This is a genomic window from Pseudomonas kielensis, assembly GCF_014236655.1.
Taxonomy (GTDB): domain Bacteria; phylum Pseudomonadota; class Gammaproteobacteria; order Pseudomonadales; family Pseudomonadaceae; genus Aquipseudomonas; species Aquipseudomonas kielensis.
Map to the genome: position 1 here is coordinate 1 of NZ_JACMYG010000016.1, position 112,992 is coordinate 112,992.

97 protein-coding genes, 3 tRNA genes and 1 riboswitch are annotated in these 112,992 nt (G+C 63.0%); of the genes, 41 read left to right on the forward strand and 59 right to left on the reverse strand.

Features of this window, described 5'->3' with window-relative positions; all coding sequences use genetic code 11:
* Positions 1 to 136 precede the first annotated feature (136 nt).
* Positions 137 to 1,096: a helix-turn-helix transcriptional regulator gene (locus H7995_RS16050; RefSeq protein ID WP_166589166.1), complete on the reverse strand. Its 960-nt coding sequence runs from the start codon at positions 1,094 to 1,096 to the stop codon at positions 137 to 139.
* 242 nt (positions 1,097 to 1,338) lie between these two features.
* Between H7995_RS16050 and H7995_RS16055 the strand changes: the two genes are divergently transcribed.
* From H7995_RS16055 to H7995_RS16085, 7 genes are all read left to right on the forward strand, one after another.
* On the forward strand, positions 1,339 to 2,199 hold the full coding sequence (locus H7995_RS16055) for a MurR/RpiR family transcriptional regulator (protein ID WP_185818596.1): 861 nt from the start codon (positions 1,339 to 1,341) through the stop codon (positions 2,197 to 2,199).
* A 37-nt stretch (positions 2,200 to 2,236) separates the two neighbouring features.
* Complete coding sequence (gene ddpX, locus H7995_RS16060) at positions 2,237 to 2,773, forward strand: D-alanyl-D-alanine dipeptidase (protein ID WP_185818597.1); 537 nt, start codon at positions 2,237 to 2,239, stop codon at positions 2,771 to 2,773.
* 159 nt (positions 2,774 to 2,932) lie between these two features.
* The gene (locus H7995_RS16065; RefSeq protein ID WP_185818598.1) at positions 2,933 to 4,513 is read left to right on the forward strand and encodes an ABC transporter substrate-binding protein; all 1,581 of its coding nucleotides are present in this window, start codon (positions 2,933 to 2,935) and stop codon (positions 4,511 to 4,513) included.
* Positions 4,514 to 4,588: 75 nt separating this feature from the next.
* Entirely contained in the window at positions 4,589 to 5,605 is a 1,017-nt protein-coding gene (locus H7995_RS16070; RefSeq protein WP_095171400.1) for an ABC transporter permease, read from the forward strand.
* A gap of 1 nt (position 5,606) precedes the next feature.
* A complete protein-coding gene (gene ddpC, locus H7995_RS16075; protein WP_095171402.1) occupies positions 5,607 to 6,488 on the forward strand; it encodes a D,D-dipeptide ABC transporter permease in 882 nt (293 codons plus the stop codon).
* 2 nt (positions 6,489 to 6,490) lie between these two features.
* Positions 6,491 to 7,480 (forward strand): ABC transporter ATP-binding protein, encoded by a 990-nt coding sequence (locus H7995_RS16080; RefSeq protein WP_182340962.1) that lies wholly within the window; start codon positions 6,491 to 6,493, stop codon positions 7,478 to 7,480.
* The gene (locus tag H7995_RS16085; protein ID WP_185818599.1) at positions 7,480 to 8,451 is read left to right on the forward strand and encodes an oligopeptide/dipeptide ABC transporter ATP-binding protein; all 972 of its coding nucleotides are present in this window, start codon (positions 7,480 to 7,482) and stop codon (positions 8,449 to 8,451) included. The genes H7995_RS16080 and H7995_RS16085 overlap by 1 nt, the downstream gene beginning before the upstream one ends.
* A gap of 58 nt (positions 8,452 to 8,509) precedes the next feature.
* Here the strand turns inward: H7995_RS16085 and H7995_RS16090 are convergent, their stop codons facing one another.
* The 4 genes from H7995_RS16090 to H7995_RS16105 form a co-directional block, all read right to left on the reverse strand.
* Positions 8,510 to 8,863, reverse strand: a complete 354-nt coding sequence (locus H7995_RS16090; protein WP_166589011.1) for a BON domain-containing protein — start codon at positions 8,861 to 8,863, stop codon at positions 8,510 to 8,512.
* A 159-nt stretch (positions 8,864 to 9,022) separates the two neighbouring features.
* Entirely contained in the window at positions 9,023 to 9,334 is a 312-nt protein-coding gene (locus H7995_RS16095; RefSeq protein ID WP_185818600.1) for a pentapeptide MXKDX repeat protein, read from the reverse strand.
* Between the two features lie 73 nt (positions 9,335 to 9,407).
* The gene (locus H7995_RS16100; RefSeq protein ID WP_166589013.1) at positions 9,408 to 10,199 is read right to left on the reverse strand and encodes a molybdopterin-dependent oxidoreductase; all 792 of its coding nucleotides are present in this window, start codon (positions 10,197 to 10,199) and stop codon (positions 9,408 to 9,410) included.
* Positions 10,196 to 10,834: a cytochrome b/b6 domain-containing protein gene (locus H7995_RS16105; RefSeq protein ID WP_166589014.1), complete on the reverse strand. Its 639-nt coding sequence runs from the start codon at positions 10,832 to 10,834 to the stop codon at positions 10,196 to 10,198. Before H7995_RS16105 ends, H7995_RS16100 begins: the two co-directional genes overlap by 4 nt.
* A gap of 223 nt (positions 10,835 to 11,057) precedes the next feature.
* Between H7995_RS16105 and H7995_RS16110 the strand changes: the two genes are divergently transcribed.
* The gene (locus tag H7995_RS16110) at positions 11,058 to 11,462 is read left to right on the forward strand and encodes a PaaI family thioesterase (protein ID WP_182340968.1); all 405 of its coding nucleotides are present in this window, start codon (positions 11,058 to 11,060) and stop codon (positions 11,460 to 11,462) included.
* A gap of 111 nt (positions 11,463 to 11,573) precedes the next feature.
* Positions 11,574 to 12,374 (forward strand): MipA/OmpV family protein, encoded by an 801-nt coding sequence (locus tag H7995_RS16115; protein ID WP_185818601.1) that lies wholly within the window; start codon positions 11,574 to 11,576, stop codon positions 12,372 to 12,374.
* 183 nt (positions 12,375 to 12,557) lie between these two features.
* Here the strand turns inward: H7995_RS16115 and H7995_RS16120 are convergent, their stop codons facing one another.
* The 3 genes from H7995_RS16120 to H7995_RS16130 all read right to left on the reverse strand — a co-directional run bounded on the left by H7995_RS16120 (position 12,558) and on the right by H7995_RS16130 (position 15,336).
* Positions 12,558 to 13,844, reverse strand: coding sequence for an ATP-binding protein (locus H7995_RS16120; protein ID WP_166589017.1), 1,287 nt, complete (start codon positions 13,842 to 13,844; stop codon positions 12,558 to 12,560).
* A complete protein-coding gene (locus H7995_RS16125; protein ID WP_185818602.1) occupies positions 13,845 to 14,552 on the reverse strand; it encodes a winged helix-turn-helix domain-containing protein in 708 nt (235 codons plus the stop codon).
* Between the two features lie 175 nt (positions 14,553 to 14,727).
* Positions 14,728 to 15,336, reverse strand: a complete 609-nt coding sequence (locus H7995_RS16130; protein ID WP_166589019.1) for a MiaE family protein — start codon at positions 15,334 to 15,336, stop codon at positions 14,728 to 14,730.
* Between the two features lie 224 nt (positions 15,337 to 15,560).
* On the opposite strand from H7995_RS16130, the gene H7995_RS16135 reads away from it, so the two are divergent.
* Positions 15,561 to 16,427 carry a universal stress protein gene (locus tag H7995_RS16135; protein WP_166589020.1) on the forward strand — a complete coding sequence of 289 codons (867 nt, stop codon included), beginning with the start codon at positions 15,561 to 15,563 and terminating at the stop codon, positions 16,425 to 16,427.
* Positions 16,428 to 16,494: 67 nt separating this feature from the next.
* On the opposite strand, the gene H7995_RS16140 is transcribed toward H7995_RS16135, so the two are convergent.
* Entirely contained in the window at positions 16,495 to 16,965 is a 471-nt protein-coding gene (locus H7995_RS16140; RefSeq protein ID WP_166589021.1) for a DUF1289 domain-containing protein, read from the reverse strand.
* A gap of 406 nt (positions 16,966 to 17,371) precedes the next feature.
* Here H7995_RS16140 and acnB point away from each other — a divergent pair, with 406 nt between their 5' ends.
* Positions 17,372 to 19,972, forward strand: a complete 2,601-nt coding sequence (acnB, locus tag H7995_RS16145; protein ID WP_166589167.1) for a bifunctional aconitate hydratase 2/2-methylisocitrate dehydratase — start codon at positions 17,372 to 17,374, stop codon at positions 19,970 to 19,972.
* A 51-nt stretch (positions 19,973 to 20,023) separates the two neighbouring features.
* Here the strand turns inward: acnB and H7995_RS16150 are convergent, their stop codons facing one another.
* Both H7995_RS16150 and H7995_RS16155 read right to left on the reverse strand, forming a co-directional pair.
* Positions 20,024 to 21,670 carry a SulP family inorganic anion transporter gene (locus tag H7995_RS16150; RefSeq protein WP_185818603.1) on the reverse strand — a complete coding sequence of 549 codons (1,647 nt, stop codon included), beginning with the start codon at positions 21,668 to 21,670 and terminating at the stop codon, positions 20,024 to 20,026.
* Positions 21,671 to 21,786: 116 nt separating this feature from the next.
* On the reverse strand, positions 21,787 to 23,067 hold the full coding sequence (locus H7995_RS16155; protein WP_185818604.1) for an HAAAP family serine/threonine permease: 1,281 nt from the start codon (positions 23,065 to 23,067) through the stop codon (positions 21,787 to 21,789).
* Between the two features lie 315 nt (positions 23,068 to 23,382).
* Here H7995_RS16155 and H7995_RS16160 point away from each other — a divergent pair, with 315 nt between their 5' ends.
* The 3 genes from H7995_RS16160 (at position 23,383) to H7995_RS16170 (ending at position 26,367) form a co-directional block, all read left to right on the forward strand.
* The gene (locus H7995_RS16160) at positions 23,383 to 24,348 is read left to right on the forward strand and encodes a 2-hydroxyacid dehydrogenase (RefSeq protein WP_166589024.1); all 966 of its coding nucleotides are present in this window, start codon (positions 23,383 to 23,385) and stop codon (positions 24,346 to 24,348) included.
* 145 nt (positions 24,349 to 24,493) lie between these two features.
* Positions 24,494 to 25,561, forward strand: coding sequence for a phosphotransferase family protein (locus tag H7995_RS16165; RefSeq protein WP_159996783.1), 1,068 nt, complete (start codon positions 24,494 to 24,496; stop codon positions 25,559 to 25,561).
* Between the two features lie 38 nt (positions 25,562 to 25,599).
* On the forward strand, positions 25,600 to 26,367 hold the full coding sequence (locus H7995_RS16170; RefSeq protein ID WP_166589025.1) for an SDR family oxidoreductase: 768 nt from the start codon (positions 25,600 to 25,602) through the stop codon (positions 26,365 to 26,367).
* A 118-nt stretch (positions 26,368 to 26,485) separates the two neighbouring features.
* Here H7995_RS16170 and H7995_RS16175 read toward each other — a convergent pair whose 3' ends face one another.
* Positions 26,486 to 27,919: an FAD/NAD(P)-binding protein gene (locus H7995_RS16175; RefSeq protein WP_185818605.1), complete on the reverse strand. Its 1,434-nt coding sequence runs from the start codon at positions 27,917 to 27,919 to the stop codon at positions 26,486 to 26,488.
* A 63-nt stretch (positions 27,920 to 27,982) separates the two neighbouring features.
* Positions 27,983 to 28,546 carry a helix-turn-helix domain-containing protein gene (locus tag H7995_RS16180; protein ID WP_166589027.1) on the reverse strand — a complete coding sequence of 188 codons (564 nt, stop codon included), beginning with the start codon at positions 28,544 to 28,546 and terminating at the stop codon, positions 27,983 to 27,985.
* Positions 28,547 to 28,976: 430 nt separating this feature from the next.
* Here H7995_RS16180 and H7995_RS16185 point away from each other — a divergent pair, with 430 nt between their 5' ends.
* The 6 genes from H7995_RS16185 to H7995_RS16210 are packed head-to-tail and all read left to right on the forward strand — an operon-like array spanning position 28,977 to position 35,046.
* A complete protein-coding gene (locus tag H7995_RS16185) occupies positions 28,977 to 31,895 on the forward strand; it encodes a monovalent cation/H+ antiporter subunit A (protein ID WP_182340997.1) in 2,919 nt (972 codons plus the stop codon).
* Positions 31,895 to 32,239 (forward strand): Na+/H+ antiporter subunit C, encoded by a 345-nt coding sequence (locus H7995_RS16190; RefSeq protein ID WP_005789164.1) that lies wholly within the window; start codon positions 31,895 to 31,897, stop codon positions 32,237 to 32,239. The genes H7995_RS16185 and H7995_RS16190 overlap by 1 nt, the downstream gene beginning before the upstream one ends.
* Positions 32,236 to 33,921 carry a monovalent cation/H+ antiporter subunit D gene (locus H7995_RS16195; protein ID WP_166589029.1) on the forward strand — a complete coding sequence of 562 codons (1,686 nt, stop codon included), beginning with the start codon at positions 32,236 to 32,238 and terminating at the stop codon, positions 33,919 to 33,921. Before H7995_RS16190 ends, H7995_RS16195 begins: the two co-directional genes overlap by 4 nt.
* Positions 33,918 to 34,406 (forward strand): Na+/H+ antiporter subunit E, encoded by a 489-nt coding sequence (locus H7995_RS16200; RefSeq protein ID WP_166589030.1) that lies wholly within the window; start codon positions 33,918 to 33,920, stop codon positions 34,404 to 34,406. The genes H7995_RS16195 and H7995_RS16200 overlap by 4 nt, the downstream gene beginning before the upstream one ends.
* Positions 34,403 to 34,681, forward strand: coding sequence for a K+/H+ antiporter subunit F (locus H7995_RS16205; protein WP_166589031.1), 279 nt, complete (start codon positions 34,403 to 34,405; stop codon positions 34,679 to 34,681). The genes H7995_RS16200 and H7995_RS16205 overlap by 4 nt, the downstream gene beginning before the upstream one ends.
* Positions 34,678 to 35,046 (forward strand): Na+/H+ antiporter subunit G, encoded by a 369-nt coding sequence (locus H7995_RS16210; protein WP_166589032.1) that lies wholly within the window; start codon positions 34,678 to 34,680, stop codon positions 35,044 to 35,046. The genes H7995_RS16205 and H7995_RS16210 overlap by 4 nt, the downstream gene beginning before the upstream one ends.
* A gap of 9 nt (positions 35,047 to 35,055) precedes the next feature.
* Here H7995_RS16210 and H7995_RS16215 read toward each other — a convergent pair whose 3' ends face one another.
* The 5 genes from H7995_RS16215 to H7995_RS16235 all read right to left on the reverse strand — a co-directional run bounded on the left by H7995_RS16215 (position 35,056) and on the right by H7995_RS16235 (position 38,088).
* Entirely contained in the window at positions 35,056 to 35,493 is a 438-nt protein-coding gene (locus H7995_RS16215; RefSeq protein WP_166589033.1) for a DUF3995 domain-containing protein, read from the reverse strand.
* 132 nt (positions 35,494 to 35,625) lie between these two features.
* On the reverse strand, positions 35,626 to 36,639 hold the full coding sequence (locus H7995_RS16220; protein ID WP_182341004.1) for an ABC transporter substrate-binding protein: 1,014 nt from the start codon (positions 36,637 to 36,639) through the stop codon (positions 35,626 to 35,628).
* 119 nt (positions 36,640 to 36,758) lie between these two features.
* Positions 36,759 to 36,962, reverse strand: a complete 204-nt coding sequence (locus H7995_RS16225; RefSeq protein WP_182341007.1) for a hypothetical protein — start codon at positions 36,960 to 36,962, stop codon at positions 36,759 to 36,761.
* Positions 36,962 to 37,411: a hypothetical protein gene (locus tag H7995_RS16230; protein WP_166589036.1), complete on the reverse strand. Its 450-nt coding sequence runs from the start codon at positions 37,409 to 37,411 to the stop codon at positions 36,962 to 36,964. Before H7995_RS16230 ends, H7995_RS16225 begins: the two co-directional genes overlap by 1 nt.
* Positions 37,412 to 37,947: 536 nt before the next feature.
* Positions 37,948 to 38,088: a hypothetical protein gene (locus H7995_RS16235; RefSeq protein WP_185818606.1), complete on the reverse strand. Its 141-nt coding sequence runs from the start codon at positions 38,086 to 38,088 to the stop codon at positions 37,948 to 37,950.
* 158 nt (positions 38,089 to 38,246) lie between these two features.
* Between H7995_RS16235 and H7995_RS16240 the strand changes: the two genes are divergently transcribed.
* The gene (locus tag H7995_RS16240) at positions 38,247 to 38,477 is read left to right on the forward strand and encodes a hypothetical protein (RefSeq protein ID WP_166589037.1); all 231 of its coding nucleotides are present in this window, start codon (positions 38,247 to 38,249) and stop codon (positions 38,475 to 38,477) included.
* Here the strand turns inward: H7995_RS16240 and H7995_RS16245 are convergent, their stop codons facing one another.
* Positions 38,478 to 38,699, reverse strand: coding sequence for a hypothetical protein (locus H7995_RS16245; RefSeq protein WP_166589038.1), 222 nt, complete (start codon positions 38,697 to 38,699; stop codon positions 38,478 to 38,480).
* Positions 38,700 to 38,941: 242 nt separating this feature from the next.
* Positions 38,942 to 39,346, reverse strand: coding sequence for a TraR/DksA family transcriptional regulator (locus tag H7995_RS16250; protein ID WP_166589039.1), 405 nt, complete (start codon positions 39,344 to 39,346; stop codon positions 38,942 to 38,944).
* 363 nt (positions 39,347 to 39,709) lie between these two features.
* On the opposite strand from H7995_RS16250, the gene H7995_RS16255 reads away from it, so the two are divergent.
* The 4 genes from H7995_RS16255 (at position 39,710) to H7995_RS16270 (ending at position 44,100) form a co-directional block, all read left to right on the forward strand.
* Positions 39,710 to 40,321 (forward strand): glutathione S-transferase, encoded by a 612-nt coding sequence (locus tag H7995_RS16255; RefSeq protein ID WP_185818607.1) that lies wholly within the window; start codon positions 39,710 to 39,712, stop codon positions 40,319 to 40,321.
* 193 nt (positions 40,322 to 40,514) lie between these two features.
* A riboswitch (cobalamin riboswitch) is annotated at positions 40,515 to 40,719 on the forward strand.
* A gap of 205 nt (positions 40,720 to 40,924) precedes the next feature.
* The gene (locus tag H7995_RS16260; RefSeq protein WP_232534641.1) at positions 40,925 to 42,790 is read left to right on the forward strand and encodes a TonB-dependent receptor plug domain-containing protein; all 1,866 of its coding nucleotides are present in this window, start codon (positions 40,925 to 40,927) and stop codon (positions 42,788 to 42,790) included.
* Positions 42,791 to 42,803: 13 nt separating this feature from the next.
* The gene (locus H7995_RS16265) at positions 42,804 to 43,175 is read left to right on the forward strand and encodes a (2Fe-2S) ferredoxin domain-containing protein (protein ID WP_206684629.1); all 372 of its coding nucleotides are present in this window, start codon (positions 42,804 to 42,806) and stop codon (positions 43,173 to 43,175) included.
* Positions 43,168 to 44,100 carry an ABC transporter substrate-binding protein gene (locus H7995_RS16270; RefSeq protein WP_182341010.1) on the forward strand — a complete coding sequence of 311 codons (933 nt, stop codon included), beginning with the start codon at positions 43,168 to 43,170 and terminating at the stop codon, positions 44,098 to 44,100. Before H7995_RS16265 ends, H7995_RS16270 begins: the two co-directional genes overlap by 8 nt.
* A gap of 34 nt (positions 44,101 to 44,134) precedes the next feature.
* On the opposite strand, the gene H7995_RS16275 is transcribed toward H7995_RS16270, so the two are convergent.
* Positions 44,135 to 45,208: a diguanylate cyclase gene (locus tag H7995_RS16275; RefSeq protein ID WP_182341012.1), complete on the reverse strand. Its 1,074-nt coding sequence runs from the start codon at positions 45,206 to 45,208 to the stop codon at positions 44,135 to 44,137.
* A gap of 227 nt (positions 45,209 to 45,435) precedes the next feature.
* Between H7995_RS16275 and H7995_RS16280 the strand changes: the two genes are divergently transcribed.
* The 3 genes from H7995_RS16280 to hglS all read left to right on the forward strand — a co-directional run bounded on the left by H7995_RS16280 (position 45,436) and on the right by hglS (position 49,418).
* Positions 45,436 to 46,890 carry a flavin-containing monooxygenase gene (locus H7995_RS16280; protein ID WP_185818608.1) on the forward strand — a complete coding sequence of 485 codons (1,455 nt, stop codon included), beginning with the start codon at positions 45,436 to 45,438 and terminating at the stop codon, positions 46,888 to 46,890.
* A gap of 20 nt (positions 46,891 to 46,910) precedes the next feature.
* Positions 46,911 to 47,840, forward strand: coding sequence for an alpha/beta fold hydrolase (locus H7995_RS16285; protein WP_185818609.1), 930 nt, complete (start codon positions 46,911 to 46,913; stop codon positions 47,838 to 47,840).
* A gap of 180 nt (positions 47,841 to 48,020) precedes the next feature.
* Complete coding sequence (gene hglS / locus H7995_RS16290; protein ID WP_182341018.1) at positions 48,021 to 49,418, forward strand: 2-oxoadipate dioxygenase/decarboxylase HglS; 1,398 nt, start codon at positions 48,021 to 48,023, stop codon at positions 49,416 to 49,418.
* Positions 49,419 to 49,696: 278 nt separating this feature from the next.
* Here the strand turns inward: hglS and H7995_RS16295 are convergent, their stop codons facing one another.
* The 6 genes from H7995_RS16295 to H7995_RS16320 form a co-directional block, all read right to left on the reverse strand.
* Positions 49,697 to 50,275, reverse strand: coding sequence for a hypothetical protein (locus tag H7995_RS16295; protein WP_166589048.1), 579 nt, complete (start codon positions 50,273 to 50,275; stop codon positions 49,697 to 49,699).
* 141 nt (positions 50,276 to 50,416) lie between these two features.
* Complete coding sequence (locus tag H7995_RS16300) at positions 50,417 to 51,502, reverse strand: lipocalin-like domain-containing protein (protein WP_185818610.1); 1,086 nt, start codon at positions 51,500 to 51,502, stop codon at positions 50,417 to 50,419.
* Positions 51,492 to 53,969 carry an ABC transporter permease gene (locus H7995_RS16305; RefSeq protein WP_185818611.1) on the reverse strand — a complete coding sequence of 826 codons (2,478 nt, stop codon included), beginning with the start codon at positions 53,967 to 53,969 and terminating at the stop codon, positions 51,492 to 51,494. Before H7995_RS16305 ends, H7995_RS16300 begins: the two co-directional genes overlap by 11 nt.
* Positions 53,966 to 54,637, reverse strand: coding sequence for an ABC transporter ATP-binding protein (locus H7995_RS16310; protein WP_185818627.1), 672 nt, complete (start codon positions 54,635 to 54,637; stop codon positions 53,966 to 53,968). The genes H7995_RS16305 and H7995_RS16310 overlap by 4 nt, the downstream gene beginning before the upstream one ends.
* Before the next feature lie 452 nt (positions 54,638 to 55,089).
* On the reverse strand, positions 55,090 to 55,725 hold the full coding sequence (locus H7995_RS16315; RefSeq protein ID WP_166589051.1) for a response regulator transcription factor: 636 nt from the start codon (positions 55,723 to 55,725) through the stop codon (positions 55,090 to 55,092).
* Between the two features lie 4 nt (positions 55,726 to 55,729).
* Positions 55,730 to 58,006, reverse strand: coding sequence for a PAS domain-containing sensor histidine kinase (locus H7995_RS16320; RefSeq protein WP_185818612.1), 2,277 nt, complete (start codon positions 58,004 to 58,006; stop codon positions 55,730 to 55,732).
* Between the two features lie 207 nt (positions 58,007 to 58,213).
* Between H7995_RS16320 and H7995_RS16325 the strand changes: the two genes are divergently transcribed.
* From H7995_RS16325 to H7995_RS16335, 3 genes are all read left to right on the forward strand, one after another.
* Positions 58,214 to 59,836: an acyl-CoA synthetase gene (locus H7995_RS16325; RefSeq protein WP_166589053.1), complete on the forward strand. Its 1,623-nt coding sequence runs from the start codon at positions 58,214 to 58,216 to the stop codon at positions 59,834 to 59,836.
* Between the two features lie 76 nt (positions 59,837 to 59,912).
* Complete coding sequence (locus tag H7995_RS16330; RefSeq protein ID WP_166589054.1) at positions 59,913 to 61,685, forward strand: acyl-CoA dehydrogenase C-terminal domain-containing protein; 1,773 nt, start codon at positions 59,913 to 59,915, stop codon at positions 61,683 to 61,685.
* A gap of 263 nt (positions 61,686 to 61,948) precedes the next feature.
* On the forward strand, positions 61,949 to 62,167 hold the full coding sequence (locus tag H7995_RS16335) for a DUF2970 domain-containing protein (RefSeq protein ID WP_166589055.1): 219 nt from the start codon (positions 61,949 to 61,951) through the stop codon (positions 62,165 to 62,167).
* A gap of 8 nt (positions 62,168 to 62,175) precedes the next feature.
* Here H7995_RS16335 and H7995_RS16340 read toward each other — a convergent pair whose 3' ends face one another.
* A complete protein-coding gene (locus H7995_RS16340; protein ID WP_166589056.1) occupies positions 62,176 to 63,261 on the reverse strand; it encodes an ABC transporter substrate-binding protein in 1,086 nt (361 codons plus the stop codon).
* 521 nt (positions 63,262 to 63,782) lie between these two features.
* On the opposite strand from H7995_RS16340, the gene H7995_RS16345 reads away from it, so the two are divergent.
* Both H7995_RS16345 and H7995_RS16350 read left to right on the forward strand, forming a co-directional pair.
* Entirely contained in the window at positions 63,783 to 65,441 is a 1,659-nt protein-coding gene (locus H7995_RS16345; protein ID WP_166589057.1) for a nitrite/sulfite reductase, read from the forward strand.
* Positions 65,425 to 65,919, forward strand: coding sequence for a DUF934 domain-containing protein (locus H7995_RS16350; protein ID WP_095171782.1), 495 nt, complete (start codon positions 65,425 to 65,427; stop codon positions 65,917 to 65,919). The genes H7995_RS16345 and H7995_RS16350 overlap by 17 nt, the downstream gene beginning before the upstream one ends.
* Positions 65,920 to 65,947: 28 nt before the next feature.
* On the opposite strand, the gene H7995_RS16355 is transcribed toward H7995_RS16350, so the two are convergent.
* The 3 genes from H7995_RS16355 to sohB form a co-directional block, all read right to left on the reverse strand.
* Complete coding sequence (locus tag H7995_RS16355; RefSeq protein WP_185818613.1) at positions 65,948 to 69,862, reverse strand: dermonecrotic toxin domain-containing protein; 3,915 nt, start codon at positions 69,860 to 69,862, stop codon at positions 65,948 to 65,950.
* A gap of 205 nt (positions 69,863 to 70,067) precedes the next feature.
* Complete coding sequence (locus tag H7995_RS16360; protein WP_185818614.1) at positions 70,068 to 70,376, reverse strand: hypothetical protein; 309 nt, start codon at positions 70,374 to 70,376, stop codon at positions 70,068 to 70,070.
* A 144-nt stretch (positions 70,377 to 70,520) separates the two neighbouring features.
* Positions 70,521 to 71,543: a protease SohB gene (sohB, locus tag H7995_RS16365; RefSeq protein ID WP_185818615.1), complete on the reverse strand. Its 1,023-nt coding sequence runs from the start codon at positions 71,541 to 71,543 to the stop codon at positions 70,521 to 70,523.
* A gap of 205 nt (positions 71,544 to 71,748) precedes the next feature.
* On the opposite strand from sohB, the gene H7995_RS16370 reads away from it, so the two are divergent.
* The 5 genes from H7995_RS16370 to H7995_RS16390 all read left to right on the forward strand — a co-directional run bounded on the left by H7995_RS16370 (position 71,749) and on the right by H7995_RS16390 (position 76,196).
* On the forward strand, positions 71,749 to 72,459 hold the full coding sequence (locus tag H7995_RS16370) for a histidine phosphatase family protein (protein ID WP_166589061.1): 711 nt from the start codon (positions 71,749 to 71,751) through the stop codon (positions 72,457 to 72,459).
* A 51-nt stretch (positions 72,460 to 72,510) separates the two neighbouring features.
* Complete coding sequence (locus tag H7995_RS16375) at positions 72,511 to 72,825, forward strand: SCP2 sterol-binding domain-containing protein (protein WP_166589062.1); 315 nt, start codon at positions 72,511 to 72,513, stop codon at positions 72,823 to 72,825.
* 143 nt (positions 72,826 to 72,968) lie between these two features.
* Entirely contained in the window at positions 72,969 to 73,832 is an 864-nt protein-coding gene (locus H7995_RS16380) for a LysR family transcriptional regulator (protein WP_166589063.1), read from the forward strand.
* 103 nt (positions 73,833 to 73,935) lie between these two features.
* On the forward strand, positions 73,936 to 75,090 hold the full coding sequence (locus tag H7995_RS16385; protein WP_185818616.1) for an SRPBCC family protein: 1,155 nt from the start codon (positions 73,936 to 73,938) through the stop codon (positions 75,088 to 75,090).
* The gene (locus H7995_RS16390) at positions 75,090 to 76,196 is read left to right on the forward strand and encodes an SMP-30/gluconolactonase/LRE family protein (RefSeq protein ID WP_166589065.1); all 1,107 of its coding nucleotides are present in this window, start codon (positions 75,090 to 75,092) and stop codon (positions 76,194 to 76,196) included. The genes H7995_RS16385 and H7995_RS16390 overlap by 1 nt, the downstream gene beginning before the upstream one ends.
* Before the next feature lie 38 nt (positions 76,197 to 76,234).
* Here H7995_RS16390 and H7995_RS16395 read toward each other — a convergent pair whose 3' ends face one another.
* From H7995_RS16395 to H7995_RS16430, 8 genes are all read right to left on the reverse strand, one after another.
* Positions 76,235 to 76,474 (reverse strand): DUF465 domain-containing protein, encoded by a 240-nt coding sequence (locus tag H7995_RS16395; protein WP_182341038.1) that lies wholly within the window; start codon positions 76,472 to 76,474, stop codon positions 76,235 to 76,237.
* Between the two features lie 125 nt (positions 76,475 to 76,599).
* Positions 76,600 to 78,723 (reverse strand): hybrid sensor histidine kinase/response regulator, encoded by a 2,124-nt coding sequence (locus H7995_RS16400; protein ID WP_166589067.1) that lies wholly within the window; start codon positions 78,721 to 78,723, stop codon positions 76,600 to 76,602.
* Positions 78,724 to 78,922: 199 nt separating this feature from the next.
* Positions 78,923 to 82,027, reverse strand: a complete 3,105-nt coding sequence (locus tag H7995_RS16405; protein WP_302097811.1) for an error-prone DNA polymerase — start codon at positions 82,025 to 82,027, stop codon at positions 78,923 to 78,925.
* On the reverse strand, positions 82,003 to 83,418 hold the full coding sequence (locus H7995_RS16410) for a Y-family DNA polymerase (protein WP_166589071.1): 1,416 nt from the start codon (positions 83,416 to 83,418) through the stop codon (positions 82,003 to 82,005). The genes H7995_RS16405 and H7995_RS16410 overlap by 25 nt, the downstream gene beginning before the upstream one ends.
* Before the next feature lie 7 nt (positions 83,419 to 83,425).
* Positions 83,426 to 84,043, reverse strand: a complete 618-nt coding sequence (gene imuA, locus H7995_RS16415) for a translesion DNA synthesis-associated protein ImuA (protein WP_166589072.1) — start codon at positions 84,041 to 84,043, stop codon at positions 83,426 to 83,428.
* Complete coding sequence (lexA, locus tag H7995_RS16420; protein WP_166589073.1) at positions 84,043 to 84,660, reverse strand: transcriptional repressor LexA; 618 nt, start codon at positions 84,658 to 84,660, stop codon at positions 84,043 to 84,045. The genes imuA and lexA overlap by 1 nt, the downstream gene beginning before the upstream one ends.
* Before the next feature lie 167 nt (positions 84,661 to 84,827).
* Positions 84,828 to 85,715 (reverse strand): Dyp-type peroxidase, encoded by an 888-nt coding sequence (locus H7995_RS16425; protein ID WP_185818618.1) that lies wholly within the window; start codon positions 85,713 to 85,715, stop codon positions 84,828 to 84,830.
* 61 nt (positions 85,716 to 85,776) lie between these two features.
* Positions 85,777 to 86,814 (reverse strand): AraC family transcriptional regulator, encoded by a 1,038-nt coding sequence (locus tag H7995_RS16430; protein ID WP_166589075.1) that lies wholly within the window; start codon positions 86,812 to 86,814, stop codon positions 85,777 to 85,779.
* Positions 86,815 to 87,073: 259 nt separating this feature from the next.
* Between H7995_RS16430 and H7995_RS16435 the strand changes: the two genes are divergently transcribed.
* On the forward strand, positions 87,074 to 88,024 hold the full coding sequence (locus tag H7995_RS16435) for a SphA family protein (protein ID WP_185818619.1): 951 nt from the start codon (positions 87,074 to 87,076) through the stop codon (positions 88,022 to 88,024).
* A gap of 131 nt (positions 88,025 to 88,155) precedes the next feature.
* Here the strand turns inward: H7995_RS16435 and H7995_RS16440 are convergent, their stop codons facing one another.
* The 20 genes from H7995_RS16440 to leuC form a co-directional block, all read right to left on the reverse strand.
* Positions 88,156 to 88,314, reverse strand: coding sequence for a hypothetical protein (locus H7995_RS16440; protein WP_166589077.1), 159 nt, complete (start codon positions 88,312 to 88,314; stop codon positions 88,156 to 88,158).
* Positions 88,315 to 88,587: 273 nt separating this feature from the next.
* Positions 88,588 to 88,664: transfer RNA gene (locus H7995_RS16445), tRNA-Asp, on the reverse strand.
* A 93-nt stretch (positions 88,665 to 88,757) separates the two neighbouring features.
* A tRNA-Asp gene (locus H7995_RS16450) sits at positions 88,758 to 88,834 on the reverse strand.
* A 54-nt stretch (positions 88,835 to 88,888) separates the two neighbouring features.
* Positions 88,889 to 88,964, reverse strand: a tRNA-Val gene (locus H7995_RS16455).
* A gap of 214 nt (positions 88,965 to 89,178) precedes the next feature.
* The gene (locus H7995_RS16460) at positions 89,179 to 89,955 is read right to left on the reverse strand and encodes an SDR family oxidoreductase (protein ID WP_185818620.1); all 777 of its coding nucleotides are present in this window, start codon (positions 89,953 to 89,955) and stop codon (positions 89,179 to 89,181) included.
* Positions 89,952 to 91,163 (reverse strand): O-succinylhomoserine sulfhydrylase, encoded by a 1,212-nt coding sequence (locus H7995_RS16465; RefSeq protein WP_182341049.1) that lies wholly within the window; start codon positions 91,161 to 91,163, stop codon positions 89,952 to 89,954. Before H7995_RS16465 ends, H7995_RS16460 begins: the two co-directional genes overlap by 4 nt.
* A 78-nt stretch (positions 91,164 to 91,241) precedes the next feature.
* A complete protein-coding gene (gene purF, locus H7995_RS16470; RefSeq protein ID WP_166591465.1) occupies positions 91,242 to 92,747 on the reverse strand; it encodes an amidophosphoribosyltransferase in 1,506 nt (501 codons plus the stop codon).
* Positions 92,748 to 92,788: 41 nt separating this feature from the next.
* Positions 92,789 to 93,349: a CvpA family protein gene (locus H7995_RS16475; RefSeq protein ID WP_166591464.1), complete on the reverse strand. Its 561-nt coding sequence runs from the start codon at positions 93,347 to 93,349 to the stop codon at positions 92,789 to 92,791.
* 196 nt (positions 93,350 to 93,545) lie between these two features.
* Positions 93,546 to 94,199: an SPOR domain-containing protein gene (locus tag H7995_RS16480; protein WP_166591463.1), complete on the reverse strand. Its 654-nt coding sequence runs from the start codon at positions 94,197 to 94,199 to the stop codon at positions 93,546 to 93,548.
* Complete coding sequence (folC, locus tag H7995_RS16485; protein WP_166591462.1) at positions 94,183 to 95,490, reverse strand: bifunctional tetrahydrofolate synthase/dihydrofolate synthase; 1,308 nt, start codon at positions 95,488 to 95,490, stop codon at positions 94,183 to 94,185. The genes H7995_RS16480 and folC overlap by 17 nt, the downstream gene beginning before the upstream one ends.
* Entirely contained in the window at positions 95,487 to 96,407 is a 921-nt protein-coding gene (accD, locus tag H7995_RS16490) for an acetyl-CoA carboxylase, carboxyltransferase subunit beta (protein WP_166591461.1), read from the reverse strand. Before accD ends, folC begins: the two co-directional genes overlap by 4 nt.
* Positions 96,408 to 96,679: 272 nt before the next feature.
* Positions 96,680 to 97,312 (reverse strand): phosphoribosylanthranilate isomerase, encoded by a 633-nt coding sequence (locus H7995_RS16495; RefSeq protein WP_185818621.1) that lies wholly within the window; start codon positions 97,310 to 97,312, stop codon positions 96,680 to 96,682.
* Positions 97,313 to 97,375: 63 nt separating this feature from the next.
* Positions 97,376 to 98,200: a tRNA pseudouridine(38-40) synthase TruA gene (gene truA / locus H7995_RS16500; RefSeq protein WP_166591469.1), complete on the reverse strand. Its 825-nt coding sequence runs from the start codon at positions 98,198 to 98,200 to the stop codon at positions 97,376 to 97,378.
* Positions 98,201 to 98,616: 416 nt separating this feature from the next.
* Positions 98,617 to 101,496 carry a motility hub landmark protein FimV gene (locus H7995_RS16505; protein ID WP_185818622.1) on the reverse strand — a complete coding sequence of 960 codons (2,880 nt, stop codon included), beginning with the start codon at positions 101,494 to 101,496 and terminating at the stop codon, positions 98,617 to 98,619.
* A gap of 196 nt (positions 101,497 to 101,692) precedes the next feature.
* Positions 101,693 to 102,703 carry an aspartate-semialdehyde dehydrogenase gene (locus H7995_RS16510; RefSeq protein ID WP_166591458.1) on the reverse strand — a complete coding sequence of 337 codons (1,011 nt, stop codon included), beginning with the start codon at positions 102,701 to 102,703 and terminating at the stop codon, positions 101,693 to 101,695.
* Between the two features lie 222 nt (positions 102,704 to 102,925).
* Positions 102,926 to 104,038, reverse strand: a complete 1,113-nt coding sequence (gene asd, locus H7995_RS16515) for an aspartate-semialdehyde dehydrogenase (protein WP_166591457.1) — start codon at positions 104,036 to 104,038, stop codon at positions 102,926 to 102,928.
* A 67-nt stretch (positions 104,039 to 104,105) separates the two neighbouring features.
* Entirely contained in the window at positions 104,106 to 105,188 is a 1,083-nt protein-coding gene (gene leuB, locus H7995_RS16520; protein WP_185818623.1) for a 3-isopropylmalate dehydrogenase, read from the reverse strand.
* Between the two features lie 53 nt (positions 105,189 to 105,241).
* Positions 105,242 to 106,009, reverse strand: a complete 768-nt coding sequence (locus tag H7995_RS16525; RefSeq protein ID WP_166591455.1) for a class I SAM-dependent methyltransferase — start codon at positions 106,007 to 106,009, stop codon at positions 105,242 to 105,244.
* A gap of 154 nt (positions 106,010 to 106,163) precedes the next feature.
* Positions 106,164 to 106,808: a 3-isopropylmalate dehydratase small subunit gene (leuD, locus tag H7995_RS16530; RefSeq protein ID WP_185818624.1), complete on the reverse strand. Its 645-nt coding sequence runs from the start codon at positions 106,806 to 106,808 to the stop codon at positions 106,164 to 106,166.
* Positions 106,809 to 106,819: 11 nt separating this feature from the next.
* The gene (leuC, locus tag H7995_RS16535) at positions 106,820 to 108,238 is read right to left on the reverse strand and encodes a 3-isopropylmalate dehydratase large subunit (protein WP_185818625.1); all 1,419 of its coding nucleotides are present in this window, start codon (positions 108,236 to 108,238) and stop codon (positions 106,820 to 106,822) included.
* Positions 108,239 to 108,386: 148 nt separating this feature from the next.
* On the opposite strand from leuC, the gene H7995_RS16540 reads away from it, so the two are divergent.
* Positions 108,387 to 109,277 (forward strand): LysR family transcriptional regulator, encoded by an 891-nt coding sequence (locus tag H7995_RS16540; RefSeq protein WP_166591452.1) that lies wholly within the window; start codon positions 108,387 to 108,389, stop codon positions 109,275 to 109,277.
* A gap of 68 nt (positions 109,278 to 109,345) precedes the next feature.
* Positions 109,346 to 112,636: a PAS domain S-box protein gene (locus tag H7995_RS16545; RefSeq protein WP_166591451.1), complete on the forward strand. Its 3,291-nt coding sequence runs from the start codon at positions 109,346 to 109,348 to the stop codon at positions 112,634 to 112,636.
* Positions 112,637 to 112,992: the final 356 nt, after the last annotated feature.

Sequence of the window (112,992 nt, forward strand, 5' to 3'; positions counted from 1 at the left end):
ACTCCGAGTGGTGGGGCAAAAAGCGTTTTGCTTACTTTTGCCTGGGCCGGCATTCCGGCTGTTCAAAAGTGAGCCGCCGTCAGGCGGAACCATAGGAGGCCGTTACCGAAGAAATGGATATGTACTTTGCTGCGTGTCAGCTGTTGGAGCGCAACGCCGAGCCCAGTTCAACCTTGCTCTTGACCCCCAGCTGCACGTAGCAATTGCGCAGGTAGGTGCGAACGGTGGCCGGGCTCAAGGCCAGGATCCTGGCGATTTCCTTGTAGGAGTGGCCCGCGGCAAACAGCATGGCCGCCGTGCGTTCGCGGGGGGCCAGGACCACCCCGCGCGGTGGCGCTTCGAGGGACAGGATCACGTGCTCGGCATTCGGGCTCAGGGTCAGGGCGCAGCGGCCCAGGCGCATCACACAGGGGACTTTGGCCAGTTGGGCGATGACCTGGGCCGGCAGGTTCGAGCCGTTCCACCCCGGCACTTCGCGGCCAATCGCGGCGCACAACTGCGCGCCCACATACAGCAGGCTGCCGTCCATGCGCGCCACGCCAAAATCGCTGGCGCCATTGCCGGTGTCGAGGCGGATCATGTCCTGCACCTGGAATCGCCACAGCTGCAACAAGTGATCACAGAAGGCCTGGAACAACCCAGCCTCGCACTCATTGAAGGTCGCATCGCCGACGCCCCGGTACAGGCAGACAAAAAAGTACAGGCCGCTTTCGGGTAACTCGAAGGTGATGCTCATCAGGTGATAGAGATCATGCCGGCGGGCGAAGTCGTTCACTTGCTCGTTGGGGTCGGTGAACTCGCTGTCGCGCATCACCTGGCCCAATCGGGTGAAGGTGTCATTGGCGAAGCAATCCAGTTCCGCCACCTGGCTCCACTCCTCGACAAACGACTCCGGCAGGTCGATACGCCCGTGCATCCAGCTTTGCGGCGGCGCGCTGGCATGGGAGGCCGACATCTCGCCCCACCAACCCGAGGCAAAGGGCACCAATTGGCGAAAGGCTTGCAGGCCTTCGGCAATGAAGTGCGAACCGCCCCGCTCCCGCGCCACCCGGGACAGTTGGAGCAGGCAACGATTAAATGCCTCGAACGTGGCCATCGACATCTGTGCAGCGCACAACTCACCCGCAACCATCACGACAACCCCGACTACTGAACAAGCCTGACGTACCTGAGCGCTGGACCATGCCACAGGCGGCGCAACAGCGTCCAGCCAGCCAACCGGGTCATTGCGGACACGGCGCAAAAAGGCGTTGTGTTCCCTCGAGAACCGATGTTATGTTCATAACACGGTCATAATAAATGACACAAACATAACAATCCCGTACCTGGCGCGCCCCTATGTCCATGGAAAAGAACAGTTTTCTGCAGTTGCTGGAACAAAAGTTCTCCAGCCTGACCCCGACCGGCAAGCGCATCGCCAGTTACCTGCTCGGCAACCCGGAGCAATTGCCCTTCGAGTCGGCCGACAGCATCGCCCAGCAGACCTCCACCACCGGGATTTCCGTGGGGCGTTTCTTGCGTTCCCTGGGCTACCAGAATATCGATGAGGTCAAGCAGAGCCTGCGCGGCGAAGCACCGACTTCCTGGCTGATCACCGACCGGATTGCCGCCTTCCGTGCCGAAGCCAACGCCGACGACGCCCTGGAGCGTTCCCAGCATCGTGAGATCGAAGCGATCCAGATGGTCTACGCCCTGGCGCGCGGTGAAACCTTTGCCCAGATCGTGCAGCGCATCTACGAAGCCGATGCGGTGTTCATTCTCGGGATCCAGTCCACGCGCGGGATCCTCACGGCCTTCCACAGTCACCTGGAATACATTCGCCCCAAGGTCTACTACGTCGATGGCCTGTCGGGCATTTATGCCGAGACCCTGAACTCCGGCTTCGCCAACCCGTACGCCATCATTGCCGACTTTCGCGCGTACTCCAGCGTGACCCAGACCTTTTGCGACGCGGCGATCGACAACGACCTGCCCCTGGCGCTGATCACCGACCTGCAATGCCCCTGGGCCCGTGACTACCCCCTTGACCTGATGCAGTTGAAAACCGATGTCGGGCAGTTCTGGGACTCCCCGGCGCCCCTGGCGTGCCTGTTGAACCTGATGGTTTCGGCGGTCGCGGAAAAATACGGCGAGCGCCTCGACGAACGCCTGGCCAGGAACCGTCAACTGCAAAAAGCCTTCGGCCAGTTCGAAGGCTGATACCCCCGCCCCACTGAATCCCAACTGGAGTGTTTGCGTGAGCCACAGCCCCCTTGTAGAAATTGACGCCCAGCGTTATCAGGTGCAAATCGATCTGATCTACGCCAGTGCCGACAACCTGGCTGGAAAAGTGATCTACCCGACGGCGCGTTGCCTGTTGCACAGCACCGCCGCCGAGTGCCTGGACAAGGCCAGCCAACTGGCGCGCCTGGCCGGTTATACCCTGCGCATCTATGACGCCTACCGCCCGCCGTATGCCCAGTACCTGTTATGGGAAGCCCTGCCCAACAACGACTACGTGCGTGATCCCCACCTGGGCTCGCACCACAGCCGTGGCGTGGCCGTCGACCTGACGCTGGTGGACAGCGACGGCGCGCCGCTGGACATGGGCACGGCCTTCGACGCGATGGAAGAAAAGTCCCACCAGTTTTACCCCGACCTGCCAGCGAGCGTGCAGCGCAACCGCCTGCTACTGCTGGGAATCATGCTCGGCGCCGGCTTCCAGGCCATCGCCACCGAGTGGTGGCATTTCGAGTTGCCGAACGCCGACGACTACCCCCTGCTGGAGGCCTGACCCACCCCTGACCAACACGTAACGAAGAAACCGCAGAGTTTCGCCGCTGTATACAACAACAAGATGCTCCGCCCTGCTTCACCTGCTACTGCCCGGTTATAGATTTTATAAAAACAAACCTGACGTACTTCCATACATCGAATGATCAAGGAAACCGGCATGACCCCAATCACCACCGTGACCCGCAAACCTTTTCCCCGCGTCGGCAAACTGCTGCTGAGCGTCCTGTGCAGCGCCCTGAGCCTCGGCGCCTGGCAAGCCGCCACCGCGGCCGTCGCCCAGGACACTCTGGTCATCGGCAAACCCGCCGACCCGCAGACCCTCGACCCGGCCGTGACCTTCGACAACAACGACTGGACCATCACCTACCCGTCCTACCAACGCCTGGTGGGCTACAAGATCGAGGGTGACAAGAGCAGCACCGAAGTCCAGGGCGACCTGGCTGAAAGCTGGACCGTTTCCCCGGACAACCTGGTCTGGGAATTCAAGATCAAGCCCGGCAACAAGTTCGATGACGGCGCCCCTGTGGACGCCGCCGCCGTGAAGTTTTCCTTCGACCGCCTGATGACCCTCAAGCAGGGGCCGTCCGGTGCGTTCCCGGAAGACATGGTGGTCGCCGTGATCGATCCACAGACCATCCGCTTCACCCTCAAGACGCCGTTCGCCCCGTTCCTGTTCACCCTGGCCCACAACGGCGCTTCGATCGTCAACCCGGCCGTGGCCAGCAAGGGCGCCGACACCAACGCCTGGCTGTCCAGCCACACCGCAGGTTCCGGCCCTTACCGCCTGAGCAACTGGCAGAAAGGCCAGTCGCTGACCATGGAGCCCAACCCGCACTTCGCCGGGCCCAAGCCTGCGCTGAAAACCGTGGTGCTGAAGATCATCGCCGAACCGTCGGTGCGCCGCCTGCAACTGGAACGCGGTGACCTGGACATCATCGAAGACATGCCCGAAGACCAGTTGGGCGCACTCGCCAGCAAGCCGGGCGTGGTGGTCAAGGAGTACCCGTCGCTGCGGGTCACCTACCTGTACCTGAACAACAAGAAAGGCCCGCTGACCAGCGTCGACGCCCGCCGGGCGATTACCGAAGCGGTGGACTACAACGGCATCGTCAAGGGCATTCTCAAGGACAAGGCCAAGCTGCTGAACGGGCCGATCCCGGATGGCATGTGGGCCTACGACAGCTCCCTGCCCGAGATGAAGCAGGACATGGCAGCCGCCAAGGAGAGCCTGGCCAAGGCGCCGCAGAAGATCACCAACCTGAGCTACATGTACTCGGACAAGGACGCCAACTGGGAGCCGATCGGCCTGACCCTGCAAGCGGCCCTGGCGCCCCTGGGCATCAACCTCAAGCTGGAGAAAACCGCCAACGCCACCCTGCGTGAGCGTGTCGGCCAGGCCGACTACGACATCGCCGTGGGCACCTGGAGCCCGGACTTCGCCGACCCCTACATGTTCATGAACTTCTGGTTCGACTCCAAGATGCAGGGCCTGCAAGGCAACCGTTCGTTCTACAGCAACCCTCAGGTCGACAGCCTGATCCGCGAGGCCGCCACCACCAGCGACACGGCCAAGCGCGTCGAGCTGTACCAGAGTGCGCAAAAAATGGTGCTCAAGGACAGCGTCTACGCCTACCTCTATCAGAAGAGCTACACCCTGCCGATGCGTGATTCGGTCAAGGGCTACGTGTTCAACCCGATGCTGGAACAGGTGTTCAACCTCGCCGGCATGAGCAAGTAAATCCGCTCCCTCGCGCCAGTCAGCGATGGCTGGCGCGGCTGTTGAATTTTGTCGTTGCTGTGACTGAGGTGCCCAATGGCCTTCCTGACTCTGTTGCGCAAGCGCCTGTTCGGCCTGGTGTTGGTCGTGTTCGGCGTTTCGCTGATTACCTTTGCAATTTCCCACTTGATTCCCGGGGATCCGGCCCGGCTGATCGCTGGCGACCGGGCCAGCGATGCGCTGGTGGCGGGCATTCGTCACCAGTTGGGGCTGGACCTGCCGTTGTACCAACAATACGGCCGCTACCTGATGGACCTGTTGCACGGCGACCTCGGGACGTCGATCCGCACCAACCGTCCGGTGCTGGAAGACTTGCAGGCGTTCTTCCCCGCCACGCTGGAACTGGCCCTGGTGGCGCTGTTCCTGGCGATCCTGGTGGGCGTGCCCCTGGGCGTGCTGTCGGCGGTCTATCACAACCGGGCGATTGACCAGATCGCGCGGACCCTGGCGGTCACTGGCATTTCCACGCCGGCCTTCTGGCTGGGCCTGGGGGCCATTGTGCTGTTCTACGGGCACCTGGGCTGGCTGCCCGGCGGTGGTCGCTTGTCCGAAGGCGTGGCGCCGCCGCCGACCTTCACCGGCTTCTACCTGATCGACGCCCTGCTGGCCGGTGACGGCGGGCTGTTTCTCGACGCCCTGGAACACCTGATCCTGCCGGCCGCGACCCTCGGGTTCGTGACCCTGGGGGTGGTCGCTCGGCAGATCCGCTCGGCGATGCTCGACCAACTGGGCGAGGACTACATCCGCACAGCCCGCGCCTATGGCCTGTCACGCTGGACGGTGATCCTGCGCCATGCGCTACCCAATGCGCTGATCCCGTCGGTGACGGTGCTGGGGCTGACCCTGGGTGACTTGCTGTATGGCGCGGTGCTGACTGAAACCGTGTTCGCCTGGCCCGGCATGGGCGCCTACGTGGTCAAGTCGATCCAGTCCCTGGACTTCCCGGCGGTGATGGGCTTCGCGATCCTGGTGTCGTTTATCTATGTACTGCTGAACATGGCCATCGATCTTCTGTACCGCGTGATCGATCCACGCATTGGCGAGGTGAATTGAAATGTCCCTGACCCTGACAGCCGCGCGCGGTCCGCGCTGGCGCGAAAAACTCGCCTACCTGGCCTACCAGATCCGCCGCAGCCCGCTGACCATGGCCGGCCTGGCGATCACCTTGATTGTCCTGCTGTGCATGATCTTTGCGCCCTGGCTGGCCAGCCATGATCCCAATGCCCTGAACCTCGCCGAGCGTCTGGCACCGCCGTCGGCCGAGCACTGGTTCGGCACCGATGAAGTCGGCCGCGACCTGTTCAGCCGGGTCCTGTACGGCAGCCAGCAATCGGTGGGCGTCGGCCTGTTCGTGGCCTTTGCCTCGTGCTTGATTGGCGGCTTGCTGGGCTGTTTTTCCGGCGTGATCGGCGGGCGTTTCGATGCCCTGACCATGCGCCTGATGGACATCATGCTGTCGGTTCCGTCGCTGGTGCTGATCATGGCCCTGGCTGCCGCGCTGGGCGCCAGCCTGTTCAATGCCATGTTGGCGATTACCCTGGTTCGGATTCCGTCCTATGTGCGCCTGGCCCGCGGCCAGGCCCTGAGCATCCGCCAGATGGGCTACGTCAAGGCCGCCGAAACCTTCGGCGCCGGGCGCTGGCACATGGTCCACTGGCACGTCGCACGCAACGCCATGCCGCCCTTGCTGGTGCAGTTGAGTCTGGACATCGGCAGCGCCATCCTCATGGCGTCGGCCCTGGGCTTCATCGGCCTGGGCGCGCAGCAACCGACCGCCGAATGGGGCGCCATGGTCGCCACCGGGCGCAACTATATCCTCGACAACTGGTGGTACTCGACCTTCCCGGGGCTGGCGATCCTGATCACCGCCACCGGCTTCAACTTGCTGGGCGATGGCGTGCGCGATCTGCTCGACCCACGGCAACAGGGGAAATGACCATGCACACCGCTACGCCTGTATTGGCCATCGATAACCTGAGCCTGGAATTCCCGGCCTACAAGAACAACGTCAAGGCATTGAACGGCGTCTCGCTGCACGTCAATCCGGGGGAAATCGTCGGCGTGGTCGGCGAGTCCGGCTCGGGCAAGTCGGTCACCGCGATGCTCAGCATGCGCCTGCTGCCCGAACGCAGTTACCGGGTGACCGGTGGCAGCCTGCACATGCTCAACCGCGACATGCTCGCCGCCCCGGAAAAGGACTTGCTGCAGATTCGCGGTCGCGATGCGGCGATGATCTTCCAGGAGCCGATGACCGCGCTCAACCCGACCCGGCGCATTGGCCGGCAGATGCTCGACGTGATCATCCACCACCAGAAGATCAGTGCCGCCGAGGCCCGCACCAAGGCCATTGCGTTGCTGCGTGACATGCACATCGCCAGCCCTGAACAAGTGCTGGAAAGTTATCCCTTCGAGCTGTCCGGCGGCATGCGCCAACGGGTGATGATCGCCCTGGCGTTTTCCTGCGAACCGCAACTGCTGATCGCCGACGAACCGACCACCGCCCTCGACGTCACGGTGCAACGCCAGGTGCTGTTGCTGCTGCGGGAAAAGGCCCGGCAAAAAGGCACGGCGATCTTGCTGATCACCCACGACATGGCGCTGGTCTCGCAGTTCTGCGACCGGGTCTACGTGATGTACACCGGCGCCGTGGTCGAGCAAGGCAGCACGGCCCAGGTGATGGGCAATCCCCAACACCCGTACACCCAGGGACTGCTCAGCGGCCTGCCGGAAATGGTCGAGCCGGGGCAGCCGTTGATGACCATCCCCGGACAGGTGCCTAACCTGGCCTCCCTGCCCGTGGGCTGCACCTTCGAAGACCGCTGCCCCCACAGCATGCCGGTGTGTGGCAAGCGTCCGGTCCTGACCCCCATCCAGGGTGATGAGCAACGCCAAAGCGCGTGCTGGTTGCCGCTTAAGGAGTTTGCGTGATGAACAGTGCGCTGATTCACCCCGTTACCGAAACCGCAGCCGAGATCCTGCGGCTCACGGATGTGCGTGTGCGCTTCCCGGTGAGCAACGATTGGCTGGGGCGGCCACGGGGTTTCGCCCACGCCCTCAATGGCATCGACCTGCAAGTGCGGGCCGGCGAAACCCTGGGCATCGTCGGCGAATCCGGCTGTGGCAAAAGCACCCTGGCCCAGTTGTTGATGGGCCTGCTCGCGCCCAGCAGCGGTGAGCTGAACTGGGCTGCCGGCAGCAAGGGCCCGGGCAGCAGCAACGTGCAGATTGTGTTCCAGGATCCACAGTCGTCCCTCGATCCACGCCTGCCCATCTGGAGGATCATCACTGAACCGCTGTACGCCCGGGGCAACCGCAACCGCGACCAGATGCGCGAGATCGCGGCCACGGTTGCGGCGCAGGTGGGGATCCGCCCGGAGTATCTGGACCGGTTTGCCCACCAGTTTTCCGGTGGCCAACGGCAACGGATCGCCATTGCCAGGGCGCTGTCCTCGGACCCGGATATCATCGTCCTCGACGAGCCGACCTCGGCCCTGGATATCTCGGTGCAGGCGCAGATCCTCAACCTGCTGGCTGAACTGCAACGGGCTCGCAACCTGACGTACATCTTGATCTCGCACAACGTCTCGGTGGTGCGGCACATGGCCGACCGTGTGGCGGTGATGTACCTGGGGCAGATCGTCGAGCTGGGCAGCGCCGCCCAGGTCCTCGAAGAACCGCGCCATCCCTACACTCGCCTGCTGTTCGAAGCGGTGCCGCGCCTGGGGGTTGCCCTGCATGCCGAGCAGGTCGCCGCGCCGACCGAGTTGCCCGGTAACCGACGTCTGCCCGAAGGCTGTTTTTTCCGTGAGCGCTGCAGCTTCAGCACCCACGGCTGCGAACAGCCGCAGGTGATGCGCGGGGGTGAGCAGCAGCGCGTCAGGTGTCACGTCCAGCGGTGATCGAACCGGGCCAGCCGGGGAGCCACTCCCCGGCTGCTAGGGGTGAGATGCGGACCCGCTAAAGCTCATCGTCCTTTTTGCCCGACAACGGCGAGCGGTACTCGTGGCGCTCCTCGGCATCGGGTGCCTCTATGTTGCTGCCCGGCACGAACACGTTAGTCCGCAGTTCCCGGGCGTCGACCTCCATGACTCCCGGCACGCCGCGGGCCAGTTCAATGACCTGATCACATTGGCGATGGGTCAGCACCCTGCCGCTCAGGGCCACTGTGCCGGCGTGCGTCTTGACGTGGACATTCAGGCTCAACGCCTTGTCAAAGAAAGCCAGAGCGGATTTCACCCGGGTGGTGGTCCACGTGTCGTGAACGGCCATGCCCAGGTCGTGGGACAAATGCTGCAAGGAATGATTTTTCATGGCAGAACCCTCTGTTGTGAGTCGTCGCATGGCCGGCGGGTTCGCCGGGCAATACGCACCCCAACACAGGTTAATTATAGTGCGTCGCGCGGTGCCGATTGGCCACGCAAGAAGGCCGCCAGAAAGGCGGCCTAGGGGATCTTGCACACCCGAGGGGTGTTACTGCGCCATGGCGTCTTTTTTCATGGCGTCCTTGCTCATCGCATCTTTACCCATTGCATCCTTGCTCATTGCATCTTTGCCCATTGCGTCCTTGCTCATTGCATCTTTGCTCATTGCATCTTTGCTCATTGCATCTTTGCCCATTGCATCTTTGCTCATGGCGTCCTTGGACATCGCGTCCTTCTGCATGGCGCCCTTGCTCATGGCATCTTTGGACATGGTGTCCTTGCCCATGGTGTCAGCGGCATAAACGCTGGCGGCGCCCAGTGCCAGGCACATGGACAGGACGGCAGTGGTGATCTTATTCATGGTGTAACTCCTTGAAGCTCAGGTTGCGATTCGACGCAGCGGGCGCTGCGCCGTGAAAAAACGAAAGCGCCCTTCAGCTACCCCCGAACCAGTTGTAGCCCTGGTCTTCCCAGTAGCCACCGCTGTAGGTATTACTGACGAATATCGCCTGGATGTGTTTGGGGTTCTTGTAGCCCAGCTTGGTCGGCATGCGCAGCTTCATCGGAAAGCCATAGCGACGCGGCAGTACTTCGCCGTCATAGGTCAGGGCCAGCAAGGTCTGTGCATGCAGGGCGGTGGCCATGTCGATGCTGGTGTAGTAGTCGTCGGCGCATTTGAAACCGACATACTTGGCATTGGTGTCGGCACCGATGCGCCTGAGAAAATCGCTGAAGCGCACCCCGCCCCAGCGGCCAATTGCACTCCAGCCTTCCACGCAGATGTGCCGGGTGATCTGCTCGGTCTGCGCCATGGCACGCAATTCGTCGAGGCGCCAACTGCGCCGGTCCGCCACCAGGCCGGTGACCTCCAATCGATACTCGGCCTCCTCCACCACTGGTACCTGGTCAATGCCGTAGAAGGCATTGAAGGGGAACGGCCGGGTAATCATCGACTGCGGATACGTCGGCGCCAGTGCGTTGGGGTTGAACAGCCAGCCCTGCACCCGGTCGTTGAAGCGCGACATGGCCGACAGCGCGGTCTCGACACTGTCGTTGTCACTCAGGCTGCAGCCGGACAACATCGCCACCCCGCCCAGGGTCAGGCCCCTGAGCAGGAACGAGCGGCGCGAGCGGTCCTCGATCTGCAACTGTGGCGCGAGGATCTTCCTGGCATCGGTCAGGATGGAGGACTCATCCAGCTGTGGATCTTGCGTGTGCTTGTTCATGTGCGCTCCTTGCGGCCGACGATCATCGCCCAGAGTGTTTTAGGCACCACGGCGACCATCAGCAGATGGACCGCAACGAACCCCACCAACAGCGCCATCGCCACGAAATGCACATGCCGGGCGGCTTCGTAGCCCCCCAGGAGCTCGCGCAACGTGGCGAACTGCACCGACTTCCAGAGCACCAGGCCGGAGACCACAAGCACCGCGATGTCGAGTATCACGAACAGGTAGGCCAGCCGTTGCACCTGGTTGTAGCGGCTCAGGTCGGCATGCCCCAAGCGTCCCCTCAAGGCGGCCCACAGGTCCTGCGCCACCCCCTTGGCCGACAGTGGAAAAAACTGCCGCGACAGGCGGCCACTGGCGAGGTTGATCAGCAGGTAGGCAAGGCCGTTGCACAGCAGCAGCCACATCGCCGCAAAATGCCATTGCAAGGCGCCGCCCAACCAGCCACCGAGGGTGATCGACAGGGGAAAACTGAAGTCGTACAGAGGGGAGGCGTTATAGATGCGCCAGCCGCTGGTCACCATGATCAGCACGGCCAGGGCATTGAGCCAGTGGGTCAACCGCAGCCAGCGGGGGTGGCTGGCATGCCGGTGCTCGAGAGGCGCGCGGACGGGGGTGGGCAGCACTGACATGATCAGTTCCTGACGTTGGATTTGTCAGGGAGTATGCGAATCAATAGATCGCTAAATCCTCACGGAAAGTTCAATTAACTGTGATAACTACCAAGCGGCTTCCCGAGGTATCGCCCTCCGGCCCGCATTCACCGGCCTCCTGGGCCCCTATCACCCTGCTCTATCGTCGATGACTTTCGATTGGCCCTGGCGCAGGGTGATGTTTCAACCGGAGGGATTCGACATGCTCAACACACTCAAACAGATCAACCAGCGTTCAGCCTTCAACCGCTGGGCCGGCCTGCACGTGACCCGCGCCGACAGCGGCGAGGTGGAGCTGAGCATGGCCTTTCGCGAGGCCGACATGGCCCAATATGCCGGCTTCCTGCACGCGGGGATGATCGCCGCCCTGCTCGATACCGCCTGCGGTTTTGCCGCCGGGACAGTGGCCGGTAACGTGCTGGCCTCGCATTTCTCGGTGAACTGCTTGGCACCGGCGGTGGGTGAGGTGTTCATCGCCAGGGGCAAGGTGATCAAGGCCGGCAAGAAGCAGGTGTTCGCCCGCGCTGAACTGTTTGCCCAGAGCGGCGAGCAGTTGAAACTGGTGGCCACCGGGGATGCGATCCTGGTGCCGGTCGAGGCGGGCTGAGGACCGGCCGGGACGCTGCACAATCTTTGACAGTTTCCCGACAAAGCTGTCAAAGATTACCTGCGTTCGCGCCCCTAGCATGGCGGCATCCTCATTTCCCCTGGGTGCCCCATGTCGTCGCTGAGCAACTGCAAGTGTCTATGCCTCTCCCTCACCTCCTTCGGCCTGTTGATCGGGGCCGAGCCGCTGCCTGCCGACGATTGGCACGCCCGTGTGCAAGCCGGCATCGCCCACCTGCCCCGCTACAGCGGCAGCGACGAGCGGGTCAGTGCACCGCTGCTGGGTGTGCAGATCACCAGCCCTTATGGACTCTTCCTGGACAGCGACAAGGGCTTGGGCTGGGCCTTTGACGAGGACGACTTTGGCCTGAGCCTGTACGTCGGCGCCAGTGACGGGCGCAAGGATCGCAAATCGCAGTTCCACGGCAGCGACGCACTCAACGGCATGGGTTCGATCCAATCGCGCCCGGTATTCGGCCTTGAGGCCACCTACCCCCTGGGCGAAGCCATCCTTGGCGCGACTTTCGAGCACGCGCTGAAAAAGGACGACGATCCTGACACCGGCTCGGCCTACAACCACCTGAAACTGAGCATCAGCGCGCCGCTGTACAAGGGTGCCTACGGCGAATTGCTGGGCAGCCTCAACAGCCAGTTCGGTGACGGCAACTATGTGCGCACCTGGTATGGCGTCAGCGCCAAACAGGCTTCGCACAGCCAGTTCCGCGCCCACGACACCCACGCTGGGCTGGTCAGTCGCGGCGCGGACCTGAGCTGGTCCCTGCCGATCAATGAACAGTGGAGCGTGTCGACGGTGCTGGCGCTGCAGTACCTCAACGGCGATGCCGCCGACAGCCCACTGGTCGAACGACGGTGGCAGACGGCAGCAACTGGCCAGGTGGTGTACACCTTTTGAGGGTCACAGTCGTTGTGGCAACTGACTTGCCAGCGCCCCTCCCCTGTGGGACCGGGCTTGCCTGGAATGGCGGTGGGTCAGGTCTGTCAATGTCGGCCGTCCCACCCCCAACAACGGATCCACCCACAAACCCAGGATCACCATAAAAACCTTGAGCGATTTGGCGCGTAAGGGCTTCCCAGGTTAATCCAAGTGCGCCCAGGTCATGCGAAACGACGCCCCGCCCCACGGTGAGTCAGTCACCTGCACTTGCCCGCCATGGGATTGCGAAACCCGGCGTACCAACGCCAGGCCCAGGCCGAAGCCACCCGTGCGGCGGTCGCGGCTGGCGTCCAGGCGCGAGAACGGTTCGAAAATCTTTTCCCGCCCGTCCACCGGCACGCCAGGTCCATCGTCATTGACCCTCACTTCATAGTGATCGCCGTTACGCACCAGCGACACTTCCACCCGCCGCTCGGCATACCGAATGGCGTTGCGCAGCAGGTTGATCACCGCACGGGCCATGAAGCGCGGCTCCAGGCGCACCTGCGTCAGCTGGCACTCGACAATCAGCAACTGCACCCCGGCGGCCTCGGCCTCCAGCGCCACACTGCCGACCACGCTGTCGAGCCAGTTGTTGGCCTGGATGTTCTCCCGGCTGATGACCGTTGCGCCGCGTTCCAGGCTGGCGTAGGTCAGCAGCTCGGAGACCATCTCTTCCAGCTCGCCGAGGTCGGCATACATGTCCGCGATCAGGGCCTTGTTGGCACTCGGGTCCACCTGCTGCCGGAGCTGGTCCAGTTCGAACGACAATCGCGCAATCGGCGTGCGCAGTTCATGGGACACCGCGTTGGTCAGCTCGCGCTGGTTGGCGATCAGGCCTTCGATGCGCGCCGCCATCTGGTTGAAGTGCTCGGCCAGGTCACGAATGTTCGAGCGTTTGGACAACTGGATTCGCGCCGTCAGGTCATTGTCGCCAAAGCGTTCGGCGGCCAGGCGCAGTTTCTCAAGGTCCCGCCAGTGCGGGCGGACCCAGAAAAACAGCACGATGCCCAGCAACACCCCAAGCATGCTGTAGGCCAGAATCATATAGATGGTGGTGCGGCTGGGTTCCTCCGGCAACTGGATGCTCAGCAGTTGCTCGCCGTCGTCGATGCGCGAAATGAACTGGGTGTATTGGTCGCGGACCACCATCAGGTTATCCGCCAGTTCGGCCCGCTCGGTGTCGCTCAGTGCCAGCTCGGCCGGCTCGACCAACTGCAACCGCAGGCCGTAATGGGGCCGCAGTTTTTCCAGTTGCGCCTGCCGGCCCGGCCCGTCCAGCTCACGCAGTTGTTCCACCAGTGAATAGGCGGGCCCGCGCACGGCCTCACGGTTATAGGTTTTCAGGGTGTCGTCGAGAACGGCGGTAAAAGTCCGGTCCACCACCTCGAGGGCCGCCACCAGACCAATCGCCAGCACCAGGAACAGGCCAAAGAATAGACGCAGCATCTACAGCTCCCAGGCAAACGGATTGAACAGGTAGCCCTTGCCCCACACCGTCTTGATGCACACCGGCTCGCGCGGGTTGTCCTTGAGCTTGGCCCGCAGCTTGCTGATGTACACGTCGACGCTGCGGTTGAGGCCGTCGAAGGCGATGCCACGCATGCGGTTGAGGATATCGTCCCGGGACAGGGTCTTGCCGGCCGAGCTCGCCAGCAACCACAGCAACTCGAACTCCATGGTGGTCAGTTCGATCAGTTCGTCGGCCAGGCGCACTTCGCGGCAACTGCGGTCGATCAGCAGCCCGCCGAACTCCAGCGATCCGCGCACCGTGCTTTCCGGGACCTGGCGACGTTGCAGGGCACGCAGGCGCGCCAGCAGCACCGGCGGTTTGATCGGTTTGATCACATAGTCGTCGGCACCGGACTCCAGGCCGAGGATGTGGTCGAGGTCATCCTCCTTGGCAGTGAGGATGACGATGGGGGTGTCGGACAGGCTGCGGATCTCGCGACACAGGTGCAGCCCGCTCTGGCCCGGCAGCATCAGGTCGAGCACGACGATTTTCGGCTTGAACTCGATGAACGCGGCCAGGGCCAGGTCGCCGCGACACACCTGCCGCACTTCGAAGCCGTGCTGGGACAGGAAGTAGGCGATCAGTCCGGAGAGCTTTTCGTCGTCTTCCACCAGCAATACTTTGCCAAACCCCAGGTTATCCATAACGACCGTCGACCACGCCTTGAGTGAAGGGGTCGCATTATGGCGCCAATCGGCGGCGGGACGCAGACGACAGACGGCAAAAACCGCCCTTGGCGGACGGTTTTCAGTGATCTTTCATACTCTTAAGAGTTTTTAACAATTGCCCCGGATTCTTTGACAATGACCCGGCGGGTATTCAGGCGGCGGCCGGTACGCCGCTGTGGAAGCGGAATTCGACGTCCGGCGACTCGATCAGCTCCTGCTCGGCAGCACGGACCCGGTCGATCACCTGGGCGATGTCCTTGGCGTCGCCGTACTGGTAGGCCAGCTTCAGGTAGCCCTGGAAGTGCCGGGCTTCGCTTTTCAGCAGACCGAAGTAGAACGTGCCCAGTTCCTCGTCCAGGTGCGGCACCAGTGCTTCGAATCGCTCGCAGCTGCGGGCTTCGATAAAGGCCCCGACCACCAGGGTGTCCACCAGCTTGACCGGCTCATGGCTGCGCACCACTTTGCGCAGGCCCGAGGCGTAGCGCCCGGCGGACAGCTGGCGCAGTTCGATCTTGCGCTTCTTCATCAGGCGCATGACCTGCTCGTGGTGCACCAGTTCTTCACGGGCCAGGCGCGACATCAGGTTGATCAGGTCGACATGGGAGTGGTACTTGGCAATCAGGCTCAACGCCGTGCTGGCGGCCTTGAACTCGCAGTTCTTGTGGTCGATCAGCAGGGTTTCCTGATCCGCCAGCGCCGCTTGAACCCAGCCATCCGGCGTCCGGCAACCGAGGAACTCATGAATCTCGGGAAGGATCATTGGCTCACTTCCGACAGTTCAACAGGACCAGAGGGCAGGACGGCGAGGATTTCAGGGATCGATGACATGGGGCTCACGGGCAATGGGTTCAAAGCGAGGCGCGATTATACCGGGCTGCCGGCAGACCACCAGTCGCTGCACTTGATATGCATCAAGGCCCTGGATCACCACCAGCATCTATAGTTGTGCAACAAGGTTATTTTCTGTCATCGGAGATCCCGACCATGCAAGACATCCGCAGCATTCTGGTGGTGATTGAGCCCTCTCCCGACGAAAGCCTGGCGCTCAAGCGCGCCAAGCTGATCGCCGGGGTCACCCAGGCACACCTGCATTTGCTGATTTGCGATAAAAAGCATGATCACTCGGCGCTGTTGAGCGTGCTCAAGGCCAGCCTGCAGGGCGAAGGCCACAGCGTGACCACCGAGCAGGCCTGGAACGAAACCGTGCACGACACCATTGTCGATGTGCAGCAGGCCGAAGGCTGTGGCCTGGTGATCAAGCAGCACTTTGCCGACAATCCGCTGAAAAAGTTCCTCCTGACCCCGGACGACTGGAAGCTGCTGCGCCAGTGCCCGAGCCCGGTGCTGCTGGTGAAAACCGCCAAGCCCTGGACCGGCGGGACCATCCTGGCGGCCATCGATGTGGGGAACAACGACCCTGAACACCGGGTATTGCACGCCACTATCGTCGATCATGGGTTCGACATCGCCCACCTGGCCAAGGCCCAACTGCATGTGATTACCGCGCATCCGTCGCCGATGCTGTCAGCCGCCGACCCGGTGTTCCAGCTCAAGGAAACCATCGAGGCGCGCTACCGCGAAGACTGCAAGGCGTTCCAGGCCGAGTTCGACATCGATGACGAGCACCTGCATGTCGAGGAAGGCCCGGCGGATGTCTTGATTCCGCACATGGCCCACAAGCTGCAGGCGGCGGTGACCGTGATTGGCAGCGTGGCGCGGACCGGATTCTCGGGGGCGTTGATCGGCAATACCGCCGAAGTGGTGCTCGACTCCCTGGAAAGCGACGTGCTGGTGCTCAAGCCGCAGGAGATCATGGATCACCTGGAGGAGTTGGTGTCTAGCGAGACCTGATGGGGCGCTTTCGCTGGAGAGCCCGCCCCCACCGGGGAGCCGGCTCTCCAGCGAGGTTCTTTCTAACCTAGCCGCCTAATACATCCTTGAGAAAACCCGGGGCGATGTACCGCTGGTAATGCGCCTCGGATAAAAGGAAAAATTCCCGATCAATGGCATCCCGCAGCTCCGGCAGGTTCCACGCGCGAAACTCCGGCAGCAGCACCATCCCATAGGCCTCCAGGTTGTTGATCACCCGCGCCCCACGGGCAATCAACTGGTAGGCCCAGCAATATTCCGACTGATGGGGCACAAAGCGGATTTTTCGTGATTCCAGCTGCTCGCGCAGGCGCTTGGCATCGAAAATTTCCAGCTTGCCGGCCATCACCTGCACCAATAACTGCTCAAGACGCAGCCACACGGCGCGTTTTTCTTCCTCGTTGTAACCGTTCCAGTGAATCACTTCATGGTGGAAACGCTTGCAACCACGGCACACCAGATCCCCGTAAACAGTGGAGCAGAGGCCGATGCAAGGGGTCTTGATAGTCTGATTGGGCATAGGTAGGCAGGACGCGAGAAAGCAGGACAGGCCGGCATGTTAGCCCTTTGTCTAACATTGATCACCCCTCAAAGTTCAGGGGCGAACTTACCTTTAATTTTTTTTTGCCGTAGAATCAGCCAGCCTTTTTAGGCGCCAATGTCCGTTAGAAGCTGTTTTCAAAGCGTCACGAGCACAGTCGTTCCTTCAGAGCGGTGTTGGCGACAGGTTTTTCAGCGGTGAACAACCTGTCGCCAACCCTCATCAGCTCCCGTTCTGCAGGCGTAAAACTTTGAAAGCAGCTTCTGTAAGGAATTGTCGGTAATTCTGGCTAAGCGGCCCACAACGCCACGCAGCGCATGAGTACGGCAATTTCGGGATGAGCGTCCCGGACACCCATTTGGGACCACTGATGAGGGTAATAACTGTGCTTGAAGCCTACCGCAAACATATCGAAGAGCGCGCAGCACTGGGTATCGTTCCCCAGCCGCTAAACGCCGAACAAACTGCAGGCCTGGTCGAGCTGCTGAAGAACCCCCCGGCTGGCGAAGAAGCCGTTCTGCTGGACCTGATCACCAATCGCGTTCCACCTGGCGTGGACGAAGCAGCCTATGTCAAGGCCGGTTTTCTGTCCGCCCTGGCCAAGGGCGAAGCCACTTCCCCTCTGATCGACAAAAAGCGCGCTGTAGAACTGCTCGGCACCATGCAGGGCGGCTACAACATCGTGACCCTGGTTGACCTGCTCGACGACGCCGAACTGGCCCCGGTCGCTGCTGCCCAACTCAAGCACACCCTGCTGATGTTCGATGCGTTCCACGACGTCGCGGAAAAAGCCAAGAACGGCAACGTGCACGCCCAAGGCGTCCTGCAATCCTGGGCTGACGGCGAGTGGTTCAAGAACCGCCCAACCCTGGCCGACAAGATCAGCCTGCGCGTGTTCAAGGTCACCGGCGAAACCAACACCGACGACCTGTCCCCTGCTCCTGATGCCTGGTCCCGCCCGGACATCCCGCTGCACGCCCTGGCCATGTTGAAAATGGCCCGTGAAGGCATCGTGCCTGACCAGCAAGGCGTCACCGGTCCGATGAAGCAGATCGAAGAAATGCGCGGCCAAGGCTTCCCGATCGCCTACGTCGGTGACGTGGTCGGTACGGGTTCTTCGCGTAAATCGGCAACCAACTCGGTACTGTGGTTCTTCGGCGACGACGTACCTTACGTGCCGAACAAGCGCGCTGGCGGCTTCTGCTTCGGCAGCAAGATCGCTCCAATCTTCTACAACACCATGGAAGATGCCGGCGCACTGCCAATCGAATTCGACGTGACCAACATGCACATGGGCGACGTGATCGACCTGTACCCGCATGCTGGCAAAGTCTGCAAGCACGGCACCGACGAAGTCCTGACCACCTTCGAAATGAAGACGCCGGTACTGTTGGACGAAGTTCGCGCTGGCGGCCGTATTCCGCTGATCATCGGCCGTGGCCTGACCGAAAAAGCACGCGCCGAACTGGGCCTGCCACCTTCGGACCTGTTCAAGAAGCCTGAAGCACCTGCCGAAAGCACCAAGGGTTTCACCCTGGCGCAGAAGATGGTCGGCAAGGCATGCGGCGTAGCAGGTGTTCGTCCTGGTACCTACTGCGAGCCGAAGATGACCACCGTCGGCTCCCAGGACACCACCGGTCCAATGACCCGTGACGAACTGAAAGACCTGGCGTGCCTGGGCTTCTCGACCGATCTGGTCATGCAGTCCTTCTGCCACACCGCGGCCTATCCAAAGCCGATCGACGTGACCACCCACCACACCCTGCCTGACTTCATCATGACCCGTGGCGGCGTGTCCCTGCGTCCGGGCGACGGCATCATCCACTCGTGGCTCAACCGCATGCTGCTGCCGGACACCGTCGGCACCGGTGGTGACTCCCACACCCGTTTCCCGATGGGCATTTCGTTCCCGGCCGGTTCCGGCCTGGTAGCCTTCGCCGCAGCCACTGGCGTAATGCCACTGGACATGCCGGAATCGATCCTGGTGCGTTTCAAAGGCCAGATGCAACCGGGCGTCACCCTGCGTGACCTGGTTCACGCCATTCCTTACTACGCGATCCAGGCTGGCCTGCTGACCGTAGAGAAGAAAGGCAAGAAGAACGCCTTCTCCGGCCGCATCCTGGAAATCGAAGGCCTGGACAACCTGAGCATCGAACAGGCTTTCGAGCTGTCCGACGCCTCGGCCGAACGTTCGGCTGCCGGTTGCACCATCAAGCTGTCGAAAGAGTCGATCACCGAGTACCTGAGCTCCAACGTCACCCTGCTGCGCTGGATGATCGGCGAAGGCTACGGCGACGCACGCACCCTGGAACGTCGCGCCCAAGCGATGGAAGCCTGGATTGCCAACCCTGAGCTGATGGTTGCCGATGCTGACGCCGAATACGCGGAAATCATCGAAATCGACCTGAACGAGATCAAGGAGCCAGTTCTCTGCGCGCCGAACGATCCGGACGACGCCCGTCTGCTGTCCAGCGTTGCTGGCGAGAAGATCGACGAAGTGTTCATCGGTTCGTGCATGACCAACATCGGTCACTTCCGCGCTGCCGGTAAGCTGCTGGATCAGGTCAAGGGTCAGCTGCCAACCCGTCTGTGGCTGTCGCCGCCGACCAAGATGGACGCTCACCAACTGACCGAAGAAGGCTACTACGGCATCTACGGCAAGGCTGGCGCGCGCATGGAAATGCCGGGCTGCTCGCTGTGCATGGGTAACCAGGCACGTGTAGAACCGAACTCGACCGTGGTGTCGACGTCGACCCGTAACTTCCCGAACCGTCTGGGCGACGGTGCGAACGTCTACCTGGCTTCGGCCGAGCTGGCGTCCGTGGCATCGATCCTGGGTCGCCTGCCGACCGTCGAGGAGTACATGGAATACGCGGGCAAGATCGACAGCATGGCGGCCGATGTCTACCGCTACCTGTCCTTCGACCAGATCGCCGAGTTCCGTGAAGCCGCTGCGAACGCCAAGATCCCGGTTGTTCAAGCCTAAGGCTTAACTGTTGTAGAAGACGCCGCCCATCGTGAGATGAGCGGCGTTTTTTTATGCCTGCCGTTCCAGCGCACGCTGCACCGCGCCATCCACACTCAACCCACTCAAAATCACCCCGCAGGCCGCCACCTCAGGCAACGCCGACACTGCGTTCAACGCTTCGTGCTTGAGCCGCGCAAGGATCAACTCCTGGCCTTCCTGATGCACCCGCAGGAAAAACTCCTGCATGGCCTCGATGCTGGTGCCGTCCAGGTTCGGTGATTCCTCCAGGCTGAGGATCACGGTGTGTACCGGCACCGGTGAGTGACGGAGCAGGTGCAGAGCGGTGCCGAGGATGCGCTCGACGTTGGCGAAGAACAGCGCTTCGCTGGGGCGCACGATGAGAATGCCCGACTCGGCCCTGGCGGTGGGATGGTGCTGCAAGTCGACGAAGTCGTGGCCGCCATCGATTCGTCCGAGTATCTGGATATCCGTCGCCGACAGCTGCTTGAGCATCAACAACACGCTGATCGCCACCGACACCAATAAGCCGTCCAGCACCCCCAGGGTCAACACCGCCGCCACTGCGCACATCACCAGCAGCCGATCGCGGCGCCAGACAAAGTAGCGACCCAAGGGCTGCAGGCTCAAACCGCGTCCCAGGGCGTGCATGACAATCGCCGCCAACACCGGCTCCGGCGTCAGGGCGATCCACGGCAATACCGTCAGTACGATGATCAGCACCACCAACGCCGCCACCGCGCCGGCCCAGCGTGACGTGGCGCCCGCCGCTTCGTTGGCCGAGGTTGCCGAATACCCGGCCCCGGTCGGCATGCCATGAAACAGGCCGGACAGCAGGTTGCTCGCGCCAAGCGCCAACAGGTCGCGATTGGAGGTGACGCGATCGCCGTGTTTAAGCGCATAAGCGCTGATCGAGCCATAGGACTCCGCGTACAGAATCATCACCAGTGCCAGCCCCACCTCCCCCAGCCGCAGCCAATCGGCAAACACCAGCACCGGCAGGTTCGGCACCTCAAGACTGAGGTCGATCACCCCGATCATGTTCACGCCGTAGGCCGGCAGGTCCAGCCATTGTCCGGCAGCAATGCCGATGACCACCACTAACAGGCCACTGGGCAACCGCGGCAGGCGCGAAAACAGGCCCAGCAACAGCAGGGCCACGCCGGCCACCGCGGCAGCCGACCAGTTCCATTGCGGCAGCTGTTCGAGCAGTTGCGGAGCGAAGCGCACCAGATTGGTGTCGGTCAGATGCACGCCGACCACACTCGCCACTTGCTTGAGAATGATGGTCAGCGCCAGACCGAAGGCGAACCCACGCAGCACCGGCTTGGCAATGAACGATGTGACGCTGCCGAAACGAAAGACCCCAGCGAGGACAAACAGCGCGCCCGTCACCAGCACCAGGCCGGCCGCCAGGGTCGAGCGCAATTGAGGATCACCCTGGGCCAGCGTCGCGGTAGCCGCCGCCAGTACCGCTGCCGAGGACGAGGTGGCCGAGACAATCGCAAAGCGACTGGTGCCGAGCAGTCCATAACACAGCAGCCCGGCAAACAACGCGATCACCCCCGCCTGGGGCGCCAGCGCAGCAATGGTCGAGTACGCTACCGCTTCGGGCAATAGCAGGCCGGCAATCGAAATACCGGCGAGTACATCCCGCCAACGATTGGTGGGCTCAACAGCTTGGGAGGGGTTCGACAATCCACTGTCTCCAGACCAAAAAAAACCGCTGCGCGAGTTACGCGCAGCGGCCACTGTAGCTCAAAGCGAAGGATCGCCAGCGGCAAATCCTGCTCAATAATCGGTAGTTGTCCCCATCACGCCGTCAGCGAATAGATCAATGCAGTAATGGCTACCAGGCCGACGGCCGTAACAAACACGTTGGACGCCTGGCCACGGTACTTGGCCATCGCTGGCACCTTGCGGATCGCGTACATCGGCATCAGGAACAGAATCGCCGCGATAATCGGGCCACCGAGGGTTTCGATCATGCCCAGGATGCTCGGGTTCAGCGTGGCAACGATCCAGCAGACCACCAGCATGAACGCCGCCGTCATGCGATCCAGGGCCTTGGCGCCCGGGCGCTTGCCGCTTTTCACGATCAACCCCTTGAGGCCTTCACTGGCACCGATGTAGTGCCCCAGGAACGACTTGGAGATCGCCACGAACGCAATCAACGGTGCCACAAAGGCGATGGTCGGGTTGCTGAAGTGGTTGGCCAGGTACGACAGGATCGACAGGTTCTGCGCCTTGGCTTCAGCCAGTTGCGCTGGCGACAGGGTCAGTACGCAACTGAAGACGAAGAACAGCACCATGGCCACCATCAACAGGTGAGCCCGGGACAGGATCTGCGAGCTGCGCTCTTCGGCGTGAACACCGTAACGACGCTTCTGGTCCACCGCGAAGGCCGAGATGATCGGCGAGTGGTTGAACGAGAAGACCATCACCGGAATCGCCAGCCACAGCGTATGCAGCAACGCCGAGGGCTCTGGCACGGTGCTCGCGGTGGCGAGGATGCCGCCATTCCAGTGCGGAATCAGGAACACCGCCAGGAACAGCAGCGCGACGATGAACGGATAGACCATCAGGCTCATCGCCTTGACGATCACCTGCTCGCCGCAACGCACCACGGCCAGCAGGCCGAGAATCAGCACGAACGAGAGGATGGCCCGTGGCGGCGGCATGATGTGCAACTGGTGCTCAAGGAAGCTGCCCACGGTGTTGGTCAAGGCGACGCTGTAGATCAGCAGGATCGGAAAGATCGCGAAGAAGTACAGCAAGGTGATCAGTGCGCCGGCCTTGATCCCGAAATGCTCCTCGACCACCTCGGTGATGTCGGCGCCCTCGCGACCGGACAACACGAAGCGGGTCAGGCCACGGTGTGCGTAGAAGGTCATGGGGAATGCCAGCAGCGCCAGGATCAACAGCGGCCAGAAACCGCCAACACCTGCGTTGATCGGCAAAAATAAGGTGCCCGCACCAATCGCCGTGCCAAACAGGCCCAGCATCCAGGTGGTGTCATGACGATTCCAGCTAGTGAGGCTTGCTGGTGCCGCCGCTTCATAACGTTCATCAACGCTATTGGCCTGATCATTCATCCGGTCGGATCTCCGCATTCCGGTCACTTGCCACTCGGTCAGGGCGAGTCAGAAATAGCTGACAGGCAGCGCCCTGGCCGAAACAGGGGCGCGATTGTCCGGGATTAATGAACAGAAGCAAAGACTTAGCTGAGGAGCGGTTATGCAGATCAGATGATCAGACGGCTTTTTTCCAGTCACCCTGCCAAAAACCGTGATCGACGCCGCATGGGCACCCCTCAACCCACCCGGCCGAGCCCATTGCCAAACGCTGCGCCAGCCAGCAATCTTCAGCAGTGTGATGTGATCGTCATTCAATGCCTATAGGAGCCGAGCATGCCCGCAACTGTCCTGGTACTGGTTGAAACCATCAATGACTACCTGCCGATTCTCGAACACCAAGGCTTTCACCTGATCCTCGCCCCCACCCCCACCGAACGCTCCCAGGCCATCAGCACCTACGGCGGGAAAATCGAGGCCGTGCTGACTCGCGGACCACTGGGTCTGCATGCCGAAGAAATCGCCGCCCTGCCCAACCTGAAGATCATCTGCGTGATCGGCGCCGGCTATGAGCAGGTCGATTTGCAGGCCGCCAGCGACCGTGGCATTCGCGTGACCAATGGTGCGGGGGTCAACGCCTCTTCGGTGGCCGACCATGCCATGGCCCTGCTGCTGGCACTGGTGCGTGACATTCCCCGGGCCGATTCGGCAGTACGCCGTGGCGAATGGCCGAAAATCATGCGCCCATCCCTGGCCGGCAAGCGCCTGGGCATTCTCGGATTGGGCGCGGTGGGCATGGCCATCGCCAAGCGCGCGGCCAACGGTTTTGACATGAGCGTCAGCTACCACAACCGCCAGGTGCGCAACGACGTGTCCTATGACTTCTGCCCCACCCCCACCGAACTGGCGCGGGCGTCGGACTTTCTGATGATCTGCACTCCGGGCGGCCTGGGCACCCAGCACCTGATCAACAAGCAGGCGCTGGACGCCCTCGGCCCCCACGGCTTTATCGTCAACATCGCCCGCGCCAGCGTAATCGTTACCGCCGACTTGATCAGCGCCCTGGAACACCGCCGGATCGCCGGCGCCGCCCTGGATGTGTTCGATGCCGAACCCCAGGTGCCGGATGCGCTCAAGGCCCTGAACAATGTGATCCTCACGCCCCACGTCGCCGGCCTGACGCCCGAAGCGACCCAGGGCACCGTGGAGCTGGTGGGGCAGAACCTGCTGGCGTTCTTCTCCAATCGCCCGCTGTTGACCCCTGTAGAACTGCCGCCGGCGATTCGGCGCGCGATGCGCTGAAGCAGTTTTCAAACGCCTGTATCAAAAACAATGATTAACCGGCAACACGCTCACCTATAAAGGGACGCCATGGTTGTGGGTGCCGGGTGCGCGCATTAGATTAGCCAATAATTCCTGCCATCCAGAATAAGCAGAAGGGATAAGCATGGCGCTCAACGACCAGTCCACCCGTATTCGCGCAGGCGAAGAACTCGATGCCAGCTTGATCGACCCGTACCTCAAGGCCCACATTCCGGGCTTGAGCGGGTTGCCGCAGATCAGCCAGTTCCCCGGCGGCGCGTCGAACCTGACGTACCTGCTGGAATACCCTGAGCAGGAGTTTGTCCTGCGTCGCCCACCCTTCGGCCACAAGGCCAAATCCGCCCACGACATGGGTCGCGAGTTCCGCATCCTCAATCAGCTCAAGGACGGCTTCCCGTACTGCCCCAAAGCCTATGTGCACTGCACCGACGAAGCGGTGATCGGCGCCGAGTTCTATGTGATGGAACGGGTCAAGGGCATCATCCTGCGCTCCGAACTGCCACCGGAGCTGGGCCTGGATGCGACAAAGACCCAGGCCCTGTGCAAGAGCTTTATCGACAAGCTCGTGGAGTTGCATGGCGTCGACTACCAGGCCTGTGGCCTGGCCGACCTGGGCAAGCCCGAAGGTTATGTGGCGCGACAGATTCGGGGCTGGAGCGAGCGCTACGACAAGGCCCTGACCCCGGATGCGCCGAGCTGGGAAGCGGTCAAGGCCTGGCTCAACGACAAGATGCCGGCCGACCACCCGACCTCGAGCATCGTGCACAACGACTATCGCTTCGACAACGTGATCCTCGACCCCCACAACCCGATGCAGATCATTGGTGTGCTGGACTGGGAGCTGACCACCCTGGGTGATCCGCTGATGGACCTGGGCAACTCCCTCGCCTACTGGATCGAGGCCGCCGACCCGGCGCCCGTGCAACTGATGCGCCGCCAACCCAGCCATGCCCCTGGCATGCTGACCCGGCGTGAATTCGTCGACTACTACGCCGAACGCTCGGGCATCCAGATCGACAATTTCGACTTCTACTACACCTACGGGCTGTTCCGCCTGGCCGGTATCGTGCAGCAGATCTACTACCGCTTCTTCCATGGACAGACCCAGGACAAACGCTTCGCGCAGTTCATCTCGATGAACAAACTGCTGGAGCAGATGAGCCTGCAAGTGATCCACAAGTCCAGCCTCTGACTGCCCTCCCGGCGCCACGCCCCTCACAAGGAAACACCATGTCCAAGACTCAGTTGTTCGACCTCGACGGCAAGATCGCGTTTGTCTCCGGTGCCAGCCGCGGTATCGGTGAAGCCATTGCCCGACTGCTGGCCCAGCAAGGTGCCCACGTGATCGTGTCGAGCCGCAAGCTCGAGGGGTGCCAGCACGTGGCTGACGCCATCATCGCCGACGGCGGCAAGGCCACTGCAATTGCTTGCCACATCGGGGAAATGGAGCAGATCAGCCAGGTCTTTGCCGGAATCCGCGAGCAGTTCGGGCGCCTGGACATCCTGGTCAACAACGCCGCCACCAACCCGCAGTTCTGCAACGTGCTGGACACGGACCTGGGCGCGTTCCAGAAAACCGTCGATGTGAATATCCGGGGTTATTTCTTCATGTCGGTGGAAGCCGGCAAGCTGATGCGCGAGAACGGGGGCGGCAGCATCATCAACGTGGCGTCGATCAACGGCGTCTCGCCAGGCATCTTCCAGGGCATCTACTCGGTGACCAAGGCCGCGGTGATCAACATGACCAAGGTTTTTGCCAAGGAATGCGCGCAGTTCGGCATTCGCTGCAACGCCCTGCTGCCGGGCCTGACCGACACCAAGTTCGCCTCGGCGCTGGTCAAGAACGACGCGATCCTCAACACCGCGCTGCAACAGATTCCGCTCAAGCGCGTGGCTGCGCCGAGTGAAATGGCGGGCGCGGTGCTGTACCTAGCGAGCGATGCGTCCAGCTACACCACCGGGGTTTCGCTGAATGTGGATGGGGGGTTTCTGTCTTGATTTGATCTTTTGATCTTGGGTTTTTGGGCATATCCGTTGGTGGGGTCAGGCCGGGCGAGGCGGCCTACTCGTCAAACGTGCGCAGGACTGTTTGCTTGAGCTCCAACGGGGGGGCGTATCAGCCCCCCTGCACCAACCGCCGCGCCAGCGCCTTGGCCTGGCTGGCCACATCTGTCACTGCGGTACTTTCCCACCACATGCCCCGCAAGGGTGGCCCCATGGCGAACAGCCGTCGGGCGACCCGGCCCTGGGCGTCGATCACAGCCCCATCGGCTCGCGCGGCAATTCCCAGCGCCAGCGGCCCCGGCTGGATCAAGCCACGGGCCAGCAACTGCTGGGGCAGTGGCCGGGCAACCCGGCGCCAGTCGTATTCGATGCCACTGGAGTTGATCAAGGCATCACCGCTGACCACCGTCACCTCAGACTCGCCGCGCCGCCGAAGCGCCAGGCAGAGCCGACCCTCGTGTGCCGGCAGCAGGCCCTTGAAGGACGCCGCGTGAATCCGCAGCCGTCCCTCTTCATGCAGGCGGGCCACCAACTGGGCGCTCAGCGGTGGCGAACGATGGTGATGGCTTTCCCACCAGGGCCGCACATGGCGTACGAACTGTCGACGCTGCAGGTCCGTGGCCTGGCTCCACAAGCGCGCGATATGGGCGCGCACGGTGTCCAGCGGGGCTTGCCAGTCGATACCCTGGGCCTGCGCCGCCCGGCATTGGCGGCGCAGCTCACGAAGCAGCTGTCGGGGGCTGCGGATCTCCGGATCCAGGGCCAGGAAATCCACCCATTCCGGCGGTTGCCGGCGCACATGGGGTAACAGGCCGTGACGGGAGAACACTTCGATTGGACCGCGGTGGCCAGCCTGCTCCAACGAGACCACGGCATCGACCATGGTCAGGCCGGAGCCGATGATCATCACCGTCGCTTGCGGATCGAGTCGCGCCATGGTCGCCACGTCCCAAGGATCGAGGGCCGCGGCGTTGACCCCGCTGGAGTGGGTTTGCCGCGTTCTCGCCGCCGGGAACATGCCGGTGGCCAGCACCGCAAACTCCCCCCGTAGCCGACTGCCGTCGCTCAAGGTCAACCAGGCGGCCTGGGCATCGACCTGCAGATCCACCACTTCGCCGCGTACGTGCTCGACGCTCGAGCCCTGCCGGGCACCCTGCTCCTGGGCTTGCGCCAGACGTTGTTGCACATAGACCCCGAACAACCCCCGAGGCGGGAACAACTCGGCGACCGGCACCGCTTGCTCTGCCGATTCCGGCCAGCCACCGGCGGCGATGAAGGCGCTCAGCCATTGGCTCAGGTCATCGGCATTGTCCGGATCAACGCTCATCCGCGCCGCGTTGCCATTGAGGGTATGGCCCAGTTCGACGGCGCTGTAGGCCTCGCCACGGCCCAGTTCGGCGCGCGGTTCGATCACCAGCACCCGGCGCTGGCCCGGCAGGCGCAGCAACTGCGCGGCCAGCAGTGCACCACTCAAGCCACCACCGACGATCAGGATATCGGCGCTACGGACATCCGAGGGTGTTTGCTCGCAGGGAATCTCGCTCATGAATTTCTCATAATTATTTTTAATTCAATGATTTAGATGTCTTTTAGAGAATCTTAATGAGGTTCAGATCACCACATTACGGACAAACCTGACAGCCACAGCGCCATCGTTGCGATAGGCGTGAGTGCAGTTGCTGGCAAAACTGATGAACTCACCGCTCGACAATACCCGCTCTTCATCGCCGAGCACTACCGTCAGGCAACCCTCGAAGACATACACCTGTTCACTCCAGCCGTCGGCATCGGCTTCCGACAGATAGTTCTCGCCGGGCTCAAGCCGCCATTGCCAAAGCTCCACCTCACGGCTGGCGCTGGCCTTGGCCAGCAACACCGCTTGGCTGCCGGGGATTGCACCGGCCCAGGCCAGCTCGTTGATGCGACTGGGGTCACGGGCGTCGGGGGCCTGGATCAAGTCGCTGAAGGCCACGTCCAGCGCTTCGGCGACCCGGTCGAGCGTGGTCAGGCTGACGTTCTTCTCGCCAGCCTCGATAGCCACCAACATCCGTCGACTGACCCCGGACTTTTCTGCCAGCGCACTCTGGCTGAGTTCGGCGGCATGGCGCAGGCGGCGGACGTTTTGACTGACGTGTTGCAGGACGGAGGCGCGTTGGCCGTTGTCTTTGTGCACTATATTGCTCACTTGTATGGATTGCGCAGTATACTGCCCAACTGCCGACGCATTGTGCGTCCCACCCAGGTAGTGCGCAAGACCATCACGTCGGCCCCCCCTTGCAAACCCTCATCCCTGCGCCTGCGTTCAAGCAAGGCCGGTACCCCGAGCCTAAGCGAGGGGCCGAACGCTTGGGGCAAGCGTTTTTTTGGTTGCTTTTTTGCTGGGCCGGCACTCCGGCGTTTGTAAAAAAGTGACCCGCCGTCAGGGCGCAACCCTAAGTAGCCGTTACCGCAGCAACGGATATGTACACATACCCACCCACCACCGAAACAATGATAAACAGGCAAATTCAGTCTAACTTGTAGGATCCTGCCACAGCTTGGCAGTTGGTGATCCGGGCCTCGGCAAGTATGATCCTTCACAAACTTGCGCAGAATAGAAGCCTATGTCCCTGATAGTTCTACTGCTTCTGCCATTTATTGGCAGCTGTCTGGCGGCTTTGCTGCCCCACAACGCACGTAATGCTGAATCGATTCTCGCTGGACTGGTCGCCCTCGTCGGCACCATCCAGGTAGCCTTGCTGTACCCGCAAATCGCCGACGGCGGCGTGATTCGCGAAGAATTTTCCTGGCTGCCCAGCCTCGGCTTGAACTTCGTCCTGCGCATGGACGGGTTCGCCTGGCTGTTCTCCATGCTGGTGCTGGGCATCGGCACGCTGGTGTCGCTGTACGCCCGTTACTACATGTCGCCCGAAGACCCGGTGCCGCGCTTCTTCGCGTTTTTCCTGGCGTTCATGGGGGCCATGCTCGGGTTGGTGATCTCCGGCAACCTGATTCAAATGGTGTTCTTCTGGGAACTGACCAGCCTCTTCTCATTCCTGTTGATCGGCTATTGGCACCATCGCGCCGACGCCCGCCGAGGCGCCTACATGGCGTTGATGGTGACCGGTGCCGGTGGATTGTGCCTGCTGGCGGGGGTCATGCTGCTTGGCCATGTCGTCGGCAGCTACGACCTTGACCAGGTCCTGGCCGCCGGCGATCTGATTCGTGCCCACGCGCTCTACCCCATCCTGTTACCCCTGATCCTGATCGGCGCCTTGAGCAAAAGCGCGCAGTTCCCGTTCCACTTCTGGCTTCCCCACGCCATGGCCGCACCGACACCGGTCTCGGCCTACCTGCACTCGGCAACCATGGTCAAGGCCGGCGTCTTCCTGCTGGCGCGCTTGTGGCCGTCGCTGTCGGGCAGTGAAGAATGGTTCTACATCGTCAGCGGCGCCGGGGCCTGCACCCTGCTGCTCGGCGCCTACTGCGCCATGTTCCAGAACGACCTCAAGGGCCTGCTGGCCTACTCGACCATCAGCCACCTGGGCCTGATCACCCTGCTGCTCGGCCTGAACAGTCCGCTGGCGGCAGTGGCGGCGGTGTTCCACATTCTCAACCACGCCACCTTCAAGGCCTCGCTGTTCATGGCCGCGGGGATCATCGACCACGAAAGTGGCACCCGTGACATCCGCAAGCTCAGCGGCCTGATCCGCCTGATCCCGTTCACCGCCACCCTGGCCATGGTCGCCAGCGCCTCGATGGCCGGCGTGCCGTTGCTCAACGGGTTTCTCTCCAAAGAGATGTTCTTCGCCGAAACGGTGTTCATCAATGCCACCGCCTGGGTCGAGACCAGCCTGCCGATCATCGCGACCATCGCCGGCACCTTCAGTGTTGCCTACTCCCTGCGCTTCACCGTCGACGTGTTCTTCGGCCCGACCGCCACCGACCTGCCCCATACCCCCCACGAGCCTCCGCGCTGGATGCGGGCGCCGGTCGAGTTGCTGGTGTTCACCTGCCTGGTGGTGGGGATTTTCCCGGCCCAGGTGGTCGGCCCGCTACTGTCCGCTGCCGCCTTGCCGGTCGTCGGCGGCACCTTGCCCGAGTACAGCCTGGCGATCTGGCACGGCCTCAACGCGCCGATGATCATGAGCCTGATCGCCATGTCCTGCGGCATCGTTCTCTATCTGCTGCTGCGCAACCAGTTCAAGCACGGGCGCTTCAAGTACCCGCCGCTGATAGGCCGGTTCAACGGCAAGCGCCTGTTCGAACGCAGCCTGGTGGTGATGATGCGCCTGGCCCGCCGCCTGGAGCGACGGATCAGCACCAAGCGTCTGCAGGCACAACTGTTCCTGCTGGTGCTGGCGGCAGTGCTGGCCGGACTGATCCCGATGCTGGGCAGCGGTATCAGTTGGGGCGACCGGCCGAAGATCCCGGGGTCGATTGTCTTCGTCACCCTGTGGCTGCTGGCGATTGTCTGCGCCCTCGGCGCCGCCTGGCAGGCCAAGTACCACCGTCTTGCCGCCCTGACCATGGTCAGTGTCTGCGGCCTGATGACCTGCATCACCTTCGTCTGGTTCTCGGCCCCGGACCTGGCCCTGACCCAACTGGTGGTCGAGGTGGTGACCACGGTACTGATCCTGCTGGGCCTGCGCTGGTTGCCACGGCGGATCGAGGACGTCTCGCCACTGCCGGGCAGCGAAGCCCGGGCCAAGGTCCGCCGCCTGCGCGACTTGCTGCTGTCGATCGCGGTCGGTGTCGGCATGGCGCTGCTGTCCTATGCCATGCTGACCCGCCAGACACCCAACGACATTTCCTCGTTCTACCTAAGCCGCGCCTTGCCCGAAGGCGGCGGCAGCAATGTGGTGAACGTGATGCTGGTGGACTTCCGCGGTTTCGACACCCTGGGTGAAATCACCGTGCTGGCGGCCGTGGCGCTGACCGTGTTCGCCTTGCTGCGACGCTTCCGCCCTCCCAAGGAAAGCATGCAACTGCCGGCGCAACAGCGCCTGCTGGCACCCGATGTGGTCACCGACCTGGTCAACCCGCGCCATGCCAGCGACACCGCCCTGGGCTTCATGATGGTCCCGGCCGTGCTGGTGCGCCTGTTGCTGCCGATTGCCCTGGTAGTCTCGTTCTACCTGTTCATGCGCGGGCACAACCAGCCTGGCGGCGGCTTTGTCGCCGGCCTGGTGATGTCGGTGGCGTTCATCCTGCAGTACATGGTGGCCGGCACCCAATGGGTGGAGGCACAGATGAGCCTGCGTCCCTTGCGCTGGATGGGCACCGGGCTGTTGTTCGCCAGCGTCACCGGCCTCGGTGCCATGGTGGTCGGCTATCCGTTCCTGACCACCCATACCTGGCACTTCAGCTTGCCACTGCTGGGTGACATCCATATCGCCAGCGCGCTGTTCTTCGACGTCGGCGTGTATGCCGTGGTGGTCGGTTCGACCCTGTTGATCCTGACGGCCCTGGCGCACCAATCGGTGCGTGGCCACAAGCCGAGCAGCCAGCCCAAACCCATTGCCAAGCCAGGAGCTGCCTGATGGAAGAAGTCATCGCAATTGCCATCGGCGTACTGGCGGCCTCCGGGGTCTGGCTGGTACTGCGTCCGCGGACCTTCCAGGTGGTGATGGGCCTGTGCCTGCTGTCCTACGGGGTCAACCTGTTCATCTTCAGCATGGGCAGCCTGTTTATCGGCAAGGAGCCGATCATCAAGGACGGCGTGCCCCAGGACCTGCTGAACTACACCGATCCCCTGCCCCAGGCACTGGTGCTGACCGCCATTGTCATCAGTTTTGCCATGACCGCGCTGTTCCTGGTGGTGCTGCTGGCATCCCGGGGCCTGACCGGCACCGACCATGTCGATGGCCGGGAGCCTAAAGAATGAACTGGATGCAACATCTGATCGCCGCCCCCATTCTCCTGCCGCTGCTGACGGCGGCCTTGATGCTGCTTCTGGGCGAAAAGCACCGTCCGCTCAAGGCCCGGCTGAACCTGTTCTCGAGTCTGATCGGTCTGGGGATCTCGGTGATGCTGCTGTACTGGACCCAGCAACAGGGCGTGCCCAACTCCATCGGCGTGTACCTGCCCGGCAACTGGCCAGTGCCGTTCGGCATCGTGCTGGTGGTCGATCGCCTGTCGGCCTTGATGCTGGTCCTGACCGGGATCATCGGCGTCAGCGCCCTGCTGTTCGCCATGGCGCGCTGGGACGGGGCCGGGGCCAGTTTCCATGCGCTGTTCCAGATTCAACTGATGGGCCTGTACGGCGCCTTCCTGACGGCCGACCTATTCAACCTGTTCGTGTTCTTCGAAGTGCTGCTGGCGGCCTCCTATGGCCTGATGCTGCACGGCTCGGGCCGCACCCGGGTGTCCGCGGGCCTGCACTACATCTCGATCAACCTGCTGGCGTCCTCGTTGTTCCTGATTGGCGCGGCGCTGATCTACGGCGTCACCGGCACCCTGAACATGGCCGACCTGGCACTGAAGATTCCCCTGGTGCCCGAAGCCGATCGCGGCCTGCTGCATGCCGGCGCGGCGATCCTCGCGGTGGCGTTCCTGGCCAAGGCCGGGATGTGGCCACTGAACTTCTGGCTGGTGCCGGCCTACTCCTCGGCCAGCGCGCCGGTGGCGGCAATGTTCGCGATCATGACCAAGGTCGGCGTCTACACCCTGCTGCGCCTGTGGACCCTGCTGTTTTCCGGGCAGGCCGGCGCCTCGGCGTATTTCGGCGGTGACTGGCTGATCTACGGCGGCATGGCGACCATTGTCTGCGCGGCGCTGGCGATCCTCTCCGCGCGCCGCCTGGAACGCATGGCCAGCCTGAGCATCCTGGTCTCGGCCGGCATCCTGCTGTCGGCCATCGGCTTTGCCCAGCCGAACCTGGTGGCCGCGGCGCTGTTCTATCTGGTCAGCTCGACCCTGGCCCTCAGTGCGCTGTTTCTCCTGGCAGAGCTGATCGAGCGCTCGCGCACGGCGGTGGAAATCCCCCTGGACGATGAAGCCGAAGCCCTGCCGCGTCCACTGGGCGCGAGCCCGCCGACCAAGGGCATCAACCTCGACGACGAACAGCAAGCCGTGGTCGGCCAGGTGATTCCCTGGACCATGGCCTTTCTCGGCCTCAGCTTCATTGCATGTGCCCTGCTGATCATCGGCATGCCGCCGCTCTCGGGCTTTATCGGCAAGCTCAGCCTGCTCAGCGCCCTGCTCAACCCGCTGGGGCTCGGCGCGTCCTCGGGGCAGCCGGTGTCGACCGCGGCCTGGTACCTGCTGGCGCTGCTGATCCTCTCCGGACTGGCCTCGCTGATCGCGTTCTCGCGCCTGGGCATCCAGCGCTTCTGGACCCCGGAAGAGCGCCAGCCACCGGTTCTGCGGCGCCTGGAATGCGTGCCGATCATCGCCTTGCTGGGCCTGAGCATCTTGCTGACCTTCAAGGCCGAACCGTTGATGCGTTTCACCCAGGCTGCCGCCAACACCCTGAACAATCCCGAGCAATACGTCATGGCCGTGCTCGGCACCCGCGCCGTGCCCAGCCCTGAAGCCCAGGCCGCCGCGCAGGAGGTGCAGCCATGAGGCGTCTGTTTCCGGCTCCCTGGTTATCCCTGGCGTTGTGGGTGCTGTGGCTGGTGCTGAACCTGTCGGTCAGCCCGGGCAACCTGCTGCTCGGCGCGCTGCTGGGCTTCTGTGCCCCACTGATGATGCGCAAGCTGCGCCCGCTACCGATCCGCATCCGCCGCCCGGGGGTGGTCCTGCGCCTGTTCCTGCTGGTGGGGCGTGACGTGCTGGGGTCGAACCTGGCTGTGGCCTGGAGCGTGCTGAACGCCAAGCGACGCCCGCCGCGCTCACGGTTCGTCAAGGTGCCGCTGGACCTGCGCGACGCCAACGGGCTGGCGGCGCTGTCGATGATCACCACGGTGGTTCCCGGCACGGTCTGGTCGGAACTGGCACTGGATCGCAGCATCCTGCTGCTGCATGTGTTCGACCTGGATGACGAGGCGCAATTCATCGAGCACTTCAAGGCGACCTACGAGCGCCCCCTGATGGAGATCTTCGAATGAGTGCCCTGCTCTCGAATGCGATTGTGTTCAGCCTGTTCGTGTTTTCCCTGGCCATGGTGCTGACCCTGATCCGTCTGTTCAAAGGCCCCTCGGCCCAGGACCGGGTCCTGGCGCTGGACTACCTGTACGTCATCGCCATGCTGATGATGATGGTGCTGGGCATCCGCTATGCCAGTGACACCTACTTTGAAGCGGCGCTGCTGATTGCGCTGTTCGGTTTCGTCGGCTCGTTTGCCCTGGCGAAATTCCTCCTGCGCGGCGAGGTGATCGAATGAACCAGGCTTCTCAATTACCCCTGTGGGTCGAGATTACCGTGGCCATTTTGCTGGTGATCAGCAGCCTGAGTGCCCTGATCGGCGCCATCGGCATGGTGCGCCTGAAGGATTACTTCCAGCGCATGCACCCGCCCGCGCTGGCCTCGACCCTGGGTGCCTGGTGCGTGGCGCTGGCCTCGATCCTCTATTTCTCGACGCTCAAATCCAGCCTGGTGCTCCATGCGTGGCTGATCCCGATACTGCTGTCGATCACCATGCCGGTGACCACCCTGCTGCTGGCGCGCGCGGCGTTGTTCCGCAAGCGCATGGCGGGTCATGACGTGCCGGCCGAGGTCAGCAGCCGGCACAACGAGAGCGGTAGTTGAGGGGCTGATTCAGACCCAGGCGACGGTCAGCAGCCCCGCCCCCAGGACGACGCACAGGGGCGAAAAGGCCCAGGTGTCGAGGCGCGCGAACTTCGACCCGACCTGTTCCTTGAAGAACCCCACCAGGTCCGAATCACCAATGGCCCGGGCAAACATCAGCAGGGCAATCGCGCTGATCAGCCATTGCAGCGACCAATGCTGAATCTGTGGCACCAGCAGCCCCACTCGCAAGCTCACCATCAGGGCAATCAGCAGCAGCCCGACGGCTACCGCCAGGGTCCCCAGCGACGACGGTTTGAAGGCCGGGCGCAAGCCCTTGCCCTCGGGTGTCGGGACGTAGGGCACTACCGCATCGTTAGCCCATTGACCACCCAGCGCCCAGTACACATGGATCAGGCTGATCACCACAAATACTCCTGCGAGCCACTGAGCAAGCACGAAGGTCATGATCGAATTTCCTTGAATCGTTGGCAGAAAAAACAGCCTAGTCCAGACGAATCCTCAATGCGTTGCCATTTATCAATGAAACGCCGATCGGTAAGCGCAATGTTCCCAGTGCCCCTCAAGGAGATTCCCAGGCTACAGCGACGCCGCCACTTTGTCGGCGATCTCCTTGGGCAACCAGGCTCTCCAGACGTCCGGATGAGCGGTCATGAAGGCCTTGGCCGCCTGGCGCGGGGTGCTGTGTTTCTCGCTCATCTCGGCCAGTGCCTTGTTCAACGGATCGATGGGCAGATCGACCTTGCTGAAGAACTCTGCAATCTGCGGGTACTGCTTTTGAAAGGGCGTGGACACGCCAATCGACAGCTTGGAGGGCAACGAACGAGTGGGTCGTGGGTTGGGATTATCGGCATCGGTCAGGGTTTTCCAGGCCTCGGCGTCAAACGCCGGTTCCTCCAGCTGGACCAGCTTGAAACGCCCCAGCAGTGGGGTCGGTGACCAGTAGTAGAAGAGCACCGGCTTGCCCCGGCGAATCGAAGAAGTGATTTCCGCATCCAGTGCCGCGCCCGAACCACTGCGAAAATTCACGTAGCTGTCGCTCAGGCCATAGGCCTTGAGCTTTTGCTGGTTGACCACTTCCGAGGTCCAGCCAATCGGACTGTTGAGGAAGCGTCCTTTGCCGGGGGTTTCCGGATCGCTGAAGACATCCTTGTAGCGCGGCAGGTCGCTGACGCTGCGCAGGTCCGGCGCCAGTGGCTTGAGGCCCTTGGCCGGGTCGCCCTTGATGACGTACTCGGGCACCCACCAGCCTTCGGTGGCTCCCTTGACTATATCCCCCAGGCTCACCACCTTGCCTTGCGCTTGCGCCTTGATCCAGACCGGACTGCGACCGGCCCACTCTTCGCCGATGACCTGGATATCATTGTTGGCCAGGGCGGTTTCCAGGGTGATGGTGGTGCCCGGCAAGGTGTCAGTGGGCAGGCCGTAACCCTCTTCGACAATGATCCGCAAGATGTCGGTGATCAGACTGCCGCTTTCCCAGTTCAGGTCGGCAAAGTGGATCGGCGCCTGGGCGGCCGTGGCGGCGGTGGGCGACGTCAGCAGGCCAATAGCGGTCAACGTGCTGACCAACAGCAGTCGAAATCCTTTCATGCCTCGCACCTCGTTCTGTTCACAGCGATGACCGGACGGCCCGGCGCAGAAAAAACGCCAGCCTCTGCTTACTCAGTCAACTGACTGTAGTAGAGGTTCCAGTGATCGCGGGACGGGGCTTATCGGGCAGGCGGTTCCTGCAACTGCTGCAACTCTCGGCGCACCATGCTGGCGTACTCCGCCGGGCGCAACAGGTAAAGCTGTGACGCCACCCAGTTCAGCCAGGCGCCTTGCATGACCGCCTTCTCGGCGAACAACTGCAGTGCGTGATCACGGGCGCGGGCCTGGTGCTGCTGATGGAAATCAGCCCGGGACAGGCTCATTACTCACTGGCCTTGAACGACACCAGCTCACCCTTGCGAAACTTCGCCGCCTTGGCGGTAACGGCCTTCAGGGTCTTGGTCAGGCCTTCCTGCAGTTGCTGGTGCGCGGCAAACACGGTGACCACGCTGCTGCCTTCCTTGAACACGACAGCATGGCCGTCGGCCGTAGTGACGAATGCGTAATCGCCCAGGCCATAGACCGTCAGTTTGATTTCACGAAACTTGATTTCCAACTTGCCGCCTTCACGGCTGGGCAATACCGCGGCGCGAAAATGATCGCCGACCTTGAGTTCAAGGCGTTGCTTGTCATCCACCACCAGGGCCGATTCGGTATCGATCTCGGCGACGTAGATGCCTTCCGGGTTTTGCTCGGTGATGTAGACAAAACGGGACTGAAACTGTTTAACCAGCTTTGCGCGCAGATCGCCCAGCACAAACAAAGCGTGCATATCGAGATTACTTACTGCCAACGAAATATCCCCACATCAGAAATGACACTGCCGGCAGAAAAACAGGCAGCAAAAAAAACGGCCGTACCGAAGATGTCGCACTAATGGCCCAGGCTGTCATCGAGAAGCCGGTAGAACACCGCTTCATCGCAAGGTACGAGCAGGCTACTGGATAAGCACTCGCACCGTCGTCTCTGGCAGTCGTCGGATGTTGAAGGAAAGGTTCCCTCTAACGATCAGAGATTACTGGACTATCAACATTAGGGAAAAAACTCTTAAAAAAAACCAATTTTCTGACATATACCTTGAAGAAAATTGCTTTAGATGAGCACCTACCTCCCGTCAGTGGGGAGGATTCTAGAGCAGCCAAGCGCTTCTAGACTACTGAAAGTGACGTGCGACCGTCGGTAAACCATAGAAAAGGAATTCCTATGTACTCACAACACCTTCCCGGCCCAACCACCAGCAACCGCCACTATTCGCCACAGACCGCCCACGGCGGGACTTGCAGGGCAATGGATGGTCTTCTTCCCGCATCACCCCAACTGCGTTATCAAGTAATACTCGCTGGGAATGGCTTCTTTCATATCAAAGAAACCGCCACAGGTCGTGTAAGAGGTTTCCGTATGAACCACAATGAAGCCTGTGCCCTCGCCCGAACCTTTGAAGTCAGCCACTAAGTAACCTCTCCGTAAACCGGCGCAGGCGTTTCGTCACACCCATGACATAACTGCGCCGCCTCCCTGCAACAACTGCCATACTGCCCGACCATTGAACCCAGCCTCCTCGCGGACTGCGTTGCAATCAATAGAATAATTTCCAAGGGAAGGCGCACGTGACCGAATTTGATATCGGCGAGTTTTTCATCCGGGGCGAAGCCAGAGAAATCGACGGCGAATTCCAGGCAGTGATTGTCATGCGTGCCAAACCACCGCTGACCACCATCACCTATCACCAGGTCGAGAAAGATCGCTGGTTCAAGACCGGCGAAGTAGCGGCTGTCGCGGCCAAGGAGTCGGCCAAGGCCCTCAAGCTCGCCGTCGATCAAGGCGCCCTGAAGAGCTGATCAGGCTTTCACCCCTGCGGCCCGCGGCCTCTCGGGCTGCCGGGCACTCAGCTGCGCCAACCAGGCATCCTTGCAGGCTTGCGCCTCAGCGCGACTGCCAAAGGCCGTTCCGTACTGCTCGCCATTGAGCAGGACCACCCAGCACACCGCTTGTCCCAGGGCCCTCAGGCCGGCCGGCACACCACTGCCGATCATCACGGCGACATCGACTTTACACTGCATGAACCCACCTCGGGATATTCATTAGCTTCCTAACAATAGGCCTATGGTAATGAATAGCCGGAAGCGGAAATAGCGATACGCCTGCACTATTTAGTTACACAACCGGTAACAATCCCGACCGTGGTCAAGGCTTTTTGCCGGCCGCACAACGCAAAAATCGCAACCTGCAGCAACGTCCGTCGCGGACGCTGTGGCAAGTTGCGATTTGTCTGCGGCAACCCTCTAAGGGTAACCCGCGCGAATCAGGCTTGACGCTGGTGCTTGTCGATCTGCTCGTGACGCTCTTGAGCTTCGATGCAGTACTTGGTGGTCGGGCTGATCAGCAGGCGCTTGAGGCCAATAGGCTCGCCGCTGTCGTCGCACCAGCCAAAAGTATCGTCACCAATGCGCTCCAGGGCACGTTCCAGCTGGGGCAGCATGCGCTGGTCACGGTCAATGGCGTTCACCAGCCAGGTGCGTTCTTCTTCGACCGAAGCCGCGTCAGCCGGATCTGCCGGGGTGTCCAGGCTTTCAATGGCGATGCGGTTCTGCTCGATACGCTCGTGGGTTTCCACCTTCATGTTTTGCAGCAGCTCAGTGAAATAAGCCTGTTGCTCGGCATTCATGTAGTCATCCGCCGGCATGGCCAGCAACTTATCCTTTGTCATTGATTTCTCTATAAAAAATACGTGCATTAAGGCGAATCAGGATGCGTTCCGGTCAACCTGCCAGGTTTCGCAAAGGCGCCATACATTCCAAGCGCCACCCAGCAGTCAATTTACGAGGGGGCGGCAGTCTAAGGCCGAGGGGCGGCCTCAGCAACTGAAAAGACAGGGAATTTGTCTGACAAAGCCCTTAAATTGCTCTGCGGCAAGCTTTGGGCGTTTATCGGAGTGCGTTTATAGCAAGAAATTCAATCCAGCGGCTGTATATAGAAGACAAACGGCGACACAGACCGCCAGAAGTATTCAAGACCCGCTGTTTAGCGCTAGATTCAGGCCCTTGCCCCGCCTCTCTCCAAGGAGCTGTACATGAAGCTGATCGGAATGCTCGATTCTCCTTATGTAAGACGTGTCGCCATCAGCCTCAAGACCCTGGACATCCCGTTCGAGCACGCCTCGATTTCGGTGTTCCGCGGTTTCGAGGCGTTCCAGGCGATCAACCCGGTGGTCAAGGCACCCACGCTGGTGCTGGACGACGGCGAAGTGCTGATGGATTCGACCCTGATCATCGACTACCTGCAAGCCCTGAGCAGCCCGGGCAAAAGCCTGATGCCGGCCTCCCTGGACCAGCGCCTGCGCGCCCTGCGGCTGATCGGCCTGGCATTGGCCGCGTGCGAGAAGTCGGTGCAGATCTACTATGAACGCAACCTGCGCCCCAGCGAGAAGCAACATGCGCCCTGGCTGGATCGGGTCAGCGGGCAGTTGCACGCGGCGTACTTGGCACTGGAACAGGAGCTGGCCAGGCAACCGCTGCCCATGGATGGCACCTTGCAACAGGACGGCATCACCCTCGCCGTGGCCTGGAGCTTCACCTTGCTGGTCGTGCCCGACCAGGTCGATGTCGCGCAGTTTCCACTGATCAGCGCATTTACCGCGTATGCCGAACAGCAGCCGGCGTTTGTCGAGACGCCGATGAGCTGAGGCCCCGCCTGATGCTTGCCGCTCCAGGCCTGCCCGCGATGGCCTTCCAGATATCGCCATCGCGGCCTAGGTATCTACACAACTGTGGTGCGACGTTGCTTCGGTGGGCCGACCAGGGTTTTAGAGGCCATCACGGGCAAGCCTTGTACCTAAAGCCCACCTGATTATTTGACGAACGGTCATCCGAGTGTTCAGATACCGCCCAGTTTCAGGTGCCTCATGCCGCCGTGCATGAGGTGAAACGGGAAACCGGTGCGCCCTTTTCAGGGTTAGTCCGGTGCTGCCCCCGCAACGGTAAGCGAGTGAAGCGTTCGACAGACCACTGGGCCCACGGGCCTGGGAAGGTGAACGCTTCGAGCCTCGCAAGCCCGGAGACCGGCCTGGAATTTCTGTTTGGCAAACCTGCGGTGGGCGGGCATGGGCCGGTATTGGCGCGTGTCCGATACTTTCTCCTGCGTGCTTCTGCGAAGATTTTTTTCGAGAAGACCAAAAATGACTCAGATTCCAACTCCTTCCAGCCAGGACCCGCGTCCTGCGCGACTGTATGCCTGTGGCGCCCTGCTCTGCCTGATCAGCCCCCCCGCACTGGCCGATACCCCGGCCATGACCCTCGACCAGCAACTCGTCAGCGCACCGTCGGTGGAATCCACCACCGTGGCCGAAATGGCGCGTTTTGGCAGCAAGGTCGAGATCATCGACCGCGCCCAGATCGAGCGCGCCGGCCCCGATGCCGACATCACCCGCGTGCTGCAGATGTCGGTACCCGGCCTCTACGTCGCGCCGAAAAACGGCCCCTTCGACTACGCCAACTATTCGCTGCTGGGTGGGCGCAACGACGACACCCTGATCCTGCTCGATGGCGTGCGCCTGAACAATCGCCTGTACGGTGGGCTCTACCTCGACACCCTGCCGGCCAATGCCATTGAACGCATCGAAGTGCTCAAGGGCGGGCAAAGTCTGCTGTTCGGCACCCAGGCCGTGGCCGGGGTGATCAACATCGTGACCCGCAGCGCCCAGACCCGCGAGACCTCCGGTGAAGTCAACATGGGGCTGGACAGCTTCATGGGCCGCAGCGGCGACGCGCGCGCCGAGCAGATTGTCAGCAACGGCTTTGGCGACCTGGGCTTGCTGGCGTACGTCAGCCACAACGTCTCCGACGGCTACCAGCCATTTCGCAGCAGTGACATGCGCAGCACCGCCACCGACCGCAAGCGCGGCTACGAAGTCAGCACCTTCGGCGCCAAGGCCACCCAGGCCTTCGGCGACGATTCGCGCCTGGAACTGTTCTACCAGTACAGCGACGCCAATCTGGACTTCGCCCGCCCCACGGACAACCGCAACACCCGCAACGACCGGGTGCAACAGATCGCCACGGCCACCTTCGAACAGCAGGTCAATCAAGACCTGAGCTACTTCCTCAAAGGCCACGTCAACGACTGGGACACCCGCTACACCCGGGTCTATAACCTGGAAGGTGGCGGCACCCGGGTACTCAACCACAACGACTACTGGGGTTTCACCGACTGGGGCCTGCAGGCCGAGGGCAAGGCCGAATTGCCCGGTGGCCACGTGCTGGTGTTCGGCAGCGACAACCAGTGGTTCAAGGGCCAGGACGATGTCATGGTCATCGACAACCAGCAGGCCGAAGCCCACGCTCTCTATACCCAACTGCGCCCGGTGATCGCCGCGCTGCCGGACTGGCACCCGAGCATCGGCGTACGCCAGGAGCACCTGAGCGGCGGCGAAAACGCCACGGTCGGCATGCTGACCTCGCTCTACGACCTGACGGAGCACTGGGCGTTGCGAGGCCAGTTCGGCAGCGCCTACAAACTGCCCAACGCCGAGCAGTTGTACGTCAACGAACCTGGCGAGGAGATGGGCAACCCCAACCTCAAGGCCGAGAAAAGCCGCAATGCCGAACTGGGCCTGGATTATCGAGGCACCCTGCTGGATCGCGAATTCAGCGCCAGCATCACCGGCTTTCGCCGGGAAATCGACGACCTGATCACCCTCGACGGCGACCAGTGGGTCAACGGTGATGGTGAGATCCTGGTGCGCGGTATCGAAGTCGACGGCCAGTGGCAACTCAATGAGCGCTGGAGCCTGCAAGGCGACATGACCCGCAACCTGGTGGAAGGCCGCAACGGCGTGACCATCAGCAACATCCCGAGCTTCTTCGCCCGCTCGCGCCTGGGCTACGAGTCAGAGAACCGCCGGTGGGGCGCCGGTGGGGCGCTGCGCTACATCCGCTCGGTGGTCAGCGCCAAGGACGTGGACTACGGCCACTACTCGGTGGTCGATGCCGACGCCTATCGCTACCTGGACAACGCCCGTCGCCACCGCCTGAGCCTGCTGGTGGAAAACCTGTTCGACCGTGACTACGCCACCAGCATGACCACCGGCAGCCCGTCCGTGGAGAACCTCGGCCGGCCGTTCACCACAGAGGTGCGTTACACCTACCGTTTCTGAGGGAGTGTCTGCCATGGAATATGACATCAACGGCGTGCCGAGCGACCCGGCCTGGTCGAGCATCCCGCCGCATGCCCGCCAGGTGTTCCTGTGTACCGGTCCGCGCTGTGTGGCTAGGGGGTCCCTGGCGTTGTGGAAAACCCTGCGCCGGGAATTGCTCAAGCACGACCGGATCGAAACGCCCGAAGGCGTCCTGCTGACCCGCACCGGCTGCCAGTTCCCCTGCAACCTGGGGCCAGTGCTGACCGTTTACCCGGATGCTTGCTGGTACCGGGTGCGCGATGACCAGGAGGTCAAGCAACTGGTGGACGGGCATCTGGTAGCGGGTGCGGTGGTCGCGCACTTGCTGATCGGCGCGCGTGCGGGAGGTTCGCCCGATGCTTAGGCGACTGCTGCTCAGTGCGTCGCTCTGTGCCCCGCTACCCGCATGGGCGCAGACCTACGACAACTGCGGAACAACCCAGGTGATCGAGCAGGCGCCGCAACGCATCATCGCGCTCAACCAGCACAGCGCCGACACCTTGCTGGCCCTGGGCGCCGGTCCGACGCTGATTGGCGTGGCCTATATCGACGATGACAAGGAAGCGATCGAACACGGCGCCTACCGCGGCATCCCGCTCATCTCCAAACGTTATCCATCGGCCGAGGTGCTGTACACCCAGCACGCCGACCTGGTGGTGGGCGGGTTTGCCTCGGCCTTTGCGCAACACCTGAGCTCACGGCCGATGCTGGCCCGCCAGGGCATTGCCAGTTACCTGCTGGAGTCCGCCTGCGACCAGCGCTCCCTGGATTTTTTCGCGCACATCCGCGCCGACCTGCAAACCCTCGGCGCCCTGCTGCAACGCCCCGGGCAGGCGCAGCAGTTGAGCGCCGCCCTGGACGCCGACCTGGCCCGGGCCGCGGCCCTGCACAGCGGTACCAAACCGTTGTCGGTGTTCTACCTGGACAGCGAAGCGGACGGCCTGGACAGCGTCGGCAAACACGCCTTCGTCACGGCCCTGCTCAGCGCCGCCGGGGCGCGCAATGCCTTCGCCGAGGTCGACCAGGGCCACCTGAGCGTGAGCCGCGAGACCCTGCTCGCCAGTGACCCCGACGTGCTGTTGCTGGCCGACGCCGTCTGGTCTCCGGCCAGCCGCAAACGGTATCTGCTGCGCCACGACCCGGTGCTCTCGCAACTGCGGGCCGTGAAGCAAAACCGCATGCTCGACGTGCCCTTCGCCCATCTGCTGCCAACGTTCGCCAGTGGGCGCGTGGCGCTGGAGTTGGCGCAGCGTTTAAAGGAAATGGGAGTCGAGGGCCGTCGCCCGTAGCCGCTGTCGAGCCTGCGAGGCTGCGTTCGGGCTGCTACGGGACCCCTACGGCCACGCGCTGGACCAGTCCGTCGGCGTGGCAGATGACGCGATTGCGGCCGGTGGTCTTGGCGGCGTACAGCGCCAGGTCGGCGTCGCTGAGCCATTGCGTGGCGTCGCTGTGCATCGGGTTGAACGCCGCCAGGCCGATACTCAAGCTGACTTGCAGGGCCGGGCTCTGTTCGTAGCCCAGGCCCGAAAAACGGTCGCGCAGGGCGTCCATCGCCTGGACCGCATGGGCCAGCGGCACGTCGGGGAGAATGACGCAGAACTCGTCGCCGCCGTAACGCCCCGCGACATCCGTGGCGCGCAGGTTCTGCTTGAGGATCTTGCTCAACTGGCGCAGCACAATGTCCCCGGCGACATGCCCGTAGGTGTCGTTGATCGACTTGAAATGGTCGATGTCGATCAAGGCAATCGCCCCGCCGGCCTGCTGACGCTGGCAGCGCTGGAACTCGATTTCCAGGGCGTCTTTCCACGCCCCGTGATTCAGCAGCCCGGTCAGGCTGTCGGTACGACTCAGGGCCAACAGTTCGCGTTTGCTTTTACCCAGGGCATGGGTCTGGCGAAAGCAGATCCAGCCCAGTGCCAGCGGGTAGAAGGTCAGCAACGGCAGGCAGGCATACAACTGCAAGGGACTGGTCGGCGGAATAAAGGCCGGAAAAAACAACAACAGTCCCAATCCCAGCCCCAGCGACTGGGCCATGAGGCCGGCGAGCAGGAAGCGCACGCCGCCGATGGCCACGTTGTTCATGGCCATCATCGACAGCGTGGCGACGCTGGGCAGCGGGTTGAACTGCATGGCCGCCACCCAGAAGCCGCCCATGAACGAGTCGATCAACAGGTTGCGGTATTCCGCGCGATAGGGCTGTGCCGAGCGGCGCGTCCACTGGTACGCCAGGTGCGGCCATACCAGGCCGTTGAACAGCATCAGTGCCACCAGCCACACCGGCGGCTTGAGCGGCAGCAGCGCCGCGCCCACGCACAACAGGCCCAGCACCAAGCCGAGGGAGCGCGAGGTGTACAACCTCCTGGCCATTGAAAGACCCTTTCCTGCAACAGGCTGCATAGGGGGTCAACGCTCCTCTTGGTGCGGCAGATGGGAACCCTGCGACGGCAAGTTCCGTAGACGGCAATACTTCGGAGTCTATCAGGGCAACGTCAAATAGCCATCACCGTCCAGCAGCCAGAAAAAGGTGACTCGGCCTACCCGGCGACGAAAGATTGACTATAAATGAGAGGGACTTATCGCACCGCCGAGACTCGCGTGCGGCGCAACGCTAAACGAGGAGGATCATGCACACCTATCAGGTATTGATCATCGGCAGCGGTTTTGGCGGCCAGTGTGCGGCGGTCAACCTGCAGAAGGCCGGTATCGACGATTTCCGCCTGTTGGAACGGCGTGATTTTTTTGGCGGCACCTGGTGTCAGAATACCTACCCCGGCGCCGCCGTCGATGTGCCCTCCCCGCTCTATTCCCTGTCGTTCGCCTCCTGGCCCTGGACGCAGATGTTCGCCGAACAGGCCGAGCTGCACCGCTACACCCAGCATGTGGTCGATCGCTACCAACTGCGCGACAAGGTCGAGCTGCAGGCCGATGTCGAGCGGGTCGAATGGGACGACAGCGCCCGGCAATGGCAGGTCTTCACCCGTGGCAAAGGCACCTTCCGGGCGCAGTTCCTGATCAACGCCTCCGGGCCACTGAGCCAACCGGTGATCCCGGCGTTCGAAGGCCAGCAGCGTTTTGCCGGCACCACCTTCCACAGCAATGCCTGGGATCACCGCTACGACTACCGCAACAAGCGGGTCGCCATCGTCGGTAGCGGGGCCAGTGCCGCGCAGATCATTCCCAGCATTGCGCCGCAGGTGGCCCACTTGCATGTGTTCCAGCGCACCCCACACTGGGTCCTGCCCCGCGCCGACCGCCATTTCGGCCGTTTCCAGCGCTGGCTGCTGGGCCTCAAGCCGGCCTACAAACTGCTGCGCTGGCTGATCTATTGGCAGTTCGAAACCCGGGTGATCGCCTTCAAATACTCCAAGACCGCCCTCAAGCTGGTGCAGCACCAGGCGCTCAATCATCTCAAGCGCCAGGTGCCGGACCCGGTACTGCGGCAAAAACTCACCCCGGACTACACCATCGGCTGCAAGCGGGTGATTCTGTCCAGCACCCTGTACCCGGCGCTGACCCGCGCCAACGTCACCTTGCATGGTCGAGACCAGGGCATTGCCGCGCTGGACGAACGCGGTATCCGCACCGTCGACGGCCAGCACATCGACCTCGACCTGATCGTCTGGGCCACCGGCTACGACGCCACCGACGGAGTCATCAACTATCCGGTGCTGGGCAAACACGGCACTCGCCTCAGCGACGTCTGGGCGCTCTACCCGCGCGCCTACCTGGGCACCAGCCTGCCGGACTTTCCCAACCTGTTTATCGTCACCGGCCCCAACACCGGCATCGGCCACACCTCGGCCCTGTTCATCATCGAATCGCAGATGAACTACATCCTCGACTGCATTCGCACCCTCAAGACACAGGGTCTGCGCAGCATTGAGGTACGCAAGGAAGCCGAAAGCGCCTATACCGAAATGATCCACCAGCAAATGCAGCGCACCGTGTGGAAATCCGGTGGCTGCCACAGCTGGTATCAAAGCAAGAGCGGTCACGTGATCGCCATGTTTCCGGGATTCAGTTTCAGCTACCACCAACTGACGCGCCGGTTGAAACCGGGCGACCACATCCTGTCCTGACATGTACTGGGGAGAACGCGATGGTGATTGTGCTGATCCTTGCCGTGCTGCTGGCCTACTGGACCTGGCGAACCTGGCCGCGCATCGGCCACCTGTTGTACGACGCCAGCACCGCGTTGGAGGCGCGCCTGTACCGCCTGGAAAAAGTCACCATGCCGATAGCGGAAATGGGCATGGTCACCTACCAGGGCGGGCCGGACACACCGGACAGGACCCTGCTGATGCTCCACGGCTACAGCGCCGACAAGGCCATCTGGTTGCGCTTCGCCCGGCATTTTGTCGACGACTGCCGGGTGATCATTCCCGACCAGGCCGGCCACGGTGAAACCGGGTTCAAGGCCGGAGGCGGCTACGACATCCCGACCCAGGCCGAACGAATGATCCAGTTGCTGGACGCCTGTGGCATCGGCAAGGTCCACGTGATCGGCAACTCCATGGGCGGCTACATCGCCGCTTGGCTGGCGGCCGCCCACCCGGGTCGAATCGCCTCACTGACCCTGATTGACCCTGCGGGCCTGAGTTCACCCGAGCCCAGCGACATGGAGCGGCTGCTGGCCGCCGGCACCAATCCGTTCCTGATCCACTCGCAAGACGACTTCAAGCGGCTCTATCGGATGACCATGGCTTCCCCGCCCTGGGTTCCGGGCGTGGTGCTGGCGGCGATTGCCGAACATTACGAGGACCGGCGCGACGAGCTGGCGGAGATCTTCGAGGACTTTCACGCCAGCCAGCCGATCGGCTCCCGGCTGGCGCAGATCCACGCCCCGACGCTGTTGCTGTGGGGGCGCGAAGACCGCTTGCTGCATGTCAGCAGCGCCCAAGTCTGGGCCAAGGGCATCGCCGGTGCCCGCCTGGAAATCTGGGACGGTATCGGCCATATGCCGATGGTCGAGCGCCCCGCGCAGACGGCAGCCTTGTATCGGCAGTTTCTTGAGCGCCCGCGGCGTTAGCCCGACGCCTGGCGACAGTCGAAAAACTACTGATCCGCAAAGGCAACAGCCAGAGAAGCCATAACGACCTGTGCAGCAGTCGTTTGCAGAATGAAGTTCGGAAGAAACTTCGTTTGCAAGCCCCGCCAGCGCCGAACAGAATCGGCCTACTTCACTGTCACTGCGCCGGGATTCCTATTCATGAGCAACCAGAACGTCGTCAGCCCTGACCTGATCCGCCAACGCTTCTCACGGGCGATGTCGGACATGTACCGCGAAGAAGTGCCGTTGTACGGCGCCTTGATGGCGCTGGTAGCCCAGACCAACGCCCAGGTACTGGAGCAGGATCCGGCCATCGCCCGGCAACTGAGTGCCACGGGCGAAATCGACCGCCTGGACCTGGAACGCCACGGCGCAATCCGCGTGGGCAGCGCCAGCGAACTGGCCACCCTGTGCCGGCTGTTTGCGGTGATGGGCATGGAGCCGGTGGGTTACTACGACCTCACCCCGGCCGGGGTGCCGGTGCATTCCACGGCGTTTCGCGCCGTGCATGAAAGCGCACTGCAGATCAGCCCGTTTCGTGTATTCACCTCGCTGCTGCGCCTGGAACTGATCGCCGACCCCGAGCTGCGCGCCTTTGCCGAATCGGTGCTGGCCCGGCGCTCGATCTTCACCGCCCAGGCCCTGCAACTGATCGACCTGGCCGAACAGCAAGGCGGTCTCGACGAAGCCCAGGCCCAGGCGTTTGTCGAACAGGCACTGGAGACCTTCCGCTGGCACCACCACGCCACGGTCACCGCCGCGCAGTACCAGCAACTGAGCGCCCAGCACCGGCTGGTCGCCGACGTGGTGGCGTTCAAGGGCCCGCACATCAACCACCTGACACCGCGCACCCTGGACATCGACATCGTGCAGGCGCAGATGCCTGCGCATGGCATCACCCCCAAGGCCGTCATCGAGGGGCCGCCCCGTCGCCAGTGCCCGATCCTGCTGCGCCAGACCAGCTTCAAAGCGCTGGATGAAGCCATCGCCTTCACCGACCAGCAGCAGGCCAGCGGCAGTCACAGCGCGCGCTTCGGCGAAATCGAGCAGCGCGGCGCGGCCCTGACGCCCCAAGGCCGGGCGCTTTACGACCGGCTGCTGAATGCCGCCCGCGACGAGCTTCAGGACTTCCCCAACGAGGCCAACGCCGAACGCTACAACCGCCTGATGCACCAGCACTTCGAAGCGTTCCCGGACAGCTACGCCGCCCTGCGTGAGCAAGACCTGGCCTACTTCCGGTATTTCGTCACTGAACAAGGCCGCACCGCCCCTGCCCAAGCGCTCAAGGGCCTGAGCCTGGACGCTTTGCTGCAGGCGGGTTTCCTGCGGTTCGAGCCGCTGGTGTACGAGGACTTCCTGCCGGTCAGCGCCGCCGGGATCTTCCAGTCGAACCTGGGCGATGCCGCACAGACCCACTATGCACAGCACTCCAACCAAGCCGCGTTCGAGCAGGCGTTGGGGCGTTCGACCATCGATGAACTGGGGTTGTATGCACAAACGCAGCAGCGTTCGCTTGAAGAGTGTTACGCGGCGTTAAATCTGCCAGCGCGCAACTAAGGCACGAACATTCATAAATGTTGTACATCTGAATGTTGTTTGTCGAACTGTGTAGAAAGGAGTTCGCCCAGTGTAATGGCCTGGCAATCCTTGCACTGGTAAAGAGCCATGGCACTGGGCGAACGTGGGGAATTTTAATGCAAGTTGGCAGATATGTCCGGTGACAAATTCTGAATAAATGTGCAGTCATATTTCAACGGAATTCATAAGCGAAAAAAAACGAAACCCGGTGGGGGATCATCCTCACCGGGTTTCGTTTGATTCTGCGACAAGAAATCTTAGTGCGCCGTGGTGACCTTCAGCACGTCGGTGTAGACCACCACCACGCTCTGGTCGACCTTGAGGTCCTTGAGCTTGGCCTGCAGCTCAGGTTTTTCCACGGTCACCGTCTTTTTCACGCCCGCCGGGTTCTGCAGCGTTACCTGGTTTTTCGCCAGGTCAATGGCGGTGATTTTCAGCTGCACCTTGACCTGACGGTAGGCAGTGCCGCCCGGGTTCGGATTGTTCTCGGTGGCGCGCATTTCCCCGACCCGCTCAACCGAGCCCGGCAGGCTCTTGTCGATATCGGTGTCGAGGAACGTGCCGACCGAACGGATCACGTCCAGTTGCACCTTGTCGCCGGCCTTGAGGTTGCCCAGATCCTTGGCTTTTTCGCTCAACTGGATGTGCACCGGCTTGCCTTCGGCGCCTTCGAGTACCACCTCGCGATTGGCCGCATCGACGGAGATCACCTTGGTGATCACCTGATTGGCCTCGACCACTTCCGTCAGGGGAATATCCGCAGCGTAGGCACTGAGACTACCGGTAGAAAGCAGGGTGGCAAGTGTGATGGCTTTGGTCAGCGTATGAAGCTTCATGGCGATACATTCCCTGTGCAATAAATATGGGCAGTGACTTACTACGCAAGCCTAAAGTCTTGTGTGTCGAGTGAGCATAGACATAGATCAGCACTTTTCCTAAAAACTTCCCGCACAGCACCGCGGACTGCAAATCAGCCCTCAATAACCGGTCATTTCCAGGTAGCCGGTGCCCAAGTGAGTGCCACTCAATTGCACCGGACCTTCCCAATAAGGAATGCGCAAGGCCATCCAGGCCCTGGGGTTCAGCGCCGCGACCCGAATGTCCAACCCCTCGCCCGCCACCTTGAGCGACCATTGGGTCGGCAACTGGCGCCCCGCCACTTCGCTACGGGCCAAGGGCGTCAGGCTGATGTCCTGGCGCGACAAGCTTCGGCTGCTGCCGTCCGGGTTGATCCAGGTGCCACTGAGGTAGCCTTGCCCGTCCTTCTCCCGGACCCGGAACAGCATCAGGTGCGCGCCACTGTCCAGGTGCAGGGAAAACCAGTCCCAACCGCTCTGCCCGGCCAGCAACGGCTGGCTGCTCCACTCCCGGTCAAGCCAGGCCGGGCCACTGACCTGGTAATGCACGCCATCGATCTCCAGGGTGCCGCGCGCCTGGAAAAACGGTTGGCTGTAGTAGTACGAGGCCTGGCCCTGCTCGGACTTGCGACTAAAACCCTGCTCGCCCTGCAGCACCAAGGGCCGGCGGGTCGTCAGTTGCAGTTGATAGGCAAAGCCCGCGCCACTGGCCTGCACCTGCATCTCGGCCAACGGCTCCTGGGCCTCAGCCCGGCTGCTCAGGCGCCAGTCATCGATCCACGCCGCAAAGGGCACGCCCTGGACCCCGGCCTGACCCACTCCGCCGCGAGCGTAGCGTTCGCCAGCATGATGCGCAGTGGCCGAGGTTACGGCGGCGTGGCCCAGCCAGATCACCTGACTGGCCCAGCCCGGCTGCTCGGGGCCGGGCTTGAGGGCGTTGCGAAACAGCGTCCACTGCACCCCGAACTCACGCCCCTGGGCGTCCTTGAGATTGGCCGTGAGGTACCACCATTCAATGCGATAGCCTTCATGGGCGGCGTGATCGGCGGGGAAGCTGAACGTGCGCCCGGGGGTCACCTGACTGAAGGCCGCCGCATCGCTGCCCAGGCCGGCGAACCCCTGGTCGTCAGGCGGTGGCTTATCGCACCCGGCCAATGCCAGCGCCAGCACCAGCACCAGCAACGCAGACAGCCGGTTAATCGTCATGGGCAAACCGCCTGAGCAAGTCCGCAGGCTGGCTGCGGTACAGCTTGAACAAGGGCCAGGCCGAGGCCAGCAACGTGGCCACCAGCGCCAGCCCCATCAGTTGTGCCAACTGCAGGGGAAACACCCGCAACGGCAGGCGCCAGCCGAATGCCTGGACATTGATCACCGTGTCCAGGCACCAGGCCAGCGCGATGCCCAGGGGCAACGCCAGCACCAGGGTCAACAGCGCCAGCAACCAGGTCTGCCCGAGGTTGAGCAGCATCAACTGGCGGCGGGTCACCCCCAGCGCCCACAGCGGTGCCAGTTGCCCGAGACGACTGTCGCTTTGGGTCAGCAGGCTGATGAACAAGGCCACGCCGGCCACCCCCAGCGTTAGGCTGTTGAGCGCCGCCGTGGCGGCAAAGGTGCGCTCGAAGACCTCGCTCGACCAGCCCTTGAGCCGGGCCTGATCGACAATGCGGCTGTCATCCAGGGCAAAGTCCCTGTGCAAGGCGCTGAGCAGTGCAGGAATCCGTGCCGGCTGCAGCCGCAGGTTGAAACGATTGGGGGCCAGCCCTGGCCAATGTCGCAGCAACTGCTCGGAATTCACTAACAGGTGCCCCTTGGGGTTGCCGTAGTCAGCGTAGATCCCGATCAATTGCACCGACCACGGCCCCTGGGGCGTGGCAATGCTCAGGTGATCGCCCAGGCGCACCTTGAGCCGGCGTGCCAGTTGCTCGCTGAGCATCAGCCTGTCCCCCGTCGCCAACTGGTCCCAGGGTTGGTCCCCCAGGGCTTCGAGCAAGGGCCAGTGCGTACGGTAGCTAGGGTCGTCGATCACCCCGTACAGGTCCGCCGGCCAGCCTTGCAACGACAGTGCGACCTGCCAACTGGGCAACACCGCGTCGAGGTTTTGCCGGGCCAGCCAGTGCTGCAAAGCCGTGGCCTGCGCCGGGTTCTGCGGATTGACGTAGAGCTCGGCGCTGAGGCGTTGCTCCAGCCAGTCATTGAAGGTCAGGCGAAAGCCGGCGGTCATGCTACCCGCCCCGATGTTGGCGGCCAGCGCCAGCAGCAGCGCCATCAGGGCCAGGCTCAGGGCCGGCAATTGCTGGCGGCAATCGGCGAGAAACCACTGCCCGAGTACCGAGCTACGGCGCCGCGCCAACAGATTCAGGAGGCCATCGAGCAGCACCGGCAAACCCAGGGCGGCCGCCAGCAGCAGCGCCGCCATCAACACAAAACCACTGGCCAGGCTGTCGCCCCAGGCCCATGCCAGCAGCCCCATCGCCGCGGCACCCAGGACGACCCAGGCCTGGCGTCGCAACCAGCGGGCGTGGGCCTGGTGCCAGGCCTGCGGATTGGCCACCGCCAGCAGCGGCATGCGCGCCGCACGCAGCAGGCTATTGCCCCCCGCCAGCAAGGCACCCAGCAGGCTCAAGCCCAGGCCACTGAACCACCACCAGGGGCTGAGGCTCAACTGCCCCGCCACCTCGGCGCCATACAACCCGCGCAGGCTGGCGGCGACGTCGGGCAGCAAGGCACTGGCCAGCAAGTAACCGCTGGCCACCCCCAACAGACCACCGAGCAAGGCCAGGCCCGCCAGTTCCAGGCACAGGCAGCCGATCAGCGACCGCGCACTCACGCCACAGGCGCGCAAGGTCCGGAACAGGCCTCGGCGCTGCTCCAGAGCCAGGCCGATGGCGGCGTGGACGATAAACAGGCCGACGACAAACGACAGCACGCCCAAGGCATCCAGGTTCAGGTGAAAGCTCTCGGTGAGCCGCGCCAGATTGTTTTCCTCGTCACTGCGCTTGAGCTGCAAACGCGCGCTCACGGCCTCCGGCAACGGCGGCACGCTGGCGGCAAAGTCCTTGGGCAACAGCAGGCGCGAAAGCTGCTCGGGCAATTGCAGCACCTGCTGCGCCATGCCGATGTCCACCAACAGCACGCCGGGCGCCATGTCGGCTTGCCCGTGCAGCGCGGGCAAGGTGCGGCCGGTGGTGGTCAACGGTCGGTCGCCTTCGTGCAGTCCCAGGGTTTGCATCGTTGTCGGGGCAATCCAGGTCCGTCCCGGCGGGCTGACAAAATCGACCCTTTGCTCCAGCGTCAGGGCTTGCCCGGCCAGCGCCGAGCCCATGGGCAACGACAGGGGCTCGATGCCCAGCAGTAACAAACGTTGGTCGGGCTGGTCCTTGAGTTGCACCCGGGCCTGCAACACCGGCGACACCGGCCAGCCCGCCTGGCGCAACTCGACGAACAGTTGTTGCCCGAAGGTTGCGCCATCGACAGCCACGAGGCTGGCCTGGGGTTCGCCACCGATCAACTGACTGGCCCGGGCGTAGCTGTCGCGCGCCTGGCTGTTCAGCGCCTGGACCCCGGTCAGCAGGCCGCTGGCCAGCCACAAGCCGATAAGCACGCTGAACAACTGCACCGGATGCCGGCGCCAGTGGCTGAGCAGCGCCCGCAGGGTTTGCCACCAGACGTTCATGACCGCGGGCCAGAGTCGACCAGGCGTCCGCCGTGCAACACCACCCGCTGCGCCAACCGCGCCGCGATCCGCGGACTGTGGGTGACCATCAGCAAACTGCTGGGGCTGTCGGCGAGCAGTTCGAGCATCAAGTCGAGCACCTCGTCGCTGCTGCTTTCATCGAGGCTGCCGGTGGGCTCATCCGCCAGTAACAAGGGCGGTCGCGAGGCCAGCGCCCGCCCCAGCGCCACACGCTGCTGCTGGCCACCGGACAGTTGCTCCGGGTAGCGCCTGAGCAGATCCCCCAGGCCCAGGCGCTCCACCAGCTGCGCCTGCCAGGCCGGATCCAGGCGCCCGGCCAGACGCGCCTGGAAGGCCAGGTTGTCTTCCACGCGCAAGCTGCCGATCAGGTTGAACTGCTGGAACACCAGGCCGATTTCAGTGCGCCGCCAATGAGCGCGCTGGCGTTCATTCATCCCCTCCAATGGCTGCTGGTTGATCCGGATGTGGCCGCGATCGACCTGATCCAGCCCGGCCACCAGGTGCAGCAGCGTGCTTTTGCCACTGCCCGACTCGCCCATCAGCGCCAGGCTGCTGCCCTGCTCCAGGCGCAGGTCGACCCCCAACAACACCGGCAAGGGCCCTTGGGCGGTGGCGTAGTTCTTGAACACCCCTTGAACCTCCAGCATGGGCAACGCTCGCTCGGTGACGGAGAGCTCAAGGATAGCGGACGGGGTCATCGGCCCTGCATGGATTTTGTCGTTTGACGATTGTCGGGGGAGACGGCGATCCAGACAGGCCTGGTCAAGGTTCAGGAGTGAAGGGCGGCGAGGACTGCGTCCTCGAACGCAGGCTCGGCAGCTGTTACGGGGAATTGGGGGGCATGTCGAAATCTACGGTGTGGCGCAGATCGCCATCGCGGGCAAGCCCGCTCCCACAGGGGGAGATTGGTACACCAGGAAAAGCAGGCCGGAGGCGATGCCCCCCGAATGGATACCGTAGCGAGGGGCCGTACGTCAGAGGTAAGAGCCCTTGGTTACTTGGGGTCGGACGGCGTTCCGTTTTTCCAAGTGACCCGCCGTAAGGGCGGAGCCATCAGCCGCCGTTACCGCAGCAGTGGCTATGTACACAAACCCCAAAATCACCGCAGTTGCAGCGGATCCACCAACCCCGCCGCAATAGCCATCCCCACCAGATCCGGCAACGTCTGAGCCAGCATCCGCTTCATCACCCGCGAACGATACAGGTCGACCGTCTTGGCACTGACACCCAGTTGCTCAGCGATTTCCCGAGTGGTGTAACCCTGTACCAGCGGCAGCAACACATCGCGCTCTCGTGGCGTCAACGTCTGCAGGCGCGCCTGCAAGGCCTGGTGCCCCTGATTGCCGGAGCGCCCGGCGGCGCCATTGCTCAGCGCCTGTTGCACACTGTCCAGCAGCAACTGCTCGTTGTAGGGTTTCTCGATGAAGTCATGGGCACCGGCCTTGAAGGCGCGCACCACAATCGGCACATCGGCGTGACCGCTGACAAAAATAATCGGCAGGTTCAGTTCGCGCTGGCGCATTTCCTCCTGCACGTTCAAGCCGCCCATGCCGGGCATGCGCACGTCGAGCAAGACGCAGGCGTCGAGGCTGGCATCGCAGGCATTGAGAAACTCGACGCCACTGGTAAACGGCAAGGCCTTGAGCCCCACCGACTCCAGCAGCCAGACCGTTGAGTCGAGCATGCCCTGATCATCGTCGACCACATACACCACGTGTTCTGTCGCACCCGCCATTACATTATTCCTGAGGTTGTCTGGTTGGGCCGGCCAGCGGCAGGCGGCAGCTCATCAGCAAGCCGACGGCCTGGCGCCGGGCCTCAAGCTCGCCACCAAAACCTTCGATGATGCTGCGGCTCATGGACAGGCCGAGGCCCAGCCCGTCGGGCTTGCTGGTGTAGAACGGGGTGAACAGCTGCGCCAGTTGCGACTCGCTGACACCCGGCCCCTGGTCATGCACCGTGATCTCGACGTTACCCGCGCTGCCTTGCTGCGCCGCCATCAGGATCAGCGAAGGCTGGCCGGGATGGCGCTCGCGGTTGGCATCGATGGCATTGCGCAACAGATTGAGCAACACCTGTTCCAGCAACACCCGGTCGGCATACACGGGCGGCAGATTATCCGGCAGGCGATCCTCGATTGTCACTTGCCAATTGCTCGCCTCCCAGGCGCACAAACGTACGGCACCGCGCGCCACCTCGGCAAAGTCCAGGGCCTGCATGCGCCGTTGACCCTTGCGCAGAAACGCCCGTAGCCGACTGATCACTTGCGAGGCGTGGGTGGCGTGATGGGTGATGCGTTGCAGGCCTTGGGCAACTTTTTCCGCGGCCTGCGGATTGCTCTCCAGGCTTTGCAAATAACGCTGGCTGGCATTGGCATAGTTGACCACGGCCGCCAGCGGTTGATTGATTTCGTGGGCAATGCCCGAGGCCAGTTCGCCCAGGGTCACCACTCGCGCGGTGTGGGCTAGTTCGTCCTGATGCCGGCGCTGCTGGGCTTCGCGCAATTCCCGTTCGGTCATGTCCCGCGCCACCAGCGAGTAGTAGCGCTCGCCACCGGCGGAACGGTGGGCCAGCAACACCAGCGAGACCGGCACCGAGCTGGCGCCTGCCAAGGGTTGCAGGCGTGCGTCGCCGCTCCACACGCCATCGCGCTCGGCACTGCTCCAGCCGTCACGCTGCAGCCGCGCCAGGTCGTCACCGGCAAACAACGCGGCCAGCTCCGGCAGCGGTTGTGCGTCGGCGATCCCGAGCAGGCGGCGGGCCGCCGGATTGAGGTAAGTCACCTGCCCCTGCGGGTCGATGAACAGCACCGGATCGGTATTGACCTCGACCACCTCGGCCAGGCGCCGCTTGTTCTCCTCGGCCTGCACCCGGGCGGTGATGTCCCGCGACACGCTGACCACTTCGACCACCGCCCCGGTGTAGGTTTCGCGGATCGCCCGGCTCGCGGTTTCGAACCACAGGTAATGGCCGTCACAGTGGCGGATGCGGTAAGTCATGGTGTGATAACCGTCCTGCTCCAGCGCATCCCGCGCCCGCTGCACCAGGCTGTGCAGGTCATGCTCATGGAACAGGCTGCGGGCCAGGCGCCCGCGCAATTGCTCCGGCCAGTAGCCCAGCAGGGTCCAGGACGCCGGCGAGGCGTCGAGAAAGCGCCCGTCGGGGGTGTGCCGGGAAATCAGGTCGGTGGTGTTCTCGATGATCAAGCGATACAGCCGACGGGCCGTGGCCGCTTCGCGCGCGGCCAGCACCTGGGTGGTCGCGTCGCGGCAGCGGGCGAGCACACGCTGGTCCTGTGGGTCGGGGATAAAGGTCCAGATCAGGATCTGTGCCTGGCACTGGGCCTCGACCCCGTCGATGGCGCGCTGCTGTTCCAGGCAGGCGCGCACCAGCTCCCGGTGGTTGACCGGCAACAAACCCGGCACCTCGGCCAACGACTTATCGCCGAGCAAGGCCAACAGTGCGGCGTTGCATTCCAGCGTCCGGCCCTGGGCATCGAGCAGCAGGCTCGGCTGCGGATCGTGGCCCAACAGCGGTGACGCGCGCAGCGTGCCATTGGCGCTGTGCAGCAAGGTCGTCAACAGGTCATGGACCCAGCCCAGCCAGTCGAGGCTGACGCCCTCGCACACTTCAATCAGCAACAGCCCCGGCTGCCCCGCGTGCAACGCCAGCTCGAATACCTGGCCATGGCGAATGGCGGCCCGGCGCAGGCGCCCGGCCAGCCAGCAATCGAGGTGCCGCACCTGGGCCAGGTCCAGGCGCCCCACTTGCTGCAGGTGTTCGAACAAGCGCTGATCGCTGGCCAACGCCGGATCGCCCTGGCCCGGCGGAAAATGCCGGGCAGCGCCGGCGTGGCTGTAGAGCCGTGCCTCGGGTTGCCAGCTCAGGTAGAACGCCCGGCGCACTTCGGGGCAATCCTGCAACGCACGGCACAAGGCATCGGCCCGCGCCGCCAGGGGCACACCCTCGCGCTGCAGGCGCAACCAACTGTGCAATCGAACGGGAACGTGGGTCATTGCAGGTCTACTTCATTCGGGGCGGCCAGCATATACCGGTCATGGCTTTGGAAGAAGCCAATATAGTACATATACTATAGTGCTTAGGTTTAACTTCCATATACATCGGCGAATGTTATATAAAGTCTACCGGACCCAAGAGATGACCCAGGCCGCCGCGCCCCAGGGACATCCGTAGAGCTAACAATCAGCCATCGAGAATCCGTCATGTCGATTTATGAACAAGGGCTCAGCCCTGCCCCGGTCAATCACATCGCCTTGTCGCCCCTGAGCTTCATCGAGCGTACTGCCAGCATCTACCCCCACTACCCCGCCGTGATCCACGGCTCGATCCGCCGTACCTGGGCGCAGACTTACGACCGTTGCCGCCGCCTGGCTTCGGCCCTGGCCGGACGCGGGATCGGCCAGGGCGATACCGTGGCGGTGATGCTGCCGAACATTCCCGAGATGCTCGAAGTGCATTTCGGCATACCGATGATCGGCGCCGTACTCAACCCACTCAACGTGCGCCTGGATGCCGAAGCCATCGCCTTCATGCTCCAGCATGGCGAAGCCCGTGTACTGATCACCGACCGTGAATTCCACGGGGTGATCCACGCGGCACTGGGCATGCTCGATCACCCGCCACTGGTGATCGATGTCAACGATCCGGAGTACGGCGAAGGCGAGGCAGTCAGCGAGCTGGACTATGAAGCGCTGCTGGCCGAAGGCGACCCTGACTTTGCCTGGCAGTGGCCGGCGGACGAGTGGCAGGCCATTTCGCTGAACTACACCTCCGGCACCACGGGCAATCCCAAGGGCGTGGTGTACCACCATCGCGGGGCCTACCTGAACTCCCTGGGCAACCAGATGACCTGGTCCATCGGCAACCACCCGGTGTACCTCTGGACCCTGCCGATGTTCCATTGCAACGGTTGGTGCTACCCCTGGACCATCACCGCGCTGGCCGGCGTGCACGTATTCCTGCGCCGGGTCGATCCGCAGCGCATCCTCAACCTGATCCGCGAGCACCAGGTCACGCACCTGTGCGGCGCGCCCATCGTGCTCAATGCGCTGGTCAACATGCCCGAGTCGGCGAAGGCGGCCATCGATCACCCGGTCAACGCCATGGTCGCCGGTGCCGCACCGCCGGCCAAGGTGATTGGCGCTGTGGAGGAAATGGGCATCAAGGTCACTCACGTCTATGGCCTGACCGAAACCTATGGCCCGGTGACGCTGTGTGCCTGGCACGCCGAGTGGGACGAACTGCCCCTGGATGAACGGGCGCAGATCAAATCCCGCCAGGGGGTGCGTTACCCGACGCTGGAAGGGGTGATGGTCGGCGACTCGCGCACCCTGGCGCCCACCCCGCGCGACGGCCAGACCATCGGTGAGGTCTTCATGCGTGGCAACACCGTGATGAAGGGCTACCTGAAAAACCCAACCGCCACCGCCGAGGCGTTTGCCGGCGGCTGGTTCCACACCGGCGACCTGGCGGTGTGTCATGCCGACGGCTACATCGAGATCAAGGACCGGCTCAAGGACATCATCATTTCCGGCGGCGAGAACATTTCCACCATCGAACTGGAAGGCGTGCTGTATCGCCACCCCGGTGTGCTGGAAGCGGCCGTGGTGGCCCGCCCCGATGAGAAGTGGGGAGAAACCCCCTGTGCCTTCATCACCCTGAAGGCCGATCACCAGGACGTCAGCGAGGCCGACATCATTGGCTTCTGCCGCGACCATCTGGCCGGTTTCAAGGTGCCGCGTACCGTGGTCTTCACCCTGCTGCCGAAGACCTCCACCGGCAAGATCCAGAAGTACCTCCTGCGCGAGCGGGCCCAGGCCCTGTAAACCAGGCGTTTGGTCCAGCCGTCCGGCGGCGGGGTGTAGACCCCGCCGTGTCCACAGTCCCATTGAGGTTCACGAAATGCCCGAATTCAACGCCCCGTTGCGCGACATGCGCTTTGTCCTGCATGAAGTGTTCGACGCCCAGGCCTTGTGGGCGCGCCTGCCGGCTTTGGCCGAGACGGTCGACGCCGCCACCGCCGATGCCATTCTCGAGGAGGCGGCCAAAGTCACCGGCCAACTGATCGCCCCGCTGAATCGCAGTGGCGACGAACAAGGTGCCCAGTGGCACGACGGCCAGGTCAGCACCCCCGAAGGGTTCCAGCAGGCCTACGCCACCTACATCGAAGGCGGCTGGGTCGGCCTGTCCGGCAACCCCGAGTTCGGCGGCATGGGCATGCCCAAGATGCTCGCCGTGCAGTTCGAGGAAATGCTCTACGCCGCCAACTCCAGCTTCGCCCTGTATTCCGCCCTGAGCTCCGGGGCCTGCCTGGCCCTGGATGCCCACGCCAGCGACACCCTCAAACGCCTCTATCTGCCGCCCATGTATGAAGGCCGCTGGGCCGGCTCCATGTGCCTGACCGAAGCCCATGCCGGCACCGACCTGGGGATTGTCCGCAGCCGTGCCGAACCCCAGGCCGATGGCAGCTACCGGATCAGCGGCAGCAAGATCTTCATCACCGGGGGCGACCAGGACCTGACCGAAAACATCATCCACCTGGTCCTGGCCAAGCTGCCGGATGCACCACCCGGTCCCAAGGGGCTCTCGCTGTTTGTGGTGCCCAAGGTGCTGGTCAACCCGGACGGCTCCCTCGGCGCGGCCAACGCGGTGAGCTGTGGTTCGATCGAACACAAGATGGGCATCAAGGCCTCGGCCACCTGCGTGATCAACTTCGACGGCGCCAGCGCCTGGCTGGTAGGCGAAGCCAACAAGGGCCTCGCGGCGATGTTCACCATGATGAACTACGAGCGTCTGTCCGTCGGTATCCAGGGCATCGGCTGCGCCGCAGCCTCGTACCAGAACGCCGTGGCCTACGCCCGTGACCGCCTGCAGGGTCGGGCAGCCAACGGTGCCAGCGCCCCAGACAAGGTTGCCGACCCGATCATCGTCCACCCCGATGTGCGGCGCATGCTGCTGAGCATCAAGGCCATGACCGAAGGCGGCCGGGCATTCGCCAGTTATGTCGGGCAACAGCTGGACCTGGCGAAGTTCTCCCCCGACGCAGCCGAACAGGATCGCGCCCAGGCCCTGGTGGCCCTGCTGACACCCGTGGCCAAGGCGTTCTTCACCGACACCGGCCTGGAAAGCTGTATCCACGGCCAGCAAGTGTTTGGCGGCCATGGCTACATCCGGGAATGGGGCCAGGAGCAACTGGTGCGAGACGTGCGCATCGCGCAGATCTACGAAGGCACCAATGGCATCCAGGCCCTGGACCTGCTCGGGCGCAAGGTGCTGGCCGATGGCGGCGTGACGTTGCGCCTGTTTACCGGCGAAATCCACCAGTTCGCCCAACAGCCCGATGCGCCCTACCGCGCGCAATTGATTGAGGCGGCGCACCGTCTGGAGGACCTCAGCGACTGGCTGGAAGACCAGGCCGCGAACGATCGCAACGAAATCGGCGCAGCCTCGGTGGAGTACCTGCACCTGTTCGGTTATGTCGCCTACGCCTGGCTCTGGGCACGCATGGCCCAGGTGGCCAAACACAAGCTGCAGGACGATCCCGAGTTCTACGGCGCGAAACTGGCCACCGCCAAGTTCTACATGCAGCGCCTGTTGCCCAGGGTGCTGGGCCTGGAGCAAGCGATTCGCGCCGGCAGCCAGCCGCTGTTCGAGCTCAGCGCCGAACAGTTCTGAGGCCCTGCCCTCGCCTTGAGCCGGGCCCGGTCGCGGGGGACAGCTGAGGTGCGGATGCTTTGCTGAAGCGGGTGGCGGTGAACTGGCCGTTGCTCGCTCGCAGGACATGGCCGCTGTCCTGGTACTGCGCCGAAACCAGGTAGTTCACCCCGCCCTCACCATGGGGGCTTGAGTTCCTCAGGCGTGTCGGTGAAGCCCTGAGCCCCTGCGTTGCCGGGAAGTTTGGCTATGCTTGGCTGACACTCACCGGTGACGAGGGATGTATGGACGATCCAGTCGACAACAAGCCCCCCAGCTTCTGGCAGATGCTGCACAGCGTGATGGCGGCGGCCTTTGGCGTACAAAGCGGGAAGAACCGCGCCCGCGACTTTACCCACGGCAAGCCGAGTCATTTTGTGCTGTTGGGGATTGTGTTCACGGCGGTGTTTGCCCTGACGCTGTTTGCCATCGTCAAGCTGGTGGTGTATCTGGCCGGGGTCTAGCAGGCGGTTCAGCGCATCAGGATCTGCAGGCTGAACGGATAGCGGTAGCTGGTTGGACGGCCCTTGGCCGACAGACTGCGGAAATTCACCCCGTAACCCTGGCTGTCGCGCAGCGCCAGCAGGCGCCGGGCCTGATCACGGTTGATCAACTGCAACAGCGGCACTTGCCGGTCGCGCCCGCCGTACTGTTCGACGGCCACGCCCTGGTCATAGTCATGCAACTGCACCAGGGCCCAGCCGCCGAGGCTGAAATGGCCGCCCACCAACACGCTCAAGCGCCCGTCCACCAACGCCTGCAACACCGCCGGCGAGGTATTGACCGCGCTGAACAAGGCGCCCTTGCCCGGTTGTCCACCCAGCTCCTCGTAGGCCTGCATGGCGCCGAAGGCCATTTCGTCATTGGCGGACCAGATCAGCGACACCCTGGGGTAACGCTTGAACAACTGGGTGGCCTGCTCATGGGCGCGCTCGCGGTTCCAGGCGCCATAGACCATCTGTCGCAATTGCACCTCGGGGTGCTCACGCAGCGCACGTTGCATGCCTTTTTCCCGCAACTGCGCGGCCGGGGTGATCTTCAACCCGGAAAACGCCAGCAACTCCAGCTTCTGGCCGGGGGCGACGGGCGGATGTTGGCGGATCAGCTCCTTGAGCATCAGGTAGCCGCCCTCCTCGTCGTTGGGCACCAGGCTGCCGAGCCAGTCAGGGTATTTTTCCCGCGCATCGCCCAGTAACGCCAGTTGGTCGGCGGTCAGGGCATTGTTGACCATGAACAGCTTGACCCCGCTGCCTTGGGACAGACGCAGGATTTGCGGGGCGACATACTGCTCGTTGACGAACACCAGGTAATCCGGGCGGTTGGGCCCCAGCAGCACTTCGCGTGCCTGCTCGATGGTGGTTTGCGCCACGCGCTGGGAATAACGGACCTGCAGGTCCATGCCCAGATCGCGAGCAGCGGCCTGCATGAATTGGGTGTAGCTGACCCAGAACACTTCCGTGGTGGTTCCCGGATTGAGGAATACCACCGACGCCGCTTGCGCACCCGGTCCGAAGACCGCGCAAAGCGTCAGCAAAATCCCCCACACGAACCTGAACATTAAACAACCGAGCCCCGAAAATTAGCCGCGCATTATAGCCGGCCACTGGCTGGTACATCGCGGTTAATTAACGTTTCGTCCGACAATCAGCGAATCAGGGCCCGGTCACGGGGTTTACTGATGGCTGACCCAGTACACGGCAGTAGCCACTACCAGGATGATCAGGAACAGAATCGCCCACGCATCGACGCTGCTATCGCTTTTGCCTGCTTTGGTCGGATTGCTCATTGCATCGCCTCTTGTCGGTTTTATCGGTGATTGCATGAAGTCTCGATCACAGTTAAGTCGAGGATTGCCCATACGACAAATAAGGGTAAGGCAATAATCAGTCTCATTAGTCGATTTGGTTCTTTACATATACTCAAACATCACTTTTGCGCATAAACGCAAACTGGTATCTTGCCCCGGCTCCGTGGGGAGTGCGCGGCCGTGCGCGCAGAATTGCCAAGGCATTTTCGGAACTCAGCGAGCGAGAAACGCCGCGATTTTCCGAGGGGCCCAAGCCTGAGAACAGGACTTATATGTACGTATACGACGAGTACGATCAGCGGATCATCGAGGACCGCGTCAAGCAGTTCCGTGATCAGACCCGACGCTATCTGGCAGGCGAGCTGAGCGAAGAAGAATTCCGCCCCCTGCGCCTGCAAAATGGCCTTTATATCCAGCGCTTCGCCCCGATGCTGCGGGTTGCCGTGCCTTATGGCCAACTGACTTCGCGGCAGACGCGAATGATGGCCAAGATCGCTCGCGACTACGACAAGGGTTATGCCCACATCAGTACCCGGCAGAACGTGCAGTTCAACTGGCCGGCGCTGGAAGACATTCCGGACATCCTGGCTGAGCTGGCCACCGTGCAGATGCACGCGATCCAGACCAGCGGCAACTGCCTGCGCAACGTCACCACCGACCAGTTTGCCGGTGTGGCGTCCGACGAGTTGATCGATCCGCGCCCATGGTGCGAGATCGTGCGCCAGTGGACCACCTTCCACCCGGAATTCGCCTACCTGCCGCGCAAGTTCAAGATTGCGATCAACGGTTCGACTTCCGACCGCGCCGCCATCGAAGTCCATGACATTGGCCTGGAGCCGGTGCACAACGCCGCAGGCGAACTGGGTTTCCGCGTGCTGGTGGGCGGCGGCCTCGGGCGTACGCCGGTGGTGGGGGCGTTCATCAATGAATTCCTGCCCTGGCAAGACCTGTTGAGCTACCTCGACGCCATCCTGCGTGTGTACAACCGCTATGGCCGTCGCGACAACAAGTACAAGGCGCGGATCAAGATCCTGGTCAAGGCCCTGACGCCGGAAGTGTTCGCTCAGAAAGTCGACGCGGAAATGGAGCACCTGCGCGGTGGCCAGACCACCCTGACCGAAGCAGAAGTGCACCGTGTCGCCAAGCATTTCGTCGATCCGGACTACAAGGCCCTGGACAACCAGAACGCCGAACTGGCCGAACTCGACCAGCAACACCCAGGCTTCGCCCGCTGGCGCACCCGCAACACCCTGGCCCACAAGAAGCCGGGTTATGTTGCCGTGACCCTGTCGCTCAAGCCCACCGGCGTCGCCCCGGGCGACCTGACCGACAAACAGCTGGACGCCGTGGCCGACCTGGCCGATCGCTTCAGCTTTGGTCAACTGCGCACCTCCCACGAGCAGAACATCATTCTCGCCGACGTCGAGCAGAGCCAGTTGTTTACCCTGTGGGGCGAGCTGCGCGAGCAAGGTTTTGCGACGCCGAACATCGGCCTGCTGACCGACATCATCTGCTGCCCGGGCGGTGACTTCTGCTCCCTGGCCAACGCCAAGTCGATCCCGATTGCCGAATCGATCCAGCGTCGCTTCGACGACCTGGACTACCTGTTCGACATCGGTGAACTGGACCTGAACATCTCCGGTTGCATGAACGCCTGCGGTCACCACCACGTCGGCCACATCGGCATCCTCGGGGTGGACAAGAAAGGTGAAGAGTTCTACCAGGTGTCCCTGGGTGGCAGCGCCAGCCGCGACGCCAGCCTGGGCAAGATCCTCGGCCCGTCCTTCGCCCAGGACGCCATGCCGGACGTGATCTCGAAGCTGATCGACGTGTACGTGGAACAACGTACCGAAGACGAGCGCTTCATCGACACCTATCAACGTATCGGCATCGACCTCTTCAAGGAACGCGTCTATGCAGCGAATCATTAAGAACAACGAAGTCATCGACGAAACCTGGCACTTGCTGCCCAAGGATTTCAACATCGATGAAATCAGCAACTGCGACGACTACATCGTGCCGTTGCAACTGTGGCGCGAACACGGGCGCATGCTCCTGGCCCGCGATGGCGGCCTGGGCGTGTGGCTGGACGCCGATGAAGAAGCCGAGGAAATCGGTGACGACGTGGATAAATTCCAGGTCATCGCCCTCAATTTCCCGGCGTTCACCGACGGCCGCAACTACTCCAACGCCCGTCTGCTGCGCGACCGCTACGGCTTCAAAGGTGAGCTGCGGGCGATTGGCGACATCCTGCGCGATCAGTTGTTCTACCTGCGTCGCTGCGGGTTTGACGCCTACGCCTTGCGTGCCGACAAAGACCCGTACGAAGCGCTGGAAAGCCTCAAGGACTTCTCGGTGACCTACCAGGCCGCCACTGACGAACCGCTGCCGCTGTTCCGTCGCCGCTGATCGTCGCGCCTTGGACCCGACCCCGGGTTCAAGGCGCTTCCCCCGCTCGAGGCAGGCCCTGCCCCGCCATCGATATAGGCCGCCCCAACGCCACCCAATCACGGTATAGCCGGGCGCGGTTTTCCAGCACTGCGAACAACCTGAATGGGTTGTGCGCATCGCCCGGCCCCGATTCGAGACGCTGGCACAACCAGCCCCACAACTCTTCACTGGCATCGGCCTCGACCAACAGTTGCCAGACACGCGCCTGTAACGCCAGATAGTCGACCTGGAAGTCCGCGCTCAGGCTCAGCCCATCGATGACCCGTAGCAACGCCGTGCCCGAGGGCCGGGAGGACAGGCGCTGCCAGACCGCCTGACGAGCCTGCTGTAACACCGGGTCACCTTCCGCCAGCCAAGGCTGGGCGCTGCCATACCCCTCGCCCGGCTCGCTCAGCCAGAGATTGATGCCGGTACGTTCGCGGTGCTCGACCAGACGCAGCAGGGTGTCCTCATCCGTCAGCGGGTTGCCCCACAACCCCAGCCGATCACGGGACACCGCCTGGTTGAGGATGGCCTGGGGAACGCGGCTGATCTGGTTGTCCCGCAGGTCCAGTGAAGTCAGGTAGGGTTGCTCGGCGACACCGACCGGGCAACGGCTGATGCCCGTGCCCTGCAGGTTCAGCACCTGCAGTTCGTTCAGCCCCATGACCAGCGGTGGAACGCCCAGGGGGTTGTCACTCAGGTCCAGCTTCTGCAGGTGCTTCAAGCCACCCAACTGGCCGGCGCTGCGCTCATCCAACACCAGGAAGGTGGACCGCAGGTTGAGGCTCTGCAAGCCCTTCATGTCGACGATTGCGCCAGGCAATCGGCCTTGCAGGTCATCCTCGCTGGCCAGCAGGCGCAGGTCCAATCGCTCCAGATTCAGGCTGCGCAAATTCGGCATGCTCTGCAAAAAGACATTCAGACTCTCACGCTCCACCAAGTGCAGATCGCGCATCGACAGTTCGCGCACCCCACTGAACCGTACATCGAGATTCGGCAGGCTGTGGAACTCCTCGAAATCCATGTTGATCGAGAAACCCTGGGTAGCATTGCCGCTGTACAGGTTTCCGGCGACCGGCGCGCGCTGCTGCCAGATCGCAAGCAGGTCTTGGGCCAGCTCCTTGCGCGCTTCACGCTCATGGCCAATGTCGGCGTGCAGCATTTCGAGGTTGCGCGCCTGCACCTGAGCCTCGTTCATCCCGGCCGCCTCGGCATCGCCGACCGCGAGAAAGTCATGCTGTATGTCGCCGATGTCCTGCGCAGTCTGGTCGAGCCAGAGGTTGAGTTGCGCCAACAGTTGATTGAGCTGATTGTGCAGCCTGTCGAGACAGGCCGCGGCTCCCGTGCCTTCGCGTTGCAGCAGCTCATCAGCCTGGGCATCGGTGAAGTCGGGATACAGCTCGCGCACCTGCAGGCGCATGGTTTCATGGGTCAGCGCACTGCCCTGCAGGGTCGAGGGAAAACCGCCGCCTGCCAGCCCTTGCGTGTCGAACGGCAGGCCGAAATCCATCCGGCCCAGGCCGTGCATGAGTTCGGAGCGCGACAACGCCTGGTCCGCAAGGCACCGGCGCAACTGCGCGGCCTGATCCGCCCCGTGCAACCCCAGGGCGGCACGCTGCTCTTCAGAGAGCTGTGCCAGCAATCCGGTATAGAGGTCCATCGCGGCCTCGGCGTTGGGGGCCACGCCGGACGGCAGATACCGGGCGCCGACCCGGATCAAGCGCCGACAATCGGCGCCCTGGGTTGGACCGACTTGATCCAGCACAGGCCCACTGATCGAGCCGTCCAGCACCTCGATCCGCATGCCCTTCGGCCAGCCAGGCAGGCGCCCGAGGGTATGCAGGGCCAGGGTGTCCGACTCCGGGTTGCTCATCGCGCGCAGGTACAGCCCTTCATACGCCCGATTCAGGCGCACGTGCTGCTGATACTGGCGAGCCTTGGCGTCGAGCCGCTTGAGCACTTGGCGGCTGGCGACGGGATCGAGGCCCTGGGCAAGGTCAACCCCGGAGCGGTCTAGCATCTGCTCCACGACGGTTTTCGGCAGGCCGGGGTACTGGCATTGAAACAGGCGCACCCACTCATTCTCCGAATCCTGGAGTGCCCGATAACGGCGGTTGAACAACTCGGCACGGGTGGCCGGATCGGCGACGCTGGCCAGTTCCTGGTCGAGCTGGAAACGGCTGAGGGTATCGGCCAGCAACGGCGTCGGTGGCCGCCCCCCGGCCTGCATCAGGCGCAGCATATCGTCATCGACCGTGCTGACCTTGGCGATCTGTTGCAACGCCTCATCACTCAACGACACGACAGGGGCCCCGAGCCCACGCAGCAAGGTCAGGCGCGTGGCCGCAGCGGGTGACGGGGCCGATGTAGAGCGTTCAGCGGGGGCGAGACTGACGCCTGGGTCCTTTGGGGCCTCGGCAGCGGGTTCTGGGTGTATCGACGGCTCCAACGCGCCACCCTCGCCCCGCAACACCGCTCCGGCCCGCAACAATGGCAGGGCATTGAGCAAGCCAAACACCAGCCGTGTCGCACCGTCCGCCTGCGTCTGCGGATCACGGCCATTGACGGCCTGGTCCAGGCCATACCCGGCATCGATGATCCCGGCCAGCGCCAGCAGACCTTCGCCGCCGGGGACAAACAGGGCCAAGGGGGCATAGCGGTTGATCCACTGCACCATGGGTTCGACCACCGCACTGAGGTTATCGCGATTGACCTGTGCGTCATCGCGGATGCTTTCAACGCTGGCACGGGCCGCCTGTTTCATACTCAGGACCCATTGTGCGAACGGGTCAGTCGCCCGAGGGGCTATGTCCAAATGGATGTACTCGGCGGGGTCCCAATAGCCGTCATCATTGAAAAAACCGTGACCCGGCTGCAGATGGTGTTGCCGGGGATAGATCGTCATGCCCTCCAGGGCCGTCAGGACCCCGGCGTGAAAGGTCCCATCGACACGATCATCTTCGGCAAAGTGGGCAGCCAGGGCCGCTTTTTTACCGGCATCCCTGGCCTGTTCCACGATCCAGGCACGGAGCGCATGAGTATCGGCAAACTCATGCAGCGGTGAGGAATTGCCGGGGATGCACAGCACGATCCGGGGGTCGCCGGGATGACCAAAACTCCAGATATCGGTGGCGCTGTAGCGATAGATCACCAGGCGCGCGACTTCGATCTGCCGCGTGCTGCGACTCGGCGCCTGCAACTGCTCGAGCGTCACCTGTGCCCATGGCTGTTGCGGTGCCAGGCCAGCCGCTTGCAGGACGATGGCCAGCCCCTGTTCGCTCAGGCTGCGCTCCTGGCGCTGCAAGTACGCCGCCATGACCAGAGCCGTCTTGACCGAGGTGCGCAGCGGGTAGGCTGGCGCGGCACTGATGACCTCATCGGTGGGCCAGGCCTGGTCCAGATAGTCACGGTAGCGGTCCTTCAGCTCCAGCTCCCAGACCCAGCGCTTGAAGTCCGCAGGGCGGATTTTCAGCTGGGTGGAGGGGCCGTAGGTTGGCGGGTCGACCTGGCGGTAGATCCCTTCATAGGTGTCATGGTTGCCATTGCCGACGTAGGCAAACTCATCGACCTTGGCGACGATTCGCACAGCCGGGCCGATATCGGGTGGCGTATACAAACCGAACGCTGTCTCGCCAAAACGCCCGTCACCGACGGTTTGATAGTTGCCCAGCACTACCTGGCTCAGACTCTGGGTATGCGCCACCCGCCCCTGCTCGACACCCTCCAGCGCAGGGTGACCGTGATAGGCGTAGTTGAGCGTGACCAGTTGCGCGGTCGCCGGATCGATGTCGCGACCCCACCTGGCCTGAATCAGTTGGTTGGCGAACTGCGCGGGCGATAGCGGCAGGGCTGTGTCTACGGTGACCTTGAGGTCTTGGCGCGAAAGCGTCGCGGGCAGAGGGTGTTCAGACTTAATCATCAGGCAGTTCCATTGCACTGGGGTGGGAAACCCCCAGCCTAAGCGATCGAACCGCTGGTACCGTGCCGGAAAAGTCGCCAATGGGCGGTAAAATCCCGACACATAAAGTCAGATATCCGCATGACGAAAAAGCCCCGAACCGAGGATCACTCCTTGTGTTCAGGGCTTGGGAAAAAGCCTGTCGTCATGTTTAGCCGCAGGGGGCTCATAACTGGACGTGCTGCAAGCCTCTACTACGCAGGGCAGCGGCCAGGCCCGATATGTCATCAAACAAGCGGCCATTCAAATCCCCCCAGCGCGAACCTTCAATGAACACCTTGAAGTCCACCTGTCCCGGGTTCTTTCCATAGGACTTGATAAAGCTGTATTCGATTTGATCATCTCGCGAGCGCGAGACCACTTTCAGGTCCCTGGTCAGGACATCATCAATGAGAAACATCCCTTGCTTGGGCAAGGCTTTTTCAAAGAGGGCAAACACATCAGGATCGGTATTGTATGGGTTGCTTTTAGTCATGGCGCAACATCCTTGCTGCTGATTAATGAACATCCAGCATAACTAAATGTTAAACCCAGCCTATCCCGTCACGGCGACAGAACATGTAGGAGTGGCCCCCTACATGACGACAGAGATAGAACCTCGGATTGAGCGCCTTGTCAGTTACCAGAACCGCTGTTGGGTCAAGCGGCTCCACCACGTCAGCAACAGGCGATCCACCGATCCGCTGGCAGCCAGCCCGACCCGCTCCTGCAAACTCTTGCGCTCGGCATAGTGCAGGTGGAACAACTCGGCGCCCTTGGCGCGTTCGGCCAGGTATTCGTCGCTGGTCTTGAGTTCATCCACCAGCTGTTTGTCCAGCGCGGCGATACCCAGCCAGACTTCCCCGGTGGCCACTTCATCGATGGCCAGTTGCGGGCGATAACGGGCGACAAAGTTCTTGAACAGTTCATGGGTCACATCCAGGTCCTCCTGGAACTTTTCCCGGCCCTTCTCGGTGTTTTCGCCGAACACGGTCAGGGTGCGCTTGTATTCGCCTGCGGTGAGGACTTCAAAGTCGATGTCGTGCTTTTTCAGCAACCGGTTGACGTTGGGCAACTGCGCCACCACACCGATCGAGCCGAGGATGGCAAAGGGGGCGCTGATGATCTTCTCGCCGATGCACGCCATCATGTAGCCACCGCTGGCGGCGACCTTGTCGATGCACACGGTCAGCGGCACGCCGGCCTGGCGAATACGCGCCAGTTGCGAGGACGCCAGCCCGTAGCTGTGCACCATGCCACCGCCGCTCTCCAGGCGCAGGACCACTTCGTCCTTGGGCGTGGCCAGGGACAGCAGCGCGGTGATTTCGTGGCGCAGGCTCTCCGTGGCAGAGGCCTTGATGTCGCCGTCGAAATCGAGGACGAACACCCGCGGCTTGGCCTCAGGCTTTTTCTTCTGTTTTTTCTCGGACTTGACTTCGGATTTGCGCAGGGCCTTGAGCTGGTCCTTGTCGAGCAAGGTCTGCTCCAGGCGCTCACGCAGCCCCTTGTAGAAATCATTGAGTTTGCTGACCTGCAACTGGCCCGCTGATTTACGCCGGCCCTTGCTGCGCAGTGCGGCAAAGCTGGCCAGGACCACCAGGATGGCGATCACCAGGGTAACGGTTTTAGCCAGAAAACTTGCGTACTCGGCAAAAAACTCCACATGGACTCCTTAACGACGGTGCGCCGCTCGACTCGCGGGCGCGGATAGCTCCAGCATACCCATGCGGCCGCGTCGCGGCCAGCCGTGAAACCTGATGGGAAGGGCCTCCAACGAGCATTTCAAACAAGCGTATGTTTTTTCATTGACAGCTCACCGGCATCCTCATAACCTCGCAAAACCTTCAACGTACCGGGATGACGCGGACGTGGGCAGCATCTACTTGATTCGACATGGCCAGGCCTCCTTCGGTGCAGACGACTACGACGTGTTGTCGCCGACGGGTGTGCGCCAGGCAGAAATCCTCGGCAGCCACCTGGCTGAGCTGGGGCTGAGCTTCGATCGCTGCCTGGCCGGCGACCTGCGCCGCCAGCAACACACCGCCACCAGCGCCCTGGCGCAATTCGCCGCCGTTGGCCTGCCGGTGCCGACCCTGGAGACCGACTCGGCCTTCAATGAATTCGACGCCGACGCCGTAATCCGTGCGCTGCTCCCGGACCTGCTGCCCGAAGAACCCGAGGCCCTGCACATCCTGCGTAACGCGGCGCACAACCGCGGCGAGTTCCAGCGCATCTTCGCCCTGATCATCGAGCGCTGGCTGACCGGCACCTACGACACACCCGGCCTGGAAAGCTGGCTCGGTTTTGTCGAACGGGTGCAGGCCGGCCTGCAGCGCATACTGGAACAGGCGGACAACACCCAGAAGATCGCCGTGTTCACCTCCGGCGGAACCATTACCGCCCTGCTCCACCTGATTACGCTGATGCCAGCCAAACAGGCTTTCGAACTGAACTGGCAAATCGTCAACACCTCGCTCAACCACTTGAAGTTCCGTGGTCGCGAGGTGGCGCTGGCTTCCTTCAACAGCCATGCCCACTTGCAACTGTTGAAGGCCCCGGAACTCATCACTTTGCGATGAACCCCGGATTACTGTGACCCTTGCTGTAACACCCCATAAAAGGATCGAACCATGACCTCCGTAGCTGACGCCGTACAAGCAATGCAAGCCAAGTTCAACCCAGCCGCCGCTGCCGGCCTGGACCTGGTGTTCGGTTTCCGTATCGACGAAGACAAGAACTTCTCGCTGGTTGTCAAAGACAGCACCTGCGAACTGAAAGAAGGCGAGAACCCGGACGCCCAAGTGACCCTGGTCATGGACGGCGAAACCCTGCAAGGCATCGTCAGCGGCGAAACCGATGGCATGCAGGCTTTCATGGGCGGCAAACTGCGCGCTGAAGGCGACATGATGCTGGCGATGAAACTGTCCGAGCTGTTCCCGGCCTAAGCCTGCGGCCTTCCCGGTGGAGGCCTGGCCAGGCAACACACGAATCCCGCCGTCATGGCGGGATTCGTCGTTTCAGGTCCCCGGTGGGTCTTCAACGCCCGCTTGCTCTACACTGCTGGACCCTTTAGCTCAGCGGCCGACCCATGGACATCGATCTCGCCCGTACCTTCCTGGAAATCGTTCGTTGCGGCAGCCTGGCCGCGGCCGCGGAAAAACTCCACGTCACCCAGACCGCGATCACCGCACGGGTGCAAAAACTCGAGAGCCAACTGGCCTGCACCCTGTTCGTGCGCAACCGTGCCGGCGCCCGCCTGACGGCCGACGGCGAAGCCTTTGTGGTGTATGCCAATCAACTGGTGCAGACCTGGGAAGCGGCCCGCCGCGACCTGCCCCTGCCGGACGGCTATCGCAATGTGCTGCACATCGGCGGCGAGATCAGCCTGTGCAATCCGTTGATGCTCAGTTGGGCCCGCGACATTCGCGCCAACATTCCGGCCTACGCCCTGCGCACGGAAATCAGCAACGGCGAAACCCTGCTGCGCCAGCTCGAAATGGGCGTACTGGACGCCGCCCTGGTGTTCCAGCCCGAATACTGGCCGCGGTTGCAGGTCGAGCAACTGCTCGAGGAAAAGCTGATCCAGGTGCGACTGCCCGCGCTCCCCGAACCCTATGTGTACATCGACTGGGGCAGCGACTTTCGCCGCCAGCACGACTCCGCGTTGCCGGACAAGGCCAAGGCCGTGCTGAGCTTCAACCTCGGGCCGCTGGCGTTGCAGTACATTCTGCAGAACGGGGGCGCCGGTTACTTCCGGACCCGCGTGGTGCAGTCCTATCTGGACAGCGGGGTGCTGGAGCGGGTGCCCAAGGCGCCGGAGTTCAGCTACCCGACGTTCCTGGTGTATTCGCGCGATCGTGATTCCCAGGTCCTGCAGCAGGCGTTCGAGTTGCTGCGCCAACTGGTCCAGCGCGACAGCGACTGGTCACAACGCTGGGACCCGTTGCTCTGAAGACATTCAGCGCCTGGATCAAGCGCTATTACGCAGATCCATTGGCCGGATAATTTGCCCGCGACTAATCTTCTGTCACTAACAACGACAACAGGTGATCAGGGTGAGGCAAACCACGCAGGCGTTTCGTAACCGTTATCGCGCCGAGATCCACCGCTTCTACAATCCGTGGCTGCACGCAGGGTTTGTGCTGGCGTTCGGGATCACGGCGATCAGCCTGTTCTGGAGCACGCTGGAGCAAGTGCAGCCGCTCGAATGGCTGGCGGTGCCACTGACCTTGCTGCTGTTCAACCTGGTGGTCTATACCGTGCACCGGCACCTGGGCCATCACAAACACGCCTTTGCCCGCCTGTTTTATGCCCGGCACGCCGGCGATCACCACAGTTTTTTCGCCCCCAGCCAAATGGCCTACGACACCGCGCGCGACTGGCGGGTGATCCTGTTCCCGGCCTGGCTGATCGTGCTGCATTGCCTGCTGGTCACCCTGCCCGCCTGGTGGTTGCTGGCGCAGTTCAATGACAACGTCGCCGCACTGTTCGCTGGCTGCATGATCCTCGGCTATCTGACCTACGAAGTGTTTCACGCCTGCGAACACCTGCCGCCGAGCAATCCGCTCACCCGCCTGCCATGGATCCGCCAGATGCGCCACCTGCATGAACTGCATCATCGGCGCGAGCTGATGCAGGCGCGCAACTTCAATATTGTGTTGCCACTGATGGACTACCTGTTTGGCACGCTGTACTGGGAAGACCACCCTGACCACGCCCACCTGCCTAGGAGCAGAACACCCATGACCCGCCTGCAGCACCAGATCGACATTGCCCGCGAGCCGATTGCCGTGCTCGCCTACGCCAGCAGCGTCAGCCGCTGGCCGGAGTGGCACCCCTCCTCGCTGCGGGTCGAGGGGCCGCAGGGACCGCTGCACGCCGGGGCACGTTTTGAAGAGGACATCCACGCCGGTGGTCGCGCCGGGCACTTGAGCTGGGAGGTCAACGAATACTTGCCGGGGCGCCGCTGGAGCGCCCGGGCCCAGGGCGATCATGGCCTGGAGCTGCTGCTGACCTATGAATGCAGCAGCGAGGGCGACGGCTGCCGTTTTGTACGCACCCTGGAGTACCGCTTCAGCGGCCTGTGGATGCGCCTGGCCAATCGGTTGCTGCTCAAGCGACGGATCGACCGCGAGTCAGCGGTGTCGCTGCTGGCCCTGCGCGACCGGGCGCTGGGCACGCTGCTCAAGCCTGCCGGAGCTGTCGCTTGATGAGCCGCGCGCGCCGGCGCGTCAGCCTCAGTGGCTTGCTGTTGGTGGTCGTGGTGCTGGTCGGCCTGTTCCTGCTGCTAGCGCCGACCCAGGTGCAACCCGTGGCCTGGACGCCGCCACCGGCACCGTCCCTGGTCTCGGGGGTGTTTGCCGAGAACCAACGGCTCAGGGACGTCGAGCACATCGGCGCGGCCAACCTCCCGGGTCCCGAAGCGCTGCTGCTGGAAGACGGCTTCCTGATCAGCGGCCTGCATGACGGCCGGGTGATCCGTACCAGCCTGGACGGCAAGGTCCTCAAGGTGCTGACCGACACCGGCGGTCGGCCCCTGGGCCTGGCCCGGCATCCGGATGGCCGGCTGATTATCGCCGATGCCATCAAAGGCCTGCTGGCCCTCGATACCCAAGGCCAGTTGATCGCCCTGAGCACCGAGGCCGGCGGCGTGCCCTTGGGCTTTACCGATGACGTAGTCATCGACCGGACCGGGCACTACGCCTATTTCAGCGATGCTTCCAGTCGGTGGGGCTATGGCCATGATGGCGAGGCGATCATCGAGCACGGGGGTGACGGGCGCTTGTTGCGCTATGACTTCCAGACTGGCAAGACCGAACAGTTGCTGGACCGCCTGGAGTTCGCCAATGGTGTGGCGCTGGGGCCCAATGACAGCTTTGTACTGGTCAACGAAACCGGTGCCTATCGCATAACCCGTTACTGGCTGAGCGGCCCCAAGGCACGCACCCGTGAGGTGTTCGTCGACAACCTGCCGGGCTTGCCGGACAACCTCAGCTTCAACGGCCAGGAGCGTTTCTGGGTGGCGCTGTACGCACCGCGCAACAGCCTGCTCGACGGGCTGGCCGGGTATCCGTTCGTGCGCAAGATGGTCGTCAGGGCCATGATGCTGTTGCCCAAGCCGGTGGAGCGTCGAGCGTTTGCCCTGGGGCTGGATCTGGACGGCAAGGTGATCAGCAACCTGCAGGATGCCAGCAGTGGCAACTACTCACCCATCACCACGGTTCGCGAGTATGGCGACTGGCTGTATTTCGGTTCGCTGAAGTCCAGTCACATGGTGCGACTGCCCTTGGCCAAGGCGTTGTCAGCAGGGCCTTGAGTCAATCACGGGGGCGACGCTGCGCCCCCGCCGAGTGGTCACGCCTTGGAGGCACCGTTCAAGCTTTTGGAGATTTCGTCTTTGATCGTAAGGCGTTTGGCCTTGAGCTTCCTCACCTCGTCGTCGGCCTGGGCGGCGGCTTCCGCCTTCAGTACCTGGGTGTCGATATCCGAGTATTTATCCAGCAGCGCGTGCAGGTGGGGATCATTGGCACGCTTTTTCTGAATCTCTTCCTTTGAATAGCTCAAGTCCTGATACAGGTCATGTTTCACCGGCATGGAACACCTCCGTTTGTTGATCGGTGGCGAGCACTTGTCCTGTGTTCACCAGTTATCAGCATGGCCTTGCCTGAGGGTCGCTGTCGACCGCCAATCGGACCAGCGGTGTCCGTTCGTCGGCACCCTCACCCTCGACCGCCCTCTTCCAGGACATTGCGGATCATGCTTAACAGCGTATCCGGGCTATAGGGCTTGCTCAGCAAGTGGGTGTCGGGGCTGAGCTGATGATTGTCGGAAATGATGTCGCGGGTATGGCCCGAGGTGAACAGCACCGCCACCGCAGGCACCTGGACCTTGGCCCAGGCGGCGAGATCGGAACTCTTGATCAACCCGGGCATCACCACGTCGGTAAAAATCAGGTCCACCGCCACGCCGTCCAGCAGCAGTTGCATGGCACTGTCGCCATTGGCCGCGAGCACCACCTGGTAGCCCGAGGCCTGGAGAAACTCGACGGCGGTATCGCGCACTTCCTCGTTGTCTTCCACCACCAGGATCGTCTCGTTGCCGCCCGTGTGTCGCACACCACGCGGTGGCACCTCGCGGCTCTGGGCCCGCTCGCTGCGCGGAAAATACATGTGCACGCACGTACCGCCGCCGACCTCGCTGGTCATCTCGATATGCCCGCCGCTCTGCTTGACGAAACCGAACACCATGCTCAAGCCCAGGCCGGTGCCCTGGCCGTCGGCCTTGGTGGTGAAGAACGGTTCGAAGGCCTGCTTGAGGGTGGCCGCGTCCATGCCCTCGCCGGGATCGATCACTGACAGGCGCACATAGTCGCCAGCGCTGATGCCCTTGCCGGCACACACGAATCGATCGAGCACGACGTTTTTGCCACTGATCACAATCGTGCCTTCGCCATGCATGGCGTCACGGGCATTGATCGCCAGGTTGAGCAAGGCGTTTTCCAACTGGTTGCGGTCGACTGAAATACACCAGGGGTCGTCGGGCAGTTGCACATCGATCTGAATGGTTTCACCCAGCGCCCGTTGCAGCAACTCCCCCAGGCCCTGGTAGATCTGCCGAGTGTTATAGACCGCCGGCGACAAGGGCTGGCGGCGGGCGAAGGCGAGCAGTTGCGAGGACAGCATGGCACCGCGCTCGACGGCCGCCAGTGCGGCACCGACCCGGCGCTGCACGTTGGCGTTGCCGGCTTCATGGCGGGCCAACAGGTGCAGGTTGCCGGCGATCACCTGCAACAGATTATTGAAGTCATGGGCAACGCCGCCGGTCAGTCCACCAATGGCTTCGAGTTTCTGCGACTGGCGCAATTGCTCTTCCGCGGCCAGGCGCCCCTCCACCTCATCGGCGACCCGCTGCTCCAGGTTGCGGGTGAACTTGAGCAAGTTCTCTTCGGCGATCTTGCGCTCGTGGATATCGATCAACACCCCGGGAAAACGCAGGGGTTGTCGTTGTTCATCGAACTCGCAGCAACCACTGGCCAGCACCCAGCAATAACTATCATCCGCCCGCCGGATACGGTACTGGGCATTGAACGGGCCACCCACTCTCAAGGCCTGCTCCACCAGTCGGGTAACCTCTGGCAAGTCATCGGGATGGATCCTGGTTGCGGCGAACTCGGGTGACAACAGCTCCAGCGACTGCTCGCTCGGATAGGAGAACGTCCGGGCAAAACGCTCATCCCCAGACAGCAGATTGGCCCGTATGTCCCAGACAAACGACCCCAGCAGAGCCCCGGCGTTGAGCGCCAGGCGCACCCGTTCGTTGTCGGCGCGATAGGCCGCTTCGGCCTGTTCGCGCAGGCGCTCGGAGGTCATGTGGGCGGTGGTTTCCACGACAATCGCCAGGACCCCGGCCGGCACGCCGTCATCGTCGGCCACCGGGCTGTAGTAGAGGTCCATGAACACGGCTTCGGGCTGGCCGTTACGCAACAGTTCCAGCTCTTTGTTGCGGTACGAAAGGGTGCCACCGGCCAGGCAGGTGTCGACCACGTTGCGGTTGAACTCAGCGACTTCCGGCCAGCCGAGTTCCACTGGTGAGCCGAGCAGATAGGGATGACGCCCGCCGGCAAACACCGAATAGGCATCGTTGTAGATCATGTAGCCGGGGCGCCCCCAGAGCATCACCAGCGGCACCGGCGAGGCCAGCAGCAACTGCACCGAGCTGCGCAGGCTGCGCGACCAGGTGTCGAAGCTGCCGAGTTCGGTCAGGCTCCAGTCGAACGCGCGGATGCGTTCGGCCATTTCGCCGCTCCACCCGCTACAACCATGGTTCTGCGTTAGAAACTGCATCGATGGACTCTGTGCGCACAGGGCAAAGGTGGAACAACGGACCGACGCAGACGAGCCTGCGCTCAAGCTTTGAGCGCGGCCGACGCTGATGGTTTCATTGTTGTCCAACTCTCGCCGCTTGTCAGCCTGCAGAATTCCGCCCCCTGGCACCGCCCTGCCGTCCCGCTCGCTCCAGATTGGCGACACGACCTGGGCCGACTCAATGAAAATCCCGGCTGTGCACGCTGATGCCATTGAGCAAGGGACTCAGGTCGCTCAGGCGGCCGGCGATCAGGTGGCGCACTTCGCCGACTTTTTCCCAGCGCCCGTCGACCTTGAGTAATTGCGCACCGACCAGAACCTTGCGCTGGCGCTCGGCAAGGTCGCGCCAGACCACCACATTGATGTTGCCGAACTCGTCTTCCAGGGTGACGAAGGTCACGCCACTGGCAGTGCCCGGACGCTGGCGGCCGGTGACCAGGCCGGCGACGCTGACGTTGCGCCCGTGCTCGACCTCCAGCAGCTCCCGTGAGCTGCGGCAACGCCGGGCGCGCAACGGCTCGCGCAAGAGCGCCAGCGGATGGGGCCCCAGGGTGGTGCCGACGCTGTGGTAGTCGGCGTGCAGGTCTTCGCTGACGGTGGGGACCGGCAGGCTCACCGGCGGTTCGTCCTGGCTCGGCAAGCCGGCGAACAGCCCCAGTTGCTGCTGCACCCCCGCCACCTCCCAACGTGCCCGATGACGATTGCCGGCGAGCGGACGCAAGGCGCCAGCGTCGGCCAGCAACGCGTGGGCCCGGGCATCGAGCCCGGCGCGCTGGCCAAGGTCGGCGACATCGGCGAAGGCCCGGCACAGGCGCGCCGCCTCGATACGCCGGGCATCCTCCTCGCGAAATCCCTTGATCATGCGCAAGCCCAGGCGGATCGCCGGCTGCTGCTGGCCAATCGGTTCCAGGCTGCAATCCCAGGTACTGGCGCAGACGTCCACGGGACGGATCTGCAACTGATGCCGACGCGCATCCTGGAGGATCTGGTCCGGGCTGTAGAAACCCATCGGCCAGCTGTTGATCAAGGCACAGGCAAACGCCGCCGGCTCATGGCATTTGAGCCAGCAACTGGCGTAGGTCAGCAGGGCAAAACTGGCGGCGTGGGACTCGGGAAAACCGTAGCTGCCGAACCCCTTGATCTGCTCGAAGATCTGCGCGGCAAACGCCTCTGAGTAGCCGTTTTTCAGCATGCCTTCGCGCAGGCGCACCTGGTGCGAGTCCAGGCCGCCATGACGTTTCCAGGCGGCCATGGCGCGGCGCAGTTGATCCGCCTCGCCGGGGCTGTAGTCGGCCGCCACGATGGCGATCTGCATGACCTGTTCCTGGAACAACGGCACCCCCAAGGTGCGCTGGAGCACCGCTTCAAGCGCCACGCTGGGATAGGTTTCTGGCTCCTCCTTGTTCCGCCGCCGCAGGTAGGGGTGCACCATCCCACCCTGGATCGGCCCGGGACGGACGATCGCCACTTCGATCACCAGGTCATAGAAGGTGCGAGGCTGCAGCCGGGGCAGCATCGACATCTGCGCCCGGGACTCGATCTGGAACACGCCGATGGTGTCGGCGCGGCAGATCATCTCGTAGGTCGGCGGGTCTTCGGCCGGGATACTCGCCAGGCTCAGGTCCAGCCCGCGATGGTAGCGCAGCAGGTCGAAGCAGCGGCGAATGGCGCTGAGCATGCCCAGGGCCAGGATGTCGACCTTGAGCAGGCCGACCATGTCCAGGTCGTCCTTGTCCCACTGGATGATCGTACGCTCGGCCATCGCCGCGTTTTCCACCGGCACCAGGCTGTCCAGCGGCTGCTCGGAAATCACGAAGCCACCGGGGTGCTGCGACAGGTGCCGGGGGAAGCCGATCAGTTGCCGGGTCAGGCTCAACACCCGGTGCAGCAGCGGGGTGTCCGGGTCAAAGCCGCTTTCACGCAAACGCGCAAGCGGCGGCGCGTCGTCACTCCAGTGGCCACAGCAATCGGCCAGGGCGTTGATCTGGTCAGGCGGCAAGCCGAGGACCTTGGCCACATCGCGGATCGCTCCGGCCGCGTGGTAAGTGCTGACCACCGCCGTCAGCGCGGCCCGGCGCCGGCCATAGCGCTGGAACACGTATTGCAGGACCTCCTCGCGGCGTTCGTGCTCAAAGTCGACGTCGATGTCCGGCGGCTCATTGCGCTCGCGGGACAGGAACCGCTCGAACAGCATGTTCATCCGGCTCGGGTCGATTTCGGTAATGCCCAGGGCAAAGCACACCGCCGAGTTGGCCGCCGAACCTCGACCCTGGCACAGGATGCGCTGACGCCGGGCGAAGCTGACGATGTCCTCGACGGTGAGGAAATAGCTCTCGTAGCCCAGTTCGGCAATCAGTTGCAGTTCCTTGTCGATCAGCGCCAGCACCTTGCTGTCCGGGCCTTGTGGCCAGCGCCGGGACAGGCCCTGCTCGGTCAGATGGCGCAGCCAGGAGGTCGGTGTCTGCCCCTCAGGCACCAGTTCGCGGGGGTATTGATAGCGCAACTGAGCGAGATCGAAGCGGCAGCGTTGGGCAATTTCCAGGGTTTCGTCGAGCAGCGCGCGCGGGTACAGCTCGCCCAGCGCCTCAAGGCTGCGCAGATGCCGCTCGCCATTGGGATGCAAGCGTTGCCCGGCGGCGGCCACCGGCACATGCAGGGCAATCGCGGTCATGCAGTCCTGCAGCGCCCGGCGACCACGGGCATGCATGTGCACATCACCACTGGCCACGGCGCGGATCTGCAGCTGTGCCGCCAGGGCCCGCAGATCGGCCAGGCGCCGGGTGTCGTTCTGCCCGCAATGCAGCTCCACCGCCAGCCACAGCCGCGCGCCAAACAGCCCTTTCAACCAGGCACCCTGGGCCGGCGCGTCGTCCAGGTCCGGGTCCGGCAGCCACAAGACCAACAGCCCGGGCAGGGGCTCGGCAAAGTCTTCACGCAGGACCCGGTACCGGCCTTTTTCTGCGCGCCGCCGGGCCTGGGTGATCAGCCGGCACAGGGCCTGATAACCCTCGATGTTCTCCACCAGCAGTACCAGCTTCGGGCCGTTCTCGATGCGCATTTCGCTGCCGATGATCAGCGGCACCCCCTGCACCCTGGACGCTTGCCAGGCACGAACGATACCGGCCAGGGTGCATTCGTCGGTGATCGCCAGGGCCTGGTAGCCCTGGCGCCTGGCCCGCTCGAACAGCTCCTGGGCACTGGAGGCACCGCGCTGGAAACTGAAGTTCGACAGGCAGTGCAGTTCAGCATACCCGCCGCTCATGCGAACCAGCCCTGCAGCCACAGCGGCCCGCCCTCGCCCACCCTGCGATAGGCCCAGCCCTGTTGCCCGGCACGGGTCTGGATCAGGTAATAGTCGCGGCGCACATCGGCGCCATCCCACCAGCCGGACTCGATGCGTTCCGGCCCCATGAGAATCCGTGCCGCCCCTTCCGATACCGCCTGCGGCTCGGTCAGCAACCAGCCTGGGCGCTGCGCCCGCGACAGCAGCGTGGCAGGCTGGCTCTGGGCATGGGGTTGCCAGGCACACTCGGGGCGGTGGTCGGCCTGGAACCCCAGGCCTTGTACGGCATCGTCGCCCAGGCGGGCGCGCAGGCGCTCGCGCAGTTGCTCCCAGGGCAAGGATTGCTGTGGGCGTTCGTCGAACAGCTCGCGGCGCTGCGGTATAAAGCTCGGCAAGTCCTGCGCCGACAGGCGAAACCCGCGCACCGGGGCCTCGACCTGCACCTGTTCCAGGCGCCCCCGGGCCAGTTCGAACAGCATGCCCGGCTCACGCTCGGCGCTCAGCAGTCCGACCTTGATCAGGGTATCAGGCAGGCCGGCGTGCTCCAGGTGCAGGTCGAACCGCTGCACACCAGCGTCACGGCCACAGAGAAACGTCGCCAGGTCAGCCGTCAGGCGGCGCAATGGAAACAGCAGGGCCTGGTGCGACTGCACATCAAAATTCAGCTCGATGCGCACATCAAAGCGGTCCGGCGGCAGGTAGAAGGCCAAGGCCAGCGGTCGCTCCCCCAGCAGGGTATCGAGGTGCTTGAGCACCGGGGCCTCGAACCGTCGGGCCAGGGTCTGCCGAGGCAGCGCCTGGACCTGGCCCAAGGTGCGCAGCCCCATGCGTGACAGGGCGCTGGCGACCGTGGGCGCCAGGCCGATGCGCTCGACCGGCATCTGCCCCAGCAGTGGCCCCAGGGCCTGGGCGTCCGGCACCGCCAGGCCGTCGTAGGCATTGGCCAGGATCCGCGCCGCCAGGGGGTTGGGCGCCGCCACCAGGCGATGGCGAAACCCCAGGGCCGTCAGTTCGGCACGCAAGCGGGCCTCGAACTGCGGCCAGGGGCCGAACAGCGCCAGGCTCGACTCGATTTCAAACAGCACCGTACGCGGGAAATGCACGCTGACCTGGGAACTGAAGCGGTAGGCCCAGGCCGCGAGAAACTGCTGCCAGTGTTCCACTCCCGCCTGGTCATAGTCGGCACAGGCAAAAGCCTTGCTCAGGGCCTGGGCGGCCGTCATCGACTGCCCGGCCCGCAAGCCCAGGGCCCGCGCCGGCTCATTCACGGCCTGCAACACCCGGCGTTGTGCCGGGCCGCTCAGCAGCGCCAGCGGTTCATCGGGGTCGCTGCGCTGACGCAAGACCGCGTCCAGCGCCAGTTGCGGGAACAGGATACAGACCCAGCGCATAGCAACCTCAATGCCCCGGGGCGAAAGCAATTGGCGCCGTACGGGCCAGCCCGCCGCGGCACTTGAGTACCCGCAACTGGGCGGGCCGCGCATCGATGGCGATGCGCAGGGCTGCCGGCGAAGGGTTGATCGCGTCCTTGATCGAGCGATAGGCGAAGGCCAGGGTCTGGCCGGTTTCGGCCGCCACCTGCAAACGCCGCAAGGCGCGGTCATCGGCCTGTTTCGGCCAGCACAGTACCGCGCCGCAACTGCCCGAACGCAGGCATTGTTCCGCCGCCCACAGGGCCTCGCGATCACTGGCCTGGATGATCGACAACTGGCGCAGGTCGACCCCGGCGTTCTGCCACGCCTGGGGGTATGGCACGCAGGGCGGCGCCACCAGCACCACCCGCTCCCCGCCTCTGGTCAGGCGGGCCAGGGCCGGCCACACCAGTTGCAACTCACCCACGCCCTGCCCGGCAATCAGGATTTCGCTCAGTGCCGCCTCCGGCCAGCCGCCGCTGGGCAACGCCGCGTCCAGCGCTGCATGCCCGGTGGGTTGGCGACTGACATCGGCGGGCGCAGGCCGGCCTTTCCAGACCTGGCCACGATGGAACAGGGTGTCCAGCGCAACGACGGCGCCCATCAGCCTTGCCTCACCAGGCCGCAGAACACCCCTTCGATCGCCAGGTCCTGATCGGCGCTGACCACAATGGGGCTGTAGGCCGGGTTGCGCGGCAGCAACCGCACGCTGTCCCCGGCCCGTTCAAAGCGCTTGATGGTGACTTCGCCTTCGAGCCGTGCGACCACAATCTGGCCGTTCTGCACCTGGGCACTGCGGCACACGCCCACCAGGTCGCCGTCGAGGATGCCGTCGCCGATCATCGAGTCGCCCTGGACCCGCAGCAGGTAGTCCGGGGTCCGCGAGAACAGTGCCGGGTCCAGCCACAGGCGGCTGTGCACCTCGGCATCGACCCCCATCGGCGCACCAGCGGCTACCCGCCCAAGCACCGGGATATCCAGCAACTCGGGGCGACGCGGCTGGTTGAGCAGGCGAATGCCCCGGGCCTGATGCGGGTTGACCTCGATGAACCCGCCCTCGGTCAGCGCCAGCACGTGCTTGCGCGCCACGCTGCGCGAGGCAAAACCAAAGGCCTCGCTGATTTCAGCGAGGCTCGGGGATTGGCCCTGTTGCGCGATACGGTCGCGGATGAAGGTCAGGATGGCGGCACGGCGAGGCGTTAAAGTAGTCATGGAGTACATTTGTACTCCTCTCGCAAATTACTTACAAGAGCCAGCCGCCAGGCGGATTACCCATGCCTACAGTGTGGTTTTGGGGGCTCGCAGATTTGGCATACGCCCGCCTACCTTGTGGGAGCTGGCTTGCCAGCGATGGCGGTGGGTCAGGCACCATCGCTGGTGAATGCCCGTCAGCCGATATGCAACGCGCGCAGGTCGAGGCGACCGTCCTTGAGGGGTGGGCACCAGTAGTAACCACCGGTGATCGGCCGGCTCATGCGGTACAGGCCATCGGCGATCCCGTCTTCCAGGCCACTCATGCGGCGCAGTTGGGCTTCGAAGGCATTGAACGAATGACCGAAGGCCAGGAACATCAGGCCGGCACGCTCGCCTTCGATCCACGGCATCGAGCGACGGACGATGAACGCCTCCGGGGTGAAGCTTTCCTGGGCGGTGCGCTTGACGTGGGCGGAAATCGGCGCGTCGTCGAGTTCTTCGTTATCGCTTTTGCGCCGACCCATGATGTTGTCCTGCTCATGGGACGGCAGCGCATTGAAGCCGCTGAGGTCATGCTGCCACTGCTGGATCGCGGCAAAACTGCCACCCACCTGGCCATCCTCGCCCTCCGCCACCAGCGCGGCCGCGACGGCGGCATCATCGTGGGGGTTTTCGGTGCCGTCTTCGTAGCCGGTGAGGTCGTGGCCGGTCATGTGGCGGAAGGTTTCGTTCATCTGCACCAGGCGCAGGGCCGGGGCCAGCGCCGCCTCGATGGCGCGGCTGCGGTTGAGCAGTTCGCCGCGGTCTTCACCGTGCAGCCAGAGCCACAGCGCGTGCTGGGTCGACGGGTTGTCGACGCCCACGCCGATCATCGCCGGGAACGGGCGCAGCCCAGGCACTTTGGCCTCCAGGGCATTGACCAGCGATTTGCCAAACCCGACCACCGCGCACTTCCCGTCCACCCACTGCATCAGTTGGTCGAGCGCCGCCGGCAGTGCTTCAACGGTCTGGAGTGCAAAAAACAGATGCCGCGCCTGAGGCGGGACGGGTGTGGCGAGGATGCCCGGCTGGTAGTAACTCATGAGAACTCCTTTAGAAAGGCGGGAATTCTACCCGGCACGCGGAGGTTTGTGTGAGCAAGGGTTATTGTGCCTGCGCCTCGCCCCGGTACGCACTCGGGCTCTGCCCGGTCCAGCGCTTGAAGGCGCGGCGAAAGCTGCGCACATCGCTGTAGCCGACTTCTTCGGTGATGCGTTCGATGGACATCTCAGGGTTGGCCAGCAGGCTCATGGTGCGTGCCTGGCGTACTTGCTCCAGCAGGGCCTCGAAGGTCAGGGCATGTTCGGTCAGGCGTCGGCGCAGGGTGCGGCCGCTCATGTTCAGGTCGCCTGCGATCTTCTCGATGTGGCTGCCCTGGGTCAGGTCGCGGGAGATGGCCCGCTCCACCGCTTGAATCAGGTCGAGCTTCTGGTGCACCTCGGCCCCTTCCAGTTCCAGCAGCTTGACCGCCTGGCGCAGCGCCAGGGAATGGTGGTTGGGCAGGCGCACGTCGAGCCAGCGGGCGTCCAGCACCAGGCGGTTGTGCAGGCAGCCAAAGCGTACATCCGCGCCCAGCAGGCGGTGATACTCCGCCAGGTAGTCGGGGGCCGCGTGAACAAACTCCACCCGCACACAGCTGAAATCGGCCCCCACCAGCGCTCGGCCGTAGACCAGCAGGCTGGCAAAAAACTCTTCCACGGCGAACATCTGCACGTCGGCGAACGGCAGGCGACATTCGGCGTCGACAAATACCTGGGTCGCCACTTCGCGGACGCTGGACACCACAATCCCGCCCGAGGTGTGCTGGTGGCGCATGCCCAGCTCGAATGCGTCACGCAGGGTCTTGCACAGCGACAACACATGCCCCAGCAACCCTAGGGTGCCCAGCACGTTCTGGTTGCCCACCCACAACCCCAGCCCCTGGTTGGGGATGACCTTGAGTGCGCGCTGGATCATCGCCACGGCCTGGCGGTAGGAAATACGTTGCGCCGGGTCCTGCAGGTCATCCAGGGAAAACCCCAGGCCACGGCACAGGCTGTGGGGGTCGATACCGTTGGCGCTGGCCACTTCGGCCAGGGTCTGCAGCAGGAAAGGTGACACCAGCGCCAGCTCGTAGTGGGGATCGATGACTTTGATGGGCATGGCGACGGGCTTCCGGTCAGATTCAGTTTTTATTTTTGTAACCGATTATGTCGCAGAACGTTAGCACGCCTGGCCGCCTGACCGCCAACCCGCAACCAACGTCGCCTGCCGGGTGCCATGACAGGCCACAGGCTGGCCGCAGAAGTCCGCTCTGTGTCCGCCAATACCCTGCCCTGTCGGGCGTTGAGGGCTTATTTCTATGGCGCGGCCAGCGTGCAGGCCAGCGATGTGTCCCCAGACAATAATAAGAGTTAAAAAAATGAATCCGAGCCGTGTCTCCTCTCCCCTGCGCCTGGCGATCAGCCTGGTTTTGCTGTCGAGTGTGTGCCTGTCGGCACAGGCCACCGAATCCGGCGTCGACAACATCGGCCCGGGCACCGATGGCTTCTTCATGCTGCCATTGGACGTCAACAGCCTTGCGGACAACATGGTTGCGCTCAACCTCTACTACAACTTCTACAAGGCTAGGAAACTCAATATCAGTTCCCTCGGTGGCAAGGTGCCGGGTGTCGAGATCACCTCCGAAGCGGTGATTCCGCGCCTGGACTACTTGACCCCACTGCGGCTCGCCGGTGGTCGCCTGGGTTTCTACGCAGCCCAGCCCTGGCTCAAGCAGCGCGTGCAGGCCTATGGCCTGGAGGATGAGCGCGAAAGCATGGGCGACACCACGGTGGCACCGATCATTTTGTGGGACATGGGGAAAAACCTGACCTTGGGTGCGGCGCTGGAGATCACCCTTCCTACCGGTGAATACGACGCCACGCGCCTGGCTAACACCAGCAACAACTTCTACACCTACAAACCGCTGTTTTCCTTCACCTGGCTGCCGACCGAGCGCACCGAGCTGTCGCTCAAGACCACCTACAGCTTCAACGAAGAGAACCACGACACCGATTACCGCTCAGGGCAGATTTTCCACTTCGACTATTCCGCCAGCTACAAAGTGACCGACAACCTCAACCTCGGCCTCAACGGTTATTACCTCAAGCAGACCACCGACGATAAACAATACGGCAAGACCGTGCAGTTCAACGGCCAGGACGTCAACGATGGGGTGCGTGGCGAGGTGTTCGCCGTGGGTCCGGCGCTGTATTTCACCTTCCTTAAATACGCCAGTGCCGAGTTGCGCTGGGCCAAGGAATTTGACGTGGAAAACCGTCCAGAAGGCCAGATGCTGTGGGCCAAGGTCACCATTCCCTACGCATTCTGAACACAGTCGCAGCGGTGCTTCTCAGGCCCGGCGGGTCGCCATCAGGGGGACCCAGGGCAAGCTACTTGAGCAGACCTCGGCGCAACAGCGCCCCGCCGTTGCTGGAAAGGCATGACCGGCGGGAGCTGGGTTCAGGGTTTCAACGGCCATTCCTGATCCTGGTCCGACAGGCTTTTACCGTCATCGGGATGTTTCCAGGTTTGCGGTGGCGGGTTCTCTTCAGGGCTGGCTTCGTCCTGATCTTCTTCGTCGTTTTCGCGAGATTGATCGTGTTGCTTGTCAGCGGCCATGGCACTCTCCTCCTGAGATGGGGTTCTCATTTCAGGATAGAACAAAGTCACGGCGGCGCTATATTGAAGGCGCTGCCGGCTTTCACGCCCGTCGTGCCAGGCGAAAAGCAAAAAACCTGCGAAGCGTGAGCCTCGCAGGTTTTTTGTGTATCGCACAAACAAAAAACCCCGGTCTTTCGACCAGGGTCTTTGCTATCGACTCGAAACAGACATCGGCATGGCCAATGTTTTGCTTCGTAGCACCAAGGCGTTCAGTGGGCCCTGGAGCAGATATGGCGCAGCGGACGGGACTCGAACCCGCGACCCCCGGCGTGACAGGCCGGTATTCTAACCGACTGAACTACCGCTGCGTATCGCTGTGGACTTGCGTCCAGTTAATTCGTCTGACTGTAAAGCTTCGAGGCTTTGCAATCTCAAACCGGGCAAACCCGATCTGGAAAATATGGCGCAGCGGACGGGACTCGAACCCGCGACCCCCGGCGTGACAGGCCGGTATTCTAACCGACTGAACTACCGCTGCGCGTCGGTGGAGGCTTTTCAGCTTCCATCTTGCTTTCGCAAGACTCTCAAGAAGTGGTGGGTGATGACGGGATCGAACCGCCGACATTCTGCTTGTAAGGCAGACGCTCTCCCAGCTGAGCTAATCACCCGTTTGCTTCTCCGAGGCCGCGAAATTTACGCAGATACCGAAGCTAAGTCAATACCCTGATTGAAGTTTTTCTGAAAAAGAGCAAAACAGGTAATTGCCCACGGCTTCGGCGACCACCGCGCGGCCCTTCGCGAGCAGGCTCTCCCCCACAGGAGACTGCGGTCTACCGTGGGAGCGAGCCGAGCGGCGCTCCGTGTGCTCGCGAAGAAGGAGGGTTACTCGCTGTAGATCATCTTCTTGGTCATGCCGCCGTCGACCACGAACTCCTGGCCGGTGACAAACCCGGCATTGCGCGACAGCAGCCACGCCACCATCGCCGCGACATCTTCGACCGTGCCGACCCTGCCCGCCGGATGCTGGGCATGATCGGCATCACTCAATGGCTCGGCACGTCGCGCCGAAGGGTCGCGGGCATCGATCCAGCCGGGACTGACCGCATTGACCCGGACTTCCGGACCAAGGCTGATGGCCAGGGCGTGGGTCAAGGCCAGCAAGCCGCCCTTGCTCGCCGCGTAGGCCTCGGTGTCAGGTTCCGACTGCCCGGCCCGGGTCGAGGCCAGGTTGACGATGGCACCGTTGTGGGCCCGCAGATACGGCGCACAGTGTTTGGCCAGCAACATCGGCCCACTGAGGTTGACCGCCAGCACCCGGTTCCAGTAAGCCAGGTCGAGGCTTTCCAGGGTGATATTGCGTGGGTCGGCGACCGCCGCGTTGCACACCAGGGCGTCCAAGCGACCAAACTGCCCCAGTACTTCGGCAACGCCCTGGGTCACTTGCAGCTCATCAGCTACGTCCATGGTGATGAACCAGGCATGTTCGCCCAACGCCTTGGCAACCTTGGAACCACGCTCACGGTCGAGATCGGTCAGCACCACCTGCCAGCCTTCGCTGATCAACCAGGCGGCAATCCCCAAACCGATGCCGCGGGCAGCACCCGTGACCAGGGCAACCCGGCCATTGCTGCCGCCGGCAGGCGTTGCGATCTCGATCACAAGGCGGCCAGCCCACGCGCCAGGTCCGCTTGCAGGTCAGCCACGTCTTCGAGGCCAACGGCAATCCGGATCAGGCTGTCACGAATACCCGCCGCCTCGCGCTCCTGTGGCGCCAGGCGCCCGTGGGACGTGGTGCTTGGGTGGGTAATGGTGGTCTTGCTGTCACCCAGGTTGGCGGTGATCGAGATCAGCCGGGTGGCATCGATAAAGCGCCATGCGCCTTCTTTGCCGCCCTTGACCTCGAAGCTGACAACCGCGCCAAAGCCCTTCTGCTGGCGCTGGGCCAACTCGTGCTGCGGGTGGCTCTTGAGGCCTGCGTAATGCACCTTCTCAATGCCCTCCTGCTGCTCCAGCCATTCGGCCAGTTGCTGGGCGTTGGCGCAGTGCGCCTTCATGCGCAGGCTCAAGGTTTCCAGGCCCTTGAGGAAGATCCAGGCGTTGAACGGGCTCAGGGTCGGCCCGGCGGTACGCAGGAAGCCGACGATTTCCTTCATCTGCTCGCTGCGGCCAGCCACCACGCCGCCCATGCACCGGCCCTGGCCGTCGATGAACTTGGTGGCGGAATGCACCACGACGTCCGCGCCGAGCTTGAGCGGTTGCTGCAAGGCAGGCGTGCAGAAGCAGTTGTCGACGACCAGCATCGCGCCCTTGGCGTGCGCCACTTCGGACAATGCGCGGATATCCACCAGTTCGGCCAACGGGTTGGACGGCGACTCGACGAACAGCAACTTGGTGTTGGCCTTGATTGCCGCGTCCCAGCCGGACAGGTCCGCCAGGGGGACGTAGTCGACTTCGATGCCAAACCGCTTGAAGTACTTCTCAAACAGACTGATGGTCGAACCAAACACACTGCGCGACACCAGCACGTGGTCGCCAGCACTGCACAGGCTCATCACCACCGCAAGAATCGCCGCCATGCCGGTGGCTGTGGCCACCGCCTGCTCAGCACCTTCGAGGGCGGCAATGCGCTCCTCGAAGGACCGAACGGTGGGGTTGGTGTAGCGCGAGTAAACGTTGCCCGGCACTTCGCCAGCAAAGCGCGCCGCAGCATCGGCCGCGGTACGGAACACGTAGCTGGAGGTGAAGAACATCGGATCACCGTGCTCACCCTCCGGCGTGCGGTGCTGGCCGGCACGTACGGCCAGGGTATCGAACGCTACGCCATCGAGGTCGCTGTCCAGCCGACCGGCATCCCAATCCTGACTCATGCTGTCACTCCTTGCCCTGCTCTTGTCATGAAGAGCCTGTAGTAGATACAAAACCGGCCCCTCAGGGCCGGTAGAAACTCAGTTGTTGTACAGATCGATGATCGCACTGACTGCCTGGGTCTTGACCTTCGAGGCGTCGTTACGCGCCTGCTCGATCTTGTCCAGGTAAGCCTCGTCGACGTCGCCGGTGACGTACTTGCCGTCGAACACTGCGCAATCGAACTTTTCGATTTTGATCTTGCCGCCGCCGACCGCTTCGATCAAGTCAGGCAGGTCCTGATAGATCAGCCAGTCAGCACCGATCAGGTCGGCCACGTCCTGGGTCGAACGATTGTGCGCGATCAGCTCGTGAGCGCTCGGCATGTCGATGCCGTAGACGTTCGGGTAACGCACGGCCGGTGCCGCGGAGCAGAAGTAGACGTTCTTGGCGCCAGCTTCACGGGCCATCTGGATGATCTGCTTGCAGGTGGTACCGCGCACGATCGAGTCGTCCACCAGCATCACGTTCTTGCCGCGGAACTCCAGCTCGATGGCGTTGAGCTTCTGGCGTACGGATTTTTTCCGCGCGGCCTGGCCCGGCATGATGAAGGTCCGGCCGATGTAGCGGTTTTTCACGAAGCCTTCGCGGAACTTCACGCCCAAGTGGTTCGCCAACTCCAGGGCCGCAGTACGGCTTGTGTCCGGAATCGGGATGACCACGTCGATGTCGTGCTCAGGACGCTCGCGCAGGATCTTCTCGGCCAGCTTCTCACCCATGCGCAGGCGAGCCTTGTACACCGACACACCGTCGATGATCGAGTCCGGACGCGCCAGGTACACGTGTTCGAAGATGCACGGGGTCAGGGACGGGTTGGTCGCGCACTGACGGGTGTGCAGCTTGCCCTCTTCAGTGATGTAGACCGCTTCGCCCGGCGCCAGGTCGCGGATCAGGGTAAAGCCCAGCACGTCCAGGGACACGCTCTCGGAGGCGATCATGTACTCGACGCCTTCGTCGGTGTGACGCTGGCCGAAGACGATCGGACGGATGCCGTGCGGGTCACGGAAACCGACGATACCGTAGCCGGTGATCATCGCCACGACCGCGTAGCCACCTACGCAACGGTTGTGCACGTCAGTGACGGCGGCGAACACGTCTTCTTCGGTGGGCTGCAACTTGCCGCGCTGGGCCAGTTCGTGGGCGAACACGTTGAGCAGCACTTCCGAGTCGGAGCTGGTGTTGACGTGGCGCAAGTCAGATTCGTAGATCTCCTTGGCCAACTGTTCAACGTTGGTCAGGTTGCCGTTATGCGCCAGGGTGATGCCATACGGCGAGTTGACGTAAAACGGTTGAGCTTCGGCCGAAGTCGAGCTACCGGCAGTCGGATAACGCACATGGCCAATGCCCATGTGCCCGACGAGGCGCTGCATGTGACGCTGATGAAACACGTCACGTACCAGGCCATTGTCCTTGCGCAGAAATAACCGGCCATCGTGGCTGGTCACAATCCCGGCAGCGTCCTGGCCGCGGTGCTGGAGGACGGTTAGCGCGTCATACAGCGCCTGATTGACGTTCGACTTACCGACGATACCGACGATGCCACACATGCGACGCAACCCCTACTTAATGAAACTGAACTGAACACGACTCACTGCGGCGTTTTCGCCGTCGGCAAGAGGTGCTCCTTGAACGGTATGTCAGCGGGTACGCTGATACCGCTGGCCAGCCACTGACTGCTCCACCCCAATATGAGGTTTTTGGACCAGTCTGCAACCAATAGAAATTGTGGCACGAGCCGCGACTCCTGCCACCATGAATCCTGCTGTACCGGGCCCAGGCTCAGGAGCCCGACGGCGGTGACCACCAGCAACGCGCCACGCGCAGCGCCGAAGGCCATGCCGAGGAATCGATCGGTCCCGGAGAGGCCGGTGACGCGAATCAATTCGCCGATAAGATAATTGATCATTGCACCCACCACGAGAGTGGCCACAAACAAGATGGCGCAGCCGGCGATCACGCGGGCCGAAGGTGTTTCGATGTATCCGGCGAGGTACTCGGACAATGAGCCACCAAACATCCAGGCAACGGCTCCTGCGATGATCCACGTCACCAACGATAATGCTTCCTTTACGAAGCCGCGGCTCAGACTGATCAAAGCGGAGATGGCGATGATTGCAACGATCGCCCAGTCAACCCAGGTAAATGGCACAGTACAGCCTACAGACGGATAAGGCGGCGCATTTTAGCAGAGCCCATGGCTATCGGTAAGCTGCGATTTTCATACGAGACGACAGAATCAGCCCGTAGCAGCTGGCGAAGCCTGCGTTCGGCTGCGCAGCGACCGTAAAACGGGTCGCTGCGGTGCTTTGGGGTGGAGGGTTCGGCAACTGCTACTGGGTGGGTTACTAGCCGCGCTCGGGCTGGAAACGCACCACAAAACCCTTGAGGTTCTGCTTGCGGTTCAGCAGATCACGCAGACGGTCAGCTTCGGCGCGCTCGATCAGCGGCCCGACGAACACCCGATTCTTGCCGTCCGCCGTGCGGATATAGGCGTTGTAGCCCTGGCTGCGCAGGGTTTTCTGCAGGCTTTCGGCACTTTCACGATTGGCCAGGCTGGCCACTTGTACCGACCAACTGACCGACAGGCCATTGGCATCGACCCGACTCTGGGTGGTGTCAGGCTTGCTGACTGGCGCAACCGGAGCAGGTGCAGGCTTGGGTGCTGGCGGCGCAGTGACGGGCTTGGTCACCACCGGGGCCGCGACGATCGGCGCGCTCGGAGCGACAGTCGGCGCACTGGCCTCTGGCGCCTGTTCCATCGCAATTTCGGCATCGCTGGGCACAGGCTCCTGCGGCAACGCTTGCGGCTCGGGAACCACCACCGGCTCGACCTGCACCTGAGGCATGACCGGCGCCTGTGGTGCGGCCGGAGCCTGGACCACCACCTGACGCTGCTCATCCTCCCGGGAAAACAGCATCGGCAGGAAAATCACCGCCAGGGCCACCAACACCAGTGCGCCGACCATCCGCTGCTTGTACGCGTTATCCAGCAAAGCCATCTGCAGCTTCCTCCGTGGAGTGCCGGGCCAGCCATTCAAGGGCCTCGGCGACACAATAAAATGATCCGAACAGCAGGATCTCGTCGTCTGCCGTTGCCTGCGCGCTCTGCCCTTCCAGGGCCTCGGCCACGCTTGCATAGGAGGTCACGGACGCGCCAAGGTTCTGCAATGCAGCCTGTAAATCCGCAACCGGGCGCGCACGCGCAGAATCCAGCGGGGCGACAGCCCAGTGCTGGACACTAGCACTCAATTCACCGACAACTCCATCAAGATCCTTGTCGGCCAGCAAACCGAAGACCGCCAGGCGTCGCCCCGCCACCGGACGCCGCGCCAGGCGCTGCGCCAGGTACTCGGCCGCGTGCGGGTTGTGCCCGACGTCCAGCATCAGGTTCAGGCGCTTGCCATGCCAGTTGAACTGACGCCGATCCAGGCGCCCGACCACGCGGGTCGCCTGCAATGCCGCGGCGATCTGCTCAGGCACCCAGGGCAAGCCCAGCAAGGCGTAGGCCTGCAGCGCCAGTGCGGCGTTTTCCATCGGCAGGTCGAGCAATGGCAGATCCCGCAGCTCAAGGGCACGCCCCTGGCCGTCGACACCGCGCCATTGCCAGTGCTGGTCGGTCACGCCCAGGTCAAAATCGCGCCCCCGCAGGAAAAAGGGACAGGCCAGTTCGCGCGCCTTATCCAGCAGCGGTTGCGGCGGATTGAGGTCGCCGCACAGCGCCGGGGCGCCCTGACGGAAAATCCCGGCCTTCTCAAAGGCCACCGATTCGCGGGTATTGCCCAGGTAGTCGGCATGATCGACACCGATACTGGTGACCAGCGCGATATCCGCATCCACCAGGTTGACCGTGTCCAGGCGCCCGCCAAGGCCAACTTCCAGGACCACCGCATCCAGGCCTGCGCGCTGGAACAGCCAGAACGCTGCCAGGGTGCCCATTTCGAAGTAAGTCAGGGAGATTTCGCCACGCCCCGCCTCCACCGCAGCGAAGGCCTCGCACAGCTGTTCGTCAGTGGCCAGCACGCCATTGACCTGCACCCGCTCGTTGTAATGCAGCAGGTGCGGAGAATTGTAGACACCGACCTTCAGGCCCTGTGCGCGCAGCAAAGACGCCACGAACGCACAGGTAGAACCCTTGCCGTTGGTGCCGGTGACCGTGATCACCCGAGGCGCCGGCTTGCCCAGCCCCATCCGGGACGCTACCTCTTGCGAGCGCGCAAGCCCCATGTCGATGGCGGAGGGATGCAACTGCTCAAGGTAGGCGAGCCATTCGCCAAGGGTACGTTGGGTCATAGGTTGGCAGGCACCGGCGGAACCACGATTGGCTCGATAGGTGTGGCGACGAACTCGGGCGTCGGCAGGCCCATCAGTTGCGCCAGCAGGTTACCCAGGCGTGGACGCAGCTCGGAACGGGCAATGATCATGTCGATGGCGCCGTGCTCCAGCAGGAACTCGCTGCGCTGGAAGCCTTCTGGCAGTTTTTCCCGTACGGTCTGCTCGATCACGCGCGGACCGGCGAAGCCGATCAGGGCCTTGGGCTCGCCGACGATCACGTCACCCAGCATCGCCAGGCTGGCGGAAACGCCGCCGTAGACCGGATCGGTCAGTACCGAGATGAACGGAATGCCTTCTTCACGCAGACGCGCCAGGACCGCCGAGGTCTTGGCCATTTGCATCAACGAGATCAGGGCTTCCTGCATCCGCGCGCCACCGGAAGCGGCGAAGCAGATCATCGGGCAACGGTGCTCCAGCGCATAGTTGGCCGCACGCACGAAGCGCTCGCCGACGATCGCGCCCATGGAGCCGCCCATGAAGGAGAACTCGAACGCCGACACCACCACCGGCATGCCCAGCAGGGTGCCGCTCATGGAGATCAGGGCGTCTTTTTCACCAGTCTGCTTCTGGGCCGCGGTCAGGCGATCCTTGTACTTCTTGCCGTCGCGGAATTTCAGACGGTCAACCGGCTCCAGCTCCGCGCCCAGTTCGGCACGGCCTTCAGCGTCGAGGAAGATGTCAATCCGTGCACGGGCGCCAATGCGCATGTGGTGGTTGCACTTGGGGCAAACATCCAGGGTCTTTTCCAGTTCCGGACGGTACAGCACCGCCTCGCAGGATGGGCACTTGTGCCACAGACCTTCAGGCACCGAGCTTTTTTTCACCTCGGAACGCATGATCGAAGGGATCAGTTTGTCTACTAACCAGTTGCTCATGCTTTCTTTCTCCAGTACCGGCGACCCGAACGCTCTGGTTCGCAGCCCCGTGTATGCCCTTGAGCTAAATTCATGTGTGCGGCGATGATCGGTACGCTACGGCGGTCAGCACTAGGCCGCGACCTGCCTGCAACGCACTCCATCCTCAGCCATCCAGACAACCCGCGCTTGGGGTTGCCACTTCGGTTCCGGCCCGCCCGAAGGCGACGCCTGCCTGCTGTGTGCAGCGCATGTTTTGTACCATGCAGTGGACGGCGGCAGACTGCCAGCCGTCACATCGTCGCGGTGCTGCTGCGTACGGCCTGCATAAATGCGTGAATCCTTGCGTGATCCTTGATGCCCTTGCCCTGCTCTACCCCACCGCTGACGTCCACCGCGTAAGGCCGGACCCGGGCGATGGCCTGTGCCACGTTGTCCGGCGTCAGGCCGCCGGCCAGGATAATCGGCTTGCGCAAACCCGGCGGTATCAATGACCAGTCGAAGGCCTCGCCGGTTCCACCGGGAACCCCTTCGACATAGGTATCGAGCAAGATGCCACTGGCACTGGGGTACGCATCGCAGGCAGCGGCGATATCATCCCCGGCCTTGACCCGCAGGGCCTTGATATAGGGCCGGTGCCAGCCTTCGCAATCGGCCGCGGTTTCATCGCCATGGAACTGCAGCAGGTCCAGCGGCACGGCATCGAGGATCTCGCCGAGCTCGCAGCGACTGGCATTGACGAACAAGCCCACGGTGGTCACGAACGGCGGCAGCGCGGCGATGATCGCCCGCGCCTGATGCACCGTGACCGCCCGCGGGCTCTTGGCGTAGAACACCAGACCGATGGCATCGGCCCCGGCCGCGACCGCCGCCAGCGCGTCTTCAATGCGGGTAATCCCACAAATTTTGCTGCGAACGGCTGGCATGTCGGGGGAACCTCAGGGCAAATCCGGGAAAGTCCCGGATGGTAGCAAATGCATTCGCAGGCGTCAGCCGTCAAGTTCCGAGAAGCCGGTGAGGAAGTGCGGCCCGATGTAACGCTCTGGCAGCGGGAACTCATCCCGGTACTCGACCTGCACCAGGTACAGCCCGAAAGGATGCGCCGTGACCCCGCCAGTGCGACGAATCCGGCTCTCCAGCACTTCCTTGGCCCACTCCACCGGACGCTCGCCGGTACCAATGGTCATCAGCACCCCGGCGATGTTGCGCACCATGTGATGCAGGAAGGCATTGGCGCGGATGTCCAGCACGATCATTTTGCCGTGCCGGGTCACACGCAGGTGATGGATCTGCTTGACCGGCGACTTGGCCTGGCACTGCCCCGCGCGAAAGGCGCTGAAATCGTGAGTGCCGAGCAAATACTGCGCGGCTTCGGCCATGCGCTGCTCATCCAGCGGCCGGTGATTCCAGGTCACCTCCTCGTTGAGGTGGGCCGGGCGAATCTGGTCGTTGTAGATCACATAACGATAACGCCGGGCAATGGCCTTGAAACGCGCATGGAAATCCGCCGGCATGACCTTGGCCCAACTGACACTGATGTCGTGAGGCAAGTTGATGTTGGCGCCCATGACCCAGGCCTTCAGCGAACGCTCGACCTGGGTGTCGAAATGCACCACCTGGCCACAGGCGTGTACGCCGGCGTCGGTACGTCCCGCGCAATGCAGGGACACTGGCGAATCGGCGACTTTCGACAAGGCCGTTTCGAGGGCTTGTTGCACAGTGGCCACGCCGGAGGCCTGGCGCTGCCAGCCGCGGTAGCGCGAGCCTTTGTATTCAACGCCCAACGCGATCCGGAAAAAGCCGTCGGCCGCCATTTCGGCGGCCGGGTTATCTATATTTGCCAAGGGGTGACAGCCTGCTGATTTACGCTAAGGCGGGCATTATAAGGGTGTGCGCCGGGGATGCCATGTTCGCGCTGTTTTTTGTTTTGCGCTCGCTCACAGTGAGCCTGTGGGACCCGGCCCGGCGGCGCTTCGCTTGTCCGGGATGGCGGTGCGTCAGGTGCCACTGATGTTGGATGGATGACCTCATCGATAGGTATCTACACAACTTTGCAGCGTCCTGTGGGCTTCTGGCGTGTTGGTTTAGGCGGAGTACATATCCATTATTGTGGTAACGGCCACCTATGGTTCCGCCCCGCCCCCACCAATGGATATGCCCACAAAGCCAAGATCAAAGGATCGCAGCCGTCAGCACCTCCAACAGGTTTACCGCTTCCAGAGGTGCTGAATCACACCAGGCGAGCAAGCATCTCCTTGGCTTCGCTCTTCTGTCCGTCGTCACCCTCGCTGAGCACCTCGCCCAGGATATCCCGCGCGCCGTCCTTGTCGCCCATGTCGATGTAGGCCTGGGCCAAGTCCAGCTTGGTGGCGACTTCATCGGTGCCCGACAGGAAGTCGAACTCTGGCTCGTCGCTGTCCATGGCCAGCGCCGCATCTTCGGCGGTGAAGCTCGGCTCGCCGATAGGCGGATGCTCAAGATCCTCGGCAAAACGGTCCAGCTCGGCGTGCACATCATCCAGGTCGGTGATGAAATCATCCGGCTTGGCCAGGGGATCCATTTCATCAGCCAGGGACAGGTCGAAATCCGCCGGCAACTCCAGATCGTCAGGCGTCACCTCGGCTACCGCCGGCTCTTCGCTTGCGGCCAGGTCCTGGGGCTTATCGTCCAGGCTCAGCACCGCGGCGTCTTCAGCCAGGACCGACTCCGGCACATCGCCAGCCAGGTCCAGGTCGAAATCCGCCAGGTCGGCCGGGCTTTGCGGCGCGTCAGTCTGCTGCTGCAACACCGACTCGAAGCTCAGGTCGTCGTCCAGCGGGAAGTCTTCCAGTTCGGCAACCGGCTCGGTCGCGACCACAGCCGGCGACACCGCCTCCAGTTCGTCCAGGCTCAGATCGAAGGCGGCATCGAGGTCGTCATCCAGCGCAGCTTCTGGCGCCGCGGGTGTCGCAGCAGGCTCCTGTGGTTGATCCAGATCGAGATCAAAGGCGCTATCAAAGTCATCTTCCAGCGCAACCTCTGGTGCCGCCGGTGCCGCAGCAGGCTCCTGCGGCTGATCAAGATCGAGATCAAAGGCGCTATCGAAGTCATCTTCCGGCGCAACCTCTGCGGCAGCCGGCTCGACTGGCGAGGCGGCCTGCGGTGCATCCAGGTCGAGGTCGAAGGCGCTGTCGAGATCATCGCCCAGCGCCTGGTCTTCAGCGCTCGGCGCGGGGGCTTGCGGCTCGTCCTGCAGCAGGTCCTTGACGTATTGCGCATCCAGTTCGGCGGCTACCGCCGCGGCAGCGATGCCACCCACTGCCGCGACCGCAGCCATGGCCGGGAAGCGGCTCTTGAGTTCTTCGACTTGCGCAAAGTTCTTGCCATTGGCAACCAACTGGCGCTCCTGCACCACGAACGCATCACGATCGCCCTGCATGCCGTGGACTTCCATCAGCTTGAGGCGCAGCTCGCTGCGTTGCGGCTCCTGCTTGATGCCTTCCTTGAGCAGACTGGCGGCCTGGTTCAGGCGCCCCTCGTCGATATGGGCCTGGGCATGGCCCAGCACGTCGTCCGCCCGCTCGCCGGCCGGTGCCACCAACGGCGCAGCAATCGGCGTGGTCATCACCACCGGGGTAACAACCGCCGCAGCGACCGGCGCAGGCGTCGGCGCAGGCGTCGGCGCGGTGGTCAGCTTGGCGGTCGGAGCCGGTTCTTCGAGGCCTTCAAAACTGCTCTCCGGCAGGTCGAGGTCGTCGTTGAAATCCGATTCCTCGGCCAACGCACGCGCCATGCGTACGTGCTTCTCGGCCTCCTGCTGCGCCTTGCGCCGGCGTGCCAGCAACAACAGCAGCAACGCCAGGACAATCGCACCACCGCCGATCAGCCCCATCAACAGCGGATTGGTCAGCAATTCGTTGTAGGTCTGCTCGGGTGTCGCCTTGGCAGGGGTTTCATCAGGGGTCGCGGCCGGTGCAGCATCCACCGGTGCAGGCGCCGCAGCCGGTACGGACTCGGCAGGCGTGGTCGCGGCCGGGGCCACCAACTCCGCAGGCAGCGCCTCGGGCGAAGCAGCCTCAGGCGTCGCGCCGCCTTCAGCCTGCAACTTGGCCAGTTGATTGTTCTTCAGTTCGATCAAGCGTTGCAGCTTGTCCATCTGGCTCTGCAGGTCGGCCACGCGGCTTTTCAGCTCGGCATTGTCCCGCCGGGTGGTGTCCAGGCTTTCCTGGGTCACCGCCAGCTTGTTACTGATGCCCTTGCTATCGCCGACCGCGCCTTTACCGGTTTTCTTGCCCGACTCGGCCGAGACCAGGCTCAAACTGTCGCGGGCCGCACCCTGCGCCGCAGCCGCGTCAGGCGCACGACCGGTGGCATCCAGTTGCTGGGCCTGGGTCCGTGGCACATAACGACGGCCCTGGCGCCAGGCTTTGTTCTGCGCAGCCACCTCGGCAATGGCCTGGGCCTGGGGCAGTTGGCTGATTTGCGTGGCATCCGGCAGGCGCAGGACCTGGCCGGCCTTCAGGCGGTTGATGTTGCCATCGATGAAGGCATCCGGGTTCAGCGCCTGGATCGCCAGCATGGTCTGCTGGATCGAACCGCCGTTGCGCGCCTTCGCGGCGATGTCCCACAGGGTGTCGCGGGTCACGGTGGTGTGTTGTGCCGTCGCCCCGGTCACCGGCGCATTGATCGCCGGTGCAGCCTGTCCGGCCGCCTCGGCTGTCTGCGGCGAGAACTTGGACGGGTCGAGCAGCACGCTGTAGTCGCGCAGCAGGCGGCCATTGGGCCACATCACCTGGACCAGGAACTTGACCATGGGTTCGGACAGTGGCTGGCTGGAGGTCACCCGCAGAATGCTTTTGCCATTGGCATTGAGCACCGGGGTAAAGGTCAGGTCATTGAGGAACGCCTGGCGGTCCACGCCGGCCTTGGCGAAGTCATCGGCTGAGGCCAGGCTCGGCACCACTTCGGCCACCGTGAGGTCCTTGACATCGAGCAGCTCGATCTCGGCCACCAACGGTTGGTTCAGGGTCGACTTCAGGGTCAGTTCCCCGAGCCCAAGGGCATGCGCCATACCGGAGGACAGCGCCGAGGCGGCCGCTATTGCTAACACCAGTTTGCGAACTTGAACCATAGCCTCATCCTTTGTTTGAACATTCCTCGGCCAGCGAGAAGGTGTTGTTTGTCGCTGCCACAAGGCATTGCGCACAGGCCCCGGATGAGGCTGCACGCGATTATTTCACTGACACGCCAGAGAGCCTGCGCAGACGCTCCGCTTGCAAGCATAGCGCTCAGCTAGAATCATTCTGAAAATTGTTGCCAAGTATCTTTTACACAAGGTCTTTTATCAACAACTCGGCCACTTGCACCGCGTTGAGTGCCGCACCTTTGCGCACGTTATCTGACGTCAGCCACAGATTAAGTTCCGCCGGGTCGTCGACCCCGCTGCGAACCCGACCGACGTAGACCACGTCCTGGCCGACCGCATCGCCGACCGGCGTCGGGTAATCGCCCGCCTCCACCAACTCGATACCCTCGGCGGCCTCCAGCGCGGCGTTGACTGCCGCCAGGTCAACCGGCCTGGCCGACGCCAGGGTCACGCTAAAGCTATCGCCAAAAAACACCGGGGCTTGAACGCAAGTCACGGAAATTTTCAGCGCCGGCTGTCCGAGGACCGCGCGCAGTTCGTGGACCAGGCGTTTTTCCAGCAGGGTGTGGCCTTGCGCATCCGGTGTACCGACCTGGGCCAGCAGGTTGAATGCCATCTGCCGATCAAAAAAGCGCGGCTCCAGCGGACGCACGTTCAACAGCTCGGCCGTCTGCCGGGCCAGTTCGGTCACCGCCTCGCGCCCCTGAGTGGACACCGCCAGGCTGGCGGTCAGGGTCACTCGCTGCAGATCCAGCAGCTCGCGCAACGGCGCCAGCACCACTGCCAGGGTGGTTGCCGAGGCGCTCGGGCTGCTGACCTGGAACGGCTTTTTCAGGCCGGCCAGCACCTGGGCATTGGCTTCCGGCACCACCTGGGGCGCCTGCTCGGCCGGCAAGGCGCCGGACAGATCGATCAGCGAGCAGCCGGCGGCCGTCGCCCGTGGGGCAAAGCTCAAGGTGACCGCCGGGCCTGCGGCGAAGAACACCAGTTGCACCTTACTGAAATCAAACTCATCGACCTCCCGCACCCGCACGTTCTTGCCGCGAAACGGCACCGAATGCCCGGCCGATTCGCTACTGGCCAGCAGGTGCAGGTTGGCAATCGGGAAGTCGCGCTCTTCGAGAATCTGGACGAGGGTTTCGCCGACAGTACCGGTGGCGCCGACAACGGCGATATCAAAGGTCTGGCTCATGGTTCTACCTCAGGCGAAACGGGGGGGAGCGGCACTTTACCGGGTGGGTGGCGCACAGGCAATTATGCAGTGTCTGTATCGACTCCATCGCGGGCAAGCCCGCTCCCACAGGGTTCAACGCAATCCTTGTGGGAGCGGGCTTGCCCGCGATGACGGACTTTCGGTGGGCAAAAAAAACCCGCGCCTCTCGCGAGGCGCGGGTTTTTTCATGACATCAACCGATCAACGTTCCAGCAGGATCCGCAGCATGCGACGCAGCGGTTCGGCCGCGCCCCACAGCAACTGGTCGCCGACGGTGAACGCGCCCAGGTACTGGGTGCCCATGTTGAGCTTGCGCAGACGGCCAACCGGTACATTCAGGGTGCCGGTGACCTTGGTTGGGCTCAGCTCCTGCATGCTGCTTTCGCGGTTGTTCGGTACCAGCTTGACCCATGGGTTGTGCTGGCTGATCAGGCCTTCGATATCGGCGATCGGCACGTCTTTGTTCAGCTTGATGGTCAGCGCCTGGCTGTGGCAGCGCATGGCGCCGATACGCACGCAGATGCCGTCCACCGGGATCGGGCTCTTGAAGCGACCGAGGATTTTGTTGGTCTCGGCCTGGGCCTTCCACTCTTCACGGCTCTGGCCGTTCGGCAGTTCCTTGTCGATCCACGGGATCAGGCTGCCAGCCAGTGGTACGCCAAAGTTCTCGGTCGGGTACGCATCGCTGCGCATGGCTTCGGCCACACGGCGGTCGATGTCGAGGATGGCGCTGGCCGGGTTGGCCAGTTCATCGGCAACCGCGGCGTGGGTCGCGCCCATCTGCTTGATCAACTCACGCATGTTCTGCGCGCCGGCACCGGAGGCCGCCTGGTAGGTCATGGCGCTCATCCACTCCACCAGACCGGCCTCAAACAGGCCACCCAGGCCCATCAGCATCAGGCTGACGGTGCAGTTGCCGCCGATGTAGTTCTTGGTGCCCGCGTCCAGTTGCTGGTCGATGACCTTGCGGTTTACCGGGTCCAGTACGATAACGGCGTCATCCTGCATGCGCAGGCTGGAAGCGGCATCGATCCAGTAGCCCTGCCAGCCGGCTTCACGCAGCTTGGGGAAGACTTCACTGGTGTAGTCGCCACCCTGGCAGGTCAGAATCACGTCGAGGGTCTTGAGCTCTTCAATGCTGTAAGCGTCTTTGAGCGGAGCAATATCCTTGCCCACGGACGGGCCTTGCCCACCGACATTGGAGGTGGTGAAAAACACCGGCTCAATGAGATCAAAATCCTGCTCTTCCAGCATCCGCTGCATGAGCACGGAACCGACCATACCGCGCCAACCGATCAGACCTACACGTTTCATCGCAACTACACCTTTTACAAAAAGTGGGCTCGCTTGCCGGCATCAGCAACAAGCGGGGCCCGAGAGATTACAGATTCCGCAGCGCGGCGACTACTGCGTCGCCCATTTCCTGCGTTCCGACTTTGCGGCAACCGGCCGACCAGATGTCGCCAGTGCGCAAGCCCTGGTCCAGGACCAGGCTCACCGCCTGCTCGATGGCATCGGCCGCCGCCTGCTGGTTGAAGCTGTAGCGCAGCATCATCGACACCGACAAGATGGTCGCCAGCGGGTTGGCAATGCCAAGGCCTGCGATATCCGGCGCCGAGCCGTGGCAAGGCTCGTACATGCCCTTGTTGTGGGTGTCCAGGGACGCCGACGGCAGCATGCCGATGGAGCCGGTGAGCATCGACGCCTGGTCGGACAGGATGTCGCCGAACATGTTGTCGGTGACGATCACGTCGAACTGCTTGGGTGCACGCACCAGTTGCATGGCAGCGTTGTCGACGTACATGTGGCTCAGTTCGACCTCAGGGTAATCCTTGGCCACCTCCTCGACCACTTCGCGCCACAGTTGGCTGGACGCCAGCACGTTGGCCTTGTCCACCGAGCACAGCTTCTTGCCACGAACCATGGCCATGTCAAAACCGACACGGGCAATCCGGCGGATTTCGCTTTCGCTGTACGGCAGGGTGTCGTAGGACTGGCGCTCGCCGTTTTCCAGGATACGGGTGCCGCGTGGCGCGCCGAAGTAGATGCCGCCGGTCAGTTCGCGGACGATCAGGATGTCCAGGCCAGCAACGATTTCCGGCTTCAGGCTGGACGCCTCGGCCAGTTGCGGGTAAAGGATCGCCGGACGCAGGTTGCCGAACAGGCCCAGTTGCGCACGGATTTTCAGCAGGCCGCGCTCAGGGCGGATGTCACGCTCGATGGTGTCCCATTTCGGGCCGCCCACGGCGCCCAGCATTACAGCGTCGGCCGCGCGCGCGCGCTCCAGGGTTTCGTCCGCCAGCGGTACACCGTGCTTGTCGATGGCCGCGCCGCCGATCACGTCGTGGCTCAATTCCAGGCCCAGGGCGAACTTGTCGCTGGCCAGCTCCAGCACCTTGACTGCTTCGGCCATGATTTCCGGACCAATACCGTCGCCTGGGAGAATCAGAATCTGCTTGCTCATGGGTTCCTCATGTCATCAGTCGGCGCGCCATACGAGGCACGCCCGGAAAAATTCTAGCGTTCGGCCATCAACACCAGCACGTCGGTGCTGAACGAACCATCGGCTTCGATCTGGAAATACTCGCGCACTTCGCTGCCCATCGCCTGTTGCAGCTCGCGGATCGCCCCGCGCATCACTTCGGGGGTACGCATGCGCTCGACCCAGGAGCTGTATTCCAGGCGCAGGCGCTGACGGCTGGTGCTGCGGGCAGACAACCCTGCCTCACTGACCTGGCGCAACCACTCGCCGGCGGAATAGTCGCGCACATGGCTGGTGTCGCGCAGCACTTCGACGCTCTGCAGGTAAGTGTCGAACAACGGGCTACCCGGCGACAAGACATCAATGAACGCCGCCACCCCGCCCGGCTTCAATACCCGACGCACTTCGCGCAGGGCCAGGCCGAGATCGCTCCAATGGTGCGCCGAATAACGGCTGAAGACGAAGTCGAATTCACCCTCGGCGAACGGCAACCGCTCGGCGGCACCCAGGACTGTCGAAACGTTGCTCAAGCCACGATCCACCGCAGCGCCGGCGACCACATCGAGCATCTGCTGCGACAGGTCGTAGGCCACCACTTCCTTGACCAGCGCAGCCACGTGAAAGCTCACATGCCCGGCGCCACAGCCCAGGTCCAGCACCCGCGCATCAGCGCGCCCCGCCACCTCGGCCTGGAGCAGCGCGAACTCAGTGCCCTGGGCGTGCACGGCACTGCTCAGGTAGGCCGTGGCCTGCTCACCGAATTGCTTTTGTACGACTTGGGTGTGCTGGGTGGTGCGGGTCATGGGGACTTCCTATTAGGTGGTTAGCCTTGTGGTGCCTGATCTGACCTGATCGCGGGCAAGCCCGCTCCCACAGGTTTTGTGAACAGCACACATCACTGTGGGAGTGGGCTTGCCCGCGATGAGGACAGCACTACCTACCTGAATCTCGTATCAATCACGCGTCACGAAACAGCCACGGCTGGCTCGCCCGGTGCTTGGCCTCAAACGTGGCAATCGCCTCGTGGTCCTGCAAGGTCAGGCCGATGTCGTCCAGGCCGTTGAGCAGGCAATGCTTGCGGAAGGCGTCGATCTCGAAGTTCAGCACCTTGCCGTCGGGACGGGTCACGGTCTGGGCCTGCAGGTCGACCTGCAACTGATAGCCCGACGTGCTTTGCACTTGCTCGAACAGTTCGTCGACTTCAGCGTCGCTCAAGATGATCGGCAGCAAGCCGTTCTTGAAGCTGTTGTTGAAGAAGATGTCGGCGTAGCTCGGCGCGATGATGCTGCGAAACCCGTACTCTTCCAGGGCCCACGGCGCATGCTCGCGGCTCGAGCCGCAACCGAAGTTCTCACGGGCCAGCAACACGCTGGCGCCCTGATAACGTTCGGCGTTGAGCACGAAGTCCTTGTTCAGCGGACGCTTGGAGTTGTCCTGGTACGGCTGCCCGACATCGAGGTAGCGCCACTCGTCGAACAGGTTCGGACCAAAACCGGTGCGTTTGATCGACTTCAAGAATTGCTTGGGAATGATCTGGTCGGTATCGACGTTGGCACGATCCAGAGGCGCGACAAGACCAGTGTGCTGGGTAAAAGCTTTCATGCTGCGCTCCTTCAGATCAATTCGCGGACGTCAATGAAACGGCCGTTGACAGCGGCTGCGGCGGCCATGGCCGGGCTGACCAGGTGGGTACGACCACCGGCGCCCTGACGGCCTTCGAAGTTGCGGTTGGAGGTGGACGCGCAATGCTCGCCACTTTCCAAGCGGTCCGGGTTCATCGCCAGGCACATCGAGCAACCTGGCTCACGCCATTCGAACCCGGCCTCGAGGAAAATCTTGTCCAGGCCTTCCGACTCCGCCTGGGCCTTCACCAGACCCGAACCCGGGACCACGATGGCTTGCTTGATGGTCGAGGCCACCTTGCGGCCCTTGGCGATCACGGCTGCCGCGCGCAAGTCTTCGATCCGCGAGTTGGTGCAAGAGCCAATGAACACGCGATCCAGCTGAATGTCGGTGATCGCCTGATTGGCGGTCAAACCCATGTACTTCAAGGCACGGACGATGGAATCGCGCTTGACCAGGTCCATTTCCTTGGCCGGGTCCGGCACGTTCTGGTCCACCGCCAAGACCATCTCGGGCGAAGTGCCCCAGCTGACTTGCGGCTTGATCTGGCTCGCGTCGAGTTCGATGACGGTGTCGAATACCGCATCGGCATCGGAAACCAGGTCTTTCCAGGCTTCGACAGCCAAGTCCCACTCTGCGCCTTTCGGGGCGAATGGACGGCCTTTGACGTACGCCACGGTTTTTTCGTCGGCGGCCACCAGGCCTACACGGGCACCGGCTTCGATGGACATGTTGCAGATGGTCATGCGGCCTTCGACCGACAATTCGCGAATCGCGCTACCGGCGAATTCGATGGCATGGCCATTGCCGCCCGCGGTACCGATCTTGCCGATCACGGCGAGCACGATGTCCTTGGCCGTCACGCCGAACGGCAAGGTGCCTTCGACGGACACCAGCATGTTCTTCATTTTCTTGGCGACCAGGCACTGGGTGGCGAGCACGTGCTCGACCTCGGAGGTGCCGATGCCGTGGGCCAGGGCACCAAAGGCGCCGTGGGTCGAGGTATGGGAGTCGCCGCAGACCACGGTCATGCCTGGCAAGGTGGCGCCCTGCTCCGGGCCGATGACGTGAACGATGCCCTGGCGCACGTCGTTCATCTTGAATTCGACGATGCCGTACTCGTCACAGTTGTCGTCGAGGGTCTGAACCTGCAAACGCGAGACCTGGTCGACAATGGCGTCGATGCCGCCCTTGCGCTCCGGGGTGGTCGGTACGTTGTGGTCCGGGGTCGCGATGTTGGCATCGATGCGCCACGGCTTGCGCCCGGCCAGACGCAGGCCTTCAAAGGCTTGCGGCGAGGTCACTTCGTGAATGATGTGACGATCGATATAGATCAGCGCCGAACCATCGTCGCGCTGCTTGACCAAATGCGAATCCCAGAGCTTGTCGTAGAGCGTTTTGCCGGCCATCAGACGTTTTCCTCATCAGCTTGTTTCTATGCCCTGGGCCTTGAGCGACTCAATAACCCCTTGGCTTGTGAGGTCGATCCTATGGGGTTACATTAAATAACTCAAATTCATATTTTTTATGCTTTGGATAACCAACTGGAATACAAACATGGACCTGGCCAACCTCAATGCTTTTATTGCCATCGCCGAGACCGGCAGCTTCTCCGGCGCCGGTGAACGCCTGCACCTGACCCAGCCGGCCATCAGTAAACGCATCGCCGGCCTGGAGCAACAGCTCAAGGTTCGCCTGTTCGATCGCCTGGGTCGTGAAGTGGGCCTGACCGAAGCCGGGCGCGCCCTGCTGCCGCGGGCCTACCAGATCATCAACGTGCTGGATGACACTCGTCGCGCCCTGACCAACCTGACCGGCGAGGTGACCGGTCGCCTGACCCTGGCCACCAGTCACCATATCGGCCTGCATCGCTTGCCCCCCTTATTGAGGGCGTTCACCCGCCAATACCCCGAGGTGGCGCTGGACATCCAGTTCCTCGACTCGGAAGTGGCCTACGAAGAGATCCTTCACGGCCGTGCCGAACTGGCGGTGATTACCCTGGCCCCGGAACCCCACACCCTGGTCAAGGCCACCCCGGTCTGGGACGACCCGCTGGATTTCGTGGTCGCCCCCGAGCATTCGCTGATCAGCAACGGCGCGGTCAGCCTGGTCGACATCGCGCTGCACCCGGCGGTATTCCCCGGCGGCAACACCTTCACTCATCACATCGTCCAGCGCCTGTTCGAGGCCCAGGGACTGACGCCCAACATCGCCATGAGCACCAACTACCTGGAAACCATCAAGATGATGGTGTCCATCGGCCTGGCCTGGAGCGTCCTGCCGCGCACCATGCTCGACGAACAGGTGGCACGCATCCCATTGCCGGGCATACAACTCACTCGCCAGCTAGGCTATATCGTGCACACCGAAAGGACGTTGTCGAATGCCGCGCGGGCCTTCATGGCTTTGCTGGACGCACAGATCGATTTGCCAGGGACTGATGGCTAACTTGTGCTACTCCTATAGAGCCGCAAAACCCGTGCCTAACGCCACATTCAGCCCAAGGCCTGCTACCAATGCCCAATTCTGTTGACCGCCCTCGTTCCCATACGCCATTGATGCCGCGTATCCAGGCGCTTGACCCCCACACGTCGGAGCAAAGCTGGGAAAGCGCTCCGCAGTTGCTGGCCGCCCTTAACGGCGCGCGCCTGGGTGCCTGGTATTGGGACATCGAGCGCGGGCTGATCAGTTGGTCGCGAGGCACCCAGGCATTGTTCGGCTTCGACCCCCGGCACCCCTTGCCGGCAGACCTTGAATACCTCGACCTGCTGCCCCCCGAGGACCGGCCCAAGACCCTGCGTGCATTCAACGCAGTCATCGCCGGCGCGCCCCTGGAACAAGTGATGCACCACCGCATCCGCTGGCCGGATGGCAGCCTGCACTGGCTGGAAATCAGCGGCAGCCTGCTGCCGGACAAACAGGGTCGGCCACGGATGATCGGGGTGATCCGCGAGATCACCCATCAGCGCCAGCGCGAACAGGCCCTGAGCAGCTCGGAAAAACGCTTCGCCACGCTGTTTCACCTGTGCCCCAACATGGTCTTGCTGACCCGCCAGGAAGACGGCCTGATCACCGAGGCCAACCAGTATTTCGAAAGCCTGTTCGGCTGGCCGGTGCAGGACGCCATTGGTCGTACCACCCTGGAGCTGGGGCTGTGGGTGCACCCGGAACAGCGGGCCAAGCTGGTCAAGGCGACCAAGGCCAAGGGCGAGCTGGTCAGCATGGAAGTGCAGTTTCGTGCCAGCAACGGGCAGGTCCATGACGGTATCCTCAGCGCGCAGAAGGTCGAACTCGAAGGCCAGCCCTACCTGCTGAGCACCTTTCTCGACACCACTGAACGCAAAATCGCCGAACACGCACTCAAGGACAGCCAGGAGCGCCTGGACCTGGCCCTGGATTCCGCCCAACTGGGCACCTGGGACTGGCACATCCCCAGCGGCATGCTCTACGGCTCGGCGCGGGCCGCCCAACTGCACGGGCTGGAACCCATCCCCTTTCATGAGTCCTTCGAGGAATTTTTCGAAGGGGTGCCCGGCGAAGAACGCGACAGCATGCGCGACGCCTACCGCAGCCTGCGTGAAGGCCCGGCGGGCAACTACCAGCTGACTTATCGGGTGCAGTTGGCCGATGGCAGTTCGCGCTACCTGGAAAGCCGCGCGCGCCTGTATCGCGACGAAAAGGGCCAGCCCTTGCGCATGGCCGGGACCTTGCTGGACATCACCGACCAGGTGGAGCGCGAACAGCGCCTGGTGGCCTCCGAAGAGAAGTTCGCCACCCTGTTCCAGGTCAGCCCGGACCCGATCTGCGTGACCCGCCAGGACAGCGGCCAGTTCATCGAAATCAACAACAGCTTCACCCAGACCTTCGGCTGGACCGCCGCCGACGTGATCGGCCGCAGCGCCGACGACATCGGCCTGTGGGACGCCTCGGCGCAGAGCCTGCGGCGGATCGAACAGGTGATCCGCGAACAGGGCCTGAACAATGTAGCGATCATGGTCCAGCACAAGGACGGCCAATCCCTGACCTGCGTGATCTCCAGCCGGCAAATCAGCGTCGGCGAGCAACCGTGCATCGTGACCACCCTGCGCGACATTACCCAGCAACAGCGTTCGGAGGCCGCGCTCAAGGCCAGCGAAGAGAAATTCGCCAAGGCGTTTCACTCCAGCCCCGACGCCATCACCATCACCGAGCGCGACACCGGGCGTTACCTGGAGGTCAACGATGGCTTTTGCCGCCTGACCGGCTACCGCGCCGAGGAGGTGATCGGCAAGACCGTGTACCAAGTGGGTATCTGGGCTGAAGAAAAGCAGCGCTCCATGCTGCTGGCGGAGTTGCAACTCAAGGGCCGGGTCCACCACCTGGAAATGCTCGGGCGCAACAAGAGCGGGCAGTTGCTCACCGTCGAAGTCTCGGTGGAGCCGATCACCCTCAACGAAACCGACTGTCTGCTACTGACCGCGCGGGACGTCAGCCTGCTGAAGAACGCCGAAGCGCAGATCCGCCACCTGGCCTACCACGACTCCCTGACCAACCTGCCCAACCGCGCCCTGCTGATGGACCGCCTGAGCCAGCAGATTGCCCTGCTCAAGCGCCACAACCTGCGCGGCGCACTGCTGTTCCTCGACCTCGACCACTTCAAGCACATCAATGACTCCCTGGGCCACCCGGTGGGCGACACGGTGCTGAAGATCATCACCGCGCGCCTGGAAGCCAGCGTGCGCATGGAAGACACCGTGGCCCGCCTGGGCGGTGACGAGTTCGTGGTGCTGCTCAGTGGCCTGGAAGGCTCGCGCAATGAAGTCAGCGATCAGGTGCGGGACCTGGCCGACACCCTGCGCGAACTGCTGTCGGAGCCGATGTTCCTCGACGGCCACCGCCTGCAGGTCACCCCCAGCATCGGCGTGGCCTTGATTCCCGACCATGGCTCGACCCCCACCGACCTGCTCAAGCGCGCGGACATTGCCCTGTATCGGGCCAAGGACTCGGGGCGCAACACCACGCAGATGTACCACAACACCATGCAGAAGGCCGCCAGCGAGCGCTTGCGCATGGAAACCGACCTGCGCCTGGCCCTGTCGCGGGGAGAATTCCGGGTGCACTACCAACCCCAGGTCGATGCCCGCGACAACCGTATCGTCGGCGCCGAAGCTCTGGTGCGCTGGACCCACCCGCAATTGGGCGCACAGTCGCCGAACGAATTCATCAAGGTGCTGGAAGACAGCGGGCTGATCCTCGAAGTCGGCACCTGGATCCTCGATGAAGCCTGCCAGGCCTTCAAGCAACTGATCACCCGGGGCAAGGTCAACCCGCTGAACTTCAGCCTGTGCGTGAACATCAGCCCGCGACAGTTCCGCCAGGTCGATTTCGTCGAGCGCATCGAGCGCAGCCTCAGCAGCCACGGCCTGCCCTGCTCGCTGCTGAAACTGGAAATCACCGAAGGCATCGTGATCCAGAACCTGGAGGACACCATCAGCAAAATGCGTCGCCTGAAAAAACTCGGCGTCAGCTTTGCCATGGACGACTTCGGCACCGGCTACTCGTCACTGACCTACCTCAAGCGCCTGCCGGTGGACACCTTGAAAATCGACCAGTCGTTCATTCGCGACGCCACCAGCGACCCCAACGACGCCGAAATCATCCGCGCCATCGTCGCCATGGCCCGCAGCCTGGCACTGGAAGTCATCGCCGAGGGCGTGGAAACCCCGGAACAGCTTGAGTTTTTGCAGGGCCTGGGCTGCCACTTGTACCAGGGCTACCTGCATAGCCGGCCGTTGCCGGTGGAGGAGTTTCAGTTATTGCTCAAATGAGAGGCGGTTTGACTTACGCCGGGCGCTACATCGATACCCGAACGGGGAACGAACCTACTTACAATTCAGAAATATCCTATTTTTTCCTTGGCACCGTACGGTTAGCTTGGCCCCCCCCCCCCCCCCCCCCCCCCCCCCCCCACCCCCCCCCCCCCCCCCCCCCCCCCCCCCCCCCCCCCCCCCCCCCCTCCCCCCCCCCCCCCCCCCCCCGCCCCCCCCCCCCCCCCCCCCCCCCCCCCCCCCCCCCCCCCCCCCCCCCCCCCCCCCCCCCCCCCCCCCCCCCCCCACCCCCCCCCCCCCCCCCCCCCCCCCCCCCCCCCCCCCCCCCCCCCCCCCCCCCCCCCCCCCCCCCCCCC

Coding starts and splice junctions, on each gene's coding strand:
- H7995_RS16410 (WP_166589071.1), bottom strand. CDS start 83,418: ATGCGCTGGGTCTGTATCCTGTTCCCGCAACTGGCGCTGGACGCGGTC.
- H7995_RS16100 (WP_166589013.1), bottom strand. CDS start 10,199: ATGAACAAGCACACGCAAGATCCACAGCTGGATGAGTCCTCCATCCTG.
- H7995_RS16215 (WP_166589033.1), bottom strand. CDS start 35,493: ATGACCTTCGTGCTTGCTCAGTGGCTCGCAGGAGTATTTGTGGTGATC.
- H7995_RS16245 (WP_166589038.1), bottom strand. CDS start 38,699: ATGCAGTGTAAAGTCGATGTCGCCGTGATGATCGGCAGTGGTGTGCCG.
- H7995_RS16305 (WP_185818611.1), bottom strand. CDS start 53,969: ATGAACGTCTGGTGGCAAACCCTGCGGGCGCTGCTCAGCCACTGGCGC.
- H7995_RS16480 (WP_166591463.1), bottom strand. CDS start 94,199: ATGGCTTTGCTGGATAACGCGTACAAGCAGCGGATGGTCGGCGCACTG.
- ddpC (WP_095171402.1), top strand. CDS start 5,607: ATGTCCCTGACCCTGACAGCCGCGCGCGGTCCGCGCTGGCGCGAAAAA.
- H7995_RS16095 (WP_185818600.1), bottom strand. CDS start 9,334: ATGAATAAGATCACCACTGCCGTCCTGTCCATGTGCCTGGCACTGGGC.
- H7995_RS16425 (WP_185818618.1), bottom strand. CDS start 85,715: ATGAGTTACTACCAGCCGGGCATCCTCGCCACACCCGTCCCGCCTCAG.
- accD (WP_166591461.1), bottom strand. CDS start 96,407: ATGAGCAACTGGTTAGTAGACAAACTGATCCCTTCGATCATGCGTTCC.
- H7995_RS16110 (WP_182340968.1), top strand. CDS start 11,058: ATGCTCAACACACTCAAACAGATCAACCAGCGTTCAGCCTTCAACCGC.
- H7995_RS16465 (WP_182341049.1), bottom strand. CDS start 91,163: ATGAGTCAGGATTGGGATGCCGGTCGGCTGGACAGCGACCTCGATGGC.
- leuD (WP_185818624.1), bottom strand. CDS start 106,808: ATGAAAGCTTTTACCCAGCACACTGGTCTTGTCGCGCCTCTGGATCGT.
- H7995_RS16505 (WP_185818622.1), bottom strand. CDS start 101,496: ATGGTTCAAGTTCGCAAACTGGTGTTAGCAATAGCGGCCGCCTCGGCG.
- H7995_RS16395 (WP_182341038.1), bottom strand. CDS start 76,474: ATGCCGGTGAAACATGACCTGTATCAGGACTTGAGCTATTCAAAGGAA.
- H7995_RS16220 (WP_182341004.1), bottom strand. CDS start 36,639: ATGAAAGGATTTCGACTGCTGTTGGTCAGCACGTTGACCGCTATTGGC.
- lexA (WP_166589073.1), bottom strand. CDS start 84,660: ATGTACTCCATGACTACTTTAACGCCTCGCCGTGCCGCCATCCTGACC.
- H7995_RS16345 (WP_166589057.1), top strand. CDS start 63,783: ATGTACGTATACGACGAGTACGATCAGCGGATCATCGAGGACCGCGTC.
- H7995_RS16260 (WP_232534641.1), top strand. CDS start 40,925: ATGACCCTCGACCAGCAACTCGTCAGCGCACCGTCGGTGGAATCCACC.
- H7995_RS16280 (WP_185818608.1), top strand. CDS start 45,436: ATGCACACCTATCAGGTATTGATCATCGGCAGCGGTTTTGGCGGCCAG.
- H7995_RS16435 (WP_185818619.1), top strand. CDS start 87,074: ATGAATCCGAGCCGTGTCTCCTCTCCCCTGCGCCTGGCGATCAGCCTG.
- H7995_RS16275 (WP_182341012.1), bottom strand. CDS start 45,208: ATGCAGCCTGTTGCAGGAAAGGGTCTTTCAATGGCCAGGAGGTTGTAC.
- H7995_RS16310 (WP_185818627.1), bottom strand. CDS start 54,637: ATGCTGGAGGTTCAAGGGGTGTTCAAGAACTACGCCACCGCCCAAGGG.
- hglS (WP_182341018.1), top strand. CDS start 48,021: ATGAGCAACCAGAACGTCGTCAGCCCTGACCTGATCCGCCAACGCTTC.
- H7995_RS16270 (WP_182341010.1), top strand. CDS start 43,168: ATGCTTAGGCGACTGCTGCTCAGTGCGTCGCTCTGTGCCCCGCTACCC.
- H7995_RS16265 (WP_206684629.1), top strand. CDS start 42,804: ATGGAATATGACATCAACGGCGTGCCGAGCGACCCGGCCTGGTCGAGC.
- H7995_RS16230 (WP_166589036.1), bottom strand. CDS start 37,411: ATGCACGCTTTGTTTGTGCTGGGCGATCTGCGCGCAAAGCTGGTTAAA.
- H7995_RS16325 (WP_166589053.1), top strand. CDS start 58,214: ATGTCGATTTATGAACAAGGGCTCAGCCCTGCCCCGGTCAATCACATC.
- folC (WP_166591462.1), bottom strand. CDS start 95,490: ATGACCCAACGTACCCTTGGCGAATGGCTCGCCTACCTTGAGCAGTTG.
- H7995_RS16495 (WP_185818621.1), bottom strand. CDS start 97,312: ATGCCAGCCGTTCGCAGCAAAATTTGTGGGATTACCCGCATTGAAGAC.
- H7995_RS16330 (WP_166589054.1), top strand. CDS start 59,913: ATGCCCGAATTCAACGCCCCGTTGCGCGACATGCGCTTTGTCCTGCAT.
- H7995_RS16200 (WP_166589030.1), top strand. CDS start 33,918: ATGAGGCGTCTGTTTCCGGCTCCCTGGTTATCCCTGGCGTTGTGGGTG.
- H7995_RS16165 (WP_159996783.1), top strand. CDS start 24,494: ATGGCGCTCAACGACCAGTCCACCCGTATTCGCGCAGGCGAAGAACTC.
- H7995_RS16335 (WP_166589055.1), top strand. CDS start 61,949: ATGGACGATCCAGTCGACAACAAGCCCCCCAGCTTCTGGCAGATGCTG.
- H7995_RS16295 (WP_166589048.1), bottom strand. CDS start 50,275: ATGAAGCTTCATACGCTGACCAAAGCCATCACACTTGCCACCCTGCTT.
- H7995_RS16320 (WP_185818612.1), bottom strand. CDS start 58,006: ATGACCCACGTTCCCGTTCGATTGCACAGTTGGTTGCGCCTGCAGCGC.
- asd (WP_166591457.1), bottom strand. CDS start 104,038: ATGAAACGTGTAGGTCTGATCGGTTGGCGCGGTATGGTCGGTTCCGTG.
- H7995_RS16065 (WP_185818598.1), top strand. CDS start 2,933: ATGACCCCAATCACCACCGTGACCCGCAAACCTTTTCCCCGCGTCGGC.
- H7995_RS16140 (WP_166589021.1), bottom strand. CDS start 16,965: ATGCCCAATCAGACTATCAAGACCCCTTGCATCGGCCTCTGCTCCACT.
- H7995_RS16085 (WP_185818599.1), top strand. CDS start 7,480: ATGAACAGTGCGCTGATTCACCCCGTTACCGAAACCGCAGCCGAGATC.
- H7995_RS16430 (WP_166589075.1), bottom strand. CDS start 86,814: ATGCCCATCAAAGTCATCGATCCCCACTACGAGCTGGCGCTGGTGTCA.
- H7995_RS16185 (WP_182340997.1), top strand. CDS start 28,977: ATGTCCCTGATAGTTCTACTGCTTCTGCCATTTATTGGCAGCTGTCTG.
- H7995_RS16360 (WP_185818614.1), bottom strand. CDS start 70,376: ATGACTAAAAGCAACCCATACAATACCGATCCTGATGTGTTTGCCCTC.
- H7995_RS16340 (WP_166589056.1), bottom strand. CDS start 63,261: ATGTTCAGGTTCGTGTGGGGGATTTTGCTGACGCTTTGCGCGGTCTTC.
- H7995_RS16080 (WP_182340962.1), top strand. CDS start 6,491: ATGCACACCGCTACGCCTGTATTGGCCATCGATAACCTGAGCCTGGAA.
- H7995_RS16125 (WP_185818602.1), bottom strand. CDS start 14,552: ATGGATAACCTGGGGTTTGGCAAAGTATTGCTGGTGGAAGACGACGAA.
- H7995_RS16285 (WP_185818609.1), top strand. CDS start 46,911: ATGGTGATTGTGCTGATCCTTGCCGTGCTGCTGGCCTACTGGACCTGG.
- leuB (WP_185818623.1), bottom strand. CDS start 105,188: ATGAGCAAGCAGATTCTGATTCTCCCAGGCGACGGTATTGGTCCGGAA.
- H7995_RS16300 (WP_185818610.1), bottom strand. CDS start 51,502: ATGACGATTAACCGGCTGTCTGCGTTGCTGGTGCTGGTGCTGGCGCTG.
- H7995_RS16105 (WP_166589014.1), bottom strand. CDS start 10,834: ATGTCAGTGCTGCCCACCCCCGTCCGCGCGCCTCTCGAGCACCGGCAT.
- H7995_RS16120 (WP_166589017.1), bottom strand. CDS start 13,844: ATGCTGCGTCTATTCTTTGGCCTGTTCCTGGTGCTGGCGATTGGTCTG.
- H7995_RS16350 (WP_095171782.1), top strand. CDS start 65,425: ATGCAGCGAATCATTAAGAACAACGAAGTCATCGACGAAACCTGGCAC.
- H7995_RS16440 (WP_166589077.1), bottom strand. CDS start 88,314: ATGGCCGCTGACAAGCAACACGATCAATCTCGCGAAAACGACGAAGAA.
- imuA (WP_166589072.1), bottom strand. CDS start 84,043: ATGGGCGCCGTCGTTGCGCTGGACACCCTGTTCCATCGTGGCCAGGTC.
- H7995_RS16545 (WP_166591451.1), top strand. CDS start 109,346: ATGCCCAATTCTGTTGACCGCCCTCGTTCCCATACGCCATTGATGCCG.
- leuC (WP_185818625.1), bottom strand. CDS start 108,238: ATGGCCGGCAAAACGCTCTACGACAAGCTCTGGGATTCGCATTTGGTC.
- H7995_RS16190 (WP_005789164.1), top strand. CDS start 31,895: ATGGAAGAAGTCATCGCAATTGCCATCGGCGTACTGGCGGCCTCCGGG.
- H7995_RS16195 (WP_166589029.1), top strand. CDS start 32,236: ATGAACTGGATGCAACATCTGATCGCCGCCCCCATTCTCCTGCCGCTG.
- H7995_RS16070 (WP_095171400.1), top strand. CDS start 4,589: ATGGCCTTCCTGACTCTGTTGCGCAAGCGCCTGTTCGGCCTGGTGTTG.
- H7995_RS16510 (WP_166591458.1), bottom strand. CDS start 102,703: ATGAGCCAGACCTTTGATATCGCCGTTGTCGGCGCCACCGGTACTGTC.
- H7995_RS16355 (WP_185818613.1), bottom strand. CDS start 69,862: ATGATTAAGTCTGAACACCCTCTGCCCGCGACGCTTTCGCGCCAAGAC.
- H7995_RS16210 (WP_166589032.1), top strand. CDS start 34,678: ATGAACCAGGCTTCTCAATTACCCCTGTGGGTCGAGATTACCGTGGCC.
- H7995_RS16205 (WP_166589031.1), top strand. CDS start 34,403: ATGAGTGCCCTGCTCTCGAATGCGATTGTGTTCAGCCTGTTCGTGTTT.
- H7995_RS16175 (WP_185818605.1), bottom strand. CDS start 27,919: ATGAGCGAGATTCCCTGCGAGCAAACACCCTCGGATGTCCGTAGCGCC.
- H7995_RS16250 (WP_166589039.1), bottom strand. CDS start 39,346: ATGACAAAGGATAAGTTGCTGGCCATGCCGGCGGATGACTACATGAAT.
- H7995_RS16155 (WP_185818604.1), bottom strand. CDS start 23,067: ATGAATGATCAGGCCAATAGCGTTGATGAACGTTATGAAGCGGCGGCA.
- H7995_RS16115 (WP_185818601.1), top strand. CDS start 11,574: ATGTCGTCGCTGAGCAACTGCAAGTGTCTATGCCTCTCCCTCACCTCC.
- H7995_RS16090 (WP_166589011.1), bottom strand. CDS start 8,863: ATGAAAAATCATTCCTTGCAGCATTTGTCCCACGACCTGGGCATGGCC.
- H7995_RS16375 (WP_166589062.1), top strand. CDS start 72,511: ATGACCTCCGTAGCTGACGCCGTACAAGCAATGCAAGCCAAGTTCAAC.
- H7995_RS16525 (WP_166591455.1), bottom strand. CDS start 106,009: ATGACCCGCACCACCCAGCACACCCAAGTCGTACAAAAGCAATTCGGT.
- H7995_RS16380 (WP_166589063.1), top strand. CDS start 72,969: ATGGACATCGATCTCGCCCGTACCTTCCTGGAAATCGTTCGTTGCGGC.
- H7995_RS16160 (WP_166589024.1), top strand. CDS start 23,383: ATGCCCGCAACTGTCCTGGTACTGGTTGAAACCATCAATGACTACCTG.
- H7995_RS16225 (WP_182341007.1), bottom strand. CDS start 36,962: ATGAGCCTGTCCCGGGCTGATTTCCATCAGCAGCACCAGGCCCGCGCC.
- H7995_RS16390 (WP_166589065.1), top strand. CDS start 75,090: ATGAGCCGCGCGCGCCGGCGCGTCAGCCTCAGTGGCTTGCTGTTGGTG.
- H7995_RS16400 (WP_166589067.1), bottom strand. CDS start 78,723: ATGCAGTTTCTAACGCAGAACCATGGTTGTAGCGGGTGGAGCGGCGAA.
- H7995_RS16540 (WP_166591452.1), top strand. CDS start 108,387: ATGGACCTGGCCAACCTCAATGCTTTTATTGCCATCGCCGAGACCGGC.
- H7995_RS16170 (WP_166589025.1), top strand. CDS start 25,600: ATGTCCAAGACTCAGTTGTTCGACCTCGACGGCAAGATCGCGTTTGTC.
- H7995_RS16255 (WP_185818607.1), top strand. CDS start 39,710: ATGAAGCTGATCGGAATGCTCGATTCTCCTTATGTAAGACGTGTCGCC.
- H7995_RS16135 (WP_166589020.1), top strand. CDS start 15,561: ATGCAAGACATCCGCAGCATTCTGGTGGTGATTGAGCCCTCTCCCGAC.
- H7995_RS16050 (WP_166589166.1), bottom strand. CDS start 1,096: ATGGCCACGTTCGAGGCATTTAATCGTTGCCTGCTCCAACTGTCCCGG.
- H7995_RS16055 (WP_185818596.1), top strand. CDS start 1,339: ATGTCCATGGAAAAGAACAGTTTTCTGCAGTTGCTGGAACAAAAGTTC.
- H7995_RS16130 (WP_166589019.1), bottom strand. CDS start 15,336: ATGATCCTTCCCGAGATTCATGAGTTCCTCGGTTGCCGGACGCCGGAT.
- truA (WP_166591469.1), bottom strand. CDS start 98,200: ATGGCGGCCGACGGCTTTTTCCGGATCGCGTTGGGCGTTGAATACAAA.
- H7995_RS16315 (WP_166589051.1), bottom strand. CDS start 55,725: ATGGCGGGTGCGACAGAACACGTGGTGTATGTGGTCGACGATGATCAG.
- purF (WP_166591465.1), bottom strand. CDS start 92,747: ATGTGTGGCATCGTCGGTATCGTCGGTAAGTCGAACGTCAATCAGGCG.